Annotated in this window: 111 protein-coding genes and 1 riboswitch (2 of these 112 running past the window's edge); of the genes, 54 read left to right on the top strand and 57 right to left on the bottom strand. The window is 62.7% G+C overall.

Annotated elements, in window-relative coordinates:
* Both P0M12_RS20215 and aceA read right to left on the bottom strand, forming a co-directional pair.
* Positions 1-253 carry the beginning of a 3-hydroxybutyryl-CoA dehydrogenase gene (locus P0M12_RS20215; protein ID WP_003941541.1) on the bottom strand. Its footprint begins 644 nt before the window's first position, so the window shows 253 of its 897 coding nt (coding positions 1-253); its start codon is at positions 251-253; its stop codon lies beyond the left edge, outside the window.
* A 184-nt stretch (positions 254-437) separates the two neighbouring features.
* Positions 438-1,727, bottom strand: coding sequence for an isocitrate lyase (aceA, locus tag P0M12_RS20210; RefSeq protein ID WP_003941533.1), 1,290 nt, complete (start codon positions 1,725-1,727; stop codon positions 438-440).
* A gap of 504 nt (positions 1,728-2,231) precedes the next feature.
* Here aceA and P0M12_RS20205 point away from each other — a divergent pair.
* The 4 genes from P0M12_RS20205 (at position 2,232) to ramB (ending at position 6,114) form a co-directional block, all read left to right on the top strand.
* Complete coding sequence (locus tag P0M12_RS20205) at positions 2,232-2,855, top strand: serine/threonine protein kinase (RefSeq protein WP_223304378.1); 624 nt, start codon at positions 2,232-2,234, stop codon at positions 2,853-2,855.
* Positions 2,856-2,934: 79 nt separating this feature from the next.
* On the top strand, positions 2,935-3,222 hold the full coding sequence (locus P0M12_RS20200; RefSeq protein ID WP_037129638.1) for an FmdB family zinc ribbon protein: 288 nt from the start codon (positions 2,935-2,937) through the stop codon (positions 3,220-3,222).
* A 94-nt stretch (positions 3,223-3,316) separates the two neighbouring features.
* Positions 3,317-4,576 carry a formamidase gene (gene fmdA, locus P0M12_RS20195; protein ID WP_042923284.1) on the top strand — a complete coding sequence of 420 codons (1,260 nt, stop codon included), beginning with the start codon at positions 3,317-3,319 and terminating at the stop codon, positions 4,574-4,576.
* Positions 4,577-4,701: 125 nt separating this feature from the next.
* A complete protein-coding gene (gene ramB / locus P0M12_RS20190) occupies positions 4,702-6,114 on the top strand; it encodes an acetate metabolism transcriptional regulator RamB (protein ID WP_003941547.1) in 1,413 nt (470 codons plus the stop codon).
* Positions 6,115-6,119: 5 nt separating this feature from the next.
* Here the strand turns inward: ramB and P0M12_RS20185 are convergent, their stop codons facing one another.
* The 9 genes from P0M12_RS20185 to P0M12_RS20145 form a co-directional block, all read right to left on the bottom strand.
* Positions 6,120-7,142 carry an alpha/beta hydrolase gene (locus P0M12_RS20185; protein WP_064114018.1) on the bottom strand — a complete coding sequence of 341 codons (1,023 nt, stop codon included), beginning with the start codon at positions 7,140-7,142 and terminating at the stop codon, positions 6,120-6,122.
* Positions 7,143-7,273: 131 nt separating this feature from the next.
* Positions 7,274-8,293, bottom strand: a complete 1,020-nt coding sequence (locus P0M12_RS20180; protein WP_064114019.1) for an alpha/beta hydrolase — start codon at positions 8,291-8,293, stop codon at positions 7,274-7,276.
* A 68-nt stretch (positions 8,294-8,361) separates the two neighbouring features.
* On the bottom strand, positions 8,362-10,002 hold the full coding sequence (locus P0M12_RS20175) for a class I adenylate-forming enzyme family protein (protein WP_065352110.1): 1,641 nt from the start codon (positions 10,000-10,002) through the stop codon (positions 8,362-8,364).
* A gap of 9 nt (positions 10,003-10,011) precedes the next feature.
* Positions 10,012-10,716 carry an ATP-binding cassette domain-containing protein gene (locus P0M12_RS20170; RefSeq protein ID WP_047268870.1) on the bottom strand — a complete coding sequence of 235 codons (705 nt, stop codon included), beginning with the start codon at positions 10,714-10,716 and terminating at the stop codon, positions 10,012-10,014.
* Position 10,717: 1 nt separating this feature from the next.
* On the bottom strand, positions 10,718-11,491 hold the full coding sequence (locus P0M12_RS20165; protein ID WP_007735383.1) for an ATP-binding cassette domain-containing protein: 774 nt from the start codon (positions 11,489-11,491) through the stop codon (positions 10,718-10,720).
* Entirely contained in the window at positions 11,488-12,516 is a 1,029-nt protein-coding gene (locus P0M12_RS20160; RefSeq protein WP_039973479.1) for a branched-chain amino acid ABC transporter permease, read from the bottom strand. The genes P0M12_RS20165 and P0M12_RS20160 overlap by 4 nt, the downstream gene beginning before the upstream one ends.
* Positions 12,516-13,391: a branched-chain amino acid ABC transporter permease gene (locus tag P0M12_RS20155; protein WP_003941557.1), complete on the bottom strand. Its 876-nt coding sequence runs from the start codon at positions 13,389-13,391 to the stop codon at positions 12,516-12,518. The genes P0M12_RS20160 and P0M12_RS20155 overlap by 1 nt, the downstream gene beginning before the upstream one ends.
* A 15-nt stretch (positions 13,392-13,406) precedes the next feature.
* A complete protein-coding gene (locus tag P0M12_RS20150; protein WP_277376745.1) occupies positions 13,407-14,591 on the bottom strand; it encodes an ABC transporter substrate-binding protein in 1,185 nt (394 codons plus the stop codon).
* Positions 14,592-14,717: 126 nt separating this feature from the next.
* Positions 14,718-15,458: a TetR/AcrR family transcriptional regulator gene (locus P0M12_RS20145; protein ID WP_003941474.1), complete on the bottom strand. Its 741-nt coding sequence runs from the start codon at positions 15,456-15,458 to the stop codon at positions 14,718-14,720.
* Between the two features lie 267 nt (positions 15,459-15,725).
* Between P0M12_RS20145 and urtA the strand changes: the two genes are divergently transcribed.
* The 8 genes from urtA to P0M12_RS20105 all read left to right on the top strand — a co-directional run bounded on the left by urtA (position 15,726) and on the right by P0M12_RS20105 (position 22,286).
* On the top strand, positions 15,726-16,982 hold the full coding sequence (gene urtA / locus P0M12_RS20140; RefSeq protein WP_007735391.1) for an urea ABC transporter substrate-binding protein: 1,257 nt from the start codon (positions 15,726-15,728) through the stop codon (positions 16,980-16,982).
* A gap of 54 nt (positions 16,983-17,036) precedes the next feature.
* Entirely contained in the window at positions 17,037-17,921 is an 885-nt protein-coding gene (gene urtB, locus P0M12_RS20135; RefSeq protein ID WP_003941514.1) for an urea ABC transporter permease subunit UrtB, read from the top strand.
* Positions 17,918-19,024 carry an urea ABC transporter permease subunit UrtC gene (gene urtC / locus P0M12_RS20130; protein WP_021333894.1) on the top strand — a complete coding sequence of 369 codons (1,107 nt, stop codon included), beginning with the start codon at positions 17,918-17,920 and terminating at the stop codon, positions 19,022-19,024. The genes urtB and urtC overlap by 4 nt, the downstream gene beginning before the upstream one ends.
* A complete protein-coding gene (gene urtD, locus P0M12_RS20125; protein WP_003941545.1) occupies positions 19,021-19,857 on the top strand; it encodes an urea ABC transporter ATP-binding protein UrtD in 837 nt (278 codons plus the stop codon). The genes urtC and urtD overlap by 4 nt, the downstream gene beginning before the upstream one ends.
* 3 nt (positions 19,858-19,860) lie before the next feature.
* Entirely contained in the window at positions 19,861-20,553 is a 693-nt protein-coding gene (gene urtE, locus P0M12_RS20120) for an urea ABC transporter ATP-binding subunit UrtE (RefSeq protein WP_003941544.1), read from the top strand.
* A 1-nt stretch (position 20,554) separates the two neighbouring features.
* Positions 20,555-21,244, top strand: coding sequence for a GntR family transcriptional regulator (locus P0M12_RS20115; RefSeq protein ID WP_020906727.1), 690 nt, complete (start codon positions 20,555-20,557; stop codon positions 21,242-21,244).
* 205 nt (positions 21,245-21,449) lie between these two features.
* A complete protein-coding gene (locus P0M12_RS20110) occupies positions 21,450-21,950 on the top strand; it encodes a hypothetical protein (RefSeq protein ID WP_064114035.1) in 501 nt (166 codons plus the stop codon).
* A 114-nt stretch (positions 21,951-22,064) separates the two neighbouring features.
* Positions 22,065-22,286 carry a hypothetical protein gene (locus P0M12_RS20105; protein WP_042923314.1) on the top strand — a complete coding sequence of 74 codons (222 nt, stop codon included), beginning with the start codon at positions 22,065-22,067 and terminating at the stop codon, positions 22,284-22,286.
* A gap of 352 nt (positions 22,287-22,638) precedes the next feature.
* Here the strand turns inward: P0M12_RS20105 and P0M12_RS20100 are convergent, their stop codons facing one another.
* From P0M12_RS20100 to P0M12_RS20090, 3 genes are read right to left on the bottom strand one after another with little or no spacing between them, the layout of a single operon-like run.
* Entirely contained in the window at positions 22,639-23,247 is a 609-nt protein-coding gene (locus tag P0M12_RS20100; RefSeq protein ID WP_047268865.1) for a signal peptidase I, read from the bottom strand.
* A gap of 10 nt (positions 23,248-23,257) precedes the next feature.
* Positions 23,258-23,875, bottom strand: coding sequence for a hypothetical protein (locus tag P0M12_RS20095; protein WP_228232510.1), 618 nt, complete (start codon positions 23,873-23,875; stop codon positions 23,258-23,260).
* A gap of 7 nt (positions 23,876-23,882) precedes the next feature.
* Positions 23,883-24,512, bottom strand: coding sequence for a SipW-dependent-type signal peptide-containing protein (locus tag P0M12_RS20090; protein ID WP_007735401.1), 630 nt, complete (start codon positions 24,510-24,512; stop codon positions 23,883-23,885).
* Positions 24,513-24,739: 227 nt separating this feature from the next.
* On the opposite strand from P0M12_RS20090, the gene P0M12_RS20085 reads away from it, so the two are divergent.
* From P0M12_RS20085 to atzF, 6 genes are all read left to right on the top strand, one after another.
* Positions 24,740-25,729, top strand: coding sequence for an LLM class flavin-dependent oxidoreductase (locus P0M12_RS20085; protein WP_039973481.1), 990 nt, complete (start codon positions 24,740-24,742; stop codon positions 25,727-25,729).
* A 9-nt stretch (positions 25,730-25,738) separates the two neighbouring features.
* Entirely contained in the window at positions 25,739-26,959 is a 1,221-nt protein-coding gene (locus tag P0M12_RS20080) for an MFS transporter (protein WP_158171044.1), read from the top strand.
* Between the two features lie 97 nt (positions 26,960-27,056).
* Positions 27,057-27,863, top strand: coding sequence for an SDR family NAD(P)-dependent oxidoreductase (locus tag P0M12_RS20075; protein ID WP_054186871.1), 807 nt, complete (start codon positions 27,057-27,059; stop codon positions 27,861-27,863).
* Complete coding sequence (locus P0M12_RS20070) at positions 27,860-28,393, top strand: carboxymuconolactone decarboxylase family protein (RefSeq protein ID WP_019744457.1); 534 nt, start codon at positions 27,860-27,862, stop codon at positions 28,391-28,393. The genes P0M12_RS20075 and P0M12_RS20070 overlap by 4 nt, the downstream gene beginning before the upstream one ends.
* Positions 28,394-28,469: 76 nt before the next feature.
* Positions 28,470-29,171, top strand: coding sequence for a GntR family transcriptional regulator (locus P0M12_RS20065; RefSeq protein ID WP_019744458.1), 702 nt, complete (start codon positions 28,470-28,472; stop codon positions 29,169-29,171).
* Positions 29,172-29,188: 17 nt separating this feature from the next.
* Positions 29,189-30,898, top strand: a complete 1,710-nt coding sequence (gene atzF / locus P0M12_RS20060) for an allophanate hydrolase (RefSeq protein WP_277376742.1) — start codon at positions 29,189-29,191, stop codon at positions 30,896-30,898.
* 3 nt (positions 30,899-30,901) lie between these two features.
* On the opposite strand, the gene P0M12_RS20055 is transcribed toward atzF, so the two are convergent.
* Positions 30,902-31,477, bottom strand: coding sequence for a TetR family transcriptional regulator (locus tag P0M12_RS20055; protein ID WP_003941498.1), 576 nt, complete (start codon positions 31,475-31,477; stop codon positions 30,902-30,904).
* Positions 31,478-31,545: 68 nt separating this feature from the next.
* Between P0M12_RS20055 and P0M12_RS20050 the strand changes: the two genes are divergently transcribed.
* Positions 31,546-33,147 carry an MFS transporter gene (locus tag P0M12_RS20050; protein ID WP_003941517.1) on the top strand — a complete coding sequence of 534 codons (1,602 nt, stop codon included), beginning with the start codon at positions 31,546-31,548 and terminating at the stop codon, positions 33,145-33,147.
* Positions 33,148-33,198: 51 nt separating this feature from the next.
* Here the strand turns inward: P0M12_RS20050 and P0M12_RS20045 are convergent, their stop codons facing one another.
* The gene (locus tag P0M12_RS20045; RefSeq protein ID WP_277376741.1) at positions 33,199-34,050 is read right to left on the bottom strand and encodes an SDR family oxidoreductase; all 852 of its coding nucleotides are present in this window, start codon (positions 34,048-34,050) and stop codon (positions 33,199-33,201) included.
* 118 nt (positions 34,051-34,168) lie between these two features.
* Here P0M12_RS20045 and P0M12_RS20040 point away from each other — a divergent pair, with 118 nt between their 5' ends.
* Positions 34,169-34,618, top strand: a complete 450-nt coding sequence (locus P0M12_RS20040; RefSeq protein ID WP_007735410.1) for a helix-turn-helix domain-containing protein — start codon at positions 34,169-34,171, stop codon at positions 34,616-34,618.
* Here the strand turns inward: P0M12_RS20040 and P0M12_RS20035 are convergent.
* The 3 genes from P0M12_RS20035 to P0M12_RS20025 all read right to left on the bottom strand — a co-directional run bounded on the left by P0M12_RS20035 (position 34,594) and on the right by P0M12_RS20025 (position 38,209).
* Positions 34,594-35,586, bottom strand: a complete 993-nt coding sequence (locus P0M12_RS20035) for an iron-siderophore ABC transporter substrate-binding protein (protein ID WP_073512154.1) — start codon at positions 35,584-35,586, stop codon at positions 34,594-34,596. The genes P0M12_RS20040 and P0M12_RS20035 overlap by 25 nt on opposite strands.
* A 183-nt stretch (positions 35,587-35,769) precedes the next feature.
* Complete coding sequence (lpdA, locus tag P0M12_RS20030) at positions 35,770-37,173, bottom strand: dihydrolipoyl dehydrogenase (RefSeq protein WP_003941477.1); 1,404 nt, start codon at positions 37,171-37,173, stop codon at positions 35,770-35,772.
* 49 nt (positions 37,174-37,222) lie between these two features.
* Positions 37,223-38,209 carry a membrane dipeptidase gene (locus P0M12_RS20025; protein ID WP_039973363.1) on the bottom strand — a complete coding sequence of 329 codons (987 nt, stop codon included), beginning with the start codon at positions 38,207-38,209 and terminating at the stop codon, positions 37,223-37,225.
* 233 nt (positions 38,210-38,442) lie between these two features.
* On the opposite strand from P0M12_RS20025, the gene P0M12_RS20020 reads away from it, so the two are divergent.
* From P0M12_RS20020 to P0M12_RS20010, 3 genes are all read left to right on the top strand, one after another.
* The gene (locus P0M12_RS20020; RefSeq protein WP_007733735.1) at positions 38,443-39,492 is read left to right on the top strand and encodes an alpha/beta hydrolase family protein; all 1,050 of its coding nucleotides are present in this window, start codon (positions 38,443-38,445) and stop codon (positions 39,490-39,492) included.
* Between the two features lie 255 nt (positions 39,493-39,747).
* Entirely contained in the window at positions 39,748-40,764 is a 1,017-nt protein-coding gene (locus tag P0M12_RS20015) for an alpha/beta hydrolase family protein (RefSeq protein ID WP_003941485.1), read from the top strand.
* 84 nt (positions 40,765-40,848) lie between these two features.
* Positions 40,849-42,900 carry a prolyl oligopeptidase family serine peptidase gene (locus P0M12_RS20010; RefSeq protein WP_081557544.1) on the top strand — a complete coding sequence of 684 codons (2,052 nt, stop codon included), beginning with the start codon at positions 40,849-40,851 and terminating at the stop codon, positions 42,898-42,900.
* 4 nt (positions 42,901-42,904) lie between these two features.
* Here the strand turns inward: P0M12_RS20010 and P0M12_RS20005 are convergent, their stop codons facing one another.
* Positions 42,905-43,738: an alpha/beta fold hydrolase gene (locus tag P0M12_RS20005; RefSeq protein WP_054827775.1), complete on the bottom strand. Its 834-nt coding sequence runs from the start codon at positions 43,736-43,738 to the stop codon at positions 42,905-42,907.
* Positions 43,739-43,789: 51 nt separating this feature from the next.
* Positions 43,790-44,704 carry a polyphosphate kinase 2 gene (ppk2, locus tag P0M12_RS20000; RefSeq protein WP_007733731.1) on the bottom strand — a complete coding sequence of 305 codons (915 nt, stop codon included), beginning with the start codon at positions 44,702-44,704 and terminating at the stop codon, positions 43,790-43,792.
* A gap of 145 nt (positions 44,705-44,849) precedes the next feature.
* Here ppk2 and P0M12_RS19995 point away from each other — a divergent pair, with 145 nt between their 5' ends.
* Positions 44,850-45,053 (top strand): PspC domain-containing protein, encoded by a 204-nt coding sequence (locus P0M12_RS19995; RefSeq protein ID WP_003941534.1) that lies wholly within the window; start codon positions 44,850-44,852, stop codon positions 45,051-45,053.
* A gap of 272 nt (positions 45,054-45,325) precedes the next feature.
* Here the strand turns inward: P0M12_RS19995 and P0M12_RS19990 are convergent, their stop codons facing one another.
* The 4 genes from P0M12_RS19990 to P0M12_RS19975 form a co-directional block, all read right to left on the bottom strand.
* Positions 45,326-46,771: a wax ester/triacylglycerol synthase domain-containing protein gene (locus P0M12_RS19990; protein ID WP_073512156.1), complete on the bottom strand. Its 1,446-nt coding sequence runs from the start codon at positions 46,769-46,771 to the stop codon at positions 45,326-45,328.
* Between the two features lie 282 nt (positions 46,772-47,053).
* The gene (gene groL / locus P0M12_RS19985) at positions 47,054-48,679 is read right to left on the bottom strand and encodes a chaperonin GroEL (protein ID WP_003941476.1); all 1,626 of its coding nucleotides are present in this window, start codon (positions 48,677-48,679) and stop codon (positions 47,054-47,056) included.
* Between the two features lie 273 nt (positions 48,680-48,952).
* Positions 48,953-49,510, bottom strand: a complete 558-nt coding sequence (locus P0M12_RS19980) for a DUF6764 family protein (protein ID WP_019744475.1) — start codon at positions 49,508-49,510, stop codon at positions 48,953-48,955.
* 80 nt (positions 49,511-49,590) lie between these two features.
* Complete coding sequence (locus tag P0M12_RS19975) at positions 49,591-50,376, bottom strand: HAD-IIA family hydrolase (RefSeq protein ID WP_064443292.1); 786 nt, start codon at positions 50,374-50,376, stop codon at positions 49,591-49,593.
* A gap of 82 nt (positions 50,377-50,458) precedes the next feature.
* On the opposite strand from P0M12_RS19975, the gene P0M12_RS19970 reads away from it, so the two are divergent.
* Together P0M12_RS19970 and P0M12_RS19965 are read left to right on the top strand one after the other, a co-directional pair.
* Positions 50,459-51,607, top strand: coding sequence for a PucR family transcriptional regulator (locus P0M12_RS19970; protein ID WP_064443504.1), 1,149 nt, complete (start codon positions 50,459-50,461; stop codon positions 51,605-51,607).
* 1,428 nt (positions 51,608-53,035) lie between these two features.
* Positions 53,036-54,496 carry a wax ester/triacylglycerol synthase domain-containing protein gene (locus tag P0M12_RS19965; protein ID WP_064443291.1) on the top strand — a complete coding sequence of 487 codons (1,461 nt, stop codon included), beginning with the start codon at positions 53,036-53,038 and terminating at the stop codon, positions 54,494-54,496.
* 212 nt (positions 54,497-54,708) lie between these two features.
* Here P0M12_RS19965 and P0M12_RS19960 read toward each other — a convergent pair whose 3' ends face one another.
* Positions 54,709-55,212 carry a hypothetical protein gene (locus P0M12_RS19960; protein WP_042450431.1) on the bottom strand — a complete coding sequence of 168 codons (504 nt, stop codon included), beginning with the start codon at positions 55,210-55,212 and terminating at the stop codon, positions 54,709-54,711.
* A gap of 990 nt (positions 55,213-56,202) precedes the next feature.
* Here P0M12_RS19960 and P0M12_RS19955 point away from each other — a divergent pair.
* Positions 56,203-57,456, top strand: coding sequence for an FAD-dependent oxidoreductase (locus P0M12_RS19955; RefSeq protein WP_021333986.1), 1,254 nt, complete (start codon positions 56,203-56,205; stop codon positions 57,454-57,456).
* On the opposite strand, the gene P0M12_RS19950 is transcribed toward P0M12_RS19955, so the two are convergent.
* A complete protein-coding gene (locus tag P0M12_RS19950; RefSeq protein WP_021333985.1) occupies positions 57,428-58,819 on the bottom strand; it encodes an amino acid permease in 1,392 nt (463 codons plus the stop codon). The two genes, P0M12_RS19955 and P0M12_RS19950, sit on opposite strands and share 29 nt — an antisense overlap.
* 189 nt (positions 58,820-59,008) lie before the next feature.
* On the opposite strand from P0M12_RS19950, the gene P0M12_RS19945 reads away from it, so the two are divergent.
* The 7 genes from P0M12_RS19945 (at position 59,009) to P0M12_RS19915 (ending at position 66,482) form a co-directional block, all read left to right on the top strand.
* Positions 59,009-59,479: an SRPBCC family protein gene (locus P0M12_RS19945; protein WP_003941500.1), complete on the top strand. Its 471-nt coding sequence runs from the start codon at positions 59,009-59,011 to the stop codon at positions 59,477-59,479.
* A gap of 34 nt (positions 59,480-59,513) precedes the next feature.
* Entirely contained in the window at positions 59,514-59,966 is a 453-nt protein-coding gene (locus P0M12_RS19940; RefSeq protein WP_003941524.1) for a hypothetical protein, read from the top strand.
* Complete coding sequence (locus P0M12_RS19935; RefSeq protein WP_070160505.1) at positions 59,956-60,975, top strand: MerR family transcriptional regulator; 1,020 nt, start codon at positions 59,956-59,958, stop codon at positions 60,973-60,975. Before P0M12_RS19940 ends, P0M12_RS19935 begins: the two co-directional genes overlap by 11 nt.
* 72 nt (positions 60,976-61,047) lie before the next feature.
* Complete coding sequence (locus P0M12_RS19930; protein ID WP_003941540.1) at positions 61,048-61,761, top strand: phosphatidylserine decarboxylase; 714 nt, start codon at positions 61,048-61,050, stop codon at positions 61,759-61,761.
* Positions 61,762-61,820: 59 nt separating this feature from the next.
* Positions 61,821-62,651: a phosphatidylcholine/phosphatidylserine synthase gene (locus P0M12_RS19925; RefSeq protein WP_029254795.1), complete on the top strand. Its 831-nt coding sequence runs from the start codon at positions 61,821-61,823 to the stop codon at positions 62,649-62,651.
* A gap of 21 nt (positions 62,652-62,672) precedes the next feature.
* Entirely contained in the window at positions 62,673-64,850 is a 2,178-nt protein-coding gene (locus tag P0M12_RS19920; RefSeq protein WP_003941536.1) for an AAA family ATPase, read from the top strand.
* Between the two features lie 9 nt (positions 64,851-64,859).
* A complete protein-coding gene (locus P0M12_RS19915) occupies positions 64,860-66,482 on the top strand; it encodes an amidohydrolase (RefSeq protein WP_277376739.1) in 1,623 nt (540 codons plus the stop codon).
* A gap of 82 nt (positions 66,483-66,564) precedes the next feature.
* Here the strand turns inward: P0M12_RS19915 and P0M12_RS19910 are convergent, their stop codons facing one another.
* Entirely contained in the window at positions 66,565-66,717 is a 153-nt protein-coding gene (locus tag P0M12_RS19910; RefSeq protein ID WP_007733703.1) for a hypothetical protein, read from the bottom strand.
* 198 nt (positions 66,718-66,915) lie between these two features.
* Here P0M12_RS19910 and P0M12_RS19905 point away from each other — a divergent pair, with 198 nt between their 5' ends.
* Positions 66,916-68,154: an HNH endonuclease signature motif containing protein gene (locus tag P0M12_RS19905; protein ID WP_277376738.1), complete on the top strand. Its 1,239-nt coding sequence runs from the start codon at positions 66,916-66,918 to the stop codon at positions 68,152-68,154.
* An 88-nt stretch (positions 68,155-68,242) separates the two neighbouring features.
* Here P0M12_RS19905 and P0M12_RS19900 read toward each other — a convergent pair whose 3' ends face one another.
* From P0M12_RS19900 to P0M12_RS19890, 3 genes are read right to left on the bottom strand one after another with little or no spacing between them, the layout of a single operon-like run.
* Positions 68,243-69,262 (bottom strand): DUF2804 domain-containing protein, encoded by a 1,020-nt coding sequence (locus P0M12_RS19900; protein WP_042926211.1) that lies wholly within the window; start codon positions 69,260-69,262, stop codon positions 68,243-68,245.
* Between the two features lie 2 nt (positions 69,263-69,264).
* Positions 69,265-70,017, bottom strand: a complete 753-nt coding sequence (locus P0M12_RS19895; protein ID WP_007730096.1) for an isocitrate lyase/phosphoenolpyruvate mutase family protein — start codon at positions 70,015-70,017, stop codon at positions 69,265-69,267.
* Positions 70,018-70,063: 46 nt separating this feature from the next.
* Complete coding sequence (locus tag P0M12_RS19890) at positions 70,064-71,332, bottom strand: cytochrome P450 (protein ID WP_003945041.1); 1,269 nt, start codon at positions 71,330-71,332, stop codon at positions 70,064-70,066.
* 128 nt (positions 71,333-71,460) lie between these two features.
* On the opposite strand from P0M12_RS19890, the gene P0M12_RS19885 reads away from it, so the two are divergent.
* From P0M12_RS19885 to P0M12_RS19875, 3 genes are all read left to right on the top strand, one after another.
* Complete coding sequence (locus tag P0M12_RS19885; protein WP_042926208.1) at positions 71,461-72,096, top strand: TetR/AcrR family transcriptional regulator; 636 nt, start codon at positions 71,461-71,463, stop codon at positions 72,094-72,096.
* A 9-nt stretch (positions 72,097-72,105) separates the two neighbouring features.
* Positions 72,106-73,533 (top strand): hypothetical protein, encoded by a 1,428-nt coding sequence (locus tag P0M12_RS19880; RefSeq protein WP_193595514.1) that lies wholly within the window; start codon positions 72,106-72,108, stop codon positions 73,531-73,533.
* A 67-nt stretch (positions 73,534-73,600) separates the two neighbouring features.
* Entirely contained in the window at positions 73,601-74,980 is a 1,380-nt protein-coding gene (locus P0M12_RS19875; protein ID WP_223304380.1) for a hypothetical protein, read from the top strand.
* Here the strand turns inward: P0M12_RS19875 and P0M12_RS19870 are convergent.
* Entirely contained in the window at positions 74,937-75,362 is a 426-nt protein-coding gene (locus P0M12_RS19870; protein WP_007730102.1) for an NUDIX domain-containing protein, read from the bottom strand. The genes P0M12_RS19875 and P0M12_RS19870 overlap by 44 nt on opposite strands.
* Before the next feature lie 190 nt (positions 75,363-75,552).
* Here P0M12_RS19870 and P0M12_RS19865 point away from each other — a divergent pair, with 190 nt between their 5' ends.
* The 6 genes from P0M12_RS19865 to mnhG are packed head-to-tail and all read left to right on the top strand — an operon-like array spanning position 75,553 to position 81,892.
* Complete coding sequence (locus tag P0M12_RS19865) at positions 75,553-78,390, top strand: Na+/H+ antiporter subunit A (RefSeq protein WP_277376737.1); 2,838 nt, start codon at positions 75,553-75,555, stop codon at positions 78,388-78,390.
* Entirely contained in the window at positions 78,387-79,019 is a 633-nt protein-coding gene (locus tag P0M12_RS19860; RefSeq protein WP_003945054.1) for a Na(+)/H(+) antiporter subunit C, read from the top strand. The genes P0M12_RS19865 and P0M12_RS19860 overlap by 4 nt, the downstream gene beginning before the upstream one ends.
* Entirely contained in the window at positions 79,016-80,716 is a 1,701-nt protein-coding gene (locus tag P0M12_RS19855; RefSeq protein ID WP_003945059.1) for a Na+/H+ antiporter subunit D, read from the top strand. The genes P0M12_RS19860 and P0M12_RS19855 overlap by 4 nt, the downstream gene beginning before the upstream one ends.
* Positions 80,713-81,285: a Na+/H+ antiporter subunit E gene (locus P0M12_RS19850; RefSeq protein WP_003945063.1), complete on the top strand. Its 573-nt coding sequence runs from the start codon at positions 80,713-80,715 to the stop codon at positions 81,283-81,285. Before P0M12_RS19855 ends, P0M12_RS19850 begins: the two co-directional genes overlap by 4 nt.
* On the top strand, positions 81,282-81,551 hold the full coding sequence (locus P0M12_RS19845; protein ID WP_003945061.1) for a monovalent cation/H+ antiporter complex subunit F: 270 nt from the start codon (positions 81,282-81,284) through the stop codon (positions 81,549-81,551). Before P0M12_RS19850 ends, P0M12_RS19845 begins: the two co-directional genes overlap by 4 nt.
* On the top strand, positions 81,551-81,892 hold the full coding sequence (gene mnhG / locus P0M12_RS19840; RefSeq protein ID WP_085989592.1) for a monovalent cation/H(+) antiporter subunit G: 342 nt from the start codon (positions 81,551-81,553) through the stop codon (positions 81,890-81,892). The genes P0M12_RS19845 and mnhG overlap by 1 nt, the downstream gene beginning before the upstream one ends.
* Here mnhG and P0M12_RS19835 read toward each other — a convergent pair.
* From P0M12_RS19835 to P0M12_RS19815, 5 genes are all read right to left on the bottom strand, one after another.
* On the bottom strand, positions 81,858-83,225 hold the full coding sequence (locus P0M12_RS19835; protein WP_042926204.1) for a phosphatase PAP2 family protein: 1,368 nt from the start codon (positions 83,223-83,225) through the stop codon (positions 81,858-81,860). The genes mnhG and P0M12_RS19835 overlap by 35 nt on opposite strands.
* Before the next feature lie 107 nt (positions 83,226-83,332).
* Positions 83,333-84,457 carry a glutamate--cysteine ligase gene (locus P0M12_RS19830; RefSeq protein WP_003945034.1) on the bottom strand — a complete coding sequence of 375 codons (1,125 nt, stop codon included), beginning with the start codon at positions 84,455-84,457 and terminating at the stop codon, positions 83,333-83,335.
* Between the two features lie 90 nt (positions 84,458-84,547).
* The gene (locus P0M12_RS19825; protein WP_007730117.1) at positions 84,548-85,249 is read right to left on the bottom strand and encodes a superoxide dismutase family protein; all 702 of its coding nucleotides are present in this window, start codon (positions 85,247-85,249) and stop codon (positions 84,548-84,550) included.
* Between the two features lie 95 nt (positions 85,250-85,344).
* Positions 85,345-85,941, bottom strand: a complete 597-nt coding sequence (locus P0M12_RS19820) for a LytR C-terminal domain-containing protein (RefSeq protein WP_158171037.1) — start codon at positions 85,939-85,941, stop codon at positions 85,345-85,347.
* Positions 85,942-85,994: 53 nt separating this feature from the next.
* A complete protein-coding gene (locus tag P0M12_RS19815; RefSeq protein ID WP_007730120.1) occupies positions 85,995-86,345 on the bottom strand; it encodes a DUF3263 domain-containing protein in 351 nt (116 codons plus the stop codon).
* A gap of 243 nt (positions 86,346-86,588) precedes the next feature.
* On the opposite strand from P0M12_RS19815, the gene P0M12_RS19810 reads away from it, so the two are divergent.
* The 3 genes from P0M12_RS19810 to P0M12_RS19800 are packed head-to-tail and all read left to right on the top strand — an operon-like array spanning position 86,589 to position 88,957.
* A complete protein-coding gene (locus tag P0M12_RS19810) occupies positions 86,589-87,188 on the top strand; it encodes a peptide deformylase (protein ID WP_003945053.1) in 600 nt (199 codons plus the stop codon).
* Positions 87,189-87,228: 40 nt separating this feature from the next.
* Entirely contained in the window at positions 87,229-88,140 is a 912-nt protein-coding gene (locus tag P0M12_RS19805) for a GNAT family N-acetyltransferase (RefSeq protein ID WP_158171036.1), read from the top strand.
* Between the two features lie 16 nt (positions 88,141-88,156).
* Entirely contained in the window at positions 88,157-88,957 is an 801-nt protein-coding gene (locus tag P0M12_RS19800) for an exodeoxyribonuclease III (RefSeq protein WP_054186900.1), read from the top strand.
* Between the two features lie 44 nt (positions 88,958-89,001).
* On the opposite strand, the gene P0M12_RS19795 is transcribed toward P0M12_RS19800, so the two are convergent.
* The gene (locus P0M12_RS19795; RefSeq protein WP_003945052.1) at positions 89,002-89,352 is read right to left on the bottom strand and encodes a GNAT family N-acetyltransferase; all 351 of its coding nucleotides are present in this window, start codon (positions 89,350-89,352) and stop codon (positions 89,002-89,004) included.
* Between the two features lie 237 nt (positions 89,353-89,589).
* Here P0M12_RS19795 and thiD point away from each other — a divergent pair, with 237 nt between their 5' ends.
* Entirely contained in the window at positions 89,590-90,432 is an 843-nt protein-coding gene (thiD, locus tag P0M12_RS19790) for a bifunctional hydroxymethylpyrimidine kinase/phosphomethylpyrimidine kinase (protein ID WP_003945044.1), read from the top strand.
* An 18-nt stretch (positions 90,433-90,450) separates the two neighbouring features.
* Here thiD and P0M12_RS19785 read toward each other — a convergent pair whose 3' ends face one another.
* The 7 genes from P0M12_RS19785 to thiO all read right to left on the bottom strand — a co-directional run bounded on the left by P0M12_RS19785 (position 90,451) and on the right by thiO (position 96,925).
* Positions 90,451-91,302, bottom strand: a complete 852-nt coding sequence (locus tag P0M12_RS19785; RefSeq protein ID WP_007730127.1) for an adenylate/guanylate cyclase domain-containing protein — start codon at positions 91,300-91,302, stop codon at positions 90,451-90,453.
* Positions 91,303-91,415: 113 nt separating this feature from the next.
* Positions 91,416-92,867, bottom strand: coding sequence for a M20/M25/M40 family metallo-hydrolase (locus P0M12_RS19780; protein ID WP_007730129.1), 1,452 nt, complete (start codon positions 92,865-92,867; stop codon positions 91,416-91,418).
* 132 nt (positions 92,868-92,999) lie between these two features.
* Positions 93,000-93,770: an ABC transporter permease gene (locus P0M12_RS19775; protein ID WP_003945038.1), complete on the bottom strand. Its 771-nt coding sequence runs from the start codon at positions 93,768-93,770 to the stop codon at positions 93,000-93,002.
* On the bottom strand, positions 93,770-94,759 hold the full coding sequence (locus P0M12_RS19770; RefSeq protein WP_046378165.1) for an ATP-binding cassette domain-containing protein: 990 nt from the start codon (positions 94,757-94,759) through the stop codon (positions 93,770-93,772). The genes P0M12_RS19775 and P0M12_RS19770 overlap by 1 nt, the downstream gene beginning before the upstream one ends.
* A 129-nt stretch (positions 94,760-94,888) precedes the next feature.
* A complete protein-coding gene (locus P0M12_RS19765; RefSeq protein WP_007726857.1) occupies positions 94,889-95,641 on the bottom strand; it encodes a thiazole synthase in 753 nt (250 codons plus the stop codon).
* On the bottom strand, positions 95,634-95,849 hold the full coding sequence (gene thiS / locus P0M12_RS19760) for a sulfur carrier protein ThiS (protein WP_003944402.1): 216 nt from the start codon (positions 95,847-95,849) through the stop codon (positions 95,634-95,636). Before thiS ends, P0M12_RS19765 begins: the two co-directional genes overlap by 8 nt.
* Positions 95,846-96,925 (bottom strand): glycine oxidase ThiO, encoded by a 1,080-nt coding sequence (gene thiO, locus P0M12_RS19755; RefSeq protein ID WP_003944311.1) that lies wholly within the window; start codon positions 96,923-96,925, stop codon positions 95,846-95,848. Before thiO ends, thiS begins: the two co-directional genes overlap by 4 nt.
* Positions 96,925-97,071: riboswitch (TPP riboswitch) on the bottom strand. (Overlaps the previous gene by 1 nt.)
* Positions 97,072-97,097: 26 nt before the next feature.
* Between thiO and thiE the strand changes: the two genes are divergently transcribed.
* Both thiE and P0M12_RS19745 read left to right on the top strand, forming a co-directional pair.
* On the top strand, positions 97,098-97,793 hold the full coding sequence (gene thiE, locus P0M12_RS19750; protein ID WP_003944422.1) for a thiamine phosphate synthase: 696 nt from the start codon (positions 97,098-97,100) through the stop codon (positions 97,791-97,793).
* Between the two features lie 248 nt (positions 97,794-98,041).
* A complete protein-coding gene (locus P0M12_RS19745) occupies positions 98,042-98,173 on the top strand; it encodes a hypothetical protein (RefSeq protein ID WP_003944354.1) in 132 nt (43 codons plus the stop codon).
* Positions 98,174-98,265: 92 nt separating this feature from the next.
* Here the strand turns inward: P0M12_RS19745 and P0M12_RS19740 are convergent, their stop codons facing one another.
* Positions 98,266-98,910: an NUDIX hydrolase gene (locus P0M12_RS19740; protein WP_158170276.1), complete on the bottom strand. Its 645-nt coding sequence runs from the start codon at positions 98,908-98,910 to the stop codon at positions 98,266-98,268.
* Positions 98,911-99,068: 158 nt separating this feature from the next.
* Between P0M12_RS19740 and P0M12_RS19735 the strand changes: the two genes are divergently transcribed.
* Genes P0M12_RS19735 through P0M12_RS19725 form a run of 3 tightly spaced genes read left to right on the top strand, consistent with a single transcriptional unit; the run spans position 99,069 to position 103,766 of the window.
* On the top strand, positions 99,069-100,430 hold the full coding sequence (locus tag P0M12_RS19735) for a hypothetical protein (RefSeq protein WP_042452116.1): 1,362 nt from the start codon (positions 99,069-99,071) through the stop codon (positions 100,428-100,430).
* A gap of 14 nt (positions 100,431-100,444) precedes the next feature.
* Entirely contained in the window at positions 100,445-101,431 is a 987-nt protein-coding gene (locus P0M12_RS19730) for a glutamate ABC transporter substrate-binding protein (protein ID WP_003944406.1), read from the top strand.
* Between the two features lie 7 nt (positions 101,432-101,438).
* Positions 101,439-103,766: a serine/threonine-protein kinase gene (locus P0M12_RS19725; protein WP_158170278.1), complete on the top strand. Its 2,328-nt coding sequence runs from the start codon at positions 101,439-101,441 to the stop codon at positions 103,764-103,766.
* Between the two features lie 33 nt (positions 103,767-103,799).
* On the opposite strand, the gene P0M12_RS19720 is transcribed toward P0M12_RS19725, so the two are convergent.
* From P0M12_RS19720 to P0M12_RS19695, 6 genes are all read right to left on the bottom strand, one after another.
* Positions 103,800-104,999, bottom strand: coding sequence for an acetate kinase (locus P0M12_RS19720; protein ID WP_277376733.1), 1,200 nt, complete (start codon positions 104,997-104,999; stop codon positions 103,800-103,802).
* A complete protein-coding gene (gene pta / locus P0M12_RS19715; RefSeq protein WP_042452123.1) occupies positions 104,996-107,080 on the bottom strand; it encodes a phosphate acetyltransferase in 2,085 nt (694 codons plus the stop codon). The genes P0M12_RS19720 and pta overlap by 4 nt, the downstream gene beginning before the upstream one ends.
* A 146-nt stretch (positions 107,081-107,226) precedes the next feature.
* Positions 107,227-108,240, bottom strand: a complete 1,014-nt coding sequence (gene fgd, locus P0M12_RS19710; RefSeq protein ID WP_054186924.1) for a glucose-6-phosphate dehydrogenase (coenzyme-F420) — start codon at positions 108,238-108,240, stop codon at positions 107,227-107,229.
* Positions 108,241-108,335: 95 nt separating this feature from the next.
* Positions 108,336-108,683, bottom strand: coding sequence for a DUF202 domain-containing protein (locus P0M12_RS19705; RefSeq protein WP_003944317.1), 348 nt, complete (start codon positions 108,681-108,683; stop codon positions 108,336-108,338).
* Positions 108,680-109,153, bottom strand: a complete 474-nt coding sequence (locus P0M12_RS19700) for an RDD family protein (RefSeq protein WP_003944375.1) — start codon at positions 109,151-109,153, stop codon at positions 108,680-108,682. The genes P0M12_RS19705 and P0M12_RS19700 overlap by 4 nt, the downstream gene beginning before the upstream one ends.
* A complete protein-coding gene (locus P0M12_RS19695) occupies positions 109,153-109,887 on the bottom strand; it encodes a hypothetical protein (RefSeq protein ID WP_003944326.1) in 735 nt (244 codons plus the stop codon). The genes P0M12_RS19700 and P0M12_RS19695 overlap by 1 nt, the downstream gene beginning before the upstream one ends.
* A gap of 115 nt (positions 109,888-110,002) precedes the next feature.
* Between P0M12_RS19695 and P0M12_RS19690 the strand changes: the two genes are divergently transcribed.
* Positions 110,003-110,944 carry an alpha/beta hydrolase family protein gene (locus P0M12_RS19690; RefSeq protein ID WP_003944347.1) on the top strand — a complete coding sequence of 314 codons (942 nt, stop codon included), beginning with the start codon at positions 110,003-110,005 and terminating at the stop codon, positions 110,942-110,944.
* A gap of 30 nt (positions 110,945-110,974) precedes the next feature.
* On the opposite strand, the gene P0M12_RS19685 is transcribed toward P0M12_RS19690, so the two are convergent.
* The 5 genes in view from P0M12_RS19685 to P0M12_RS19665 are tightly spaced (at most 28 nt apart) and all read right to left on the bottom strand, a layout consistent with a single transcriptional unit that may run on beyond the window.
* On the bottom strand, positions 110,975-111,340 hold the full coding sequence (locus P0M12_RS19685; RefSeq protein WP_075832552.1) for a nucleoside deaminase: 366 nt from the start codon (positions 111,338-111,340) through the stop codon (positions 110,975-110,977).
* A 28-nt stretch (positions 111,341-111,368) separates the two neighbouring features.
* On the bottom strand, positions 111,369-112,511 hold the full coding sequence (locus P0M12_RS19680) for an LLM class flavin-dependent oxidoreductase (RefSeq protein ID WP_063314815.1): 1,143 nt from the start codon (positions 112,509-112,511) through the stop codon (positions 111,369-111,371).
* On the bottom strand, positions 112,508-113,332 hold the full coding sequence (locus P0M12_RS19675) for a DUF1684 domain-containing protein (RefSeq protein WP_042925888.1): 825 nt from the start codon (positions 113,330-113,332) through the stop codon (positions 112,508-112,510). Before P0M12_RS19675 ends, P0M12_RS19680 begins: the two co-directional genes overlap by 4 nt.
* Complete coding sequence (locus P0M12_RS19670; RefSeq protein WP_058038522.1) at positions 113,329-114,699, bottom strand: NtaA/DmoA family FMN-dependent monooxygenase; 1,371 nt, start codon at positions 114,697-114,699, stop codon at positions 113,329-113,331. The genes P0M12_RS19675 and P0M12_RS19670 overlap by 4 nt, the downstream gene beginning before the upstream one ends.
* A gap of 24 nt (positions 114,700-114,723) precedes the next feature.
* Positions 114,724-115,343 carry the 3' portion of an LLM class flavin-dependent oxidoreductase gene (locus P0M12_RS19665; RefSeq protein WP_058038523.1) on the bottom strand. The gene runs 499 nt beyond the window's last position, so only the last 620 of its 1,119 coding nucleotides appear in the window; the start codon falls outside the window, past its right edge — the gene reads right to left on this strand; its stop codon occupies positions 114,724-114,726.

Genomic DNA, 115,343 nt, shown 5'->3' with positions numbered 1-115,343 from the left:
CCGCGAAATCTCCCAGATCGGAGGTGAAACGCAGACGCCATGCGGCCTGCTCACGCTCACGTTCTGTGATCTTTCCGCTGCTCACGCCGCGGTCGAGCGAACGCAGGATGCGTGAACGCCCGGCTGCTGCAAGCTCGCGAGTCTGCTCGAAGACCAGAACATCGACATGTGCGCGGGCGCACACCTCGGCGATTCCGGCACCCATGATTCCGGCGCCGATAACGCCGACGCGCTGAATTTTTTCGCTGGTCACGTCAGCTCCTTGTTTGTCTCGTGGAGTTTGTCTGGTGAAGGTGTTGCAAAACAAGCACTTCGAACTGCGTCGACGCTGGTGGCCGACGCAATCGGAACTGCCTTGAAGACGAGAGAAAGTGGTGCGGTGATACAAGCAGGGGAGAGACCCGAAGCCGAGCCTCTCCCCCACCCGAAGTCAGTTCTTAGTGGAACTGTCCCTCTTCGGTGGAGCCCTTGAGAGCTGCCGTCGAGGTGTTGGGGTCAACGGTGGTGGCGATGGTGTCGAAGTAGCCGGCGCCAACCTCACGCTGGTGCTTGATGGCGGTGAAGCCACGCTCTTCGGCAGCCTTGAACTCGCGCTCCTGCAGGTCGACGAAGGCCGTCATGCCTTCGCGGGCGTAGCCGTAGGCAAGGTCGAACATGCCGTAGTTGAGCGAGTGGAAGCCGGCCAGCGTGATGAACTGGAACTTGAAGCCCATTGCGCCGAGCTCCTTCTGGAACTTCGCGATGGTCGCGTCGTCCAGGTGCGCCTTCCAGTTGAAGGAAGGGGAGCAGTTGTAGGCCAGGAGCTGGTCCGGGAATTCGCTGCGAACGGACTCGGCGAACTTCTTTGCAACCTCGAGATCCGGCACGCCGGTCTCCATCCAGATGAGGTCTGCGTACGGTGCGTAAGCCTTGGCGCGAGCGATGCAGGGCTCGATGCCGTTCTTGACGCCGTAGAAGCCTTCAGCCGTGCGGGTTCCGTCGAGGAACGGGCGGTCACGCTCGTCCACGTCGGAGGTGATGAGGGTTGCGGCCTCAGCGTCGGTGCGGGCGATGATGACGGACGGAACGTCCGCGACGTCGGAAGCCAGGCGAGCCGAGGTCAGGGTGCGGATGTGCTGCTGCGTGGGGATGAGCACCTTGCCGCCGAGGTGGCCGCACTTCTTCTCCGAAGCGAGCTGATCCTCCCAGTGGACACCGGCAGCGCCGGCGCCGATCATGGCCTTCTGCAGCTCGTAAGCGTTGAGAGCGCCACCGAAGCCGGCTTCGGCGTCGGCAACGATCGGAGCGAGCCAGTTGCTGACGGAGGTGTCACCCTCGGTCTTGGCGATCTCGTCGGCGCGCAGCAGTGCGTTGTTGATGCGACGGACGACGGTCGGAACCGAGTTGGCCGGGTAGAGGCTCTGGTCCGGGTACGTGTGGCCCGAGAGGTTCGCATCGCCGGCAACCTGCCAACCGGAGAGGTAGATGGCCTTCAGGCCGGCGCGAACCTGCTGCACAGCCATGTTGCCGGTAAGTGCACCGAGGGAGTTGATGTAGTCCTCGTTGTTCACGAGATCCCACAGGATCTCGGATCCGCGACGAGCGAGGGTCTGCTCCTCGACGACGGTGCCCTGGAGCTTGACGACCTGATCGGCCGTGTAGTTACGAGTAACGCCCTTCCAGCGAGGGTTGGTGTCCCAATCCTGCTGGAGCTCAGCTGCGGTCTTCGGGGTGCCGGTGGTCGACATCAAGACTCCATCTCTTTGATCTGCTGGTCCGGCCTGTTGTGAGCAGTACGTGCGTACTACTTCACATACTTGCCAGGCCCTTCTTGTGTACTTACCGAGAATGGCACATCGAAAAAGTGCCGTCTACCTGTTGCTAATGCCAATCTTCGCTACCTTTTCAACACACTTTGCTAAGTCTGTGAAGATTCCTACGCGGCTGGTACTACCCAATCGGACAGGTTCCGTACTGGCGAGTAGGAAAGAAACCGCAGGCTGTGAACGAAATGCACTCAACTCTGCCGCTTGCGAATTCCGGCAGTTCGCACGCCACTCGGAACAGGCCTGTCCGCTACTTCGGAGCCAACTTCACTACCCGCGAGTGACCGCAATCACTCCTCGGCAACAGCCTTCGCTCGGGCGATTCCAGGGATCTACCCGTCAGAAAGCCACAGACAACCCATTCGCCGGCCATATGCTGTCGAACCATGACTTGTCGTTCGACGCCCCCGACCGGGCGATAAAGCGGTGCCGGACAACTATCAGCGGCCACCGAACAACCAGGCATGGTCGCAATCCGGTCCACAGCCGCCGCAGTTGGGCTACCGAGCCGCGCCGCAGTCGTATCCCCCGCCCCAGGGATTCCCGCCTGCACCGCCACGTGGAAATCCGCCGCCGCGTCGGCCCGGCTGGGTGATTCCGGTATCCGTAATCGGAGTCATCACTGTGTTGGCTCTCTTCGGCGGGCTTGCCTGGGTCCTCTGGCCGAAGGACGTCCCCAACTCGGCCGCCGGTGGCGCCGCCCACACCACCATCAGCGCCGCGAACACACCCGGCACCACGACAACCGCTCCCAGCACGACATCCCCGACGACCACACGCGCCGCGAACTTCCCGGCCGGTGCGTCCGCCTGCCCCGGCGGGCAGCCGGCCGGAAGTTACAAGGAGTCCGCGACAAGTGGGGGCAAAACTTCATGTGAGTTTGCCGAGGCGGTTCGGATCGCCTACGGGAACTCCGGTGCAACCGGTGCATCCAGCACCGTGTCCGCACGTAGTCCGGTGACCGGCAAGGAGTACACGATGGCATGCAAGGTGACCTCCGGCATCGTCACCTGTACCGGCGGAGACAACGCGGTTGTGTACTTGCGCTGACGGGCGCAATTGCGGCATCGGCAACCCGGTGCGTGTCGTTCCAGTGTCGCACTTACGGATCCTCCGATAGCGTGACCGCATGCCTCTGTACGAGTTTCGCTGTACCGGCTGCGGCCCGCTCGAGCGGTCGTTCGCGATGGCCGAAGTGCCCCAGTCGATTACTTGCCCCCAGTGCAGTCTCGAGTCCAAGCGGGTGGTCTCGTCTCCCCGGTTGAGTCACGCGTCGTCGGCCGCGATGGGTCTACTGGACAGCACTGCTCGATCGGCTCACGAGCCTGCCGTGGTCAGTGGGTCGCTACCCGGCCGCGGCCGGCAATCTGCGCCGACGACATCCAATCCGTTGCACCGCAAGCTACCTCGCCCCTGAGCGTCCTCACCGCGCGCCCTCGCCGTGAGTCCCGATCCGACACGAAAGTCCTGCCGCCACGAGTTTTCCGTTTCTTCGAGAATGAGGAGTGCATATGCCTGAACTGCTGTTTCCACTCGATTCCGCCAAGAAATTCACCGACCAGGCAATCGTCGGCCACAATCGGTGGCACCCGGACATCCCAGCGGCGGTGACGGTGAAACCCGGTGATGCGTTTCGTGTCCATTGCCGCGAATGGTTCGACGGCGCAATACACAACGACGACTCGGCCGACGACATTCTCAATGCACCACTGACCACGGTCCACACGCTGTCCGGCCCCTTTGCCGTCGAAGGCGCGAAGCCCGGCGACCTCTTGATCGTCGACATCTTGGATATCGGGCCTATCCCCCAAGAAGATTCGGGTCCGTTGGCCGGACAAGGCTGGGGGTACACCGGCATCTTCCCTCGGAACAACGGCGGTGGCTTCCTCACCGAACAGTTCCCCGACGCGTACAAGGCCGTCTGGGATTTCTCCGGCCAAACGGCGACGTCGCGTCACATTCCGCACGTCTCGTTCACGGGCATCGTCCACCCGGGACTCATGGGCACGGCTCCGTCGGCAGCCTTGCTCGCCAAGTGGAATGCCCGCGAGGGCGCCCTCATTGCCACCGATCCCAATCGGGTTCCCCCGCTTGCCCTTCCGCCTGAGCCCCGCGATGCAGTACTGGGAACCTTGACCGGTGACGAGTACACACGCGTGGCCGGCGAGGCGGCTCGTACCGCTCCCCCGCGTGAGAACGGCGGAAACCAGGACATCAAGAACCTCACCAAGGGCAGCCGAATCTTCTATCCGGTGTTCGTGGACGGTGCGAATCTGTCGGTCGGCGATCTTCACTTCTCCCAGGGCGACGGTGAGATCACTTTCTGCGGTGCCATCGAGATGGGCGGCTTCATCGATCTTCGTGTGGACATCATCAAGGGCGGAATGGATACCTACGGTGTTTCCGAGAACGCCATCTTCATGCCGGGCAACACGGATCCGCAGTATTCCGAGTGGCTTGCGTTCTCGGGCACTTCCGTCACGTTGGACGGCGAACAGAAGTACCTGGATTCACATCTGTCCTACCAGCGTGCGTGCCTGCATGCGATCGAGTATCTGACCAAGTTCGGGTACGCGCCAGAGCAGGCGTACCTGCTACTCGGCGCGGCACCGATCGAGGGCCGCCTGTCGGGTGTCGTGGATATCCCCAACTCGTGTTCGACGGTCTATCTCCCGACTGCGATCTTCGACTTCCCCCTTGCACCCTCGTCGAGCGGGCCGTTCCAGATCGATCCCGGAATCGGCGCCCCGCGTTCGGAGAACAGGGTCTAGGCCTCCGGCCCCGTGAGTGGTTAGGGAGTGCCGAGGCTCCTCAACCACTCACGGGGGCGGAGCCCCCGTGCGAAGACTGCGAACCCACCTTTGCGAAGCCGGACTGTCACTCGTATCCTGGGAAAATGTCGAAAACCTTTGTCGGTGTCCGGCTCCGCCAACTGCGGACCGAGCGCGGGTTGAGTCAGGCTTCGCTGGCCAAGACGCTCGAGATCTCGGCAAGCTATCTCAATCAGATCGAGCACGACGTCCGGCCACTCACCGTGCCGGTGCTCCTGCGAATCAGTGAAGTCTTCGGTGTCGACACCACCTTCTTCTCCCCGCAGGACGACACACGCCTGATCGCGGAAATGCGTGAAGTTGCCCTCGATCAAGAGATGGGTATCGACGCCGACGCCCACGAAATCGCGGAGATGGTCTCCACCCACCCGGGCCTGGCCAAGGCGATGGTGAACATGCATCGCCGCTTCCGCAACACGACGGCCCAGCTCGCCGCAGCCACGGAGGACCGTTTCTCGGACGGCAGCGGCAGCGGTTCGATCACCATGCCGCACGAGGAAGTGCGCGACTACTTCTATCAGCGACAGAACTACATCCACGATCTCGACACCGCAGCCGAAGAACTCACGGCCCGGATGCGCTTTCACCGTGGCGACGTCGCCGGCGAGATCGCCAGACGCCTCGAGTCCGTCCATGACGTGCAGATCGTTCGACGAGTCGACTTGGGCGAGAACATACTTCATCGTTACGACCCGGACACCAGGGTCCTGGAAATTTCCGCAAGGCTCTCCGGCGGGCAACAGGTCTTCAAGTTCGCGACAGAACTCGCATACCTCGAGCATGGCGACCTGCTCGACTCGTTGGTGGCCGAGGGCAACTTCACCAGCGAAGCGTCGGTCTCCCTGGCGAAGCTTGGTTTGGCCAACTATTTCGCCGCGGCCACCGTGCTGCCCTACAGCCAGTTTCACGAGGTTGCCGAGGACTTCCGGTACGACATCGAGCGCATGTCCGCCTTCTATTCCGCGAGCTACGAGACGATCTGCCACCGCCTCTCGACCCTGCAGCGCCCCAAACTTCGCGGGGTTCCGTTCATGTTCGTGCGTGTCGATCGTGCCGGAAACATGTCGAAGCGTCAGTCCGCCACCGGATTCCACTTCTCCACCAGCGGCGGTACGTGTCCGCTGTGGAACGTCTACGAGACGTTCTCGTATCCGGGCAAGATCATGCCTCAGATCGCACAGATGCCCGACGGCCGCCGATACCTCTGGGTTGCTCGCACGGTCGAACGTCGAGCGGCTCGATACGGACAGCCCGCAAAGATCTTCGCCATCGGATTGGGATGCGAGATTCGACACGCCCACCGACTCGTCTACAGCGACGGTCTGGATCTGGACGAGTCGAATCCGGGAACGCCGATCGGCTCGGGCTGCCGTGTCTGCGAACGCCTCAATTGTCCGCAGCGTGCCTTCCCTCCGTTGGGTAAAGACCTCGACATCAGCGAGCACCGGAGTTCGATTTCGCCGTACGTGATTCGCTGACCGCGCTAACGCACGTGGTCGCGTAGGAACGCGACTGTGCGATCGAACGCGATCACCCCGTCGACGGTGTCGAGGTCGAACTGATATTCGTGGTCGAGTGCAGGCTCGTGATCGTCCGGGTAGAACAGTGCATCGACCTCGACGCCCAGATCGGCGAGCCGTTCTGCCATGGGTTTCGACTGGCTGGCGGTCAGTGGGTCGACATTTCCGCCGGTGATGAACGTCGCTGGAAAGTCCGAGGTCACATGACCCAGTGTCGACATCTGACGCACTGCAGTCGACCCGTCGAAGTCCCTCGTTCCGAGGTACCCCCACAGCGATTGCTTGTCGACGCCCCAACCGAAGTACTTCCCCTGTGACAGCAGCGGTTTCAGATCGAAGACCCCACAGTCGAGGACAACTCCGCGTATCTGCTCGGGACGTAATGCCGGCTCCACACCCATTTCCGACGCGTAGTCAGGGCTGGTCATGACGGTCGCCATCTGACTGGACAACTGCGCGCCTGCCGAATCTCCGGCAAGAAAGAGGTTGTTCGAATCGACATGCAACCTGTCCGCATGGCTCACGATAAATCGATACGCGTCGTTCAGCTGATTCACTGCGGTGGGGTAATACGCGTCCGGCCCCAGTGAATAGTCCACCGAAATCACAGTGAAACCTTGATTTGCCAACAGTTTGTAGTAACCGTCGGCATCAGTTCTCGACCCTGATATCCAGCCACCGCCGTGCACCCAGACCACCGTGGGTAGCGCCGAAGTGGACTCCGACGGGTAGTACACGTCGAGTTGTGCATCGTCGTCGCCTTCGCGGTACGACTGATCGAGAATCGAGACGATTCCTGACGGTGCATGCCTGTCGAGTTGTGCGTGAGTCGATTCGGAGCCACCCGCCGACATCCACCGTACGAGGAGAACTCCTGGCCACGGACTGACGAGTGCCGCGGTTACCCCGGACAGCAGAATGACGACGAATACCGCCGCGGTTCCGACAATGCGCCTTCGCCGTCTGTCGGGGGAAGACGCGCGCACAACAACTCCTGGGGTCGGATCGGATTCACCCAGGCTAGACCAAAAGGACTAGTTGAGAATTCCCTGGCAACGCACCCGCGGAGCTTTGTCCACAATGACCATTTTCGCAGTGGTTCACCACAATCCGACATTTAGCCGGTATGAGCCTCGAGAAACTGAACCGTGCGATCGAGCGCAGTGAGACCGTCGGCATTGTCCAGATCGAACTGATACTCGTGCCCGAGCGCCGGAACGTGATCGGCCGGATAGAACAGTGTGTCGACCGCAACTCCCAACCCGGTCAATTTGTCAGCCATCGGTTTCGACTGAGAATCCGTCAACGGATCGGCGTTGCCGCCGCTGATGTAGGCAGGCGGAAATCGATCGGTGACGTAGTTCAAGGTCGACATCTGATCCGCTGCGTCGGTACTCATGAAGTCACGCACGCCGGTATACGCCCAGAGGGACCGATCAACTCCCCAACCGATGATGCCGGGTCCGCCGACCATGTTCCCGACGTCGTAGATTCCACAGTTCAGGATTACTCCACGTAACTGATCCGGCCGCAGCGACGGGACCACGCCCACACGGTTCGCATAGGCGGGATCAGTGATGAGAGTGGCGAGCTGACTCGAGAGTTGCGCTCCCGCAGAATCACCGGCCAGAACGACCGTCGTCGGATCAACATGCAGCCGTTCCGCATTCGCGACGACGTACGCGTGAGCGTCGTTGAGCTGCCGCACTGCCGTCGGATAGTAGTGCTCGGGTCCGAGTGAGTAGTCCAGGGACACAACGGTGTAGCCACGCGAGGCCAGCAACTCGTAGTACGGCGCGTAGTTGGACTTGCTTCCCGAGATCCAGGCACCGCCATGAGTCCAGATCACCGTAGGCAATTCGGTCGTCGTCGCTGCGGGAAAGTAGACATCCAGGTATGCGTCGTCGTCATCGGCGCGGTACTGCTGGTCCTTGATCGAGTCGACGCCTTCGGGCGCGTGCTTCTCGAGCGCCTCGGTGACTTTCACCGCATCACGATCGAAGACCCATCGCACGGTGAGTGCGCCAGGTCTCGGGCTCAGAACGAAGGCCAGAACCACGGCTCCGACGAGAACGAACACAATTGCCAGAGCCCACAGCAAGCGCCTGCGCCACCGATGCGGTGAAGGGTTCGTCATCGGGTTTCCTTCACTCTCGGCACAATGTCCGGATCAGCGTAACGCGAAGCCGGTACCGCCAAGTGCGATCAGCCGAGTTCAGCGATCCGCCTCTGCGCGAGTGCCTTGACTTCACCCTTGGCTACTTTGCCGCCTGCCGCCATCGGCAATTCGGCGACCGTCATCACATACTCGGGTATGTACTCGCGGGTCACTCCTCGGCTCTGCAGCCAGGCGGTCAGATCCTCCGAACTCAGATCGTCATCGGCGGACACGACGACCGCACAGACCTTCTCACCGAACAGCGGATCGTCGACCCCGACCACGGCGACCAACTCCACCGAAGGGTGCGCGCGCACGTACTCCTCGACTTCGACCGCGGAGATGTTCTTGCCGCCACGAATGATGATGTCGGCTTTGCGCCCGACCACACGCACCCGTCCTGTCTCGTCGATCTCGACGATGTCGCCGAGAAGCATCCAACCGTCATCGGTGTACAACTCGTCGTTCGCATCGGTGTCCCCCCAATAGCCCTGACACATCAGCGGTCCGTTCACCCCAGGCTGACCGCGGCGGACGGAGCCGGTCATTTCCTTTGCCGCATCGTCGAATACACGAACTTGCATGCGATCGATGACGTGGCCGCACGTCTTCAGTCGGGTGTCGGAATCGTCCGAAACCGTCGTCACCGAGACGGCGCCGGTTTCGTTCGATCCGTAGAACTGCAGGACAGCCGCTCCGGTACGTTGTTCGAATGCCAGCGCCTCCGAATAGGGCACGGCTTCACCACCGGTGAACATGAAACGAAGTGACGAGAGATCGGCCGATTCCGCGGCCTCCGAACGCAACAGCATCTTGAATTGTGTACTCACACAATTCAAAGCAGTCACCCGTTCGCGCTCGATCAACTCGATCATCACCGAAACGTCGAAGCGTTCCATGACGACATTGCGAGCACCGAGTAGTGCCGGCAGGAAATGCGAAGTCCAGAGGCCGAATCCGAAAGGTGCTGGAACCGCGCCGAGGAACACCTCATCCGAACCGATCGCCGCCGCCTCGGCGGCAATCTCGGAGAAACCAACCCAACGATCCTCGGTTTGTGTGACCAGTTTGGGTAGGCCCGTTGTGCCGGAGGTCGAGTTCAGCATCGAAACGGCTGACGTGACAAAACACGGACTGGTTGCGGGGAACTGCTTTGGCTCGACCGGCAACGAGGTGAGTTCGCCGTTTGCGCTCACGCGTTCGAAACTCACGTCGGCGCGTTCGTCGGCGAAGACGACGTCCAGTCCGGGATGCTCTGCCCGCAGACTCGCCACGAGTTCGGCGGTATCGACGCCGCGCAGCGTGCGAGTGGTGACGAGTACGGAGGCTTCCGAGCGGGCGATCAGATGAGAGATCTCGCGAATGCCCGAGCGCGAACCGATTCCGACGGCGACGCGGCCGGTACGAAATGCTGCGCAGAGAGCCGCATGGAATACAGCGGTGTCGGGGAGCAACACGGCTACATGTCCGTATCCCTCACCAGCTAGATCCAGCGCCGACGCGATCGCATCGGCAGCCGCGTCGTACTGCTTCCACGACACCCTCGATTCCGGAGTGACAAAGGCGGTTTCGTCCGGGATGGTCTCAGACCAATGCCTGACCATTTCGCTGATGCTGACGCCGGCGAAGCGGTCCGGATTCGTGGCGAATTCACCGACGGTGAAGTCGAGTGTCTTCGTTTCAAGCATGATCGTCGATCATCTCCCGTCGGCGCTGAGGACGCCCATCGATTGTTTGTACGCGTTGTCCAGTGTCGCTGCGGAATCGCATTCGCGGACGAGTTCGCCGCGCTGCATGACATATCCGCGGTCGACAACCGATTTCAGTGCAGTAAGTGCCGGTTCCGTCACGATGACGGTCACACCCTCGGCGGCCAGACCCCCGACCAATGCTCGCAGCTCCGCGACGATTTTCGGTGCCAGTCCGGTCATCATCTCGTCGAGTAGCAACACCTTCGGGGTTTCCAGAAGGGCCCGCCCCAGAACCAACATCTGCTGCTCACCACCGCTGAGGACCCCGGCATAACTCTCCGAGCGTTCACGCAGGATCGGGAACCTCTCGAAAGCTGTTTCCACGGCTTCGGCTTTCAATCCCAGCAGGTCTGCGCCCACGCGTAGATTCTCGCGAACGGACATTCGCATGAACAGTTGCCTGCCTTGGGGAACGTAGGCAAATCCGCTGCGGACACGATCCAGTGCCGATAATTTCTGGATCTCTCGACCATCGAATTTCATTGTCCCGGTGGCGGGAACCGAGCCGTAGATGGATCCCGCCAAGCTGGTCTTGCCTGCACCGTTCGGCCCGACGATCGCTGTCACTTCACCGGCGGGAGCGGCAAGGGAGACTTCCCGGACGGCGACAGCGGATCCGTATCGAACTGTGACTCTGTCGAGTTCGAGCATGTCAGGCGCCTTCCTCGTATTCGGAACCGAAATAGACTTCTCGCATCGCGTCGCTGGCCAAGCACTCCTGCGGTGGTCCGTAGAACGCCACTGATCCGAAATTGAGCAGCACGATCTTGGTTGCGAGCGCCGCGATGAGATCGACGTTGTGATCAACCAGGACTACTCCTTTGCCCTGCGCGGCAATCGATCGCACGGCACCGGAGATGGCAGCGATGCCGTCGTGATCCGCGCCGGCAAACGGTTCGTCCAACAGGAGGACTTCGGGTTCGGTCGCCATCGCCCGCGCCACCTCGACCAGACGCTGCGCCCCCAAACTGAGATCCCCGCAAGCACTCTCGACGTCGGTGACCGAGTATCGCGCAGCAATCTCCCGGGCCCGCTGTGCTGTCCGGTCCCAGTTCTCGAAAGGTCCTTTGATCGCCCACCACAGCGAGTGCAGAGGTGAGGTGATCTTGTGCCCGTACAGTCCCGGGATGATGTTGTCGACGGCGTCGAGTTCCGCCGCGAGCTGCGGATGTTGAAACGTGCGCGAGAGCCCTTGCCGTGCACGGCGCTCCGACGGCCCGGTCAAGGGAGCACCCGCGAGCGCGACGGTTCCGGAGTCTGCTTGCTGAGTGCCGAAGATGCAGTCCACCAGTGTGGTCTTGCCTGCCCCGTTCGGGCCGACCAGTCCGATCACCTCTCCCGGTCCGACGCTGAACGAGACATCGTCGACAGCGCGGACGCCGCCGTAGGACTTGTGGAGCCCGCTCACTTCGAGTAGTCGAGTCATCGATTGCCACGCTCCTTGTACAGACGGTTCATTCGACCCAGAACGTTCTGACTCCACCCGATCACCCCACCAGGCGCGACGATGAGGATCACCAGGACGGCTCCGGCAAGCAGGAGTTCGCCACTTCCCTGGTACCCGGGCATGTTCAGCGTCACGATCACCACGATCAATGCACCGAGCGGAGCACCCCACGCCGAACTGCGACCGCCGATGATCGGCATGAAGATCGCAAGGAAAACAATACTGAGAGTGAAGGTTTCAGGAGTGACAGCTTGCACCGACACAGTGAACAGCGATCCGCCGGTCGACGCGATCGCGGCACCGATCGCCAGCGCCACAACGGTCAGGTGCGCAGGATTGACGCCGGAAGACCGTGCGACATTACGATTGTCGCGGGCAGCTTGCAACATCAGCCCCCACACCGATTTCCGGAGTCGATCGACAGCGACCGCGATCAGACACACGAACAAGATCGCGAACACGACCAATGCGTAGCGCGGTGGCTCCCAGCCGAACATCGTCACAGTCTCGACGCCCGAGATCCCGGCCGATCCGCCGGTGAAACTCGGCCCGTCGATCAACCAGTGCTCGAAAGCGATACCGAACAACAAGGTCACCGCGGCAAGGTAGAAGCCGGAGAGTTTCTGCGTTGCCAAGCTGAGGAGTACTGCAACCGCTGCAGCGGCGAGGGCGCCGAGAATCCATCCCCACCACATCGACAACCCGGTCCGAACCGAGATCAGCGCAACGGCATACGCGCCGATCGCCGCATACGCGCTGTACGCCATCGACAGTGATCCCGCGAGCACGAATGGCACGTACATGCCGAGTGCGATCAGCGAATACGTCGCAGCGAGGAACACCAGATCCTGCCGGTACAGACTCGGCCCCATCCACAGCAGCACGGCAGCAACCACGACCACGGTGATCAGCGCTTCTCGTGACAGGGCGAGCATCCTCGTCCGGGAACGGCCGGATGTAGCGGGCGGATTTGACGTCAGCGGACTGGTAGAAAGCGAGGCCATCAGACGCGAACCTTCCTCGAGAGCAAGCCTTCCGGACGGAAAGCGAAGAACACCAGGGCAATCAACAGAATCGCGGTTTGCGCAGCACTCGCACCGAAGTAGTACGGGGCGAATACCTGGACGACGCCCAACACCATTCCGCCGATCAGCGGAGCCCAACTCCGGCCGGTACCACCGATGACGAGTGCGATGAATGCCGTCAGCGTCCAGGACAGACCGCTCGTGAACTGAACACCGGCCTTGGGAGCGAACAGAAGTCCGGCGACGGCGGCGATCACACCCGCGAGGGTGAACGCGATGAGGCGTACCCGATCCACCGGCAAGCCCAGGACGCGGGCGGCATCCGGATTGTCGCCGACGGCGCGAAGCAGACGGCCCGAGGTGGACCGGTTCAGCCACAGTCCGATACCGACGAAGATCACGGCAGTTCCGACGACGAGTACAACGGTCGAACTGTCGACGGTGGCACCGAGCACCGATATCGGATCGAAGTCGAAGATCTTCTGTCCGGGAAGTGGTGTTCGGCCGAAGACCGTGCCGGCGAGCTGCTGGATCCCGAACAGTACTGCGGTCACCGCCACCAACGCCGGTAGTTCCCCACGACCCGAACGCTTCTGAACCTGTTTGACCACAAGCTTTTCCGTCAGGATCGACAGCGCCACCGCTACCGCGATCCCCAGCGGCATGGCAATCCAGAGAGCGAGCCCGTAATTGATCGCGACCCAACTCGACGCCATGGCCGCAGCCATCGCGTACGGGCCCATCGCAAAGTTGAAGAAATCGGCGCCGACCACCACGAGATACATTCCGAGGGCTATCAGTGAGAAGAATGCACCGATCTCGATGGCTGCGAGCCACAGTTGTGCGTCTGTCATGTCAAGGCTCCTCGGTTATCCGCACGGGGGTTGGTAGGAATCCCACGGACGGGCCGGCTTGTTGTCCTCACCGAATTCGACGAGCACCAGTCCGCAGAGGCTGTCCGGAGCCAGGTGATCCTGCGAAGAAAACGACAGTGTCAATCCGTCCTGGCCGAAGCTGGCGGGAAGTGCCGAAACCTGTTGAAGAGCATCACGAACGGCCGTCCGATCTCGGTGGTCGCCGGCAATTTCGATTGCCTCGGCCAACATCATGACGGCGTCGTACGCCTGTGCGTCGTAGGCGGTCAGTTGATAATCAGGCCCCTTCACCGCCTGCACCTTGCGACGCAGTTCGGCGGTTCTCGGGTTGTTCTCACTGAGCGAGCCCATGTACACCATGCCGCTCAACGCCTTCGAGTCCGCCAAAGCCCAAGATGCGGGCTGGTTTCCGATGGAAGCGAGTGAGAAGCGTTGCGTCTGCGGGGTGACCTTCGACAAGGTGTTGTGCGCGAGGATTTCGAAGTGCCCGCCGATACTGGCGACCAGAATCGCGTCCGGTTCGGTTTCCGCGAGACGTGAGACCTGTGCGGTGATGTCCGCGGCATCGACCGGCGCCTTTTCGACGCCCGTCACTCTCGCGCACTTCTCGAGCGCCGGCCGCAGGGTCTTGATGATTCCGTCGATGGACGCACTCGCGTCACCGAGAATTCCCAGGGACTTGTACCCCATCTTCTCGAAAGCCCCGCAGTACACCTGGGCGTACTGCTTCAACGAGTTCGGAATCATGAACGAGAAGTCGTTGTCGGGCGCCGAGGCAAAGGCGTCGCTGAGAACGACCGGAGCTATCGCAGGAATCTTCGACTGCTGGAGAATCGACTTGGCCTGCAGCACCGACCCGCTGCCCGTGGCGAGGATGACCGCACTGGACCCGTGATCGACCAACTTCCGAATGATCGACGGGGTCTTGGTGGGACTGCTCTCGTCGTTCTCGACAACCAATTCGACTTGCTTACCGTTGATTCCGCCCGCCTGGTTGATCAGGTCGACGGTCATCCGCACCGTCTTGCCGGCGATCGTGCTGTACGACGCACCGGGCCCGGTGGAGTCCTCGTCCAAACCGATGACGATGGTGTCTTCGGGAATGACACCGGCAGATGCGCACGCGCTCGCCCCGAGGACCACTGCCGCGCAGACGGCGATCGCCTTTCCGAGTCTCACATCGAACTCCCGTCCAAACTGTGCTTGGTAAATCAAACAAGCGCTTGATTTACGAGTGTGGACAGAAGTATGCACTGGGTCACACTGATAGTCAAAATCCGAACTACACGCGCAGGAACTGCGGTGTTACGGCTTCTGCAGCTGCCGGATCGACGAGCTGAGTTCGCGAATGACGGACTTCAATTCGTCGACATCAGAGCGGAGTTCGGCAAGGTCCGAGTCGGGAGATTCGGTCTGCGCTTCCTTCTTCGCCGTGCGCCGCGCAATGCGTGCCACCGGCTCGCCGTCGACGGAACGTGCGGCAAAGCCGTCCAGGAAAACCGAAATCAGATTGCGCTGCAGATCTTCGGCCAATTCGGAAAGCTGCGGGCGATACTGCGCGACGGTGGACCAGACGGATTCACGCAGGAGACGGTGAAACTGTTCGGGATCGATGTCTTCCCGAAACTCCGCGTCGGCAATTCCGCGAGCGATAGCCGATCGCCAGTAGCTGTGTGCCTTCTGAACCAGGATGGTGATGGGCGCGTCCGCCGGTTGCGACGAAAGTATGGCTTCTCCCTGATAGACCTCCGTGGCATACGGGTGATCCACCGCCGAGGCAAAAGAGACCGACACCATCGTGGCCAGGCGATTTCGAGCCGAACCTTCCGGTTCGATCGAGTCCTCGTACCGGACGTTGAGATCTTCGAGGAACCGGACGACGATCTCGTTGGCTATCGCATCCTTGGAGTCGAAGTAGTGATAGAGGCTGCCGGAGAGGATCCCGACTTCGTCGGCGATGTCTCGCACCGTCGTCGCGGCGATCCCCCGCTCACTGAACAGCTTGGCCGCATGAGCGAGTATTTCGTCCCGTCGGGTCGAGCGCACGAGAAGATCCTTCCGACGTTCCGATCGTCAAGCGAGTGCTTGATCAATTTCTCGTCGATGCTAACACCGCACCCTCGCTGACCTGCGGTGTGAGGTCCTGGACACCCAATCGAAACACCGGACACACACTTGTCACCGACAGTCATTCCACCGCAACAACTTCCACCTACTCTGTGCACTCGACGAATACAGCGTTGTATACGCACTCCGGATACAGATCTGTCAGAGCCATTGCCTGCCAGAGCCATCGACACGAAAGGCCCGTACATGCGAACCTTCTCGAAGCGCACCCTTGCCGCGCCGGCCGCTCTCGCCGCGCTGGGCTTGGTTCTCACCGGCTGCGGAAGCAAGGCAACAGACACCGCATCGGGAGATTCGACGGCTACGTCGTGCGTCGACACCTCGGGGGACACGATCAAGGTCGGTTCCCTGAATTCACTCTCGGGCACCATGGCCATCAGTGAAGTGACGGTCCGCGACTCCATCTCGTTGGCGGTGCAGGAGATCAACGATTCCGGCGGTGTACTGGGTAAGAAGATCCAGATCGTCGCAGAGGACGGCGCGTCGGAGCCGACAGTGTTCGCCGAGAAGGCCGAGAAACTGATCAGCAGCGATTGCGTCGCAGCAGTTTTCGGTGGCTGGACCTCCTCGAGCCGCAAGGCCATGCTGCCCGTGTTCGAGGACAACAACTCTTTGCTCTACTACCCGGTCCAGTACGAGGGACTGGAAGATTCGAAGAACATCTTCTATACGGGCGCAACGACCAACCAGCAGATCATCCCGGCTCTGGATTACCTGAAGGAGAAGGGCGTCAAGTCGCTGTATCTGGTCGGCAGCGACTACGTGTTCCCTCAGACCGCCAACCGCATCATCAAGGCGTACGCGGCAGCGAACGGCATCGAGATCAAGGGCGAGGATTACACGCCTCTGGGTTCGACCGACTTCTCCACCATCGTGAACAAGGTCCGCACAGCCGACGCCGATGCCGTGTTCAACACACTCAACGGCGATTCCAACGTTGCGTTCTTCCGTGAATACTCAAATGTCGGCCTGAAGCCCGCCGACATGCCCGTCGTCTCCGTCTCCATTGCGGAGGAAGAGGTCGGTGGTATCGGAGTCCAGAACGTGGAAGGCCAGCTGACGGCGTGGAACTACTACCAGACCATCGACTCCCCCGAGAACAAGAAGTTCGTCGCGGCGTACAAGGCAAAGTTCGGCCAGGACAAGCCCACGTCCGATCCGATGGAAGCGGCATACACCTCCGTCTATCTCTGGAAGAACACCGTCGAGAAGGCCAACTCGTTTGCGGTCAAGGATATTCAGGACAACGCCGACGGTGTGACCTTCCAGGCGCCCGAAGGACTCGTCACCATCGACGGCGACAACCACCACATCACCAAGACTGCCCGGATCGGCGAAATCCGTTCCGACGGACTGATCTACACGGTCTGGGATTCGGGACAGCCGATCGAGCCGGATCCGTACCTGAAGAACTACCCCTGGGCTGAGGGGCTCGGTAGCTGATCGACGAAAGGCGGAATTGACGGAATCGACGAGTAGAGAGGTGGAGCGTCTGTCATGGATGTTGTGATCGGGCAGTTGTTCACGGGTTTGAGTATCGGATCGATTCTCCTGTTGGCAGCGTTGGGGTTGTCTCTCACGTTCGGGCAGATGGGTGTCATCAACATGGCACACGGCGAGTTCATCATGGCCGGCTCGTACACCGCATACGTAGTGCAGCAGGTGATCTCGAATGCAACGGGATCGTTGATCATTTCTCTGCTCGTCGGTTTCGTCGTCGGCGGACTGATGGGTGTCGTGCTCGAAGTGGTCCTGGTATCGCGGATGTACCACCGACCCCTCGACACGCTGTTGGTGACATTCGGCGTCGGATTGATCCTTCAGCAGTTGGCGCGCGACATCTTCGGCGCGCCGGCAGTCAATGTTTCGGCGCCGAGCTGGCTTTCGGGCGGGGTCGATATTTTCGGCGCCGTGGTGCCGAAAACCCGCATCTTCATTCTGGTGTTGGCGATCGCAGCGGTGATCGCACTTTCGGTCGCACTGAAGCAGTCGTCGATGGGTAGACGCATCCGGGCCGTCGTCCAGAATCGCGATCTGGCCGAGACGAGCGGAATCTCCTCTCGTCGTACGGACATCACGACCTTCTTCCTCGGTTCCGGGCTCGCCGGCGTCGCGGGTGTCGCGTTGACGCTCATCGGTTCCACCAGCCCGACCATCGGCCAGTCCTATCTGATCGACGCCTTCCTGGTTGTTGTCGTCGGCGGTCTCGGTCAGATGAAGGGAGCCGTGATCGCAGCCTTCGCCCTCGGCATCTTGAACTCGTTCATCGAGTACTCGACGACAGCGTCGATCGCGAAGGTGATCGTGTTCGTCATCATCGTCGTCTTCCTTCAAGTTCGGCCGCAGGGCCTGTTCGCAGTCAAGACGAGGAGCCTCGTATGAGCATCCTGAACAATTCCCGAATTCGGGTGTGGGGCGGTTTTGCACTTGCCGCGATCGTGCTGTTCGCCATCGCCCCGGCTGTGCTCTCGGACTTCAGGCTGTCACTGTTGGCCAAATTCCTGTGCTTCGCCATAGTCGCTGTCGGCATCGGCTTGGCTTGGGGCAGAGGCGGAATGCTCACGCTCGGCCAGGGCGTCTTCTTCGGAATCGGCGCATACGTGATGGCGATGCACCTCAAGATCGCCGATGCCGAACTCAAAGGCGACGCGGTCCCGGACTTCATGTCCATCGCCGGCAAGACCGAACTGCCGGGATACTGGCAACCGTTCGCCTCGCCATTCGTGGCGATCTTCGCCATCCTTTTCCTGCCGGCCGCTGTTGCCTTTCTCCTCGGACTCGGTGTGTTCAAGCGGAGAGTCAAGGGCGCGTACTTCGCGATCCTCTCGCAGGCACTCGCCGCGGCTTTCGCGATCCTCTTGATCGGCCAGCAGTCGATCGGTGGCAGCAACGGCCTCAACCGCTTTCGCACGTTCTTCGGTTTTAACCTCAACGATCCGGCGAACAAGCAGATGTTGTTCTTCATCGCCGCCGGAGTTCTTCTCGCATCGGTCGCTCTGATTCGCCAGCTGATGAACTCCCGATACGGCGAACTCCTCGTCGCCGTCCGCGATCAAGAGGAGCGCGTACGTTTCCTCGGATACGATCCGGCGAACATCAAACTGGTCGCCTACGTGACCGCGGCGTTCCTCGCCGGTATCGCCGGCGCGCTGTTCGTTCCGATCGTGGGCATCATTTCCCCCGCCGACGTCGGGATCGTCCCGTCCATCGCTTTCCTCATCGGGGTCGCGATCGGCGGCCGCGCAACGCTTCTCGGTCCGGTACTCGGTGCGATCGGCGTCGCATGGGCACAGTCGACATTCTCGGAGAAACTCCCTTCGGGATGGATCTACGCGCAAGGGCTGATGTTCATCGTCGTGGTCGGATTCTTCCCGGCAGGTGTGGCCGGATTGTTCGCCCTGATGCGCCACCGCAAGAAGCGTGAGACCCCGGCCGACCCACCGGTCAAGGTCTCCCAACCCGAACCAGTGGAGGTGTCGTCATGACCAACACAACCGCCACCAGCGAACCCACACCGGCACTGGGCGGCAACGCCGGAATGTCGTCCGAGTACCTCGAAGTACGAAATCTTTCGGTCAGCTTCGACGGTTTCAAGGCCGTCGACGGCGTCGACTTGACCCTCATGCAGGGCGACCTGAGGTTTCTCATCGGCCCGAACGGGGCTGGAAAGACAACGTTGGTCGACGCCATCACCGGACTCGTTCCCGCGACGGGTTCCATCACGAAGTCCGGCGAGCAACTGCTCGGCAAGAAGGTTCACAAGATCGCCCGCCTCGGCGTCGGGCGAACCTTCCAGACGGCAAGCGTCTTCGAAGAGCTCTCGGTGCTGCAGAATCTCGACATCGCGGCCGGAGCCGGCCGATCACCGTGGAACCTGCTCAGAAAACGCAAAGGTGTGCTTCCCGAGATCGAAGAGGCGCTGGAGACAACCGGGTTGGAGCACCTCAGGGACACCGCCGCAGGCATTCTGGCGCACGGACAGAAGCAGTGGCTCGAAATCGGAATGTTGTTGGTACAGAACTGTTCCGTGCTCCTGCTCGACGAGCCCGTCGCAGGCATGAGCCTCGAGGAGCGCGAGGAGACCGGGAACCTTCTGCGGCGCATCGGCGGTGCGCGAACCGTCGTCGTAGTCGAGCACGACATGGACTTCATGCGATCCTTCGCCACGTCCGTCACAGTGCTCGCCGCTGGGAAAGTGCTTGCCGAAGGAACTGTGGCGGAGGTCCAAGCCGACCCCAAGGTGCAAGAGGTCTACCTCGGCACAGCCGCTGCCGGAACCGATCTCGGCGCCGACACCGAACCGACCCCGGAGGACTGAATCATGCTCGAGCTCGTCGACATCCGCGCCGGCTACGGACGCACCGAAGTGATCCACGGCGTATCCCTGCTGGTTCCCAGCGACGGAGTTGCGGCAGTCATGGGTCACAACGGTGCGGGTAAAACCACCTTGCTGCGCGCCGCCGTCGGTCTGATCAAACCTACACGGGGAAAGGTACTTCTGAACGGTGAGGACATCACCGGTCTACGGCCGAGCGCCCGCGTCGCTCGCGGACTTGCCTACGTACCCCAGGGCCAGCAGTCGTTCGGACAACTGACAACTGCCGAGAATCTTCGGGTGGTCGCCGACGGGCGCAAACGCGGAAAGGCACTCATCGCAGAGGCATTGGATCTGTTTCCCGCACTCACCACGCTCCTCGACCGTCGCGCGGGACTTCTCTCCGGTGGGCAGCGACAACAGCTTGCCATCGCTCGCGCCCTGATCACCGAGCCCAAGATCCTCATTCTGGACGAACCAACCGAGGGCATTCAGCCCAACGTGGTCGCCGAAATCGAAAGAACCGTCATGGAACTCACCGAGCGCGGCGATCTCGGTGTCCTCCTCGTAGAGCAGCACATCGGTTTCGCGCTCCAATCTGCTCAGCATTACAGCATTCTCGCGGCCGGACACGTGACCTCGACCGGTGAGGGCGGCACCACGTCCACCGAGGCGGTTCGTCGAGCGATGGCAATCTGACATGAGTGTGCGGCCGCCGCTGCGCGAACAGGTTTACCGGTCGATCCGAAACGATCTGATGTCCGGTCAGATCGCGCCATCCGAACGACTCGGCGAAGAACGGTTGGCTCATCTCTACGGTGTCTCGCGAACACCGGTGCGCGAAGCGCTCGCGAAGTTGGAATCCGACGGGCTGGTCGAGCGCGACGAACATGGACTCTTTCCGTACCGACCGCACCTCGACGAGTTGGGTGGCCTCTACGAGCTGCGCATACTCCTCGAAGTGCACGGGCTTCGGCGGGTACTAGACGGTGAGGCCCCCGCTCATGATCGAGACGCGCTCGGTTCCGAACTCGACAAGTGGTACGCATTTCTCAAACAGATGCCGGTACCGGACGCCGGCTTCGTGACGCTCGACGAGGAGTTCCACATCGCGCTCCTCGCCTCGTCCGGAAACCACGCGTTGGTCGACGCCTTGCAGGCCGTCAACTCGAAGCTGCGCCCCGTGCGGATGTTCGACTACCTGACTCCCGACCGTATGAAGGCCACCGTGGAGGAACATATCTCCGTCGTCGAACTGGTGCTGGACGGCAAGATTCCGCAAGCACACGAGGCACTGGTGTCGCACATCGACATCTCTCGTGCGGTTGTCCTCGACCGCGCTCGGCAGGCCCTCTCGTTGGCCGCCATGGCCAACGCTGTGCGGAACTGATCAGCGTCGTGTCGCTGACTTCAGGGTGAAGACTTCGGTGACGTGGTCTCTCGTCAGGGGGACCAGCAGATACTCCCCCGCTACGGTTGGCTGCGGGCCGAGTTCAGAACCGGGGACCGTACCCGTTGTGCCGTCCGAGCATTCGACTGCAACTTCGCTCGTGTAGTCCGCGTCAGGAGCAACCTCGCAGGAGAGTCCGGTATCCGTGGTGAAGGCGGAGATGCTCGAATCGGCAGGGCCGTGGATCGCTGTCCCGATTGGATCTGCCGGAGCCGGTGTGCTCGTAGTTGGTGTAGCCGTCGTTGTCGGGGTTGCTGTCGATGTCGGGGTTGCTGTCGATGTCGGGGTTGCTGTCGGTGTCGGCACAGACGCGGTGGTCGTCATCCCTGCAGTGTTCTCAGCTGCCGTGGTCTCAGCTGCCGTGGTCGAAGAAGTCGTCGATGACGGGGGTTCGCTCACCGAAGTAGACGTCGGGCTGACCGCACGCGCAGCAAATCCGGTTGGGAGGCTCAGCGGCGTGACCGGGTATGTCGCGCTGCCAATTCCGCATTGGGCCGTTACAAGATTGAATGTCACGTTTGTGGTGCCCAGTATCTGCGCCCCCAGAATCGCAAAAGCTGCCATCGAAAGACTCACGCTCAGCGTCGATTGCGCCGTTGTTGCCGTGGACGTTCGCGTGCTCACGAGCTTGATGTTCGTGTATTGAATCGTCGCCAAGCCAGCGGCGTTCACAGTGGCGTCCGCCCCTGTTACCGTCACCGATGCGTTCTCGGCAGGCTGTGGAATCGTGAGGACGCGAGATCCCACCGTCACCTGATTCGTGGGGCTACTCGCCGATACCGATGCCCTGTTCGAGGTATCGCACGCAGCCCCTGCCGTAATCGGCGATGCCACAGTGACTATCGGCGCACTGACCAGATCAACCCCCAGTAGAGACAGCAAGTTCACTGTCACGGTCATCGAGGTGAGTGTCGACGTCGCATCGGTATCCGAAACAATTGCCGACTGGCAGCGGCCGCTCGCTGGCTGCCCGACCGAGTAGGCAGCGCACGTCGAGATCGATCCGGTCCGGGACAACGAGTTGACGCCCAGTAGCTTTGCAACCACCAGATTGGTTGTGTCCAGGTCCTTTCCAATCGTGTTCTGTTGTGAGACACCTTCGAACATCGAACTGCCGAAAAGATCTATCACGATTCCGCCACTGGACAACCCGAGCCCGCCGGCGCCTCTGCCGTACCCACTCGTCGTCCATGAACCGGTGGAAATCGGGCCGGTAACGTACTCGGAGTCTGTCCACGCCGCTTCTGTCTCTCCGAGGAGTGGGTGAGACGAGAAACCAGAGCCCAGAACAACCGCAACTGCCAATACGATGACTGAAAACAGGTGGCGACGCTTCATTGTCTACCGCCGTCTGGCGGTAGAAGAACCTGAATGGGTTCGGTTTTCGGGTCGGCCGAGTCGGCATCATCGTCGTCATCGGTATTGCGCGGCCAGAATACCGCGACCACCAAAGCGGCCATGGTCAGCGTGATCGCCCCCAGAACAAGAGGATTCGAGAAGTAGACGATCACCCGCGCCAATCCCGGAACGTGCCAGAGCACCTTTCGGACCCTGGTGACCTCGTATACCGCGGGATCAGCCGAAGCGTTGGCATCACCCTTGAGATCGAGAATCGTGATGCCGTTGTCCTGGGTACGAGCGGAGACGACCCGGTGGGTCACCGGCAGTTCGGACACTCCCCGATCGACGGTGACGACGTCGCCCACCTCGACGGAATCTGCCGGTACTTCCCGCACAACTGCCAGAGATCCGGTCGGAATGGTCGGCGACATCGATCCGGTCTTGAACATGATCAGTGTGATGTCGAAAACGAAGGCACAGATCACCAAAGCGATACAGATGACCCCACCGACTGCAAGAACCTGAAGGATGCAGTCCCCGATGATCGTGGGGATCGAACGCTTCTTCGTCCGGGCATGTGTTGCCCGGGCATGTGTTGGCATTGCAGCTCCTTCAGGGTGTTGCACTGAACTGCCAAGTGGGAGTTGCCGTTTTACCGGTCAGCGCCGAGTTGCTCCAATTAGCCGAGGTTGCGGGCAGCGAAATCTCGAAGCACAGCGCCACCGCGGCGCCCGGGGACGCTCCACCGGTGGGTAGCGCGATGGCCCCGACTGCGGAACCAGTTGAGAGCGACGGAAACACCGTCGCACTTCCCACCACGAATTGTGGTGTTCCCGTGGCGAAGGCTGACGCATCACAGGTCGTCGACTTGACCACCCGATACCGCAGCGCCGACGCCAGAGTGGAGTCGCCGGCAACCGTGGCCGCCTGCAGAGTGACGGATGCTGCCGGCGAGACCGGCACTGTTCGAAGAGATATCGGGCCGTACGAGAACGCACCGGGGCGAATCAGGAGCGCCGAGGGCGTGTACGTGAAAACGCCAGGGGCACTGGATGAATGCGACGACCATCCACCGCCGACGTTCGACTCGATTCCGAATGTTCCGGTGCGAAACGATGCATCGCCCATCGTGCTGTCCACCCAACTGGCGGCCACGGTGGTTGCACCGATACCCAGGACGAGTCCCGAGGCCGCCAGTGCGTACACCTGACGCATTCGCCGTGTGACCACGCAGGCGTCAGGGGGTGGACTGGCCGGTGAACTGCCAGAGCAAGCGCCCGGTGTTCTTGCCCGACACGATCGAAGGGTCGACTCCGGCAGGCAGCGTGACCGCGAAGCACAGTTCCACCGGCACGCCCGTGCCTAGCAAGGTGACATCCGAACCCGAACCTGCCGTCAAGGCCACCGGACTGGCTGTCGTGCCTACCCATGCTGTTCCTGCTCCAATTCCCGCTGCCGTGCAGGTCGTGGAGGGGACACCTCGATACACCGAGTACCGCAGGGCGGGTTTGAGGTCGGTATCACCGCCCGTTGCACCGAGTAGTTGTACCGTCGCGCCGGAAGTGCTGGCCGTGGGACCGATCCGAAGCGCTACCGGCGCGTATACCGTCGTTCCGGGTGAGAGTGCGTCGAATCCCGTGCTGAATTGGAAGTGGCCGGCGGAAGCGTCCACTTGATACTCACCCCAGGTCGTCAGTCCGTCGAAGCTGCCCTGGAGATTCCAACTTCCCGTCTTGAACTGCGCGTCGCCGAAAACGTTGTCTGTCCACGCCGCCAAGGTGACAGCGGCGCCGATACCGAGGACAAGTCCTCCGGCAAGTAATGCACGTACTTTGCGCTTGTTTACAGCCTTCCGATCAGTGGCCATGCTGGTCTCGATTCACTTGGAATGCGAAAGAACCTCCGATTCGGGAAATCTAGCCCCCAATTTCATCCGAAATATCCGAAATGACCGAAATCGAGACAAGAACTTCACGCCTTGTCCGCCTCGCCACCATCCGTGGGCGCTGACCAGGCGGAAATAGGAAAGCCGGCCAGATGGTTGCACCTTCCAACGACGTTTGCGTTCTATTCGCTGAGAAAGGCACCACATTCATGGCCGTCCCACTTTCCATCCTCGATCTCGCCCACATCGGCGACAACGAAACCGCCAAAGACAGCTTCGACGCCAGCGTGACCTTGGCGCAGCGTGCCGAGGAGTGGGGTTACAAGCGAATCTGGTATGCCGAGCACCACAACATGGGTTCCATCGCGTCTTCGGCCACCAGCGTTCTGATCAGCCACGTCGCCGCGCACACCAGCAAAATCCGCCTCGGCGCCGGTGGAATCATGCTGCCCAACCACGCGCCGCTGACGATCGCCGAGCAGTTCGGCACCCTCGAGACTCTGCACCCGGGTCGCATCGATCTCGGTCTCGGTCGCGCGCCCGGTAGTGATCAGAAGACGATGCAGGCTTTGCGACGCGACCCGAGTTCTTCGGACAGCTTCCCGCAGGACGTACTCGAGCTTCAGGGCTACCTCGGCGACACTTCGCGCGTCCCCGGAATCAATGCCGTTCCCGGTAAGGGCACTCACGTTCCGCTCTACATTCTCGGATCGTCATTGTTCGGAGCCAAGCTCGCCGCGATGCTCGGCCTGCCGTATGCATTTGCCTCGCACTTCGCCCCCAACGCCCTGCGCGACGCCGTCGCGATCTATCGACGCGAGTTCAAGCCGTCGGAGCAGTTGGCGGAGCCGTACGTCATCGCGGGCGTCAACGTCATCGCCGCCGACACCCATGAGCAGGCTCAGCAGGACTTCCTCGCGGCCAAGCGTTCGCGCGTCAGCCTTCTTCTCGGACGCGGACGCAAGTTCACGGACGACGAAGCGGACATGCTGCTCGACTCCCCCGCGGGTCAGCAGGTTCTGCAGATGACCAAGTACAGCGCCATCGGCACGCCCACGGAGGTCCGCGCCTACCTCGACGAGTTCACCGAGCATGCACAGGCCGACGAGCTGATCACGGTGTCGACCGGCACCAACCGCGAGGCTTGGTTGCGCACGTTCGAACTCCTCGCCGACGTGAGCGATCTGGTACCCGCCTAAGCTGCCGGTATGGGCGATCCATCCCGTCGCGGGTTCATCTCGGTACTGGCAGTTCTACTTTCGACGGGTTGGGCCGCCAACCACTTTGCTTCGCTCATCCCGGTTCTCCGGGTGGACGAGGGCCTTTCGCATACCGTGCTCGACGGTGTTTTCGGTATCTACGCGCTCGGACTTCTACCCGGCCTGTTGACCGGTGGAGCACTGTCGGATCGCGTCGGCCGAGCTGTAGTCGTCCTGCCCGGAGCGCTCATAGCCTCGCTCGGAACCTTGATTCTTCTTCTCTGGCACGACGCGCCCGGGCTCATGGTCGGGCGCCTCGTTGTCGGTATCGGTGCCGGTCTGGCAATCGGCGCCGGTACCGCGTGGGCGGCTGACCTTCGCGGCAAGTCCGGAACCGTGATGGCGGGCGTAGTACTCACCTCGGGTTTTGCACTGGGACCACTGTTTTCGGGTCTGTTGGCACAATTTGCCGCCTTCCCACTCGCTACGCCCTTTGTCGTCTCGGCCGTCTTGTCGGTGGGTTCGGTTACCGCGGCAGCTGTGTGGAGTCGTACACCTGTTCCCGTAGAAGCCGCGACCATCACACCCGTCCCAGACGGCGCGGAGCGCTCCGTCGCAAATGCGCCAGACGGCGCGGAGCGCTCCGTCGCAAATGCGCTGCTCTGGGCACTTCCGTTGGCGCCGTGGGTGTTCGCCAGCGCAACAGTCTCTTTTGTGACCATGACGGCCAGGCTCGGAGACCGCTACTCCGGCCCTCTCCTTCCGGGTTTCGCGGCGGCGCTGACTCTGGGTGCTGGAATCTTGGTTCAAACCGCTGCGCGCCATCGCAATTGGGGTCCTCAGGCCGGCACGGTCGGCGCCGCACTGGCGGCGCTCGGATACTGCCTGGTCGCCGTCGGCGGCGCACACCCCGCGCTCGGGTTGTTCATCGTCTGCGCGCTCGTCCTCGGTACGGCCTACGGACTGTGTCTGCGTGAGGGACTGCTCGACCTCGAGTCGCTGGCTCCCCCGGCCTCGCGGGGCGCCCTGACCGGGATCTTCTACGTCGGCACCTATCTCGGATTCGGACTGCCGGTGCTACTGGTTGTCATCGAACCCACGATGGGTCCGTCACTGCCGTTGGTGATCCTCGCCGCTGTTGCCGCCGTCGTTGCCGTGGTCCGATTCCGTCGATTGCGGTCGACCCAGGCTTCCTCGTCACATCCGCGTCTCGAAGCCGCATCGGTCTGAACACCCGTTCGGACGGAGTTGGCGGTACTTGCAGTCGCAGCTACCCGGCGGTGTTAGCGTCGGAGGACCAGAAGGTAACTGCGTAGGGACACAGCACATGGGCAAGAGCGAGGCGGGCAAGGCCGAATCGGCCAAGAGCAGTGGCGACGATCTGACGGGTCGGCGCATCCTGATCACCGGCGCTGCCCGCAATATCGGTTCTTCGCTGGCCAGACGCCTGTACGACCGTGGTGCGTCCGTGGGACTGCTCGGCCTCGAGCCGGAACTTCTCGAGCAAGTCGCCACTTCCTGCGGCCGCGCGCCGTGGCAGTTGTGCGACGTCGCCGACCTCGAGCAGGTATCTCGCGGCGTCGACTACATCGCTGAGAAGCTGGGAGGCATCGACGTCGTCGTCGCCAATGCCGGTGTCGAGGCGAACTCGTCGATCCTCGGCGGCGACCCTGCGGACATGCGCCGCGCCGTCGAAGTCAATCTCATGGGCACGTACTACACCCTGCGCGCAGCCGGTCCGCACATCAGTCACGAAAACGGTTACGCCCTGGTGGTCGCCTCGGCTCACGGCGCCGCCAAGCATCCGTTTCGCGGACCGTTCGGTGCTTCGCGCGCCGGCGTCGAAGCCTTGGGTGACGCGTTGCGCTTGGAAATGAAACACCTCGGCACCAAGGTGGGCGTCGCGTATATCGGCGACATCGACACCGATACCACCGCACTGTCGTTCGACGGAGCACGCGGAACCCTCGCCAGCGTCGGCACCACGACCGTCGCTGACGCCGTCGACGCGTTCGAGCGCGGTATCGTCGGCCGGAAGTCACGCGTACACGCGCCCCGCCGCAGCGCCGCGGTTCGCCACATCGCGCAACGAGCTATCGACCTCCGTCCCTCTCACATCCGTGGAGTCGCATGAACCCCCGCATCCCGCCCGGCCGATTCAAAGACCTCGGTCCGATCAACTGGGGAATCTGGCGTGTCCTGTCGAAGGCTGCCGGAGCACCCGATGCGCATCTGTTCAGCACCTTGGGGCGCACGGGTGGACTCTTCCGCGGTTGGCTGCACTACTCCGGCTCACTCATGCCCGGCGGCAAGATCTCTCGCCACGACACCGAACTGATCATCCTGCGGGTCGCGCATCTGCGGGACTGCGGTTACGAGATGGATCACCACATCAGGCTCGGCCGCAAAGCCGGAATCGACGCAGAAGAACTGGCCCGAATCATCGAGGGCCCTGGCGCTTCCGAGTTGAGTCCGCGTCACCGTGCGATCTTGACTGCGGTCGACGAGTTGGTCACCACCAAGGACATCACCGACAACACGTGGGGAACGCTCTCGCAGCATCTCGACGATCGTCGGTTGATCGAATTCACCTTGTTGGTCACTCAGTACGACGGCCTGGCCACCACGATCGGAACCTTGCGGGTTCAGCGCGACTTCTCCTGAAGTTCCGCGGCGGCCGTAACTCAGCTCTAACCCGAAGACATCTGGACGAAACACCTGATCAATAGCGTATACAGGTATGTCGACAGGGATGAATACGGCGCCGGAGCCACTGCGTGAGGTGGTCTACCGGGAACTACGCACCGAACTGGTCAACGGGACTATCGGGTTCGATCAGCGCCTGACGGAACCGAAACTCTCCACGCGTTTCGGCATTTCTCGCACACCAGTACGGGAAGCGTTGACGATGCTGTGCGCCGATGGACTCCTGCGCCGGGAAGAGTACGGGTTCTCCGCCGTGCGCCCGAGTATCCCGCGGATCCGAGATCTGTATGAACTCCGAATCACTCTGGAACTACAGGGAATTACCCGGGCGATCGCAGATCCGACGATCCGGCACGACCGAACAATCCTCGACGACGAATTGGTGCGGTGGCGTGCCCTGGCTCTCGATCCGCCCGCTCAGGAACCGGGGTTCGTCGAACTGGACGAGGAATTCCACGTCGCCGTACTGAGGGCGTCGGGAAACAATGAACTGGTCGCGTCGCTGCTGTCGGTGAATTCCCGTATCCGGCACGTTCGGATGTACGACTTCATGGTCAACGGCCGCATCGACACCTCGATCGCGGAGCACATTCGAATCCTCGAAGAACTACGTGCCGGCAATCTGCCCGAGGCCCGCACGCTTTTGCACCAGCACATCGGCGAGTCTCTCGACGTCGTCCTCGACCGGGTGACCCGCGCGATCACCGCGCTCTCACTCGCCAACATCACGGACTGATCGGAGCAGTACACACCATGACCATCGCAGCAGAAGTTTTCACCCCGACAGCCCGGGTCGAGCAGGCATTCCAGCGGATCGAGGAAGTAGATCGCCCCGAAGTCTGGATCACGTTGCGCCGCAAGGAAGATGTGCTTGCCGATGCCGCTTCGGTCGAAGCCAGAATCGCCGCGGGCGAGCATCTTCCTCTGGCTGGGCGTCTGGTCGCCGTCAAGGACAACGTCGACGTCGCCGGTCTGCCGACCACAGCGGCGTGCCCCGAATTCGCGTATTCGCCGGACGAAACCGCCAGTGCCGTTGCGCGGTTGATCGAGCACGGGGCTGTTGTTCTGGGGAAGACCAATCTGGACCAGTTCGCCACCGGACTGGTCGGAACGCGCAGTCCGTACGGAGCCGTTCGCTGCGCCTGGGACGAAGAGTTGATCTCGGGCGGTAGTAGCTCCGGATCCGCCGTCGCTGTCGCGCTGGGAATTGCAGACATCGGAATCGGCACCGACACCGCCGGTTCCGGCCGGGTGCCGGCAGCGTTCCACGGGATCTACGGACTCAAGCTCTCGCTCGGCGTCATCCCCGCCCACGGAGTAGTGCCCGCCTGCGTCGACTACGACGCTCTGACGGTATTTGCCGACGACCTCGAATCGGCAACCGCGGCAGCGGCAATCATGATCGGCCACGAACCTCGGGATCCCCGCAGCCGCGTCTGGCCTTCCGACGTTCGTCTCGCGGCGGCGCCGAATCCCCGCGTCGCCGTCCCCCGAATCGAGGATCTCACTCAACTGAGCCCGTCGTATACAGCAGCATTTCAGGACACTGTGGCAGCTCTGGTAGCCGGCGGCGCCGAGACCGAGACCGTCGACATATCCGGACTGCTCGACGCGGCCCGATTGCTCTACGACGGCGCCGTAGTGGCGCAGCGGTACGCCGCTGCCGGCGAGTTCCTCGAAACTCGTCCTGCCGGAGCAGATCCCGCGGTGTCCGACATCGTGCTCGGTGCGAAGCACCCCACCGGATACCAGCTAGTCGACGATCTCGATGCTCTCACCCGCGCCAAGGCTGCCGCCCGGGAACTCCTCGCCGGGTTCGACGCCCTACTGCTTCCCACCACCACCGAACACCCGACGATTGCCGCCGTGACCGAGGATCCGTTCGGAATCAACCGCCGGATGGGAACTTTCACCAACTTCTGCAACCTGCTCGACATGGCGGCCGTCGCGGCGCCCGGACACCGCACTGCCGAAGATCACCCGTTCGGCGTCATGTTCGTCGTACCCGCTTTCGACGACCAGATCGCCATCGACCTCGCTGCGCGACTCGGCGGTGCGCCTTCACCCACCCTCGTCGATACCGGAATCGACCTCGCAGTATTCGGCGCTCACCTGCGCGGGCAACCCCTCAACACACAGTTGGTCGACCTCGGCGCGCGGTACGTCGAAACCGTCACGACCTCGGATGCCTACCGGCTCTTCGCTCTCGACACGACGCCACCGAAGCCCGGCCTGGTACGCCGTGGCCCTGGACTCGGCGCACCGGTCGTCGGCGAGATCTTCCGAATCTCACCGGCCGGGCTGGGAACGTTCCTCGCCGCCTTGCCTGCACCGATGGCGCTCACGAGCGTCGAGTTATCCGACGGCAGAACGACAGTCGGTTTCAGCTGCACTCATGACGCCGTAAACGGCGCAGCTGACATCACCGACTACGGCGGTTGGGCCGCGTACCTCTCTCGCTGACAGTCACGGCTTGCAGATTCGAGTGACGGCCTCGCGCACCACTTCACGGCGGCGCGCGATCTCGTCGGCGTCGACGTTCTGGTTGTCGGCCACACCGGGGGCCACCACCCAGCCGAACACGAGGCCGAACAGCATCGTGATCAGGTCCTGGGGGTCCCAGTGCTTCGAGATGAGGCCGTCTTCTTGAGCCTTGCGGATCGTGGCCATTCGCGGAACCCAGCTGGAATGTTCCTCGGCCAGCTTCTTCATCCGTGGTGCCTCACCCTGCAATTGACCCCAGATCATCATCCGTTGAATCTGTGGTTTGCCGAGCATTGCGTCGAACAGTTCGACGGCATGCGCGGGCATGTCTTCACCGGTGAACTCGACGGATTCCATCGCCTGCTCGAAGTCGACGTCGAGCACCGCGTGGAACAACGCGACCTTGTCACCGAAATAGGCGTAGAGGCGCTCCTTACTGGCGTTTCCGTTCTTCGCAATCCGATCGATGCGCGCACCGGCAAGCCCGTAGGTGCCGAATTCTTCTTGCGCAGCGTCGAGGATTCGCTGTTTCGTCGCGGTCACGTCAGTGGGAGCCATAGTGATGATGGTAACCGAACGAACTATTTCGTTTGACTCACCCGAGAAGGCTGGAATACCTTTTTCCAATGACCACCACGTCCCACGTCGACGGCGGCACTCTGCCACCGATCCCGGCTGTCTCCGAGAATCCGAATCATCAACGTCGCTGGCTGGTGCTCTGCATCGTCGCGTTCGCTCAACTCATGGTGGTGCTCGACGGCACCATCGTCTCCATCGCCCTACCGGCAGCCCAGGAGGAACTGGGCATAAGCGACCTTGACCGCGCGTGGGTGGTCACGTCGTACGCCTTGGCGTTCGGTGCGCTGCTGCTCCTCGGCGGACGTATCGCGGACTACTGGGGCCGAAAGCGATCCTTCATCGTCGGCATGGCGGGCTTCGCGGTTGCCTCCGGCATCGGCGGCATCGCGCAGAGCGGTATCGAACTGTTCATCGCTCGCGCCGGCCAGGGCGTCTTCGCAGCACTGCTCGCGCCCGCCGCGCTGTCGATGCTCACCACCACCTTCATCGGAGAGAAGGAGCGCGCCAAGGCTTTTGCCGTCTACGGCGCGATCTCCGGCGGTGGCGCTGCTATCGGCCTTCTCCTCGGTGGAGTGCTGACGCAGTACGTCGACTGGCGCTGGTGCCTGCTCGTCAACATCCCGATCGCGCTGATCGCCATCGCTGCGGCCGTCCCGATCGTCAAGGAAACCAAAGCGCACGGCGACACGAGCTACGACCTTCCCGGCGCTGTCCTCATCGCCCTGGGGCTCGGCTCACTGGTCTACGGATTCACACGCGCCGAGCACGGCTGGGGTCAGGCGGACACTTTGCTGTTCATCGCACTGGGTCTGGTCTTCCTCGCGATCTTCGTGGTCGTCGAGAGCCGCAGCAAGAATCCGCTTCTACCGCTGAGCGTTCCGTGGCATCGTGATCGCGGCGCTGCTCTGATCGGCTCCATGCTGGTGGGCGCCGCCCTGCTCGGCGGCACGTTGTACCTGACGTTCTACCTGCAGATCGTGCTCGGATTCAGCCCGGTCATGGCCGGCGTCGGATCGCTGCCGATGGCATTTTTCATCGTCTTGGCGTCGACCATCGCAGCGCAGTTGTCCACCAAGATCGGCCCCAAGCCGCTCATGGTCGCCGGCCCGCTGGTGGCAGCGGTAGGACTGCTCATGCTGACCCAGATCGAGGTACACAGCTCCTACTGGACGCACGTGTTCCCCGGCCTCGCCATCTTCGGCTTCGGACTCGGTCTGCTGATGGTGCCGATGCAGAACCTCGCACTGATCGGTGTCCCCGACCACGACGCCGGCGCTGCCAGTGCCCTGGTCAACGCCACCCTGCAGATCGGCGGCGCACTCGGAACCGCACTGTTCACCACGATCTACGCTTCGGCAAAGTCGGCCTTCACCGCCGACAACGCGGCGCCGATCCCGCCGGAAGGCATTCCTGTCGACATGTCGAACGCGACCATCCCGACTGGTGACCAATTGGCGCTACTCCCCCAGCCGGTGCAGGACTTCGTCGCCTCGATGACGGACTACTTCTTCGGCGCCGAGGTATCCGGATACTCGGCCGCATTCGGTTGGGCGGCAATCCTGTTGGCGATCATCGCACCGGTAGTGCTGGTGCTGGTCCGCGCCAAGAAGGGTGATCTGCCCGCCGAGGGTGCAGTCCACATGGGGTAACCCCTGTGCGCCTTTATTAACCGCCCGCGGTTAATAAAGGCGCACAGCAGGTCAGGCCTTCTCCAACACCTCAGCCACCGGAGTGCTGCTGCGGCCGATCAACTTCTGCAGGTCACCCGACTCGGTGTCCAGCGCCCCCTTGGCAATTGCAGCATCGGAATCGGCGAGGATCTGCGCAACCGGTGCAGGCAGTCCGACACTTTCGAGAATGCCTTCGTAGGCCTGCTCATCCACGAACTGATACGCGATCGGCTTGCCCGCGAATTCGCTGATCTTCTCGGCCAATTCGGCGTAGGTGAGCCTCTCGTCACCGCCCAACTCGTACACTGCACCTTCGTGACCATCGGTGGTCGCGACTACTGCTGCGGCGTCGGCGTAGTCCACACGCGCCGCAGCCGCGATCTTTCCGTCCGCTCCCGCACCGACCAGTGCGCCGCGTTCGATCACACCGGCCAGGTCGTTGGTGAAGTTCTCCCAGTACCAACCGTTGCGCAACAGTGCGAACGGAATACCGCTTCGGGTGAGCACGTCCTCGGTCGCCTTGTGCTCGGCAGCAAGCTTCATCGGAGTGTCTCGAGCATTCAAGATGCTCGTGTACGCGATGAATCCGACACCGGCAGCCTTCGCCGCGTCGATGATGTTGGTGTGTTGCGCGAGCCGTGACCCCACTTCACTTCCCGAGATCAGCACCAGCTTGTCGACTCCCGCCAATGCGATTTCCAACGCCGAGGCATCGGCGTAGTCCGCCCGACGTACAACTACTCCGCGGGCGGCGAGGCTTTGCGCCTTCTGCGGATTGCGGACCACTGCGACGATGTCGGACGCGGCGGTTCCCCGCTCGATCAACGACTCGACTACCAGTTGTCCGAGGTTTCCGGTTGCGCCGGTGACTGCAATGCTCATGCGAACTCCCGATCCAGGTTGAAGCGTAAATGCGTTCTGCAACCATCATGCACTTATTTTTCGTAAGTGCAACATGTCGAGTTAGCGCTATGGGATCGTGCAGTAGTAGCCTGGGTTCATGACCAGCACCGACTCACCTTCACGTGCTGCCCAGACCCCTGATCCGAATGCCGACGTCGTGGACCCAACACTCGAGGCTGACGTCTTCGCTCGCGGGTGCAACTCTCGGGCGGCATTGCAGAATGCAACCGGACGCTGGGGCGCACTCGCGCTGGCGGCATTGAACGAGGGCCCGTACCGGTTCAGTGCCCTGCGCCGACGCGTCGACGGAGTCAGCGAGCGCATGCTCTCGCAGACCCTGCAAACACTCGAGCGGGATGGCCTCGTGCACCGTGAGGTACTCGAAACCATCCCGCCCAAAGTTGAATACAGCCTGACCGAACTCGGCGCCGACGTCGCCGCAAAGATCACGGCCCTGATCGAACTACTCGAATCGCAGGTGCCGAAAATCGTTGCGTCACAAGCGTCGTACGACGCCCGGAATCAGCTCAACTTGTCCGAGAGCTGAGCGATGAACTCGTCGAATGCGTAGGGAACGCTCAGCACCGTCGGAGCGGACGTAGCCATCGCGTAGTCCATTCCGACCAGACGAACCAGACGGCCGTTCGACACCGAGGTCATGTTCGCGAACGGACCGAAGGACATGAGCTTGTCCAGGTTGGTGCCGTCGGCGTCGACGAGAATGAAGACGTCGGCGTCGAGTGTGTCGATGGATTCCATGCCCACGGACACCGAACTGTCGCCGGAAGTGCACACTGCGTCGACACCGGGCGAGGTCTTCACCCCGAGCTGGCCGAGAAGACGGATCCGCGGGTCGGTGCCGCAGAAGACGATCAGGCCCTCGTCGGTGCGCATCGCATACGTCGAGGTTTTGCCCTGGAACTGCGGGTGATCAGCGGCCTGCTTCTCGAAGTACGCCCCGGTCTCGTCGATCAGCGTCTGCGCCTGCGCCGGCTGTCCGAGCGCCGCGCCGATCATGCTCATCTGCTTGTCCCACGCGGTATCCCACGGCTGGTCGGGGAAGGCGACGGTCGGCGCGATGTCACTGAGGCGCTTGTACTCGCCCTCGTCGATACCGGAGTAGACGGCGAGGATCACGTCGGGATCGAGCCCGAGGATCTGCTCGAACGGGATATCGGGATTGGTCGTCATGAGAACGGGCTTCGCACCGTTCAGACGCGAAGCGTCCCAAGGCAGAATGTTGTTCTCGATGCCGTCGCCGGAGAAGCTCTCCATGGCGACCGGGACCTTGTTCAGTGCAATCACCGAATCCTGGCCACTCCATCCGATGGTCACGATGCGCATAGGCTCCGCGTCGATCGTGGTCGAGCCGTAAGCGTGGTCGACGGTCACGGGGAACGCCCCCGCCTCGGCGGCACCCGAAGCTTCGGTGTCCGATCCGGCGTCACCTGAGGTTCCACAGGCGGAGAGCGTCAGCGCGACGCAAGCCGCGAGCAGTACGGAACGAGTTTTCATGAGTGGTCCTTCGAAAGCCGGATGGTCGACTCGGGACGCTAATGCGTTGCGCGCCTACACCCCGACTCGAAGGCCTCAGTTGGCGGTTTCGCAACACAACTCGACACAAAAGACGAAAAACCCCGTGTGCCTTTCCGGTAGAGCGAACTACCGAAAAGGCGCACGGGGCCGAAGGCCCTGCCGTCAGAAGTTGATCATGTGGCCGGCGAGGCCGTGGATCGCTTCCTGCAGTGCCTCACTGAGCGTGGGGTGGGTGTGGACGTTGCGTGCCAACTCGTTGACCGTGAGGTCCCACTTCTGGGCCAAGGTCAGCTCGGGCAGCAGTTCCGAAACGTCCGGTCCGATGAGGTGCCCGCCGAGCAGTTCGCCGTACTTCTTGTCGGCGATCAGCTTGACGAAACCGGTCGGGTCACCGAGACCGTGTGCCTTGCCGTTGGCAGCGAACGGGAAGTTCGCGACCTTGACGTCGTAGCCCTCGGCCTTGGCCTGCTCCTCGGTCAAACCGAACGAGGCGACCTGCGGCTGGCAGAACGTCGCACGCGGCATCATCCGGTAGTCACCGAGTGTCTGCGTCTCCGCGCCGCCGATGGTCTCGGCAGCGACGACAGCCTGAGCTTCTGCGACGTGCGCGAGCTGCAGCTTGGCGGTGACGTCACCGATGGCGAAGATGTGCGGGACGTTGGTGCGCATGTAGTCGTCGATCGCGATGGCGCCGCGATCGGTCAACGCGACACCGGTGTTCTCGAGACCGAAGCCCTCCACGCGCGGTGCGAAGCCGACGGACTGCAGAACCTTGTCGACGACCACGGTCTCGATCTCGCCGGACTTGTTGTCCTTGATCGAGACGGTGACCTTGCTGCCGTCGTCGCTGATGGACTGCACAGCGGCACCGGTCTTGATGGTGACGCCGAGCTTCTTGTACTGCTTGGCGATTTCCTTCGAGACGTCGGCGTCCTCGTTGGGCAGTGCCCGATCGAGGAACTCGACGATCGTGACGTCGACGCCGTAGTTCTTGAGGACGTAACCGAACTCCATGCCGATCGCGCCGGCACCGACGATGAGGATCGAACCCGGAAGGTCACGGGTGAGGATCTGCTCTTCGTAGGTCACGACGTTCTCGCTCAGCGAGGTGCCGGGCAGCAGCTTGGTGTACGAACCGGTCGCGATGATGGCGTTGTCGAACGTGATCGTCTCGGTGCCACCCTTGCTCAGCTCCACGCTGATGGTGTTGGCGTCGACGAACGTGCCCTTGCCGTCGTACTCCGGGATCTTGTTCTTCTTCATCAAGAAGTGAATGCCCTTGACTCGCCCGTCCGCGACCTTGCGGCTGCGATCGAAAGCGGAGCCGAAATCGAAGGACACGTCTCCGGACATGCCGAACGTCTTCGCTTCTTTCGTGAAGATGTGCGCGAGTTCGGCGTTACGGAGAAGCGCCTTGGACGGAATGCAGCCGACATTCAGGCATACACCGCCCCAGTACTTCTGCTCGATGATGGCGGTGCTCAGGCCCAGTTGTGCCGCGCGGATAGCAGCGACGTACCCACCGGGGCCGGCTCCGAGGACAACGACGTCATAGTGTGAGGTCACGATTCACCAGGGTAGTCCTGCATCGTTTCGCTGTCCCCAGATGGTCGTATTACCCGTCGGTAGCCCACACTTCTCGGGCAACTCGGGCGAAATTTCCGCCGTACACGGCCTCGATCGACGGCTCGTCGAAGCCCCGCTCACGCAATACCTGATCAAGTGTCAGCACCTCCTCCGGAGGAGTCCACTGCAGTGGCCCCCACGCGGTGTACGCCTCGGAGAACGACGACGGGTTCTGCTCGATCTCTTCGCGGAAGTCGTCGGCGTCGAAGGAGAAGTCGGAGCCGATCCCGACATGATCGATGCCGACGAGTCCCACAGCCTCTTCGATGTGGTCGGCCATCGCGGACAGCCGAGCCTGGTCGTCATCCGGTCCGTTGACGCCGAGGAATATGCCGACGCCGTTGATCCCGATGACGCCGCCGGTCTCCGCACACGCCCTGGCCTGATCGTCGGTGATGTTGCGCGGATGCTCCCACAACCTTCGGAGATTCGAGTGGCTGTAGATCATTGCTCGCTGGGTGATAGCTGAGATGTCCAACCCCGTCTGTACCGAACAATGTGAGCCGTCGACCGTCATTCCGACGCGATTCATCTCGGCAACCAGGTCACGGCCGTATCCACTCAACCCCGTGTCCGCCAGGTCCAAGCAGCCACAGCCGGCAGCATTCATGTAGTTGTACGTCGGCAACATCGAGCGGACTCCGAGGTCGCAGAAGTACGAGACGTTGGCCAGGTCTCCCTCCAGCGGATTCGAGTCTTCCAGGTCGAAGGCCAGGGCGATTCCGCCGGACTCCTGAATCTCCACGACGCCGTCGACGCTGAAGACAGGGGTGATCTCCGGGAACTCGACCCGCGCCTGCCACGCGAAACTCTTGGCGATTGCCGTCGAGTCCGCGCGAGTCTGCGGCGAGTAACCGACGTTCACCGAAACGTAACTCCCCGCTGGGCGCTGATATCGGAGAAGATCTTCGACAGACGCGTTCGACTGCAGAGGTAGGCAACAATGTTGTTCCCATAGTGGATATGTCCGGTTCACTCACTAATCCCGTCGATGATCAGGGAAATTCACCTGAAACTGGTCGTACGTTCAGCAAATCTCTGGTTCACTGGCGGATAACGCACCGATGCGGTAGAACTTACAAGACTCACACGCCCTGTACCTATCGACAGAGCATGTACCCAGCATGAATTCCCGTACGGGAACAGCAACAAAGGACCGTTCACTCCTGGGCGGATTCGAAGGAATTTTAGGTGGAGGTTTCTGAACGTATGCGTGCTCGCACTTTCAAGCGTGGCCGTCTGGTCGCCGCTGTAGCCGCAGTATCCGTGCTGCCGATGCTGATCAGCCCTGCAGTGTCGTCCGCAGGCGGAGATCCGTCGACCACCACGGCAACTGTTGCCAAGGCAAACACAACGGGTTCCAAGCTCTCGAGCCGCACGGACAACGGGCGCATCGCCACCATCAAGGTGTACTCCCCTTCCATGGAACGCGATATTCCGCTCGAGGTCATCCTCCCGGCAGACGGCAGCGAACCCCGCCCGACCCTCTACCTGCTCAACGGTGCAGGCGGCGGCGAAGACCGGGCGACGTGGCAGCGTCAGACCGACGTCAACGAGTTCTTCGCTGACAAGAACGTCAACGTCGTCACCCCGCTCGAAGGTGCATTCAGCTACTACACCGACTGGGTGAACGACGACCCGTCCCTCGGCCGTCAGAAGTGGCAGACGTTCCTGACCCAGGAACTCCCGCCCGTCATCGACGCCGAGTTCAACACCAACGGCGTCCAGTCGATCTCCGCGATCTCGATGACCGCGACCTCGGTCCTCAACCTCGCCATCGCAGCTCCGGGCCTCTACAAGGGCGTCGGTGCATACAGCGGATGCGCCGAGACCAGCACACCGGTCGGCCAGTCCTCCATCGAACTGGTTGTGGGCATGCGCGGCGACGCTGACGTGACCAACATGTGGGGCCCCCTCGACGGCCAGGGCTGGATCGACAACGACCCCGTCGTCAACGCCGAGAAGCTCCGCGGCACCGAGCTCTTCATCTCCACCGGCTCCGGACTCCCCGGCCCGCACGACACCCTGAACAACGAGGCGATCAACGGACAGGTCGGCACACTCGCCAACCAGGTGATCGTCGGCGGCGTCATCGAGGCAGCAGTCAACTACTGCACCCACAACCTCGCCTACCGCCTCAACGATCTCAAGATCCCGGCCACCTTCGACTTCAAGCCGACCGGCACCCACTCGTGGGGCTACTGGGAAGACGATCTCCACAACTCCTGGCCGATGCTCGCTCGTTCGATGGGCATCTGACCGAAATCGTTCCGACTCGACCCCGCTCCCTGCACTTCCGGGAGCGGGGTCGAGTGCTTGTCTGGGCCGATTCGGGGGTTAGTTCGGGGGTTAATTCCGGGGCCAATTCAATTGTCAGGCAATCGAATCGCGTCACTTTCTGCGCCCGCTCTGCTTTACTGACACATAACAAAAAGTGAACCTGTTCCAGTAAGGGCTCACAGGCACTTCGATCCGTTCCGGATCCGAAGACATTCAGGTGGAGGATCCGAACGTATGCGTGCTCGAATTTTCAAGCGTGGCAGTGTGATCGCAGCTCTCGCAGTGGCCACGGTGCTGCCGATGCTGATCAGTCCGGCGACAGCTTCTGCGGGCGGTGACACGTCCGGATCGCACGTCGTGAGCAACACCAAGACCGGCGACCGCAAGGTCACCATCTCGGTCTTCTCCCCGGCGATGGATCGCAACATCCCGCTCGAGGTCATCCTCCCCGCAGATGGCAGCGAACCCCGCCCGACGCTCTACCTGCTCAACGGTGCAGGCGGCGGCGAAGACTCGGCGACCTGGCAACGCAAGACCGACGTCATGAACTTCTTCCAGGACAAGAACGTCAACGTCGTCACTCCACTCGAAGGCGCGTTCAGCTATTACACCGACTGGGTGAACGACGATCCGGTTCTCGGTCGCCAGAAGTGGCAGACGTTCCTCACCAAGGAACTCCCGCCCGTCATCGACGCCGAGTTCAACACCAACAAGGTCCAGTCGATCTCCGCGATCTCCATGACCGCGACCTCGGTCCTCAACCTCGCCATCGCGGCTCCCGGCCTCTACAAGGGCGTCGGGGCGTACAGCGGATGCGCTGAGACCAGCACCCCCGTCGGTCAGAGTGCGATCGAACTTGTCACAGGTACCCGCGGCGGAGCTGACATCACCAACATGTGGGGCCCGCTCGACGGTCAGGGCTGGAAGGACAACGATCCGGTCCTCAACGCCGAGAAGCTCCGCGGCACCGAACTCTACGTCTCCACCGGCTCCGGACTCCCCGGCCCACACGACACTCTCGCCAATCCCGCGATCAACGGTCAGGTCGGTGCGCTCGCCAACCAGGCGATCGTCGGCGGCGTCATCGAGGCAGCGGTCAACTACTGCACCCACAACCTCGCCTACCGCCTGAGCGATCTGAAGATCCCGGCCACCTTCGACTTCAAGCCGACCGGCACCCACTCGTGGGGCTACTGGCAGGACGATCTCCACAACTCCTGGCCGATGCTCGCTCACTCCCTGGGCGTCTGACCCGATTCGTTCTCACTCGACCCCGCTCCAGTGTTTCGGGAGCGGGGTCGAGTGCTGTCGGGAGCGAGCAGTAAGAATGGACGTATGACTTCCGATCAGCAGCCCACCACCGGCGACGACCCCTACCTCTGGCTCGAAGACGTGACCGGTGAGTCTGCACTCGATTGGGTCCGTCAGCACAATGCCGTGACCGAGGAGCAGCTCACCGACAACGAGCGCTTCGATCGACTACAGAGCGACGTGCGCGAGATCCTCGATACCGACGCGCGAATCCCCTACGTCCGCCGTCGAGGTGAGTTCCTCTACAACTTCTGGCGCGACAGCACCCACGTTCGCGGATTGTGGCGACGCACGACGTTCGATCAGTACGTCACCGACGACCCGGAATGGGACGTCCTGGTCGACCTCGACGCCCTGGCCGAGGCCGAGGGCGAGAACTGGGTCTGGAAGGGCACGCAACTTCTACGGCCACACCGCAACCGTGCATTGATCAGCCTCTCCCGCGGCGGGGCAGACGCGGCGGTCGTTCGCGAGTTCGACATCGACAAGCGCGAGTTCCTCGCTCCCGAGGGCGAGAATCCCGGCTTCTACCTTCCCGAGGCCAAGACCGACATCGACTGGATCGACATCGATACCGTCTACGTCGGAACGGATATCGGACCGGGGTCGCTCACCGATTCCGGATATCCCCGTCTGGCCCAGCGGTGGAAGCGCGGCACTCCCCTCTCCAGCGCCGAGACCGTCTACGAGGGCCAGGCCACGGACGTGGCCATCTCGGCTTCGCACGATCCGACGCCCGGGTTCGAACGGGACTTCGTCACTCGCTCGGTCGATTTCTACAACTCTCAGCATTTCGAAGTTCGCCCCGACGGTGAACTGGTGCTCGTGGACGTCCCCGAGGACGCCGGGATCTCGATTCACCACGAGTGGTTGTTGATCCGCACCAAGTCCGTGTGGGCCGTCGAGGACACCGAATATCCGACCGGCGCACTGCTTGCCATCCGTTACGACGATTTCCTTGCCGGCTCACGAGCACTGACATCGATCTTCGAACCCGACGCACATTCCTCGCTCGAGCACTACACCTGGACACGCGATCATCTGATTCTGGTGGTCCTGACCGACGTGCGCACGACGCTGCGAATCCTGACGCCGGGCGAAAACGGCTGGGAGGATCGACCTTTCGAAGGGCTTCCAGAACTGACCAGTATCGAAATTCTCGACACCGACCCTGATGTCAGCAACGAGTACTTCGTCAATTCGAGTGGATACACCTCCCCTGCAACTCTTTTGCACGGCGTGATCGGCGAAACCGAACCCACTGCCCTCAAGCAGGCTCCCGCGTTCTTCGACGCCGAGGACATCACCACGGAGCAGTTCTTCGCCACCTCCGCCGACGGCACCCTCATCCCCTATTTCGTGGTCCGCAATCCGCGTAGCGAGCCCGGCCCCACCCTGCTCTACGGGTACGGCGGATTCGAGATCTCGCTGACGCCGTCGTACAGCGGTTCTCTGGGCCGTGCCTGGTTGACGCAGGGCGGAACCTATGTGGTTGCGAACATTCGTGGTGGCGGCGAGTACGGACCCGGTTGGCACACACAGGTTCTCAAGGCTGGGCGCCACAAGGTGCACGAAGACTTTGCTGCCGTCGCGAGAGACCTCGTCGATCGCGGAATCACGACCCCGGATCTTCTGGCAGCTCAGGGCGGAAGCAACGGCGGCCTGCTGATGGGCATCATGCTGACCAAGTACCCCGAACTCTTCGGCGCCATCGTCTGCCAGGTCCCGCTGCTGGACATGCGTCGATTCCATCTCCTGCTGGCCGGCGCGTCCTGGATGGCCGAATACGGTGACCCCGATGTCCCGGAGGAGTGGGCATTCATCTCGGAGTATTCGCCGTATCAGAACATCGACGCCGCCGCGTCGTACCCACCGATCCTGATCGCGACATCCACCCGCGACGACCGCGTCCACCCCGCGCATGCCCGCAAGATGGCCGCACGGCTGGAAGAGCTGGGCAAGCAGGTGCTGTATTTCGAGAACATCGAGGGTGGCCACGGCGGCGCCGCGGACAATGCTCAGCTGGCATTCAAGACCGCGCTGACCTACGAGTTCCTCTGGCAGAAGCTCGCCTGATCTTTCAGCGGTCGCGCAACCACGCGACGACGCGCTCGCTCACAGCGGTGGGATTGCGTATCCAACCGTTGTGACCGAGTGGTTCGTCGATGTGCGTCATCGTCACTTGGGCCCCGGAGAGCTTGTCCACCAGGTTCTTTGCCGACCGGCGTGGAGCGAGATCGTCCCCTTCGATCGTGATCGACAGAACCGGCAAGGTCAGGCGAGCGATCCGCTCCTCGTAGTCGATATCCGCACCGATGGGTTCCATGCGACCGGTCCTGGCGAACCGTGCCCAATCGGTGATCAGTACTTTCGACTGTCGACCGAAGCCGCCGACGTTGACCCGGTCTCCCGGCCAGAAGCCGGCAATGTTGGCTGTCACCGACATCGCGGACGAACCCAGATAGAGTCCGGGCGCACGGATTCCGGGGAATCCGCGGTGATACGGCGATCCGGAGGCAACCAGGATCAGTCCGCCGAGCCGGCCCCGAATCCTCGACGCGTACATGACCCCGATCTGGCCGCCCATGCTGTGCCCCATCAGAAATGGTGTGCTGGCCGGAAACCGCTCGCGCACCACCTCGAACGTCGCCGGACAATCGATCGAGACCAGTTCCTGATATCCGAAAGCACTCGACGCGCTCGGGCGCGGTTTGCTGTCACCTTGGCCGCGCAGTTCACCGATGGCCGCATTGAAGCCGGCTTCGACCAGGGCCTGCGCCACCGGATCGTAGAACCCGGCGGGAACTCCGAGCCCTGGCAACATCACCACCACGGGTGCGTCGTCGTTCGGTCCGGGAAACAGACGGATCGGGGTCACGGTGCCGTCGGGGAGTTGGATCGGTACGGTCTCCATTCAACTCACACTAACCACCCACACCGCGGATGGGCAGAGCCCACGCGCCGACTATTCGAGGCTTCCCACGATCAGCGGATCCGGAGTACCCACGATCTCGTAATCCTTGTTGTCGTAATCGAACTGACTGAGCACGTGACGCATCGCGTTTATCCGCGCGCGTTTCTTGTCGTTGCTCTTGATGACGGTCCACGGAGCGGTGGCGGTATCGGTGAACCGGATCATCTCTTCCTTCGCCGCCGTGTACGCATCCCACTTGTCCAGAGAAGCGATGTCCATCGGCGAAAGCTTCCACTGCCGCACGGGATCGACCTGTCTGATCGCGAACCGCGTGCGCTGCTCCAGCGGTGAAACCGAGAACCAGAACTTGATCAAGCTGATGCCGTCGTCGACGAGCATCTGCTCGAACAACGGCACCTGGCGCAGAAATCGCTCGTGCTCCTCGTCGGTGCAGAAACCCATGACCCGCTCGACCCCGGCCCGGTTGTACCAAGATCGATCGAACATCACCAGTTCCCCGGCGGCGGGAAGGTGCTGCACGTAGCGCTGGAAGTACCACTGCGTCGACTCGCGAGCCGACGGCTTCTCCAGCGCGACGACGCGAGCGCCACGAGGATTGAGGTGCTCCATGAATCGTTTGATCGTTCCGCCCTTGCCGGCAGCGTCGCGTCCTTCGAACACAATGGCGTGCCGTGCGCCGGTTTCTTTCGACCAGTTCTGCAGCTTGAGGAGTTCGATCTGCAGCAGACGCTTGGACATTTCGTACTCGTCCCGAGGCATCCGTGCGTCGTACGGGTATCCCTCCCGCCAGGTGTCGACCTCGAAACCGTCCGGCGACGTCAGCAGCACCGGATCGTCGTCGTCATTGTCGTCGACGGTGAAGGCGGCGGTGTCGGCCAGATCGACGGCGGTCGAGAGGTCCGCGAAGGCGCTGAGGAACGGTCGGCGTTCTGCTAAATCGGTCACCGCCGACAAGTTAGTCTCCCGCAGCAACCGTTCGGTGAAGCTGGGATGAACTACCGGGGTATGACACGACGGGCTCAAAAGATCAGGGTGCAGATGGGGGTCGTCCCCGATGGTGCCTGATGCGATCTCGCTTCAGAATTGAAGCATGACATTCGAAAGCAACACACCTCGCCCCTTCACCCGTTCCAACGACAAGAAAATGTTCGCCGGAGTGTGCGGCGGAATTGCAGATTACTTCGGCGCCGACGTCAATCTTGTCCGTCTACTCGCCGTTATCGCCGCTATTTGCACGGGTGGAACCGCGGCATTGGTATATCTCGCCGCCTGGATGCTCATGCCATTAGGGTGAGAATTCCGGCAATTCACATGGCGAGAATTACGCGCCGACAAAAGGTATTTCGGGGCCTACGCGCCAACACGAGCAGGCCCCGAAATCAACAATCCACTTGGCGGCCTTCAACTCTCCACCGCTGAGCGCAGCGAGGGCCTCGAGACCCTTGACGGCCAGGCCACTGACGCTGCCCAACCAAGATGTTCAGTGGTTCGCTTGGGACGAGGAAATGACGCCAATCCGAAAACTCAGGGAATGACAGGCGGCGTAAAGCCGGGGGTGCCGAGAGATTATCGTTCGACCAACTCACGATTTTGGTCGGAAACTGCCTGCAGAAGCGTCGTGAACCCCACCCGCAATAATTCGATGTAGTGCTCGATATCCGGCATCGTCTCTCGCGAGACGATGACATTGAGCGTCAGAGAACCTCCACGCGCAGCAATGAGGAAGTGGCGCAGAATGTCTCCGTCGACCGGCGCCTGCCCGCCGAGAACTGCCACCGCCGGCGCACCTTCGAAGACATTGCCGTCGACCGATACCGGGACATTGCTGATCGTCGTGTTCTGAATGACCTTGTGCGAAGGGTCAAGCTTGTTGATCCGACGCGAGAGACCGGTGAGTCTGAGCAGAGCCGCGGGCGACGTTTCGATGCGTGTGCCGTATCGACGGACGGCTGGGTGCAAACTCCGCCCCTTTGCCATCAGCGCCGAATCCCTGATTCGTGTCAGCCGCTCGACCGGATCTTCGACGTCCGTGTGCAGATCGACCGTCAACAGCGCCAGTTGGTTGGCCGATTCCCATTCGGCGATCTGCCGCATCGATCGGGGAACCATCGCCGCCAACCCACTGCCTGATTTCTCGCCCTTCTCCGACAGGTATGCGTCGAGAGCGCCGGCGACGACGGTCAGGAAGATGTCGTTGACCGTCACGTCCGAAATGGCCGCTCGGATCGCTTTGATGTCTGCGCCGTCCAGCGTCAGGAAATCGATCGTGATGTCTCCGCCCAGCATGCCGTTGAATCGGGTCGGCAGGCGGTCGGCCGAGTACGTAGGCAGCTCTCCGGCCTCTTCCGCCTCCCGAACCGTCTCGGCCGCAACCTTTGTCACGGACAGACCCCGGCCGAAACGGATCGCCTGGCCGGGCAAACCCACGACCGTGCGCCCGATCAAATCCAGCGACGAAAGCCCCGAACCGGCACGCTTCGTCTCCGGCTTCGGCGGACCGGAGAACAGAAGGTTGGTCAGATCGCGGATCGCCAGACCGTCACCGGCCCCGTGGTGGGTCTTGAGCATGATCAGCGTCAGATTGCCCGGTAGCTCGTCGATCCCGTGCACTCCGGTCATGACGTGCAACTCCCAGGGCGGCCGGGACAAGTCCATCGGCTCACCGAGCGAGCGCCCGAGCAATTCACGAATCGGCGCCCACCCGGCAACCGGGGCACGATGGACGTGCACGTGATCATCGACGTCGAAATCGGCCGGGACCCAATAGGGATAGTCCAGATCCAGCGGAACTCGCTGGAGTCGACTCGTGAACAGTGGCCAGTATCCGAATCTTTCGGTGATCCACCGAACCGCGTCGTCGTGCGTCATCTCTGCGAGCGGATGGCCCGTCGTGTCGAAGAAGTAGGCGCAGACCATGTGGCTCAGATGTCCGCCGGACTCGTTGTAGACGAACTCCGCGTCTCGCGGCCCCATCTGAGATACCGCGGCTGGCAACGAGTTCCGAAAGATCATGCATGCCCCTCAATTCCGACGCTGAACGAATGTCCGAATTGTAGCGAGCTGACATGCCGATCCTCTGGGTTCTGCTCGGAATCGTTGGGTATCACCGGATCCAGCAATCGGAAAAGGTGCCTGTGATTCCGAGCGATCAGGAGGCAACCTCTTGGTTAGGTGAATCCGCAATCTGCATCGCGGCTGCCGCTGCCAAGTCATGGAAACTTGCCTCCCCCGCACGAGCAAAAGCCCGGCCCACCGAATGGTGGGCCGGGCTCTAGGAGCTAGGTGGAGATGGACTCAGAAGTCCATGCCGCCCATGCCGCCGGTCGGATCGCCTGCAGGCGCTCCGGCCTTCTCGGGCTTGTCAGCGACAACGGCTTCGGTCGTCAGGAACAGAGCCGCGATGGACGCTGCGTTCTGCAGTGCCGAGCGGGTGACCTTGACCGGGTCGTTGATGCCTGCAGCGAGCAGGTCGCCGTACTCGTTGGTCGCAGCGTTGAGGCCGTGACCTGCGGGCAGGTTGGAGACCTTGTCCGCAACAACGCCGGGCTCGAGGCCTGCGTTGAATGCGATCTGCTTGAGCGGAGCGGACAGTGCAACGCGAACGATGTTCGCGCCGGTTGCCTCGTCACCTTCGAGCTTGAGGTCGTCCAGTGCGGGAGCTGCCTGGAGAAGTGCAACGCCACCACCGGCGACGATGCCCTCTTCGACGGCTGCCTTTGCGTTACGCACTGCATCTTCGATGCGGTGCTTGCGCTCCTTGAGCTCGACCTCGGTAGCAGCGCCGGCCTTGATGACTGCAACGCCGCCGGCCAGCTTGGCCAGACGTTCCTGCAGCTTCTCACGGTCGTAATCCGAGTCGCTGTTCTCGATCTCGGCGCGGATCTGGCTGACACGACCGGCGATTGCGTCGGCGTCGCCGGCACCCTCGACGATGGTGGTCTCGTCCTTGGTGATGACGACCTTGCGTGCCTGGCCGAGGAGCTCGAGGCCTGCGGTCTCCAAGGAGAGTCCGACCTCTTCGCTGATGACCTCGCCACCGGTGAGGATGGCGATGTCGGCGAGCTGAGCCTTACGACGGTCACCGAAGCCGGGAGCCTTGACGGCAACAGACTTGAAGGTGCCACGGATCTTGTTGACCACGAGGGTGGAGAGAGCTTCGCCCTCGACGTCCTCGGCGATGATCAGGAGCGGCTTGCCGGACTGGATGACCTTCTCCAGCAGGGGCAGCAGATCCTTGACCGTGGAGATCTTGGAGCTGACGAGCAGGATGTACGCGTCTTCGAGGACGGCTTCCTGACGCTCTGCATCGGTGGCGAAGTACGCCGAGATGTAGCCCTTGTCGAAGCGCATGCCCTCGGTGAGCTCGAGCTGCAGGCCGAAGGTGTTGGACTCCTCGACCGTGATGACGCCTTCCTTGCCGACCTTGTCCATAGCCTCGGCGATGAGCTCACCGATGGACGGGTCGCCGGCGGAAATACCGGCGGTAGCAGCGATCTGCTCCTTGGTGTCGATCTCCTTGGCGGTCTCGAGCAGGCGAGCTGTGACAGCCTCGACAGCCTTCTCGATGCCGCGCTTGAGGCCGAGCGGGTTCGCGCCGGCTGCGACGTTGCGCAGACCTTCACGGACCAGAGCCTGTGCGAGAACGGTAGCGGTGGTGGTGCCGTCGCCAGCGACGTCGTCAGTCTTCTTGGCGACCTCCTTGACGAGCTCGGCGCCGATCTTCTCGTACGGGTCGTCGAGTTCGATCTCCTTGGCGATGGAAACACCATCGTTGGTGATCGTGGGGGCGCCCCACTTCTTTTCGAGAACGACGTTGCGACCCTTGGGGCCCAACGTCACCTTGACAGCGTCGGCGAGGGCGTTGAGGCCTCGCTCGAGGCCACGACGTGCCTCTTCGTCGAACGCGATGATCTTTGCCATTGCGAAGTGATCCTCCGGATAGGGGGTGACACACAAGGTGACCGCTCGTCGGGTCACCTCATCGGCACAAGGCGACCGTTTGACCGGTCACCTCATTACACGGGCGACCGATTTGCCTGGTCACCCATCTACGCCTGTGGTCTAGTCAGTGCCCGCGACGGACGACCGGGGGTGTCTATGGTTCCCGGTCTCACTGCCTCGACCTGGCACTCACGGTTCGCGAGTGCCAACTGCATTTTTAGCACTCGAGCGTGCCGAGTGCAAGGTTGAGCCTCAGCCCGCGATGCAGAACTGTCCGTTACTCAAATTGACCGCAAACGAGAGCACTCCGACGCAGTCGACGCCATTGGCATCGGCTGTAGCGCCCGCTCCGTAACCAGCGATGGCGAAGGTGACATTTCCGTCAGCCGCCCCGGCCCGCGCGATACCGCCGCCGAGTGCAAATGCCTGCGCCTGACCGTTACCGCGAGAAGCCCCCAGCGCGGTTCCGAAGCCGTTGGCATATGAATTTGAGTAGCCGTTGTCGGCGGCGACGCTCACAGCGGTACCGCTCTCGGCGGCACCGGCCTGCGAACGGCCGGCTCCGACGGACTGCGCGCCGCAGCTCGCGGTCTCGGAGACCTGGATGTCATTGGCCGACGGCGGCGAGACACACGTGACGGGGGCTGCCGAAGCAGCTCCCGCACCGGTCAGCGCCAGCCCGGCGGCGAGCCCCATACCTACAGTCATCACAGCCCCTGTTCTCGCCAGGCGGCCCCCCAACCGACTACTGGAAATTCCGCTGACTCGAGAGGATGAGCGGCGGAACCAGACTGACGAGATCAAGGGCATAGAAACTCCTTCGTGGAACAAGTTCATTGGATTCGGGCGCGAGAGTACCCGCTCGAGTGAAGTCCGTCACCCCCGCCTGGTCAAGCCTCGAGGACGACCCCGAGAAGGGCCGGAAGATCCGCGACCGAATCGATGACGTGGTCGGGCTTCTGAACCGAGAGGTCGAGCACTGTTTGCCGAAACTTGCCTGTGCGCACCAGAACTCCGGTCAGGCCGACCCGCTGTGAGGAGAGGACGTCCCCGATCAGATCGTCGCCGACCATCACCGTCGCCTCAGGTTCGACATGCATCAGCTCCGTGGCTGTAAGGAACCCCGTGAGAGACGGTTTACCCACCGCGGCGATGTTTACACCCGCCACTTCCTCGAAGCCGGGCAAGTACGTTCCGGTGTCGATTCGAAGGCCACCTGACGTCTCCCACATCATCCCGCGGTGCATCGCGACGACGGGCACTCCGGCGAGCAGTAGTTCGAGCACTCTGCTCAGCGCCTCGTGGGTGAACTCCGGGCCGGCGCCGCCGAGAATCACGACCTCGGGATCGGCGTCGTCGAATTCGATTCCCTCGAGATCGGCGGACACGTCACCGTGATTGAGTACCCACGCCCTCGCGTCCGGGTACGTCGCCCGCACGTACTCCCCCGTGAGCCTGGCGGCAGTAACTATCTGGCTCGCCTCCACCTCGATACCGGCGTCGCACAACCCCTGCGCGATGAGTGTCGAACTGCGCGAGGTGGTGTTGGTCAGAAACCCACAGGCCAATCCGCGCCGCCGAACTTCGCGTACTGCTTCCCCTGCTCCCTCGATCGGCTGCCAGGACGTGAGCAGGACTCCGTCGATATCGAACAGAACACCTTCGATGTCGGCCATTGCACCAGCCTATATTCGCCATCGAGGTCCTGCCGAGGCGTCGAAACCCGAAATCCGTCGATCGCTCAGTAGGCTCGCACCCATGGACCTGCGCGACGACGACCTCTTCTCCGTCGCCGGTTCTCTGGCCGAATTGCTCGGCGCTCCCGTCACGATCGAGGACGAGAACTCGACGGTTCTCGCGTACTCCGGCGGCGAGCAGGCCGTGGACGAAGCTCGCATCGGCACGATCCTCGGTCGGCAGGTACCCAGCCGATTCCGCCAATTACTCTCCGATGCAGGAGTATTCGATCGGCTTCACCGAGAGAGCGATCCCATCTACGTCGACCTCGAAGACCCCTCGATCACGCCGCGACTGGTTATCGCAGTTCGCGAGAACGATCACCCCGTCGGCTCGATCTGGGTCGCACTGGCCGGATCACCGACGCCCACACAGGAATCGATACTTCGTTCCGCGGTATCTGTCGTGGCCGGGAGAATCGCCTCGGAGCGTGACCGGGTCGACAGCACACGCCGTCGCCAATCCCAGCGCGTCCAAGCATTGATCGGCGGTGGCGAACCCGCATTCCGCGCCGCCGACGACTTGCGGTTGGCAGGCCCGCTCACCGTCGTCGCCGTCGGAACCGTCGCGGGACCACTGCCGGCGGGGTTGGTCGCCTCCTTGAGCTTGTACCTGGACACTCTGGCCGTCGACGCCGTGATCGCACAGTTGATCGACTCGACGTACCTTGTTGTCGCCGCTGACGAAGCGAACGCCCGCCGACTGTTGGAGGACTTCCTCAGCCGCGCCCGCACACGAGCACAACTTGCCGTTGCGGTGGGCCGCACCGTGAAATCAGCCAGCGAATGCCATTTGTCACGCGCCGACGCCGACCATGTTCTGGGCGCGCTGCGACACAACCGGTCCGGCGGGATTGTCGCGGGTATGAACGACACCTTGGCGTCGGTACTGGCCTTACATGTTGCCGACATCTTCGACGGACTGAGCACCGCCACACCTATGCACGCCCTGGAAGGGTACGACCGTCGACATGGAAGCGAACTCGTCGCAACGGCCCACACCTTCCTCGACAAGGGCGGTGATGTCGCGAGTTCTTCCGCAGCATTGCATGTTCACCCCAACACTCTCCGCAATCGATTACGCCGCTGCAAGGAGATGTGCGGGGTTGACCTGAGCGACGCGGACACTCGACTGATCCTGATGCTTCAGTTCAAACTACGAAGTTCCTGAGCCGGCGAAGAAGGTATCGGAGCATCTCCCGTGCCGCTCCACTTTGGGAGGTATTCGACAAAATATCACCCAAAAGTATTAACGACCAGTCCGCCAAAAGTCATAATTACCGGCCACGATTCCCAAAACCCAGCAATTCGGCAATCATCAATCTTGCAATCTGGTTAGCGTTCCGCAAGATCTTCCTCTCACGGCCCAAATAGGCCATTTTGGTTGCCTGACCAGCATAAATGAAACACGTTTCAGTTTGGTTCTACAAATTCCTAGTCAAAGTGGACTTGCTCGAGCTAACCTCATTCTCGTCACGCCACATAAGACCCCGAACGCCACACGGATCTCTTAGCAGAACGATCGCAAGGGTCCGTGCACTAGTCGAACCTGCTCTTTGTGGAATGCAACAAGCATGCGCCGATGTACAAAAAGTCTTCCAGATCTATCGAAAGGATGGAACTTCATATGATCGCAATGTTCCTTCAAGCAACGGCTGCGTTGTTCACCGGATTACTGGACAATGTATGGAGCGGATCCCTAGTGCCCGGCATCGAGGGCGCCACCGGCTCGCTAGCCGGATTAATCGAGACCGGCTCATCGCAACCCTGATCCATTTCAGAACATCACCCAACGACAGGAGTAAACGATGGATCTAGGATCGATGGTGCCTTACCTCAAGGAACCGATAATTTTGCAGATCATTTCATTGCTCGTATACAGAGGCTCCATGGCGTCAGTCGACTTCGACTGGCAACCCCCACTCGGCTGACTTCAACAGAATTTCCTACCGTGATAAAAATCTACCGCAAGGAGCGTTAGCATAGTGGATACAGCAAGTATCATCGACGCAGTCACGAGCATTGATTCGCAATCATTGCTTCCCCCGTTCGTTTATGTGCAGGCAATAGTCGACGGCATCTTCAAGTCTATCTCCGCAGCCATCAACCTAATGGCTAGCGGTTCTGCAGGTATTGGTGGAAGCATTCAGACCGCCCTCGGCTCGACCGTTGCCCCGTAGTCGGGAGAGGAGACAATAATGTTCGATCTTTCAATGAGCTATCTGTCGGATCTGGTGGGATTTGGCTCAATCGACCTAGTAGGTACGTTCGCGAAGTATCTCAACACCCTGTCCGCGTACACGCCGACGCCGCTCTAAGGAAAGGTGATTTACAATGCTGCAAAGATATATCACCAGTTTGATCGCCTGGGCTACTGGGACCATAGAGTTGACCGGCCTGGGAAGTACCATTCTGCAGAAGTAAATTCTCTGGTGCAACTTCTCTACTCTGAACTTCGATGATCCCCGAGGCTCCAATTCGCCTCGGGGGTCATTTCGCGTTCCAAGCACGAGAGTTTTCCAGGCACGAGAGTTCCGGGCCACGAGAGTTCCGGGGCACGGACACTTTGATCCGGCACCCGCCACGTGAGGAGTTCGACATGAGACTGCCCAACCTGCTGGATGCGGCTGTCACACAGGTGAATCCGCGAGACGCGGACTTCGTCTACAACGAGTCCGCCGGCCACCTGAAGCATCTGGTCGGCGTGTACTTCTTCGAAACATCTCAGCACCCAGCCGCAGAATTCACGCAGGCGCAAGCCGTCGATTGGGTCACCGCCAGGCTCGGACACAATCGCATGTTCACCCACCGAATCCAGCACACGCCACTGGGACTCGGCCATCCGTACTGGGTTCCAGACCCCAACCTGGATGTGGGCGACCACGTGCGGGTCAACGCGATTTCCGAGCCGGGTTGGGCACCATTTCAAGAAATGCTCAGCGCCCTGCTGACCTCGAGAATGGATCTCAGCCGCCCACCGTGGGAACTGCACTTTTTCACGGGGATCGAGGGGCTTGACGCTCTACCCGGCAGGCTGACGGCGGTTGTGCTCAAGTCTCATCACAGCGCGGCCGACGGAATCGCGATCCGAATGCTGGGTGAAGCCATATTTTCGGATGCGCAACGGCCGAGGAAATCAGCACCTGCAATACGGTTCCTACGGGGACGTCTCTTCACGCGATCAGCGCTGAGTTTCCCCGGCCAACTTATCCAGTTCGCCAAGAGCATTCCGGGCAATCGGGCTGCTGCCCGTGCGGTAGTCGAGGCGAAGAGTGCTGGAGAATGGGACGAGTGCATCTACGAAAGTACTAGCACCCGCTTCAACTGCAAGGTAAGCGGGTCGGCATTGGTGGAGCCGATCATCCTCGCAGGCAACGAGGTTCGGCATGTGAAGAACGCAGTCCCCGGAGCGACTGTCAACGACGTCCTTCTGGCTGTGGTCGGTTGCGCGATGGCGCGATACCTTACCGAGAAGAGCGAAGCGCCTCGAGGTTCTCTGTTCGCGATGGTTCCGCGGTCCATGCGCAAGCAAGAGGAGTGGGAGTCCGCAAACCAATTGGTGAATCTGTCCGTGAACATGCACACCACGATCACGGATCCGCTGAAGAGACTCGCTCTCATCGCAGAGTCTGCACGCTCGGAGAAGGCCCGTACGTCCCACACAGCGGTCCGGCGGATGAGCACAGTGTTGGAGACCCTACCCGCTCCGATAGCGCGGTTGATGGCATATTCACGTCACCATGACGACTACAGCCCGGATGGGCCGCGGTATCAGCACACGATGGTGAGTAACATTCCGCTCTCGGTCAACGGACTGACCCTGAACGGGGCAACTGGCACTGCCGTACTCGCTAATCAAGCACCGGTCGACGGTGACGGGCTGCGGCACTTCATGGTAGCTGCGAGTGGCGGCAACCTAACGCTCAACGTTATTGCAGACGCCGCAACGATGCCAGATCTAGGCCACTACCTGGAGTTGCTTCGCGCGAGTTTCGAGGAACTGAAGGAAGCCGCAAAGACGCGTGAGCTCGAGAGCAACTCGACCGTCATCGCATCCTGATCCCTTATTCACCAAGACATTACGATCCCGGCCTACCACTGCGGTAGGTCGGGATTCTTGTCGAGCGGGTAATTCTGCACGTAACTCGCATCCACATGGTCTGGAAGCGCCTCCCGGCACACACTTCTGGCACTCACGCACAAGACTACGCAAAACAGCGCTGCCTGAGTGGGGTGTCAGGCAGCGCTGCTAATCACCGGGGTCCGGATTGACTATGGATGCAGAACGCCCGCACCCGAATTCAGTGCCGGGTAACTACCGGTCGCACCCACCGCATTGGCGGGAATGCATGAGGTCGGCGCACTGACTGTCCCGAAGATAGGCACTGACGCCTTCGATGTGAAACGGAAGTAATTCGCCGAGAAGTTATACATCTGGGCCGCGGTGCCCTGAGTGTCGAACTTCACGTCCAACGCACTGTTCCGAGTTTGGAAACTAATCTTCGGAAGCTGGTATGTCACGCCTACGCCGACATCCGCACCGTCCACGATCAGTTGCGATCCGGTATCGGTGAGAGTGACCGTGCCTGTGTAGCCCGAACCGGAACCGGCCACCAGTGCGGCCGATCCTGCGACGAACGTCGCTGGGTCATAGCGGTAGACAAGCCTGACGTCATCAATGCCGAGGAATGTGACACCCGAGACGCCAGAACTGCTGGGTGTCGTCGCTGAACCGGGCTGAAGGGTGTATGAATTTACCCCGGGCGTGGCATTCACAGTGACGTGGTTAGCCGTGACCGAGGTTGGAACTACCTGATCCACGGTCTGCCCAACACTTACAGCGCGGCACGCCTGGTTATAGCTCGTCACCGTCGTACCTGCAGTTGCCGACGCCGGTGCAACTGCTGCGAATACCATGCCCGCCGAAGCAGTTACTACTGCTAGAGCGGCCACCGTACGTTTTGCCGTTGAAACATGCATATCTTCTACTCCTCATTCCCTTTCGGGATCGGTTTATAGCGTTGATAGCACTTCCTGCCAAAACGCAGTTCGAGCAAAGTTGAACTACTGCATTGACAGCCTCCGCATCACCGGAAGTTTCGCTGCGAAGGGGAAGTCTTTGAGGCCGTGCGCAGCACGATAGGATTTGTTCACTACCGATGCACGACCGAAATCTTGACAACGGAGATTAGCGATACGACATCACCCGGGAATCATGTCTCGATTCCGAAAAAGATGACGTCCGACCGTGAGAAACCACCTCCAATCAGCTGGTTTGGTAGCACCAATTCCACTGGATGCTCACACCGAGCGGTAAGTTGGAACAGCTGATCGACGATTGAAAGCCATTCACGATTTGCCGCTTATGTGATGACCGTCACCATACCTCAATTATTAGAACTTGTAACAGTTTTTGAAAGAAATCTCTCGACAACTTGAAACGGCGACCCCACTTACATCGAGGATTTGCACGCGACTAATACCAAGGAACTAACATTCAGCGAAACATTAATACTAAAGTATTAACAACGCAGCTCATTCCAGAGATGGTTAATACTTTAGTATTAATTCAAAAGTTCCAGTGCATTCACGAATCGACTCACTGTGATTCGCTTCCCAAGCGAGGGCTGTGCACTCGCACAACGCATTCCCCGAAGCTGTGGCCGAACGGCCAGTCCTTTTGCCACCCCTGCGATTCATGCTTGAGAGAAGAGCCGGATGTGACCGGCGTCTCGGTTCGAGCAGAGTCTGTAGAAGGAGTGCGTCATGGGAACTCGTCAAAGCCCCGATCGTGTGGTCGTGGTCGGTGCGGGTGTTGTCGGATTGTCGACGGCCTGGTTCTTGCAGGAACGTGGAGTCGAGGTCACCGTCGTCGATCGCGACGGGGTCGCAGCCGACGCGAGCTGGGGCAACGCCGGTTGGCTTGCCCCCGCATTGACGCTTCCGCTGCCCGAACCCGCAGTGCTCCAATACGGCTTGCGCGCGATGCTCAGCCCGTCGTCCCCGGTGTACGTGCCACTGACCACCGATCTGAAGCTGATTCGGTTCCTGGTCGGGTTCGCGCGCCACTGCACGCCGTCGAAGTGGCAGGAAGCGATGTCGGTCTACACCGAGGTCAACCGAACAGCCTTGGGCGCGTATGACGAACTCGCCGACGGTGGCGTCAAAGAGCTGACGCGCCTGGCCGATCCTTTCCTCGCCGCGTTTGCGTCCGAGAAGGACCGACAGACCTTGGTGGACGAGTTCCACCACGTCGAAGCTGCCGGCGGAGAAGTCGACTTCGACCTCCTCGACTACGACGCGATTCATTCGCTCGAGCCTTCACTCGGCCAGGGTGTGAAAGCCGGTTTGCGCCTGCGCAATCAGCGTTTCATCGATCCCCCGTTGTTCGTGAACTCGTTGGCGGACGCGGTTCGTGAACGCGGTGGAGAAATCGTCAGCGGTTTCGACGTCACGCAGATCGACGATCGGGTCGGCGGAGTCACTGTTCGCAGTGCACACGGTGATTCACGCGACGGCGACGCCGTGGTCATCTCGAGCGGTGCCCGCTTGAACAAGCTCGCTGCACCGTTCGGTGTGCGCAAACTGGTGCAGGCCGGACGCGGATACAGCTTCAGTGTCAAGCCTGAGCACCTCCCCAAGAACCCTGTGTATTTCCCCACCCAGCGCGTCGCATGCACTCCGTTGCACGATCGCTTCCGAGTGGCCGGAATGATGGAATTCCGCAGCCCTGACGCGCCGCTGGATCCGCGCCGAGTGCAGGCGATCATCGATGCGGCCAAGCCGATGCTCAGCGGCATCGACTGGACTGCGCGGGAAGAGGAATGGGTGGGATCACGACCGTGCACTACCGACGGCTTGCCGTTGATCGGAGCCACGCGCTCGCCGCGCGTGCACGTCGCCGGTGGTCACGGGATGTGGGGAATCGCTCTGGGTCCGTTGACGGGAAAGATGGTGGCCGACTCGATGACCGGTGCTCAGACGCCGACCGTCATGAGTCACTTCGATCCGCTGCGCTGACAGCCGGTTTCACCCACTTGTAGTACGCGCCCGTCAGCAGAACCAGCCATCCGGCGCCGACGAGCAGCGCAACTCGGGTATCGGCGATGACGCCGAGCAACACGATGACAAAAGCCAGGAACACGATCGCGAAGATCTGACCGTACGGCCACAGCGGCACTGGAAACTTCAGTGCCGCTGTTTCGTCTGCACTCATCTGAGCGCGGGAACGGAACTGCGAGAGCAGGATCATGATCCAGACGAAAATGGTGGCGAAGGTCGCCAGCGAGGCGATGACGAGGAACACCTGGTCCGGGATCAGGTAGTTGAGCACTACTCCCACCAACAGGGCAACGGTCATGATGACAACGGTCATCCACGGAACACCGTTGGCGGAGACTCTCTTCATCACCTGCGGGGCCTGGCCGGCATGCGACATTCCGAACATCATGCGACCCGCACCGAAAACGTCGCTGTTGATGGCCGACAGGGCTGCGGTGATGACGACGATGTTGAGGATCGATGCGGCCGTTCCCAATCCGAGGTTCTCGAAGATCTGGACGAACGGGCTGTTGTCGGAGTTGATGGTCTGCCACGGAATGATCGCCATGATGACGGCGAGGGTGCAGATGTAGAAGAGAATGATGCGCACCGGGACCGTGTTGACGGCTTTCCTGATGGTCTGCGCCGGATCCTCGGCTTCGCCCGCGGTGATACCGATGATCTCGGTGCCACCGAACGCGAACATGACGATCGCGAAACACGCGACGAATCCGCCGAAGCCCGTCGCGAAGAACCCGCCGTCCGACCAGAGGTGGCTGATTCCGGCATCGGTGTCGTGAACGCCGAATCCGAACACGATGATCGCGATGCCGCCGGCGATCATCGCGATGATGGCGGTGATCTTCACGAGCGTGAACCAGAATTCCAGTTCGCCGAACACCTTGACGCTCAACAGGTTTATCGCGCCGATGAAGAAGACGACAGCCAGAACCCAGATCCATCTCGGTACGTCCGGGAACCAGAACTGCATGTACAGGCCGAAGGCGGTGACGTCGGCGAGGCACACGATCACCATCTCGAACGTGTACGTCCACCCGGTCATGAAACCGGCGAGTGGTCCGAGGTGCTTGTTCGCGTACTCGCTGAACGAACCGGAAACCGGGTTACGGACCGCCATCTCGCCGAGCGCTCGCAACACCAGGTAGACCGCGATACCGCCGATCAGGTAGGCCAGGAGCACCGACGGGCCGGCTCGTTTGATGGCCTCGGCGCTGCCGTAGAACAGTCCGGTTCCGATGGCTGATCCGAGGGCGATGAAGCGGATATGGCGCGCTGTCAGCCCTCGCTTGAGGCCATCCTGCGTCGCTGCGTCGCTGTTCACTTCTCGGTACTCCAGTCGGATGGATCGTCATACGTGCGCGAACCATTGTCCGCTACCACCGCGCGTGTTCCCGCACGACCCTGTTGGACGGCCGTACAGTGACCTGACACACATGGTCCATTGACGGATCGCTTACGATCGACAAAAGTGTTTGTAACTTTACGTAGCATCAACTCGACTGGAGAGACTGTGTCCAACACCCTCGAAGCAAGCATCGACATCGACGCATCACCGCAGGACGTGTGGGCAATCGTCGCCGACCTGCAGCGCATGGGCGAATGGAGCCCCCAGTGCAAGGTGATGAAGGTAATCGGCGGGACCGTGCGTGAGGGTGCCAAGACGATCAACGTCAACCGCAAGGGCCTGCTGGTCTGGCCGACGTCGTCGAAGGTCGTTCGCTTCGAGCCCAACAAGTCGGTGGCGTTCCGCATCGCGGAGAACCGCACGATCTGGTCCTACGAACTCGAGCCGACCGCTACCGGCACCAAAGTGACCGAGCGTCGCGAGGCTCCCACCGGAACGTCGAAGGTCTCGCAGTTCCTCGTCAAGACCGTCCTGGGCGGAAACGCCGACTTCGAGGTCGAGCTCGTTGAAGGCATGAATGCCACCTTGAAGCGTGTGAAGAGCGAGGCCGAGGCGGCTGCACGCACCTCTGCTTGACCCTCGACCTGGTCGAGGCATCAGGATCCGTTCCATGGATCCCGTGATGACACAGATAGCGCAGGCACAAGAATTGGCGAGCTCCGGCGATCGAGCCGGGGCTCGCTCTGCGTTCGAGAAGGTGTGGGAAGAGATCAGCGCCGCCCCCGATGCGCTCCACATCGTCTCCCTCGCGCACTACATGGCCGACGTTCAAGACGATCCGGCTCAAGAGCTCTGCTGGGACCTGCGCGCCCTCGACGCTGCAGATTCGTTGACCGACGCGCGAGCCCAGGAACACCACGCATCGCTGCAGGTCGCCGGTTTCTATCCATCGCTGCACCTCAACCTGGCTGCCGACTACCGCAAACTCGGACGCGACACCGAGGCCGTCGAGCATCTGACGAAGGCCGAGGCGTCGGTCGGCACACTCGCCGACGACGGTTACGGCCGGATGATCAGGGGCGCCATCGAGCGACTGCGGGCAGAATTGATCCGTGACCACTAGTTCCGCCCTCTTGACGATCGGCGAGATGTCCAGGGCGTCGGCGCTCCCGATCAGCGCGCTGCGGTTCTACGACAAGGAAGGCGTGCTCGTCCCGCATTCCGTCGATCCGCACACCGGTTACCGCTGGTACACCGACGATCAGCTCCGCGACGCCCGCATGATCGCCGGTATGCGACGCGTCGGTGTTCCGATCCGCGACATGATGGCCGTCCTGACCGGGCCGGAACCGCATTCGTGCCTGGACGCCCATCTGCGCAACCTCGAGGACGGTCTCGCCGACGCCCGCGCCGAACTGGGGCGAATTCACCGGCTGATCGATTCGCTACCTGCCTCCGGCGGCGTGGACATCGACTCGTGGGATCTACGACGCGCACTCGACGCCGTGCTGTTCGCAGTGAACGAGGAATCGGAGTTCCCGATACTTCGCGGCGTCCACCTCGACATTCACGACGGCGTCGCTGCGTTTGTCACCACTGATCAGTTCCGGCTCGCGGTCGCCGAGGTGAAAGTTCACTCCGCTCTGACGGTGTCCGCTGTCGTTCCCGTCACCTTCGCGCGATTGTTACGCGACGTCGCCGGCGTCGTGACGCTGACTTTCTCCGCGCGCACGGTGACTGCGTCGTATCCGGGAGGTGAGGTGTCCAGCCCCCTGATCGAGGACGGAGAGTTCCCCGATCACCGAATCCTGCGCGAGCACCACAACGCCGTCGAACTGAGCGGCGACCACCTTGCCGCCCTGCTCAACGGCACCGAGGACAGTGCCGTCGTCAGCGTCGGCGAAGACGGTGGTGCCCGGGTGGATCCGGGCGGAACGGATCCCCGTGAGAAGTTCCGAGTACTGGTCGACCGGCAGCGACTGCGCGACGCCGCCGCAGCCCAACCGGGGCGGCAACTGGTGATCCGAGTAAGCGGTGCGACGCTCCCGCTGGCGATACGCACCGGCGACTGTGTCGGGTACTACTCGTACTTGATGCCACTACAGCCTGTAGGAGAGAAGGCGTTCACGTAATCTATGGATGCTCTACCACCCCGTACTGTCAGTGCGACCAGCAGAAGACCTACCGAGTAGTTAGAGGAGCCTGTGGCACGCCGACCCACACCCCCCGGAACCCCGCAACCCACCGGGATCGGACATATCGTCGATCTGGTTCGCCATGCGATTCCGCCACTTCATCCCGCCGGCCTGCCGTTCGTGCTGGCCCCGCTGGGAGTTGCAGCTCTGGGCCGCAACCGTAAGTGGGTGCGCCGAGCCGGTCTGACCACCGCCGCCGCATGCGCCACGTTCTTCCGTCACCCGCACCGGGTGCCGCCCAACCGCATCGGCGTCGTCGTCGCACCCGCCGACGGCGAGGTGGCGTTGGTCGACAACGCCGTTCCGCCCGCCGAGCTCAATCTCGGAAGCGAGCCGCGCCCGCGCGTCAGCATCTTCCTGTCGGTTCTCGACGTGCATGTCCAGCGCAGCCCTGTCGGTGGAACGGTCAAAGAGGTCGTTCACCAGGCAGGCAAGTTCCTCTCCGCAGATCTCGCCGACGCCAGCGAGGTCAACGAGCGCAACAGCATGCTGATCGAAACCGCCGATGGTCACGACGTTGCGGTTGTCCAGATCGCGGGACTGCTTGCACGCCGCATCGTCTGCTACGCCGGTGTCGGTGACGTCCTGCCGATCGGCGACACGTACGGACTGATCCGTTTCGGCTCACGCGTCGACACCTATTTCCCCGCCGGAACCACACTCCTGGTCGAGCCGGGACAACGCACGATCGGTGCTGAAACAGTTATCGCGCAACTGCCGTGAAGACGCCGAAGATGAAGTCAGCCGTGAAGAAGCCGGGAGCAGCCCAACCCGGCGCGAAGATGCCCAAACGCACCCAGGCGGTGCGGTTGCTGCCGTCCGTCATCACCATCCTGGCGCTGTGCGCCGGGCTGTCCGCCGTCAAATTCGCTCTCGACGGACAACCCGGTACCTCGCTCGCGATGATCGGCGCAGCTGCCGTCCTCGATTCACTCGACGGCCGCATCGCGCGACTGCTCGACGCCACCAGCAAGATCGGCGCCGAACTCGACTCACTGGCCGACTCCATCTCCTTCGGCGTCGCCCCGGCCCTGGTCCTGTACGTGACCTTGCTGGACGGCACCAGCATCGGCTGGATCATCGCGTTGATCTACGCGGTCAGCATCGTGTTGCGACTCGCACGTTTCAACACTCTGCTCGACGACGACGACGTCCCCGCGTACGCACGTGAGTACTTCGTCGGCGTTCCGGCTCCGGCCGGCGCACTCATCGCCCTTACTCCCCTGGCCGCGACGGCTCAGTGGGGTGACGGCTGGTGGTCTTCGCACTTCGTCGTCATCGTGTGGACGCTCTTCTCGGCTGCACTGATCGTCAGCCGCATCCCGACGCTGGCGATGAAGTCGGTATCCGTGCCGCCGCACATGGCGGCCGGCCTGCTCGTCCTGGTGACGTTGGCTGCAGCCGCACTCATCACCTACCCGTACATCCTGCTGATCGTTCTCATCGCGATCTACCTGGTGCACATCCCGTTTGCCGTGCACTCGAAGCGGTGGGTGGCAGCACGTCCCGAAACCTGGGACATCAAGCCTTCCGAACGCCGCGCGATCCGACGCCAACCCAACGTCGGTGGCCGCCGCTCGGCCGCTCGTCTCGGATTGCGGCGACCCCGCTAGTCCACGACGTACTCTCGAGAGGTGACTTCGCCGGAACTCGCCCTCACCGTTCGACTCAACACCTCTGCCGCCGACCTACGCCGCGGGGTCGTGCGCTTGCACCCCGAAGCGTTGGCGGCGTTGGGCATCCGCGAATGGGATGCCATCGCACTCATGGGAGCCCGCGGCACCGCGACCGTCGCGGGCCGTGCACCCACCGGAACCCCGGCAGGCACGATCCTTCTCGACGACGTCACCATGTCGAACGTCGGCCTGACCGAGAACTCTTCCGTCGTGGTCGGTCCGGTGACGGTGTACGGAGCGCGATCCGTCTCCGTCACCGGCTCGTCCATGGCGACAAATTCGATCAGCTCGACGGTTCTGCGACAAGCTCTTCTGGGCAAGGTCGTCAGCGTCGGCGACACGGTCTCGCTCCTCCCCCGCGATCTCGGTCCGGGTACGAGCACTTCCGAAGCCACCCAAGCGCTTTCCCGTACCTTCGGCGTCGCGTGGACATCCGAACTGCTCACCGTCACGGCCGTCGAACCTGCCGGTGGTCCGGTCAGCGTCCAGCCGAATTCGGCAGTCAACTGGGGTTCCGGCTCGGCGGGCACACTGACACCGAGTGCGCTTGTTTCCAGTCCGGCCGCCGTCGCGATCGAGCCTGCACCGTCGGTTCCGCTGGATCACCTCGTCGGCGCGCAAGCGCAGGCAGCCAAGCTGACCGAGTGGCTCGGCCTGGCACTCGACGAACCAGAACTGCTCCGTACGCTCGGCGCCTCACCGCACCTCGGCGTCCTCATCACGGGCCCCGCCGGCGTAGGCAAAGCCACGTTGGCCCGCTCGGTCCTGTCCTCGCGCAAACTGGTCGAACTCGACGGCCCGGGAGTCGGTGCCACCGAGGCGAATACCCGCCTGCAGCGAATCGTCGACGCCGTTGCTGCCGTGCGCGGCGGTGGCGTACTACTGATCAGTGACATCGACGCTCTGCTTCCGGCCACCGCGGAACCGGTGTCCGCACTGATCCTCGAACAACTGCGCAGCGCCGTCGCAACCCCGGGCGTGGCATTCGTCGCGACCTCCGCCCATCCGGAGACCGTCGACGCGCGCCTTCGCGGCCAGGATCTCTGCGATCGAGAACTCGCACTTACCCTGCCGGACGGCGCAACTCGCAAGGCGTTGCTCGAACTCCTGCTCCGCCGCGTGCCCACCGGAACCCTCGAACTCGACGCCATCGCCTCGCGCGCACCCGGATTCGTGGTCGCCGACCTCGCGGCGCTCTGCCGTGAAGCTGCATTGCGAGCGGCGACGCGGGCGTCCAAATCCGGTGATTCTCCGGAGATCACGCAGGAAGATCTTGTCGGTGCCCTCGAAGTGATTCGGCCACTGTCTCGTTCGAGTACCGAAGAACTGTCGATCGGCAGCGTCACCCTCGACGACGTCGGCGACATGGTCGAAACCAAACAGGCCCTCACCGAAGCGGTGCTGTGGCCGCTACAGCACCCCGACTCCTTCGCACGCCTCGGTGTCGACCCACCCCGCGGCGTGCTCCTCTACGGCCCTCCCGGCTGCGGTAAGACGTATCTCGTTCGTGCCCTTGCCAGCTCAGGTCACCTCAGCGTCCACGCCGTCAAAGGTGCGGAGCTGATGGACAAGTGGGTCGGCGCCTCCGAAAAGGCCGTACGCGAGTTGTTCCAGCGCGCACGCGATTCGGCGCCCTCGTTGATCTTCCTCGACGAAATCGACGCCCTTGCCCCGCGTCGTGGTCAAAGTTCCGACTCCGGGGTGTCGGATCGCGTCGTAGCCGCGTTGCTGACCGAACTCGACGGCGTCGAACCGCTACGCGACGTCGTGGTGTTGGGCGCCACCAACCGACCGGATCTGATCGACCCGGCTCTCCTGCGCCCCGGCAGACTCGAACGTCTCGTATTCGTACCGCCGCCGGATGCGGAGGCTCGCAAAGCGATTCTGCGTGCTTCCGGCAAGTCGGTACCGCTCGCCGAAGATGTCGATTTGGACATTCTGGCCGTCGATCTCGAGGGATACTCGGCAGCAGACTGCTCGGCTCTCCTGCGTGAGGCTGCACTCGCCGCCATGCGTCGGAGCATGGACGCGGCCGACGTGACGGCCGCGGACGTGGCAACCGCCCGTGAGAAGGTACGTCCCTCACTCGATCCCGAGCAGGTGGCACACCTACAGGCGTACGCGGACAACCGATAAGGACTGACCATGGCTGCTGATCTGGTTCTGCACGGCGACATCGTGACCATGCACGAGGAATCACCACGCGCCCAGGCGCTCGCCGTGACGGGCGGCCGGATCACAGCCGTCGGCGCGCGCACGGACGTCGAGAAACTGGTGGGGCCGGATACCCGCGTCGTCGACGTCGGAGGTGCCGCTGTTCTGCCGGGGTTCATCGAGCCACACGGTCACCCTTTGGAAGAAGCCATCGTTCTCGGGCCTGACGTCGTCGACATCCGGCCTGTCACGATCGCCGAGGCGGACGCCGTAGTTGCTGCCGTCGTCGACACTGTTCGTTCGCGAGGTGCTGCCGGCGCTTCTCTGAACGGTTGGGACCCGTTGCTGCAGAAGGGCCTACCCGACCCGACCATCGACTGGCTGGACTCCGTAGCGCCGGAGTACCCCCTCGTGATCATGCACAACTCGGGACACGTCGCGTATTTCAACACGGCGGCAGCAGTGCAGGCCGGCATCACCCGCGATACCCCCGATCCGATCGGCGGATCGTACGGCCACGACGCGACGGGCGCACTCGACGGAGCCGCGTACGAAATGCCTGCGGTGTTCGCAGTCGCGGGCCACGCAGTCACTATCGGTGACGACTTCCCCGCACTGGTGGCGGCCGAATGCGCCCGAATGAACGCCGCCGGAATCACCACCATCGCCGAATTGTCGTTCGACCCCAAGATGCGGCCCGCCCTGGCCGCAATAGCCGACGCCGGACTGCTCACCACCCGCCTGCGGCTCTACGAAATGTCCAACGACGCACGCACTACCGAGGCGTCGCCGGGCGACGGAAACGACCTGGTGCGCCAGATCGGCATCAAGGTCTGGTCCGACGGTTCGCCGTGGGTCGGCAACATCGCCACCAGTTTCCCGTATCTCGATACCGAAGCCACCCGTGCGCTCGGGATCGCCTGCACGCACGGGCATGCCAACTACACCGGCGAACAGATCCACGACATCAGTTCCGCTTACTTCGCCAAGGGGTGGCAGATGGCGTGCCACGCCCACGGCGACGACGCGATCACCATGGTTCTCGACGCGTGGGAGCAGCTTCTGAAGGAGCTCCCCCGGCCCGATCACCGGTTGCGCCTCGAACATGTCGGCGCGATGCGTCCGGATCAGTTCGCCCGCGCAGCGGAACTGGGCGTCACGGTCAGCATCTTCATCGACCACTTGCACTACTGGGGTGACGTTCTGGTGGATGACCTGTTCGGCCCCGAATACGGATCCGTCTGGGCCGCAGCAGGATCTGCACTCGCGGCCGGGCAACGGTTCACCTTCCACAACGACGGTCCCGTCACCCCCGCCAATCCGCTACGAAACATGCAGGACGCCGTCACCAGGCTTTCGCCCAGCGGTCGCGTCGTCGCACCCCAGGAACGGATCCCCGTGGACGCCGCCGTGCGCGCCCATACGGTCAACGCCGCTTGGCAGCTGTTCAGCGAAGATCACATCGGGTCCATCTTTCCCGGCGCCTACGCGGATTTGGTTGTGCTGTCGGCAAATCCCCTCGACGTCGAGCCGGCCGAGCTGGCCGACATCACGGTGCTCGCCACCGTCCTGGAGGGCCGGACGGTGTACGGGGACCTGAGCGCGATCGACTGATCGGTCGCCGCGGACAAGACTGTTGCCCTCCCTGCTCGAGTTCCGAGGATCGTTGCGAGAACGGAAACGACGCTGGGTGGTCTCAGAGTTCGGTGTGGACGTCGTCAACGACCTGGGCAATCGCATGTTTCGCCCAGGCCGTGATCTGCTCGTTCGTGTCGCGGTAGTACGGCAAGGCAACCAATGCAATCGACAGAGCCCATGCGCGGCCACGCGTCCAAGTGCCCTCGTCCACGTCAACATGAAGCCGGAATGTATGCCGAGCGCTCGGCGTCAGCAGAGTCCATGCAATGAGGCAGTCGAGATTGCCTGCCGCAAATCGAATGAAGATCCGAAAAGTCCCAAAAATCGGAATTGTCGAAAATTATTGCATAGGAACAGTTTTCGAGATACAAGTCTTGTGTTCGAAACTTTGTTCGATTAGACTTTTAGCATGGACAGTCGGGAAGCGTGGCAGCTGGATGGCGAGGACCTCAAGAGCGAGGTTCTGGGTCTGGTGCGCGCCCGACACGAATTGCAGTCGCGGATGGTGTTGCTGATCGTGGAGATGTTTTCCCGGGAAGTTCTCGGCGGGAAGGGTTTTCGGGCGATCGCACAGTGGTTGCATGGTTCGACGAATCTGGAGATCGGTGAGTGCAGCCTGCTGGTCGGGTTGGCGCGGTTGTTGATGCTCGAACCTGTTGTCGCGGATGCATTCCATCGCGGTGACGTGGATGCGTTGAAGGCGCGGCAGGTGGCGTCGTTTTGTCAGCATCCGCCGAAGAACATGACCCTGGCGGATGTGGACAAGGCCCGCGGGATTCTGTTGGGGTTGGCGTCGAAGAACATCGCCGATTGTGATGCGGTGCGGGCAGCGATCCGGCGGATCGAGAAGCAGTACGGCAAGCGCGAGGACGGGGTTCCGGTCGGTGAGGATTCGGAGCGTAACGAGTTCTACGCGTCGAAAGGTTTGTACGGGCGCGTGTCGGCGAAGGGTGACTTGGATGCTGTGAACGGGGCGCGTCTGATCACGTTGTTGTCGAGCCTGTCGGCTCCGACGCCGGAGAAGGACGGGGTCAAGGACACCCGTACGCCGGCGCTGCGGCGGGCGGATGGGTTTTGCGAATTGTTGCGGCGGTACGAGCGGGCGGGGTTGGGTCCGATCGAGGGCGGGGTGAAACCGCACATCACGGTGACTGCGTCGGCAAAAGATATGACGGACCTTAAAGTTCTGAAAGACCTCCTGCCGTCCACTGAGGAGTTGGGGTTCGCGTGGGCGGATTGGGTGGGCCCGATCAGTATCGATACTGCGCGGATGTTGGCGTGCGACTGCACCGTGACGCGGATTTTGTTGGATGCGAATGGTGTTCCGCTCGACTGCGGTAAGGAAGCGAGAACGGCGACGGTTCCGCAGCGGCGGGCGTTGGCGGTTCGGGATGGCGGGTGTGCGTTTCCGGGGTGCGGGACGCCGTCGGGGTGGTGCGATGCTCATCATATTGTTCACTGGAACGATGGTGGCCCAACAGATCTCGACAATCTGATCTTGTTGTGCGGTCATCATCATCGGACACTGCACCACACCGAATGGCGGGTCGAGATCGGGCCGGATCGCAAATCGGTGTTCTATCCACCGATGTCGATCGATCCGTATCAGCAGCCGATCGGCGGGAACAGCCCACCAACAGCCGCCTGAAGTGAAACAACTCGAGACGCGAGCACCGGGGCACGATCATGCCCCGGTGCTCATGCTGCGTTCCGTCATCTTCGCGGAGACGTACGGCCTACCAGCGGTTCCGAACCTCCTCGGCAAATCCGAGGAGATCTCGAACCACCACGGAGGTACCGTCGTCGAGGATCACTGTGCCGGAGAACTTTCCGAACACCTGATGCTGAATCGAACGCAGCACCCCGACGTCGAAAGTCGCGGCACGGTCGATGATCGGCTCGAAAGTCATCTCGAAGCGACCATCGTTGCTCGAGAAGTTCCACGGAGCGCCGTCGTACGTTCCCTGCGGGATGCCGAAGTCGATCCTGTCCAGTTTGTGGGCCCGCCCTCCGACAAACACGATGTTCTCGCTGGCCGCCGTAGTGTCACCGAAGCCGTAACCGATGTTGAATCCGAACCGCTCGCCGTTCACCAGTCCGGATGCAGAACCCCAGTACCAGGTGTTGTCGTAAGTCCAGACTCCCCTGCCCCAATCGAGAACGCCGAACGAGTCTTCCGAGCGAAATGTGAAGTCGTCGATCCCGATTCGCACGGTCCCGGCAGCGGGCAGGCAGTTGATCTTCTGGTTGTAGTAAAACGAACGGGACGCCTTCGGAAACGGTGTGGCGATCACCATCCGGTCATCGGCAGGACTCGCCAGGAACAAATCGGCATGAAGGCCTCGCCCACCGTCGAAAGCCGGGTAGTCGACGATCAGGTGGCGCCCACCGTCCACATGGCGAAACTCGAAGCGAGCTTTACCTTTCGACACCACCACATCACCGTCGTCCGCGCTTTCGGGCAGACCGAGCCTTCCCATCGGGAACGGCAGCATCACGTTTTCGGTGATCTCGTGTGGTGTTCGGAAATCGAGCCAGGAGACTCCGAGCAAGCCCATGTACCCGTTGTCGGCGACGGTCAACGCAATGCCGTAATCCGCAGTGAGAACGCAGTAGTAGTCCCACTCCTTGATCCGGAACTTGGGAGCGGTGATCGCAGAGCGTCGATACTTGCGAATCTCCGATGGGGCCCAACCCGTCTCGACCAAATGTCCGCGATCGTCGAGAAGCGGGCCGGGCGACATCAGTGTCTGCATTCTTACTTCCAGCGTCCCAAGATCTCGTTCGCACGGTTGGCCAATGCCATCTGGAAGAACGGACCGAAGCTCACACGTGCCACTCCGAGCGGACCGAAACTTGCCGGGTCGTCCTGATCCGGGATTCCGATCGCATTGATCGGAAGTGGGAGCTCGGACGTCAGGCGGCGCTGGGTCGCGTCGTCATGGCGCCCGACGGGGTAGAGAACGTCGGCGCCGGCGTCGGCCGCCAGCTTGAGGCGTGCGATGGCGCGATCGACGCGATCGGACTCGTCACCGACCTGCTTCACGAACAGGTCGGTGCGCGCGTTGACGACAACGTGAACTCCGGCTGCGTCGGCGGCCTGACGAAGCCCACCCACGAAGTCGGCGTGCTCCTGCGCCTCGCGCAAGCGTCCGCCTTCACTGTGAACGGTGTCCTCGATGTTGAGTCCGACAGCGCCGGCATCGATCAACCCGTCGATGAGAACTGCCGGCTCGAGCCCGTAACCACCCTCGATGTCCACCGAGATCGGGGCGTCGACCGCACCGGTGATCTGCTTGATCCGGTGCAGAAGTTCGTCGAAGGTGATGCCCTCGTTGTCCGGCTTGCCGATGGAATCGGAAACCGGATGACTGCCTACCGTCAGGGCTGCAAAACCGGCAGCCACCGCAAGATTCGCCGACCACGCGTCCCACACCGTCGGGAGAATGACCGGATTACCTGGCTGGTGCAACGCCAGTAGAGCAGTTGCCTTGTCGTTGATCGAAGTCATGCGGTGGCTCCTCGAGATCGTGGGGTGTACCTCTCACCTACCGACTCTAGTGAGCGACCGGGCAGCCTGTGCTCTTGTAATCGACCTGGAACTCCTTGATGCCGTTGATCCAACCCGAGCGCAGACGGCGCGGATCACCGATCTTGGTGATGTCCGGGACGTTGTCGGCGATCGCGTTGAACATCAAGTCGATCTCCATACGAGCGAGGTTGGCACCGATGCAGAAGTGCGCGCCCGTTCCGCCGAAGCCCAAGTGCGGATTGGGGTTACGAGTGATGTCGAACGTCATCGGGTTCTCGAACACGTCCTCGTCGAAGTTCGCGGAGCTGTACAGCATCACCACGCGCTGCCCCTTCTTGATCGACACTCCTGCCAATTCCGTGTCCTCGAGCGCGGTGCGCTGGAAGGCGGTGACGGGTGTCGCCCAACGGACGATCTCGTCGGCCGTCGTCTTGGGACGTTCCTTCTTGTACAGCTCCCACTGCTCGGGGTTGTCCAGGAACGCGATCATTCCGTGCGTGATGGCGTTGCGAGTGGTCTCGTTCCCTGCGACCGCCAGGATGAGCACGAAGAACCCGAACTCCTCCGGGCTCAAGGAGTCGCCGTCGATGTCGGCCTGGACCAGAGTGGTGACGATGTCGTCTGCCGGGCAGGTACGACGTGCGTCTGCCATTTGGTACGCGTATCCGAGGACCTCGGTGGACGCGACTGCCGGATCACCCTGGTATTCCGGGTCGTCGTAGCCCATCATCTCGTTGGACCACTTGAACAGCTTGTCTCGATCGTCCTGCGGTACACCGATCAGATCCGCGATCGCTTGGAGCGGCAGCTCGCTGGCAACCTGCTTCACGAAGTCGCCCGGGCCTTCGCTCACAGCGGTGTCGACGATGCTCCGTGCACGACGGTCCAATTCGTCGCGCATGCCGTTGATCGCGCGAGGCGTGAACAGCTTCGAAATCAGCTTGCGGAGCTTGGTGTGCTCCGGTGCATCCTTGTTGAGCAGAAGATGCCGGAGCATCTCGACGGCCTCACGTGGCATGTCGTCGGCGAAACGCGCGATCGCGGTGTTCTCCCAGCTCGAGAACACATCGCTGCGCTGGCTGACCTCTTTGACGTCAGCGTGACGCGAGACCACCCAGTAGCCCTCGTCCTGGAATCCACCGACCGTCGGCGGCTGCTCACACCACCACACGGGTGCGTTGCGACGCAGTTCGGCGAATTCCTCGAAAGGGATCCGCTCCCCGAGGACAGCAGGATCGGTGACGTCGAATCCGGCCGGCAGGTCAGGCGTGCGTGTTGTGTCCGAGATGGTCATGGCGTCCTCTGATCGGTCGAATGTGCGCTACACCACAGAGTAGCTTTCACTAACGGACTGTCAAGTGAAAGACGGAGAGTCTCGTGCAACTGACCCGTGAGAGCCCCCGCGGCACTAGGATCCTGGTAATGACAGATACCTCCGGCAGACTGACGCTGCGAGAGAAGCAGAAGCAGCGAACCCGCGCAGACCTCGTGGATGCCGCCGGCGCGCTCTTCACCGAACGCGGATACGCGGCTGTCACCGTCGAGGACATCGCCGGCCGGGTCGGTTGCAGCCGAGCCACCTTCTACCTGCACTTTCCCGGAAAGATCGACATCCTCAAGGCGCTCGGCTCGAACACCGTCGTATCCAGCACCCTCGCCATATTCCAGGATCTCGACCACGTACTCGATTCCGGTTCGCGCGAAGAATTCGCCGGCTGGATCAACCGCGCTCTCGACTGGTGCCGCGATCACCACCACATGATGCGGGCGTGGGACGAGGCCATGGTCCTCGAACCCGAGTTCCGCACACTGGCCCGCGAAGGCATCTCAGCACTGCCCAACGCTATGCCGTCGTACCTGGCACGCTGGCCGCAGAGCCGACACGACGAGGCGAAACTCCGGGTCGAGCTCCTGCTGACACAAGTCGAGCGCTTCTTCATTCGCTGGGCGGAACAGGGCGCGATCACCGCGGGTGCGGACGTCGCAGCAGACGTTCTCACCGACATCTGGTTTCCGGCACTCACGCCGCCCACGACCGATGTTGCGGCGCCGCGATAGGTTGGCCCGATGCCACTCGATCTTCGAGCGATCCTCACCACCGTCGCTGCGCTCCTGTCCGGGATACTCGCGGCGCTGGCCCTGACCAATCCGGTTCTCCGTGACTGGGCCATCGTGGCCTCTCCGTCGGAAGTAGATCGCTGGATCAGCAGTGGACCCACCGCTGTCGGGCTCGGCGCCGTGGTTGCCGTGCTTGCCTGCGCACTCTCACAGCGTCGCGGCTCCCGTCGGGCAGCCTGGATCGCGATCACCGTCGGGGTCGCCGTCATCGCGATCATTCGGGCAGTCGTGCCCGAGGTTGCGTCACTGGACCTGCTGATCGCCTTGATCATCGTCAAAAGTGTTGCAGCCGGTGCGATTCTGGGTTGTGTGGTTGCCGTCAGTTGGGATCGCACCGCCACGAAGAACGCCACCCTCCTCGGCGTGCTTGCCGCCTTCCTCGCGGTTCGCACGTTCGCCGGCGGGACGGGCCGGATGAGTACGTCTTCGGTAGGTGAGCCGTCGTGGTGGCTGATCGGCGCCACGGCCGCAGCAGCAATCGCCTGTGCAGTGACCGCGCAATCCGGCTTCCGGATCCGCAAGCCCGACGCGGGCGAAATCCGCATAGCGCTCGTGGTGATCGCCGCGCTGGCGATCGGGCATCGAGTGCTCGGCGCCGTGATCGATCGCCAGCAGTACGCGTCCGAGGCAACTGCCTGGATCGTCATGGTCTTGGCAGCGGGCGCTGCGCTCGCGTTGACATGGATCGCCGCCTACCGTCTCGGCGACACCTCCGGTGCTGGTGGCAAGTTCCTCTGGGCCGCAACCGCTCTGGCCGCTGCGTCGGCTCCGCTGTTCGTCGACATCGCGAAGGGTTCCGGCCACTGGGGAGACCTGAAGTCCCCCTGGGTACTGGTGCTTTTCGCAGCCCTGCCGGTCGCCGTCGGATTGCGACTGCACAAGCAGGTGCCAAACCTCGTTCCCATCGCCGTTCTCGTTGCGGTACCGCTGTCAGAACTACTGCCCTTCGACTCCGCGCACGGTGTCTGGTCAATCGCACTGAAGATCGCCTCGCTGGGTCTCGCCGCCGGATTCCTGTTCGGTGCCCTGGCTCCCGGCAGCCTGGTCGACGCCACACTCGGACTCGCCATTCCCTTTGCCGCAATGACCTTCTCGTCGATCGCCATTCTCACCGATCAGCTCACCGCGCCGCCAGAGTTGACAGCGGCAGACATTCAGCGATTGATGGAACTTCCCATCCCGGCGCACGTCAGCGCCAACGGAGGACTATTCGGACGCGGAATAGGCATCACCATCGACTACGTCACCCCTCAGACCGTCGGCGCTGCAATCCTCTTCGCCTTGATCATCGGCTTCTGCGGTGCAGCGATCCTCCGACGGTCCCATCCACCCGTCGACACCACGGAATCTCGGATCGAACCGGGGCCAGTCGACTGACACACCGTCACCGGACTGAGACCTGCTATTGCGGTGCAACTGGTACCGGATTGACTATTTTGGAGCAGTGCCCATCGCCCGCAGGACGCTGCTCGTCGCGCTGAGTGGTGTGACGGCATTCGTCGTCACCGTCGTCGCCTTGGCACCGTTCGTGAACAGCCAGTCGACGTCGATTTCGACGGGCGACAGGTTCTGGTCCATCTCGACCATCGGCGCCGGCGTCTTGGCTGTCGTCGCGGTCGGGACAGCCGCGATGATGGCCCGCTGCCGGTTGCGGACCGCGGCCATGACGGTCTTCGGTGGACTCCTACTCGAACTGCCCGGGCTCTACGATCACAACTTCGAGGCACTCTCACCCGTCGGTGCGGGAGTCGCTGTCGGCGCGGTCACGGTTGCTGCCGCTCCCCGGGTCCGAGCCGCTTCCGTCGCGGGAACGATTGTTGCCGTGCATGTCTCGGATTCACTCCTCGACGAAGACGCTATTCCTCGGCGGTACGCGGACTACATCGCCGACAACACCAACCAGTTTCAACCACCAGTGTTGGGGGCAACACTGCTCGCGCTCGCTTTGGCCGCCGCCTGCGTCGCCGCGTTCTGGTTCCACGACTTCGACAAGGACCACCCCAAGGAACGGATGGCCGTTCGACCGGTGACTATCGCGGCGGTGCTCACTCTCTTCGGGGTCGCTGCGAATTGGTGGTTCGAGATCACCACCGTCACGGCGGCGGTGCCTCTACTACTCGTCGCGCTGGTGATCACGGTGATCTGCGCGCGGGTGCTGGGCGACGGCAGTCGAATCCTGCTGATGTGTACCGCTGCCGTCGCAACTCTGGCGGCGGTCTCGGCGAACCGTCCCGCAACCGAAGCCATGGAATGGTCGAAAACCCCCGCCTCCACCGCCGTCGTGATCGGACTCGTCATCGTCGCCGCGGCAGCGATCGGCGCGATCGCTCCCTCGCGAGTCGTCGGCTACGGATTGCTCCTGACGGTCACGGTCGCCGGGATCGTCAGCTACGCCACGTCGCCGTCGCCGAAGATCGGTGACGTTCTCACGATCAGCGATCTTCTTGTCGCCTTCACCGCTGCGGTCGTCACGTACGCGATCGCCAGCGCGATGTACCGAGAGCCACCGCGGACCGGAGCGTCACGAGCCCTCGTCGGACTCGGTGTCATCTTCGGCCCGACGGCGCTGGCCCTGCTCGTCTATCCGCAGTTCGACTACGGATGGACGGCGTACACGCCGCTCGACGAGAACAAGCCCTTCAACGGCATCACGACGGTCGGCCCGTTCGAAATCTCGACCGACATTCTGATACTCGACGCCGTGGCGCTGATCATCGTGGCCGTCTGCGCCTACGTGAGTCTCCGATTGGGGCGGATCAATCGATCCGTTCCTCCGCCGATCAGTCGATCAGATCCATCGACGCCAGGCGATGGAACACTTTGAGTGATCCGGGCGCCACCTCGTCCATCGCTGCGTACTCGGCGAGCGTGAAGTAGCGGAACTCGGCGATCTCGCTGGTCGGGTGCGGGTCTCCGGCCATCTCCGCCAGATAACAACTCATGTGCAGGCCCGTGTCCGCGGAATGTCCGAAAGCGTGAGCCTCGAAGACGTCGAGGAACGTGACCGTCCCGTCGACCAGATCGACGTCGAGTTCCTCCCGAATTTCGCGGTGCAGTGCCTGCTCGGGCGTCTCCCCCGGGTCGATCTTTCCGCCGGCCATGTAGAACGCCGTCTTGCCCACGGAGCGGGTCTGGATCAGCTTGCGGTCACGAATGTGTGCAAGGGCAGCGGTACGGATGATCGTGGTGGGTGTCGACGAATTCACGTCGTCCAACCTACGTGTATCAGCGAGTGCCGATGATGTCCGAATCGACTCGCTGCACATCGAAACTGCCACGCCCGGTAATATGTACGCAAAGACAACCTCTCCGACAAGGTGAATTGTCTCGTTAATCCGATAGGTTCGATTTTGTTCGGACACCCCGCCGCCCGCTGACAACACGACGGAGTGCCTTTTGCTCGCTATCTTGCTTGCCCATGCCGTTGCCGCCCTCTTGGCTCCGCTTGTGGTGCGCAGGTTAGGGCGAAACGGCTTCTTCCCCCTCGCGATAGTCCCCCTCGCCGGCCTCGGCTGGGTCATCGACAAATGGGGCACCGTCGAGACGCTGCACATCACCTGGGTTCCAGGGCTGTCGATGGACATCGACTTCAGGTTCGACGCGCTTTCGGCCATCATGGCCGTGCTCGTCCTGGGTGTCGGCACGCTCATCCTGGTCTACTGCGCCCGCTATTTCACCGACGACGAACCTCGACTCGGTATCTTCGCCGCCGAGATGGTCGCCTTCGCGGGTGCCATGTTCGGGCTAGTGACCAGCGACAACATGCTGCTTCTCTACGTGTTCTGGGAACTGACGACGGTCCTGTCGTTCCTGCTCGTGGGTCACTACGCCGAACGCGCCACCAGCCGCCGCGCCGCGACCCAGGCACTGCTGGTCACCACCGCGGGTGGTCTGGCGATGTTGGTCGGCATGATCATCCTCGGCCAGGTCGGCGGCAGCTACAACCTGTCCGAACTGGTCGCGAACCCGCCGACGGGGTGGCTCCCGTCCGTCGCGATCGTCCTGATCCTGATCGGTGCGCTCTCCAAATCGGCAATCGTGCCCCTGCACTTCTGGCTTCCCGGTGCAATGGCCGCGCCAACCCCTGTCAGCGGTTATCTTCACGCTGCTGCAATGGTCAAGGCCGGTATCTACCTCGTCGCGCGCCTGGCTCCCGGGTACGCCGATTCGCCGCCGTGGCGCATCACCATCATCAGTTTGGGTCTGCTGTCGATGATCCTCGCCGGTTGGCGAGCCATGCGCGCGTACGACCTCAAACTCGTCCTCGCCTTCGGAACCGTCAGCCAACTCGGCTTCATGATGGTCCTGGTCGGCATCGGCACGCGTGACGCCGCCCTGGCCGGCATGACGATGGTCGTGGCGCACGCGATGTTCAAGGCCGCACTCTTCATGGTCGTTGGCATCATCGATCACACGACCGGTACCCGTGACCTGCGCAAACTTGCTCACCTGGGTAAAGCGGCACCCGCTCTCGCGATCATCGCGAGCCTCGCTGCCGCCAGCATGGCCGGTCTGCCACCGCTACTCGGATTCGTCGGCAAGGAAGCCGCACTCGAATCGGTGCTCGAAACGAACGCGCTCGGCCACTGGCCGTCCATCGCCGTCGTCACGGTGATCGTGTTGGGCTCGATCCTCACCGTCGGCTACAGCGTCCGCTTCATCTGGGGCGCCTTCGGACGTAAGACCCTGAGCAAGCCCAGCCCAGCCGTGAGCAAGATGCACAAGCCGGGTTGGCTGTTCCTGTTCGCGCCCGGCCTGCTCGCTGTTCTCGGTCTGGCCGCCGGCATTCTCTCGCCCCAGCTCGAGAAGCTGCTGACCCCGTACTCCACCACACTGGCCCCCGGACCTCACGCCGACTACCACCTCGCGCTGTGGCACGGATTCAACACTCCGCTGCTGCTCACCTGCATCGTCATCGCCGGCGGCATCGCGCTCTACATCGCGCAGCGTCAGATCAGCCGACTGCACTTCGAGCACCCGCCGCTCGGCAACGCCGACCGTATCTACGACGCGACCCTGCGCGGCATGGACACCATCTCGATGCGCCTGACCGGTGCCACTCAGCGTGGTTCGCTCCCCCGCACACAGTCGACGATTCTCGCGACGCTGGTCGTTGTGCCGCTGTTCCTGCTGATCATCGACACCGATGGCGGCGGAGTCGACCTTCGGATGTGGGATTCACCCATCCAGTTCACTATCGCGCTGATGATGATCTCGGCCGCCATCGCCGCGACGCTGATGCGCAACCGACTCGCCAGCGTCATCCTCGTCGGACTCACCGGCTACGGCTGCGGCGTGTTGTTCGCGCTGCACGGCGCACCCGACCTCGCGCTGACCCAGTTCCTCGTCGAGACACTGACACTGGTGATCTTCGTGCTCGTGCTCCGGAAGTTCCCCGCCGAAGTCGACGAGAGCAAGGCGATCGGCTTCAAGTGGCCGCGTGCCGCACTCGCTGTCGCCGTCGGTATCACCGTCACCACCATCGCGGCCTTCGCGACCAATGCCCGAAACACTCGTCCGATCTACGAGCTGCTTCCCGACGCTGCCTACGACCTGGGCAACGGCAAGAACGTCGTCAATGTCCTACTCGTCGACATCCGCGCATGGGACACCCTCGGTGAGATCTCGGTGCTGCTGGTCGCGGCAACTGGCGTCGCCAGCCTCGTCTTCCGCAACCGCCGGTTCGGTATCGCGCCGCGCGTCGCGGACGCCCCCTCCGTCATCGTCGACAAGGCAGCTGCCAACTCGGACACGACGTGGTTGCGCGGCGGAGACCTCATCGATCCTCGACACCGTTCGCTGGTTCTCGAGGTCACCACGAGGTTGATCTTCCCGACCATCATGGTGTTGTCGATCTACTTCTTCTTCTCCGGTCACAATGCCCCCGGTGGCGGTTTCGCCGGAGGCCTGACGGCGGGCCTGGCGCTGGTACTTCGGTACCTCGCCGGCGGACGCTACGAACTCGGTGAAGCCGTACCCATCGACGCGGGCAAGATTCTCGGCCTCGGTTTGGCGCTGGCCGCGGGCACCGCCCTGGTGTCGCTGTTCCTCGGCGCCCCGGCGCTCTCGTCCGCCGTATTCGAGTTCACACTCCCGCTCATCGGCCACGTCAAACTGGTCACCGCACTGTTCTTCGACCTGGGCGTCTACCTCATCGTGGTCGGCCTGGTCCTGGACGTACTCCGAAGTCTCGGCGCCCGCCTCGACGCAGAAATCGAGGTGAAAGCACCATGAGCGCAAACATCGGAATGCTGATCCTGATCGGCGTCCTCACGTCGGCCGGTGTCTACCTGCTGATCGAACGAAGCATCACTCGGATGCTGCTCGGTCTACTTCTATTCGGCAACGCCATCAACCTCTTGATCCTGACCGTCGGTGGATCGGACGGGAATCCGCCCATCGTCGGCCGAGATTCGGTCCACGAGGAAATAGCGGATCCGCTCGCCCAGGGCATGATCCTGACGGCGATCGTGATCACGATGGGTATCGCCGGCTTCGTTCTGGCACTGGCGTACCGGTCTTACAAGATCAACACCGCCGACGCCGTCGAGGACGATCCCGAGGACACCAAGGTTCTCAAGCGTCGCCTGCCTGCCGACGCTCCCGACCACGACCGCTCCGACGACCCGGTCACCGGTGCCCCGAGCATCGGCGGCGACGCATTCGACAAGGACGGCAACCCTATTCCCCTCGAACAACTGGTCAACCTCGAGGACATCGAATGCTACGACGACCTCCACGACGGCGACTTCGAGGACGAACCGGTACCCGACTGGGCCACCGACCTTGCTCGTAAGAAGGAATCCGAGAAGCGGCGCAAAGACGCTCGCCAGACCAAGATCGAGGGAGGTGGAGGCGCATGACCATCTCGGACAACCTGATGGGAGCCCTTGCGCCCCTGCCCGTCTTGATCCCGATGCTGGCCGCTGCTGCGACGCTGGTCGTCGGCCGACGTCCTCGTTTCCAGCGCGTGATCACACTGATCGCGCTCGTCGGCGTCGTCGCGGTGTCGGGCTTGCTGCTCTACCTCGCCGACCGCGACGGTACGACGGCCGTTCAGGTCGGCGGCTGGGACTCCCCCATCGGCATCACACTCGTGGTCGACCGTCTCTCGGCGATGATGCTCGTGGTCTCGTCGGTGGTGTTGCTCGCCGTCATGATCTACGCGATCGGTCAGGGTATTCGCGACGGCAGCGAGGCCCAGCCGGTCTCGATCTTCCTGCCGACCTATCTCGCATTGACCGCCGGTATCTCCAACGCGTTCCTCGCCGGTGACCTCTTCAACCTGTACGTCGGATTCGAGGTTCTGCTCGCTGCGAGTTTCGTGCTCCTGACGCTCGGTGCCAGCGCCGACCGCGTCCGGGCCGGTGTCTCGTACGTGATGGTCTCGATGGTGTCCTCGCTGATCTTCCTGGCGGGCATCGCCTTCGCCTACGCGGCGACCGGCACCCTCAACATGGCCGACATGGCCCTGCGCTTCGACAACATTCCGCCGGGCACACGAACCGCCATCTTCGCTGTCCTTCTCGTGGCGTTCGGCATCAAGGCCGCGGTCTTCCCGCTGTCTGCGTGGCTACCGGACTCGTATCCGACCGCGCCCGCACCGATCACCGCCGTCTTCGCCGGGTTGCTCACCAAGGTCGGTGTGTACGCGATCATCCGCGCGCATTCACTGCTGTTCCCGCAAGGGGAACTCGACAACGTACTGATGGTGTGCGGCCTGCTCACGATGGTGGTCGGCATCATGGGTGCCATCGCGCAGAGCGACATCAAACGTCTTCTCTCGTTCACACTGGTCAGCCATATCGGTTACATGATCTTCGGTATCGCACTGTCCACGACGTCCGGGCTGTCCGGCGCGATCTACTACGTCGCCCACCACATCATCGTGCAGACGACGCTCTTCCTCGTCGTGGGTCTGATCGAACGACAAGCCGGGTCGTCGTCGCTGCGCCGTCTCGGCGGTCTGGCGGCGGCCAGCCCGATCCTCGCGATCGTCTTCCTGATCCCGGCGCTGAATCTCGGCGGTATCCCGCCGTTCTCGGGCTTCATCGGCAAGGTCGCGCTCCTTCAGGCCGGTGCGGCCGACGCCAGCGCGTTGGCTTGGATCCTCGTTGCCGGCGGCACGATCACCAGCTTGCTGACGCTCTACGCCGTCGCCCGCGTGTGGACCAAGGCTTTCTGGCGAGCCCGGGCCGACGCGCCCGAAGGTGACCTCGCCGACGTCAGCCCGTCAGCGTTGATCGACGAGTCCGAAGAGGACATCGCGTTCGTCGACCGCGAGGATGTCGGCAAGATTCCGCTCTTCATGCTGATTCCGACGGTCGGACTTGTCATCGTCGGTCTGGCACTGACGGTGTTCGCGGGCCGGATCATCGACATCAGCGACAGAGCGGCGAAGGATCTGCAGGACCGGTCCATCTACATCGACGCGGTTCTCGGCAACCACCGGCCCGTGCCGGTCGACGAAGCTCCCGTCGCTGCAGACGACCCCGCAGCCGTTCCGAATACCGAGGCCCCGAACACCGACGTCCCGAATACCGAGGAGGCTCCGCGATGAAACGCGAACAGGTACTCCGCGTCGGGATCCTGCTGTGGCTGATGGTCGTATGGATCCTGTTGTGGGGCAACATCAGTTTCGGCAACATCTTCGGCGGACTCGCCGTCGGCCTGATCATCATGGTCCTGCTTCCCCTCCCCCGCGTACCGGTCGAGGGTCGGGTACATCTGCTGTCGATTCTGCGTCTGTTGTGGATGATCGTGTACTACGCGATCCAGTCGAGTATCCAGGTCGCGTGGCTGGCGATCCGTCCGTCGCCGCCGCCGGTCACCGGAGTTCTGCGGTACCAACTCGGGATCAAGTCCGACCTGGTTCTCACGCTGTGCATCGACGTTCTCAACCTGATCCCCGGCACGATGGTTCTCGAGATCGACCAGAACCGACGCATCGTCTACGTCCACGTGCTCGACGTCGGCTCGCAGAAAGCCGTCAGCGCGTTCTACCGCTCGGTGGAGGACCTCGAGCGGTTGTTCATCGCGTCGTTCGAACGTGATTCGGACTGGCAACCCAGCCCATGGCACCAGCGCGACTACGAATTCGATGCACCCCGGCAGGAGGACCAACCATGAACGGGTTCATCACCACGATCTTGATCATTTCCGGAGTGATTCTGCTGATCGCCGCCGTACTGACCACGTTCCGATTGCTCGACGGTCCGAGCTCACTCGACCGCCTCGTCGCCCTGGACACGATCATCGCGGTCTCGATGTGTGGACTCGCGGTCTGGGCCGCGTACAGCAAAGACACGACCATCGTTCCCGCGATCGTCGCGCTGGCGCTGGTCGGCTTCATCGGTTCCGTGTCCGTCGCGCGCTTCCGGGTGAGTGACCAGTGATCGGCAACATCCTCGACACGATCGGGGCCATCTCCATCTTCCTCGGCGCGCTGCTCGCGCTGACCGCCGCGGTGGGAATCGTTCGCTTCCCCGACACTCTGCGTCGTATGCACGCGGCCACGAAACCTCAGGTGGTCGGACTGATCTTGGTCCTGATGGGCGCCGTGTTCCTGCTTCGTGGGAGCGTCGACATCTGGATGTTGGTCCTGGTGGGCATCTTCACGCTGCTGACGGCGCCCGTGATCGCGCACAGCGTCGGCCGAGTCGCCTACCGCGAACAGCGCGAAGAGGACGACCTCATGAAGATCAACGAGCTGGAAGACCCGGACTCTCTGCTGTAGCGGCATCCCACTCGCCGTCGCGCTCGCCCCACACCGCAAGAGCAGTGCCGGGGCGGGCGAAGAAGGTGGCGAAGTACGCCACCGACATGAGAACCAGGACAGCCATCAGCAGCGGCCCGAAGATCGCCGGGTACTCGGCCATCTGCACCGCAGCGAACCGGTACGAGAGCAACAATCCCGCCAGGAGTGCCGAGCCACCGATCAACAGACGCACTCGGAACCACCCCCAGCCGCGCTCCGGATCCCGTAGCGCCGCATCGAGGGTCAAGCACAGGACGGCACCGGCAATGAGGTCGACGCCGTAGTGGAATCCGAAGCCGAGCGTCGCGGTCAGGGTCGCAACGAGCCAGAACGATCCCAGGCTGCGAATCCACCACGGTCCGCTGCGCGAGTGGATGAACAGCGCGACTGCCCACGCGGTGTGCAGGCTCGGCATGCAGTTTCGCGGTGCGGCGTCGTCGAACGGCAGCGACGACGGTGATGCGAAGTCGAAGTTGGGCACGATGTTCGGCCAGTAGTCACCGATCTGGAATCCGAACCCACGCGGACCGAAGGCGAACACCGGGCCGACCACCGGGAACAGGACGTAGAAGATCGGGCCGATCAGCCCGATGAGCAGGAACGTGCGCAGCAGGTGATGCGACGGCCATCCCTTACGTACTTGATAGAGAGCAACCACGATCACTGCGACCGGCAGTTCGACGTAGATCCAGTCGAGGGCTGCTGCACCGACGGGGCCCATGGCGTCGACGATCTGGCCCATCACCCACGACGGATTCCCGAGAGCCTGGTCGGCGAGGAACACGTACTCGTCCCACACGTCGGTGCCGACGAGAATGGTGATCTCCAGCCACGTCTCGGCAACCTTGGCCGCGATGATGAGCAACGCGCCGAGAGCGACGCCGTGCAGAACGCTGAGTCGACGCTCACCGGACAACTTCCACACCGCGTACACCGCGATGGCCGTCAGCACCCAGGTGCCGCCGGTGCCCATCGTCAGCGGTCCACCCGAGAACCAGCGGATCGCGCCGACGACCACGTCGATCACGACGGCCGCGGATACCGCGTAGATGCGTTCTTTGTTGTTCAGTCCGACGAGCGCGAGAGCGAGGCCCACCCAAGGCATGGTCGCGGAGCGGGGAACGAGGAAGTAGTCACCGAACAGGCTTTCCACCGGACCGAGATAGCCCTTGTACGACGCGAACGCCTGCACGCCCAGGACCAGCACGGTCAATGCTGCTGTGCCGATCAGAAGGAGTCGGTGAGAACTCGACCACGAACGGTCCGACTGTCCGGGTGCGCCCCCTCGTTGGGACCAACTGTCTATCAACACCGGACAATAGTAAACGGCGTGTGAACTGAATATGGACACCCACTGGACAAACGGTTGGTATGCCCGGATTTCCAGTCCGCGAAACAGTCCTTCGCACTGTGAACCTGCTAGGTGCCCAACTCTGCGACCAAGGCGTCGACGACCGCAACCAGATCGCCGCCCGTCGCTTCCGCGACACGACGTTGCCGCTGGTAGGACGCGCCGCGACGGGGAATGTCCGCCACCGACGCCAACTCGTCCGCGCAGCCGAGTGAGACCGCAATCGGCGCCAAGTCGTCGAGCAGGCGATCCAGATCGTCAGTGACGAGGCACTCGTTTGCGTCGGAGTCGAGGATGATCTCGGCGTCCAGTCCGTATCTCGCTGCGCGCCACTTGTTTTCCTTGACGTGCCACGGCTGCATGTTCGGCAGAGTCTCACCGGCACTCAGTCTGCGGTCCAGATCGACGATGAGGCAGTGGACCAGAGCAACGAGAGCACCCAGTTCAGCGCGTGTCGAGACGCCGTCGAACACCCGGACCTCGATGGTTCCCCACTTCGGCGCGGGACGGATGTCCCAGTGCATGCCACCGATCTTGGTGATCACACCGGTCTTCATCTGGTCGTCGATGAACGACTCGTATTCGGCCCAGTTCTCGAACTGGTACGGAAGGCCCGCGGTGGGGAGCTGCTGGAACATCAACGCGCGATTGGACGCATAGCCGGTGTCCACACCGGCCCACATCGGCGAGGACGCCGACAGCGCCAACAGGTGCGGATAGCGCTGCAGCAGTGCGTTGATGATGGGGAAAACGCGATCCGCGGACGAGACACCCACATGAACGTGCACGCCCCAGATCAGCATCTGCCGACCCCACCACTGCGTGCGTTCGATGAGTTCGTCGTAGTCGGGTGTCCGGGTGACCAGCTGCGTCGACCATTGCGCGAACGGGTGCGTGCCCGCGCTGATGAGGTCGACGCCGAGCGGATTCGCAGCGCGGCGAAGCAGATCCAGTGACCTGTCGAGATCACTCATCGCCTCGCCGACCGTCGAATGAATACCCGTGACGAGTTCGACGGTATTTCGCAGTAGTTCCTTGGTGATGTGCGGGGTTTCGGAGCCGGCAAGCTCTTCGACCGCCGAAAACACCTCGGCTGCTGTGTTGGAGAGATCTCTGGTCTTGCGATCGACCAGCGCGATCTCCCACTCCACGCCCAGCGTCGGGCGCGGCGAACCTGGAAATGGAACTACCACGCAGAGAATCCAATCACAGTGTCGGTAAAAACACCGTGCTGGCTACTGCGTGGTAGTCGCCGGAAGTGATGCAAAACTCAGGTGAGTTTGTCAGCTCTTGGTGATGACACCGCAAGCAACGCGTCCGCCGGCGTCACCGGTGTCGAGGGTCTGCTGATCCGGTGCCGGCGCGTAACGCGTCGGGATGTTGCCGAAGTTGTCCGCTCCGGCGTGGATCATGACGGATGTTCCACCGTTTGCGACCAGTTCGTCGACGGTGAATGCATCGGTCGTGGTGACCAGTGTGGCGGTGCCGTCTTCGAGGACCTGAACCGAAGTGAGGTCGCCGCTCGCCGGGTGGCCCGTGTGACCCTCGGCCTGGAAGTGTCCGCCTGCCGAGAGGAAGTTACCCGGCTCTCCGCCGCTGGGGGCAACGGAATTGGTCTCGCACTTGGCGACCTGGTGGACGTGGAATCCGTGGAAGCCGGGGGTGAGGCCCTTGGCGTCGAGGGTGACCTTGACGTCGCTACCTTCCTGCGCGAACGTGACCGTTCCGACCTTGGCGCCGTCGGTGCCGTTCAGCGTTGCGGTGACCGTTTCGGCAGAAGCGCCGGCGTGAGCCGTCTCGGAACCGTGGCCGCCCGCGCTTTCGTGCGCGCTGGGATCGGCTGCACCGGTCCACACCGGAGGAGTCGTGCCGGGGACGCTGCTGGGCTCTTCGCTGTTACTGCAAGCGGTCAAGCCGAAAGCGGCAATCGCGACTACAGGGGCAACGACGCGCCAGGACATACGCCGGGTGCTGCTGGGGGCCATCGAACCGCTCCTTTGAGGTGGCGAGAAAGTGCTTCTGATCATAACGGCGCGTGTAGTAGCTGGAACCGACGGGTCAGTTCCACCTTCACGACCGGTCAGTTGGAGGTCACGATCACGATCACGCCAGGTGACGCGTTCGCGATGCCGGCGAATCGAGGCTCTGCGGCGACTCCGAGTTCAGCCGCGATCTTCTGCGCCGCTGCCTTCTCCGCCGCGGACGATCCGTAATACACCGTCGTCGTACTGACGGTGCCCTCGCTGTAGTTACCCGTCTCCTCGACGTTCCAACCTGCTGCCGTCAATTCCTCGGCGGTGCCTGCTGCCAGACCGGAGACGGTGCTGTTGTTGAGAACTCGAACGCTGACATTCGACGTGTCGGTGCCGCTCGCGGAGCTGGAAGTCGTGGTCGTCGCAGTTCCCGAGGGTCGCGACGTGGTGGTGGTATCGCCCGAAGCGGGTTGCGTCGTCGCTGCCGGCTTGGAAGTGGCAGGTGCCGGCGCGGGGGCGCTCGTCGTGGCAGGCGCCGAGGATTCGGTCTGCTGTGCTGCGGTGTTCTCGTCGCTCGATCCACCGTCGCTCGATCCACCGAGTGAGGCTGCTCCGAGACCGATGAACACGATCGCCAACGCGATCAACACCATGGCGATTGCGCGAAGCGGAGGTCCGGACGGCTGCTCTTTCGGGGTACTCACGATGTCGACCTTATCGCCAGTGCGTGGACAGCCCGATCATATGTACGCGTGATTCAGGTGACCTCGAAGCCGAGGCGACGGGCGGCCCTGGCCTTCTGACGGCTGGCACGCAGACGACGCAGGCGCTTGACCAGCATGGGATCAGCCGCCAAGGATTCGGGGCGATCGACCAAGGCGTTGAGAACCTGGTAGTAGCGGGTTGCCGACATGTCGAACAACTCCTTGATGGCTTCTTCCTTCGCACCGGCGTACTTCCACCACTGACGCTCGAAGGAGAGGATGTCGTGCTCCCGGCGGGTGAGGCCGTCTTCGCCGACCTCGTGCATGCCTGCTGTATCTACTACCGAATCGTCGGCGCCAGTGCCTTCGGACTGGTTCCGACTACGCGCGGTTGCGCCGTCCATGTCACTCCTCGACTGCTGTGCTCGGCGTCAGCGAGACTCGTATGCCCGGTGTTCTTTTCCGACCGAATTCTCGCGGCCGTGAGTTTCTCGGTCCTCTGGCCCGAAGGTAACTCACAATTTCCCCCGCGGCCCACGTTCCGACCGAGCAACGAATTACATCGCTGTTCTTCAGCAACCATTGAACCATGATCGAGTGTGCGGGCCGTGATAACTACGCGGGCGCGCCGCACTATCCTTGTCCGCATGGCTATCCTCCCCATCCGAATCGTCGGCGACCCGGTACTGCACAAGGCGACAGAGCCGGTCACTCAGTCCCCGGCCGAGATCGCCGAACTGATCGCAGACATGTACGAGACGATGGACGCTGCCAACGGCGTCGGTCTGGCGGCCAATCAGGTCGGTGTTCCACTGCGAGTCTTCGTCTACGACTGCCCCGGCGACGACCGCAGCAGCGAGCGTCGACGCGGCGTCGTCGTGAACCCGGTACTCGAGACGTCCGAAATCCCCCAGACGATGCCCGACCCGGACGAAGACTTCGAGGGTTGCCTGTCCGTTCCGGGCGAGCAGTTCCCGACGGGTCGCGCCGATTGGGCGAAGGTCACCGGCACCGACGCCGACGGCAACCCGATCGAGGTCGAGGGCACCGGATTCTTCGCACGGATGCTCCAGCACGAGACCGGGCATCTCGACGGTTTCCTCTACACGGACGTACTCATCGGCCGCAACGCGCGCGCTGCCAAGAAGATCATCAAGCGTTCCGGTTGGGGCAAGCCCGGTCTGACCTGGACGCCGGGGACCGTCGACGATCCGTTCGGTCACGACGACGACGATTACGAAGACTGAGAATTCTGCTCTGAACGGCAACATTTCGATCGGTAGCCGGGTGGTTTTGCGATACAAGCTCCCACCCGGCTATTCGCATCCCATGACCGACGTCATCGGCATCCTCGAGGGCGCCGATCCCATCGCCGTCCGCGCCGGCGACGGTCGGCTGGTCCAGGTCTCCGCCGATCAGGTGATCGCGCTCAAGAGTCTCTCGGCCCGCCCGATTCGCATCGGCGAGATTCGAAACCTCGAAACGGCTGCTGCGGCGGCGTGGCCGGGTGTCGAGCAGGCGTGGATCGACGGTTGGTTGCTGCGCGCCGGTCACGGTGTCACCGGCCGCGCCAATTCGGCTTTGCCGCTCGGTGGTGCGGGGGCGGTTGCCGGCTTCGACGCGAGCACCATCGAGCGGATACGCCAGTGGTTCGGTGACCGCGGCCTGCCGACCCTGCTGCTCCTCCCCGATCGACTCGGCACCGCTCCGGACGGGTGGACCAGCAAGAAGGAAACCATCGTGATGGCCGCCGATCTGGACAATGTCACGCTGCCGCTCGGTCCTCCGGTCACCTCGTTCGCCGACCACCCCAACCACAACTGGCTGTCGATGTACGACGCCCACGGCGATCCGGCGTACGTCGAGGCGGTCCTCACGGCTGTCGTGGGCACTGCAACTTTCGGCGCGATCGGAAACACCGACACGACGCTTGCCATCGGGCGCGCTGCGCTCACCGAGGCACCCGACCACAAACGCTGGGTAGGACTGACCGGCATTCACGTCGCCCCTGAACACCGTCGTCACGGAATCGGGTCGCTGATCTGCGGAGATCTACTCTCCTGGGGTCTCCAGAACGGTGCGACGCACGCGTACCTCCAGGTTTCGGCGGACAACTTCGCGGCGATCGCGCTCTACGAGCAACTCGGATTCGTCGAACACCACCGCTACCGATACGCCACCGATCCTGTCGGCGGCTGACGCTAGGCTTGCCCTCGTGCGCATCGCTACCTGGAACGTCAACTCCGTCCGTGCCCGTACCGACAGGATCATCGACTGGCTCGGTCGATCCGACGTCGACGTCCTGGCAATGCAGGAAACCAAGTGCAAGGACGAGCAGTTTCCGTACGAACGCTTCAAGGAAATCGGCTACGAGGTCGCCCACGTCGGGTTGAGCCAGTGGAACGGTGTCGCCATCGCTTCCCGCGTCGGCTTGGAGGACGTGCAGATCGGATTCGAGGATCAGCCCGGATTCGACAAGGATCCCGAGGCAGACCCGGTCCGCGAGGCACGTGCGATCGGTGCCACCTGCGGCGGTGTGCGGGTGTGGAGCCTGTACGTCCCCAACGGCCGTGAGCTGGAAGACCCGCATTACGCCTACAAGCTGGATTGGCTGGCCAAGCTGCGCGACGACGCGGAGGGCTGGCTCAAGCAGGATCCCGACGCGCAGATCGCCCTGGTCGGCGACTGGAACGTCGCTCCCACGGACGACGACGTGTGGGATCCCGCTTTCTTCGAGGGCAAGACCCACACGTCGGAGCCGGAACGAGCTGCGTTCACCGCCTTCACCGAGTCCGGGTTCGCGGACGTAGTTCGCCCGTACACACCCGGTCCCGGCGTGTACACGTACTGGGATTACACGCAGCTTCGCTTCCCGAAGAAGCAGGGTATGCGAATCGACTTCATCCTCGGCTCACCGGCATTCGCAGCACGCGTCGAGGCGGCCGAGATCGATCGAAACGAGCGAAAAGGCAAGGGCGCCAGCGATCACGCTCCGGTGATCGTGAATCTCGGGTGATCGTGAATCTCGGAGCCTGATCGTCTGTTTGCACCCTCGGGCTTCTAGTCCTCGACGAGCAGTTCCAGATACTCGGGGTGCTCGCCGAGGTACCGCTGAACATAGGTACACACGGGCCGTACCGACCATTCACGTTCACGGGCGCAGTCCATTGCGAACTGCACGAGTACGGCTGCCAGTCCCTGCCCGCCGTACTCCTCTTTGACGACGGTATGCATGTACGCAACCACGTCGCCCGCTTCGGCTCCGCTCCCCGAAATCTCGTCTTCGTCGCGGTATCCGAGGATGCCGACCAACTCGTCGTCGGAGAGCAGTTCGAATCGTTCGTGCGACGGATTGTCCACGAGCGTGACTTCCGGTGAGGTTCCGGTTTTCGAATTTTCGATGTCGTTCATTGCGGCGACCTCCACGGCACGATGTGCACCTGCGCGATCGGCGACAGCTGCGTTCGCACGCTCTCCATAACTGTGATCCATGCCACTCATAGAATCAGCTACCGACGACGCTGTCCCGGGTTCGACCAATTTTTGCACCGGGAACGACCGGATCGCAATCGCAGTTCGCGCCGTCGTTCCCGCGAGAGGTGGGACCGAACTGCCGTTTCCCCAGGTCCGATCGGTAGGCTCGTCGTCGTGAAGCTGCTGCCCCTGACCCCCGCCGGACAGACCCCGATTCGGGCATTGACCATCGCCGGAACCGACTCCGGTGGCGGAGCCGGCATTCAAGCCGATTCCCGCACGATGGCGATGTGCGGAGTGCACGCCTGCGTGGCCGTCGCCGCGGTGACGGTCCAGAATTCGGTGGGAGTCAGCGGATTCCACGAGATTCCGCCGGAGATCGTCGCCGACCAGGTGCGGGTCGTGGTCTCGGACATCGGCGTCGGTGCGGCGAAGACGGGAATGCTCGCGTCGACGACGATCATCGAAGCGGTGGCCGCGGTTGCCGCCGAGGTTGGGATCGGCCGCGACCGTCCGATTCCGCTCGTGGTCGACCCGGTGTGCGCGTCGATGCACGGCGATCCGCTGCTGCACGAAGAAGCTCTCGACGCGGTCCGCAACACCTTGATTCCGGCTGCCACGGTGGTCACTCCGAACCTCGACGAGGTTCGGTTGATCACCGGTATCGAGGTCGTCGACGACAAGAGCGCCCGCCAAGCGGCAGAAGCGCTGCATGCGCTCGGCGCTCAATGGTCCATCGTCAAGGGTGGCCACCTTCGTACTTCGGAGTTGTCCACCGACCTGTTGTTCGACGGCGACCGTTTCCTCGAATTCAGCAGTGCCCGGATCGACACCGGCAACGATCACGGCGGCGGAGACACGCTGGCTGCTGCGATCACTTGCGCTCTCGCACACGGCTATTCCGTTCCGGACGCGGTGGCGTTCGGCAAGGAGTGGGTGACCAAGTGCCTCGAGGCGTCGTACGACCTCGGCGCGGGACACGGTCCGGTGTCCCCGCTCTGGCGGCTCCAGGTCTAGCGCTCGAGGTCCAGGGCGCTAGTTCCGGCGCACGCGCCAGATTCCCAGGTCGACGGGAACCCCGTTGGGCGTCGTGGCGAAAAACCCTCGTCGCCATGGCCGGATCGTGAGATCGAGATCCTCGAGGGTGCCGGCTTCGAGTTCCTCGAGAGTCGTCGCCGACATCATGACGTTTCCGTCGCCGCCCAGGCCCATCATGCGGGCGGCGATGGTCACGTCGACGCCGAGCCAGTCGTCACCGATCTGACGCGGGGTACCAGTGTGTAGGCCGACGCGCATGCGCGGGGTGTATCCGTCGAGATCGACTTCCGCGAGCGCGTCCTGCGCGGTGAACACCGCCTTCAAAGCCGCATCCGGGCGAATGAACACTGCCATCAGACCGTCGCCCATCCGTTTGACGACGTGTCCGCCGTTGTCGGTGATCGGAGTTTCCACGGCCTGCGCCACCGCACGCAGAAGGGTCAGCGTCGCGCCGTCACCGGCTGCGAGCGACCAGGTGGAGAAGCCCACCAGATCGGTGAAGACGATGGTCAGTTCTTGATCGCCACGTCCGCGGCCCATCTTTTCCAGCGCTGCCTGCCACACCTGCAGTGCTCCGAGGCTCACTTCGCGAGTGGCTGCCGGCTTCTGATCGAGCAATCTGTCAGCGACGCGCGCCACGGCGCGCGCACCGCCGGGGCCGGCGAGCGAGAGCGGATCCCCAAACCCTGGATCACCGGGTAGTGCCCGCCTGAGGCGTCGTAGCGCGTCGATGAGCTGCTGCCGACGGTTAAGTTCTGCCGCAGAGTTCAAGACGACGTCGACGACGCCTCGAACCGAGGAGGAAGAAGCACCTGCCGTGTCGGTGTTCTCCGGGGACAGATCAGCCATAACTCAAGCGTAACTCAGAGTTACAGACAGTGTGCTGCCGCCGTTCTCGCACAGTGGCCTCCTGGTCGCTCGCGCAGTCGATCATTCGGTCAGTCGATCATTCGGTCAGTCGATCATTCGGTTCTGGCCTGTGTCCGGGCATCGCCGACGGGAACACCGTTCGGTCCGCTCAAATCCTGGGCATACGTCGCAACTCCGAAGGCTACTGCAGAAGCGTTGGCAGCGAGCGCTTCGCGATCGATGTTCGCGAGGTTGTCCTGGGCACTGTGGTAGTTCGGGTCGAAAGTCTCCTCCGCCTCTCCGCCCCACTTCTCGGCCTGTGCCGGCGTCTTGCGCTCGTCCGCGCCGCTGAACACGCCACCCGCCGGGATCCCGATCTCGATGAACGGGCCGTAGTCGGAGCGCCCGTCGAAGTCCGTTCCGTCCGCCGCAATCCCTCGCCCGGCGAGAAAATCGACGAAGGTGCGCTCGATGCCCGCCGACCCCTCGGGCCCGGGCCCCTCCCCGACGGCATCCGAGTTGTCGCCGTCGTAAGCCAGGTATCCGGCGTTGGGCGAACCGAGCATGTCGAAATTCAGGTACAGGGCGATGTCGGCCCGTTCCTGATCGCTCAGACCCTCGACGTAGCGGGTGGAGCCGACCAATCCCACTTCTTCCGCTCCCCAGAAAGCGAAACGCACGGCATTTTCGATGCTCGGTGAGCTTCCCATCTGCAGCGCGGTTTCCAGCACGGCTGCGGTGCCGCTTCCGTTGTCGTTGATTCCGGGACCTTCCGGCACACTGTCCAGGTGGGCGCCCACGACAACCACGTTGTCGGTCGCGCCGGTCTTGGTCTGTGCAATCACGTTGCGCGACTTCGTCGTTTCCGTCGACGTGTCGAGAATCAGCGTGAGGTCTCCGGGCGCTGCGGCAAGAGCCTCGCCCGACGCCTTACTCACCCCGCCGGTCGGAATGCGGGCGTCTTCGGGTTCACCCAAGGTAGCCCCGCCCAGCATTGCGTCCTCGTTGTTGGCAACCAGCAACGCCGCCGCGCCGCGATCAGCGGCGATCTTCTGCTTGTCGCCGAACGGGCACACTCCACGGGTGACCAGCACGATGGCACCGTTCACGTCGCGGCCGTCGTAGTCGGTGGCCTCGCAACCGGGGGTCTCGTCGGCGGGAATCGCCACCAGACGCGCCGTGATTCCGGTCGGTCCCGTGGAGGTGGAATATGTCAGCGCCCGCACCGGAACATCGGAGCCGTCAGCGGCTTTCAGGGATTCGGTGCCGGGATCGAAGGAGCTGAAGTCGAATTCCGGGGTGCTGACCTCGAAACCCTTGTCTTCGAGCAGGTTTGCCACGTAGTCGACACTGGCGTCATAGCCGGGGGTACCGGCCGATCGATTGCCCTCGTTGTTGGCGGCGATCTTCTCGAGTTGCTCCAGATGCCCGGTCACGGCGTCGACGGTGACGGTCTCGGAGAATGCAACCGGGTCTGTCGGGACGGCCGCTTCACTTCCCGACGCGCATCCACTCACCACGAGTGCTCCAGCCATTGCGACCACAACCACACCGAAGAGTCTCATCTTCGGAGGATATCGGCCGGAGCACAGGAAAGGGACCCAGTACGAATGGTTTTTCGTACTGGGTCCCTACTCTGCTGTCACTCCTTGTTCTCGGTAGGTCTCCCGACAACACCTACCGAGGGAGCGACAAGATCAGGCGTCGCGACGATTCACGATGACGATACTTGCTCCGAAAATCACCAGAACGAAGGCCGCGAAGTAAATCAGGCTGCCCCAGGGTCCCCAGTGGAAATCAAGGCTTCCGCCACCAGGGCTGAGGAAGTGGTTTGCATTCGCGAACGGCAGGAACGGAGTGATCTTCTCGCCGACACTGCCGAACAGTCCGAACAGGCTCTCGATGAGCAGCGGCCAGAGCAGGAGCAACGCAATAGCGCCGGCCGACTGACGGATGATCGATCCGACGCCGACAGCGAGGATCACGCACAGGAAGGCGTAAACCGGGATGCCGTAGATCGCACGCCAGTCATCGCCGGTCGACAGGGTCAGACCCGTGCTGGCCTCGGAACCGGCCATGGCCTTGGCCACCGCGTAGGACCCGAAAGCGAGGACAAACGTCAGCACCGCACCGAAGGCACCGATGAGGCCGGCCTTGGCGATCAGAACCGAGGCACGGTTCGGAACTGCCTGGAAGGTGGTGCGGATGGTCCCGAAGCGGTACTCACTGGTGACCGCGAGGGCCGCCATGATCATGAGAACCATGATTCCGAAACCCGAGATGCCGGCCGTGGCAACGGCGGTGTCGAGGTCCGGTGCTCCCTGGACGTCGGAGGACGTCAGAGCCGACTTGGCAACCGCGCCCATGATGGCCGCGAAGCCGAGCGCGAGCACGACGATGATGACCGAGCACCACAGCGGCGACTTGGTCGTGGTGATCTTGATACGTTCAGCACTGAGAACAGCCATTACAGTGCACCTCCCATAGCCTGCTGCGTGTTTGCCTGCTGTGTATTTGCGTGGTGGGCTCCGGCACCCGGATCGATACCGGATGCGTGGTACTGGACATCGTCCCCGGTCAACTTCATGAACGCATCCTCGAGCGACCCCTGCTGAGAAGCCAACTCGTACAACACGATTCCCTGCGAACCAGCCAAACCACCGATCACATCGGTGGTCGAATCCACCACCACCAATGCCGGGGCAACACCGGAACCGTCCTCACGCACCGTCAGCCCCTGCGAGAGCAACACACTGCGCAACGCATCGAGCTGAGGACTACGCACCCGCACCGTCGACTCCGACGAACGATCCACGAACTCCGCCACCGTCGAATCCGAAATCAACCGACCCCGACCGATCACCACCAACTGCTCCGCCGTGAGCGCCATCTCCGACAGAAGGTGACTCGACACCAACACCGTGCGGCCCTCGGCCGCCAACCGCTGCATGAACTTACGAATCCAGACGATGCCCTCCGGATCGAGACCGTTGACCGGCTCGTCGAACAACAACACCTTCGGATCCCCCAACAACGCACCCGCCAACCCGAGACGCTGCGACATACCGAGCGAGAACCCGCCGGCCTTCTTACCCGCCACCTCGGACAATCCGACCAACCCGAGCACCTCGTCGACGCGGGACTTCGGGATCCCGTTCGAAGCAGCCATCCACTGCAGATGCGCCCGCGCACTGCGATTGGGGTGCACCCACTTCGCATCCAGCAACGCACCGACCGTCCGCAATGGCGTCTTGAGCTCGCGGTACGGCTTGCCCTCGATCAACGCCGCACCCGACGTCGGCTGATCCAAACCCAGGATCATCCGCATCGTCGTCGACTTACCGGCACCGTTCGGGCCCAGGAAGCCCGTCACGATGCCCGGCTTGACCGTGAACGACAAATCGTCCACCGCTTTCGTCGGTCCGTAAACCTTGGTCAATCCCCTCAGTTCAATCATGAGGAGAACTTTGCCCTACCGGCAATGACCAGCACATCGGCCACAGGTCTAGTTCCGAGTGGTACTCAGGTAGGACACGAAGCCGGATAATCCGGGCATAACCCTGAGAAAACACCCGGAAATGGTCCGTCAGGACGATGCTTGGGCCCAGAACCGCTTGGGAATCCGGCCGGCGTGACGCGCTTCGAAACCTGCTACCACTGCGTGCCGCATCGCCGACGCCATCAACGCGGGATTCTTGGCCCGCGTCACCGCTGTCGCAAGCAGGACGGCGTCGCAGCCCAACTCCATGGCAAGGGTGGCGTCGCTGGCCGTTCCGATTCCGGCGTCGAGGATGACGGGCACACCGGCGCGCTCGACGATCATCTCGATGTTGTGCGGATTCGCGATACCCAGCCCTGTCCCGATGGGTGAACCGAGCGGCATGACTGCCGCGCAGCCGACCTCTTCGAGGCGAAGCGCCAGCACCGGATCGTCCGTCGTGTACGGCAGGACGGTGAATCCGTCGTCCACCAATTGTTCTGCGGCGGAGACGAGTTCGATTGCGTCGGGCAGCAGAGTCCGCTCGTCGGCGATGACTTCGAGTTTGACCCAGTTCGTCTCGAGCGCTTCGCGTGCCAACTGCGCCGTCAGGACCGCTTCGGCGGCGCCTCGACACCCGGCGGTGTTCGGCAACGGTTCGATTCCGAGGCGACGAAGCAGGTCCAGAACGCCGGTGCCGCCGGCCGCGTCGACTCGCCGCATCGCGACGGTGGTCAGTTCGGTACCGGAGGCGACAAGCGCTTCCTCGAGCACCGCAAGGTTGGCGGCGCCGCCTGTCCCCGTGATGAGCCGGGAACCGAAACTGCGGCCCGCGATAGTGAGAAGGTCCTGCTCAGCCACCCTGCACCGCCGTGAGGATCTCGATTTCCCAACCACGTCCGACGGATTCGTCCCAACGCCCGCGAGGAAAGAGCGCACCGTCGACGGCGACGGCGATGCCTTTGCTCGGCAACTCGAGGTGCGTCAGAAGTTCGGTCACCGTGACTGCTCGATCGAACTCGAGATCTTCGCCGTTGACGGTGATCCCGATCGGGACCTGCTCACTCATGAATTTTCCTTAGCTACTGCGAACCGCTCGGGTTCGGTTCCTTTTACCTCGACCAAAGATGTGCCGTTCAGCAACGCGACCGTCGCATCGGCGGTGACGGGCGTCAGCAGGACTCCGTTGCGGCCGTGCCCGGTGGAGACGACAACACGATCGGACACGCGCCCGATCAACGGCAGGTTGTCCGGCGTCATGGGACGCAGACCTGCCGCGCACTCGTACAGTTCGTATTCGCCGATCGCCGGCATCAGTGCCTCGGCGTCGTTGATCAGGTCCCGTACTCCGGCCATCGTGACCTGTGTGTCCTCACCAGACTCGTATTGTGTTGCGCCGACGACGATTCCGTCACCGCGCGGGACGAGGTAGGCGGGCCGCCCGTGGACGCTTCCGCGGATGGTGCGGCTGGGCGCCGGGGTGACTCCAGGCCTACTGCGCAAGCGAAGGATTTCGCCCTTGACCGGGCGTACAGGTAGCCCGGGCCACAGCTTGGGTGACGCGATACCGGCGGTGAGCACTATCTGATCGGTATCGAGTTCGGCGAGGTCGTCGACGGCCCGCGCGATCAATTCGACGCCGGATTCCGCACAGGCCTTCTGCAACGCCGCCAGCAGAAGTCTGTTGTCGACGGCGGACTCACCAACAGCCATCAACCCCGACCGGATGCCCCGGCCCAGCATCGGTTCGAGTTCACGGATGCGCGCGCGACCGAGAACTTCGAGTTCGTGCCCCTGCGAGCTCACCCACTCGGCGATGGTCTGCAGGTCCTGCGCGTCGGCAGCGTCGAGTGCAACCGTCAGCGAGCTGTCCGCGGTGAAGACCGATTGCCCGAATTTTCCGAGCTCCTCACCGAACGTCGGCCACCGTTCCAGGGACGCTGCACCGATTGTCAACGCGGTTTCTTCACCCGGCCAGCCTTCGGAAAGCGGGGCAAGCATTCCGCCCGCCACCCACGAAGCACCTGATCCAATGGACGGGTCGTACAACCGAACGGCCCACCCGTCGCGGGCTGCTCGCCACGCGATAGCGAGACCGATGACACCGCCGCCGACAACCGACACCGTACGAGCGTGTGTACTCACGAAACTCCACCTCCACTTCCTGCGCCGGCATGATCCGGGTCAGGTCTGACGGTCGGGATCTGGTCGCGATCCCCTCTCAGCCCTACGAACCTCGCAGTCACGACAAAAAGTGACGACGACGTTTCAGGACTCCCGTGTCGAACCTTGCTCCCTAGAGGCTACCGTTTGCTCCGTGCACCCCACACATCCCAGTAACGACATCGACCGGCGCGAGCGCCTGGCAGCAGCACGGCTGTACCTGTGCACCGACGCGCGCCGCGAGAAAGGCGACCTCGCGCAGTTCGCCGAGGCAGCATTGTCCGGCGGAGTCGACATCATCCAATTGCGTGACAAAGGCTCTGCCGGTGAGCGCGAGTTCGGCCCGCTCGAGGCCAAGGACGAACTGGTGGCGCTGGGCATTCTCGCGACCGCAGCGCGACGCCACGGCGCATTGTTGGCCGTCAACGATCGCGCGGATCTCGCGATGGCTTCCGGCGCCGACATCCTCCACCTCGGCCAGAACGACATTCCCGTCCCCTACGCGCGAACCGTTGTCGGTGAAGACGTAGTCATCGGCCGTTCGACGAGCAGTCGCGCGCAGGCGAGTCTGGCCGCCATCGAAGAGGGCGTCGACTACTTCTGTACCGGGCCGGTCTGGGCGACACCGACCAAACCGAATCGAAGTGCGTCCGGTTTGGAACTGGTTCGATCGACCGCCGACGCCGCACCGCCGCGGCCCTGGTTTGCGATCGGCGGCATCGACGAAGAACGTCTGCCAGAGCTGCTCGATGCCGGCGCCACGCGCATCGTCGTCGTGCGTGCAATCACGCAAGCATCGGATCCCCAGGCGGCCGCGCAACGCCTCGCCGCAGCCGTCGCTGGGCGCTGAAAGCCGGTAACTGGCGTTCGTCAAGTGTTTGCCGGGCGATTTCCGCACAGTTACGGGTCAGCACGCCTGACTCGAATTGTGAACGGAAGTTGTCCGATCAGACAACAAACTCCCAGTTCCTAGGTGCGATTGGATGTCCGAAAAGTCGGATTAAGTGATCTTGCTCACAGTTGCTTCGATTGCGTGTCACATCCCATTCGGTTTGTTGTAGTTTACCTCCAGTTACTAACTGAACCTAGGAGCACTAAATGGGATCCCTCGACACCGGCTCGCTCAGCACCGAATCGCTCGAAGACCTGAACCTCGGCAAGATCAGCGAGCTGCTCAAGCTCGGTATCACCGCGGTCAGCTTCATCACGGCGCTGAACTCGCTCAGCTGAGCCTCGTTTCGGTCGACGACCGAAACACCGAAGGGCCGGACTCCCGCGGAGTCCGGCCCTTCTGCTGTGTATGAACTGTGAAGACTCGACTGCTACGACTGGGTACTGCTCGCCTCGGACAGGTTCTGGTCGCTGCCTGCCTGGTCACCGCGTGCCTGGTCGCTGCCTGCCTGGTCGCTGCCTGCCTGGTCACTGCCGTGGCGGGAACTACCCGACAACCATCCGAATCCGCCGTCCTCGAGCACGACGGTGTGCGGATCGCCGTCCACGGCCACAACAGGCTCGGTCCGGAGGTCGGGCCATGAGGAACCGAAGCCCGGATGCAGCGGCAGTGAGTCGACGTCGGCTTCGCGTACCCACCGCAACTCGGTGCTCTCACCATTGGCAACCGTCGACAGTGGATGCGCCGCGTCAGCCACGACGGTGGTGTAAGTCCACCCGCTCTCGGCCCGCATCGTCACTACTTCCCCGCGGACACGGACGGCGTCCTCGGCGATACCTGCTTCTTCGTGTGCTTCCCGGACGGCAGCGTGCGTCGTGCTCTCGTGTGAGTCCCGCGCACCGCCGGGCAGTGCCCACGTTCCGCCCTGATGGCTCCACGCCGCACGATGCTGCAGCAAGACCATGGGTGATCCGTCCGAATCGGGGGCACGAAGAAGCAGTCCTGCAGCTCCGTGTTTACCCCAATGCCGAGTACCGTCCGATCCGATGGACCAACCGTCACCGTCACCACGCATCGACTACCTCGCTCCGCCTGCTCTCGCCGTTGTCCCACACTAACCGTTTCAAACTGCTCCAGGTGTAGGTGATGCTTATATGCTCGCGAAGATGCCCTGAATCATTTCTCGGCGGCATCATTTCTCGGTAGCCCGCCTACAGCGAAGTGAGGTGCTCGATGGTCGACCGTGTCGTCCCGTCCATCGAACCCCGGTCGCTGCCGCCCTCCGAGGCCACATCAGTGTCGGCGGAGGACGAGCAGGCACTTCTGCGGCGCGAACTGCAGGCCTTCATGTCCTCGACGCCTGGCCGGTTGACCGTCGTCGGACTGATCCTGATCGCGATCACTTTGATCGCCGGACTCCTCGCCACCGCAGCGATCGAGAACCGCCAGGCGAACCTCGACCTCCTCCTCGTCGAAACCGAGCCTCTCGCCAACTCGGCCCAGAATCTCTACAGTGCGTTGTCCTTGGCAGACGCCGCCGCGGCCACCGCCTTCATCTCCGGCGGCCTCGAACCCGCCGAAGTCCGCGACCGATACACGCAGTCGATCGGTGAGGCCTCTGCGGAGATCGTCCAGGCGTCGGCCGGTCTCGACTCGACCGATCTTGCCGGTCACAGCGCGTTGACCACCATCTCGACCGACCTCTCGGTCTACACCGGGCTGGTCGAAACTGCACGGGCGAACAATCGCGTCGGAAACCCGGTCGGGGCAGCATATTTGAGCGAGGCCTCCCAGTTGATGCAGACCTCGCTGCTGCCGATGGCCCAGCAACTGCACGCCTCGCAGGAGACGCTGGTCTCCCAAGTACAGCGCGATTTCGAGACTCCACCGTGGTGGCCGATCGTGGCGTTCGTCTTCGTGCTGTGCGCGCTGGTGGCGACACAGATGTACTTCTCCCGCAAGAGTCGCCGACGCTTCAATCTCGGGTTGATCCTTGCCTCGCTCGCGGTCGCTGCAGCTCTGCTGTGGCTGCTCACGGTCGGACTGGTCTCCGCACTGGCCACCGGGCGCGCGCTCGACGCCGGGGCCGAGCCACTGCACGAACTGACCGAGGCACGAATCATGGCGCAGCAAGCACGCACCGTGGAAACCCTCACGCTGGCGAGGCGGGATTCGACCGCCGAGGACAACGTGACGTTCACCCGCAAGGTCGATGCTCTGCGGGACATCCTCGAGGGCCTGCAAAGCGACGAACGCGCCCGAGTGAACAGCGAAGTGCTGACCGCCGCACTCGACTCGCGCCAGCAGTGGGTGGCTGCGCACACGCGCATGTACGACCGTCTCGGAAACGGCGACTTCACGTCCGCCGCAGCCATCACCATCGGCGCCGGAGAACAGGATTCGGCCGCGGAGTACGGAAAGCTCGATCACGAACTCTGGCAGGGAATCGTGGATTCGCGCACGAATCTTCGGTCCGACGTCTCGTACGCCTCCCGGGTGTTGGCTGCCTCCGCACCGGGCATGTCTGTATTGGCAGTTCTCGGAGTTGCCGGAATCTTCATCGGATTCTGGCCTCGACTGCGGGAGTATCAGTGACGGGAGTACCGGTGATGCGGAGGAAGAGCCCGGCCGTATGTGTCGCGGTTCTGGCAGCGGCCATGCTGGTGCTCGCCGGTTGCGGTGCGGATCGAGCCGAAGACTTGGACAACGCAGGCGCCACGTCGTACACGGAACCGCCGCTGCCGGCCGAGGCCACCATCGCTCCCAGCCCGACACCGACGACTACCGCGTCGTGCACCAACCTCACCGCGAGCCTGCGGCCCACCCCCGCAGACGCATCTCCGCAGCCACCCACGCCGAGCCTCGACGCCATCCGCGCCCGCGGGCGGCTGATCGTGGGCCTGGACACCGGTTCCAACCTCATGAGCTTTCGCGATCCGGCCACCGGGCGCCTCGAGGGTTTCGACGTGGACATCGCCCGCGAAATCGCCCGAGATCTGCTCGGTGACCCGGAGAAGATCGAGTACCGAATCCTGACGTCGGACGATCGGATCGCCGCGCTCCAGGAATCGATGGTCGACGTGGTCGTCAAGACCATGACCATCACGTGCGAGCGGCGCGAGAAGGTCGACTTCTCGACGCAGTACTTCTCCGCTGAACAACGAATTCAGGTCTTGCAGGGGTCATCCGTCCGCGGCATCGACGACCTCGCAGGCAAGCGGGTCTGCGCTGCCCGGGGAACGACCTCGGCGACTCGAATCCAGCAACTCCAACCCGAAGCCACCGTCGTCACCGTCCCGATGTGGTCCGACTGCCTCGTCGTCCTCCAGCAGGGGCAGGTGGACGCGATCAGCACCGACGACACGATCCTCGCGGGCCTCGCCTCGCAAGACCCGTATCTGATGATGGTCGGTGGCTCACTGGGCGTCGAACCGTACGGAATCGGAGTGAACAAGGACAACCCCGACTTGGTCCGATTCGTCAACGGAACACTGGATCGGATCCGGAGCGACGGGACCTGGAACCGTATCTACGACCGCTGGCTCAGCGTCCTCGGTCCTTCGCCCGGTCCCCCGCCGGCCGTCTACCGGGATTGAGGCTGACATGACCGAAGAAACCGGCCCCGAGCCCGACGCCACGCAGGCTTCCATGCGTCCCGAACCCGAAGCCACCGGCGCCTACGAGCGGCCCGAGCCCGAAGCCACGGGCGCCTACGAGCGTCTCGAACCGACCTCGGCCCAGATACGAGCAACCACGCCGTCCGCGTCCTCCTCCCCGACCGGCCGCTCCACTCGATCCCGCCGCAGCCGGTCGGGGCGAAAGCTGCGCCTCGGCGGCGGCCTGGTCGAGGTTCCCCCCGTCCCGCAGATCGACCCCGCATCTGCGGTGATGAGTGACCCGACCGTCCCCGAGCGGAAACGCTTCTGTTGGAAATGCAACGAACCAGTCGGTCGTAAGAGCGCAAGCACCAAGGCAACTCAGCACGGCACCTGCCCCAAGTGCGGTTCCACTTTCGACTTCCGCCCACTTCTCGAAGAGGGCGAATTGGTGTCCGGTCAGTACGAGGTTCAAGGGCCCATCGCGCACGGCGGCCTGGGATGGATCTACCTCGCGATCGATCGCAATGTCAGCGACAGGTGGGTAGTTCTCAAGGGGCTCTTGCATTTCGGTGATTCCGAAGCGCAAGCCGTTGCGGTGGCCGAGCGTCAGTTCCTCGCCGAGGTCGCCAACCCCAGCATCGTCAAGATCTTCAACTTCGTCGAGCATCCGCGCCCGGACGGCACACCCATGGGGTACATCGTCATGGAGTACGTGGGTGGGCGATCATTGCGCGAGGTGCTGGCCGAATTCCCGGACGGCAAGCACATGCCGATCGAGCAGGCAATCGGCTATGTACTGGAAATCCTTCCGGCGCTGAGCTATCTGCATTCCACCGGCCTGGCCTACAACGACCTCAAACCCGAGAACGTGATGGTCACCGAGGATCAGTTGAAGCTGATCGATCTCGGCGCCGTGTCCGGAATCGAAGACTACGGGTACCTGTACGGTACCGCCGGCTATCAAGCACCCGAGATCATCGAGACCGGTCCGACCATCGCCTCCGACATCTTCACCGTTGGAAGAACACTCGCGGTTCTCACCCTCGACATGCCTTCGAAGCACGGACGGTACCTCGACGGCCTTCCCGAACCCGAGGACGAGCCACTACTGCGCGACCACGAGTTCTTTCACCGTCTACTGCTACGCGCTACCGACCCGGATCCGAAGAAGCGATTCCAGTCCGCCGAGGAAATCGCGGGACAACTCACCGGCGTTCTGCGAGAAATCCTCGCCGAGCAGACCGGGCAGGAGAATCCCGGACTCTCGCTCGTGTTCAGCAGGCAGCGAACGTCTTTCGGCACCGATGAACTGGTCGGGCAAACCGATGTGTACGTGGACGGTGTCAGCCACGACGCCGCTCTCGATCCGCGCGAAGTTGCGCACGCACTTCCCATTCCGTTGGTCGACCCCACCGATCCCAGCGCGCCGTTGCTGGCGGCAGCGGTGCACAGCGAACCGTCTCAGACTCTCGATGCTCTCAAGCATGCCCGCGAGAACGGAATCGACCGAACGTCAGGCACACCGGCGGCCGCCGTCTCGGGCGAAGTTCGACTGGCCGAGGCCAAAGCTCATCTCGATCTCGGTGATCCGGAAACCGCACTGACAGTTCTGGGCGAACTCCAGCAGAACATCGGGGACCACTGGAAGATCGAGTGGTATCGAGGACTTGCGGCGTTACAACTGGACCGATTCGAGCCCGCTTTCAGTCACTTCGAGACAGTTCTCACCGCACTGCCCGGCGAGGCTGCACCAAAGCTGGCGTTGGCAGCGACGGCAGAACTGATCCTCCAGCACTGGGAGAGCGACGACCCGGACCAATGGTGCCGCTTCTCCGAGAAGTACTACCGCACCGTCTGGCGGACCGAACGGAACTACGTCAGCGCAGCATTCGGGCTCGCCCGACAACTCGCCGATCACGGCAACAAGAAGGCAGCCATCGCCGCCCTCGACGAAGTACCCACGTCTTCCCGGCACTACAACGTCGCACGGATGTCCAGCGCTCTGACGATGCTGTCCGGCGTTCCGATCGCCGAACTCGACGAATCGACTCTGCGGGAAGCCGCCCGTCGTGTTCGGGCGCTGCCTGCTGAAGAGAGCCGAAGCCTGCAGATGCGAACCCTGGTGTTGGGCACGGCCCTCGATTGGATTCGCTACGGCAATCGCTCGCACACCGAACTCGAACCCATCCTCGACCTGCCCTTCACCGAGCAAGGTCTGCGCACCGGAGCCGAAGCCTGCCTTCGCGCCCTCGCTCGCGCCACGACCTCCCGCACGCACCGCTACGCCCTCGTGGACCGGGCGAATGCGGTGCGTCCGCGCAGCAATTTCTGACGGACGCCCCGAGGTTTACAGTGCTGCAGAAACCTACAGTGCGGCCACCAAAGCCTTCGCCGCGCGGGCGATCGCCAACTCCTCGTTGGTGGGGACCACCAGCAGCTCGACAGCCGACGAGGATGCGGAGATACGACGCTCGTCGCGACTCTTCGCCTCGTTGAGAGCCGGATCGACCTCGATACCGAGACGGGAAAGCCCGGCCAGGCTGTCGCGTCGTACGTCGACGTTGTTCTCGCCAACACCGCCGGTGAAGGTGATGACGTCGACGCCACCGAGTTGAACGATGAAGGCGCCGATGTACTTACGGAGCATGTGTACGTAAACGTCGTACGCAAGTTGTGCGTCTTGGTCGCCGCCCTCGATCAGTGCGAGCAGGGCACGGAAATCGTTGACTCCCGACAGTCCCTTCAAACCGGAGCGCCGGTTGAGGAGGTCGTCGATCTCGTCGACCTTCATTCCCGAGTTGCGATTGAGGTGCAAGATGATGCCTGGATCGATGTCGCCGCTGCGGGTGCCCATGACAAGACCCTCGAGCGGGGTGAGGCCCATCGTGGTGTCGATGGCCTTGCCGCCCTTGATTGCCGAGGCCGAAGCGCCGTTTCCGAGGTGCAGGACTATCTGATTCAGCTCGGCGGGATCCTTGCCGAGGAACTCCGCGACCCGTCCAGACACGTATTCGTGTGAGGTCCCGTGGAAGCCGTACCGGCGAATCTGGTTGGCCTTGGCCACATCCCGATCGATCGCATAGGTGGACGCCGCCGCGGGCAGTGTGTGAAAGAAGGCGGTGTCGAACACTGCGACGTGCGGAACGTCTGGCAGTTCTTCGCGCGCCACCTCGATACCGATCACGTTGGCGGGATTGTGCAGCGGCGCAAGGTTCGACAGATCTTCGATGGCTTTCACGACGCCGTCGTCGATGAGAGTCGGCGAATAGAAGATGTCACCACCGTGCACGACTCGGTGACCGACTGCGATGATTCCGGCCTCACTCAGCGGCCGCCCGACCTCGGCGACGATGTCGAGCACCATCTTCAGACCTGCGCGGTGATCGGCGATCGGAAGGCTCCGGTCTTCGACTCCGGTGCGGTGGTTGTAGACGATGTGGCCGTCGGGCTCACCGATGCGCTCGATGAGACCGTGTGCCACCGATTCCGCCGTATCCGGATGCACGAGTTGAAATTTGATGGATGACGAGCCGGAATTGATGACCAGTACGGTGCCGTCGCTCACGCTTGCGCTCCCTGTGCCTGTATTGCCGTGATAGCCACGGTGTTGACGATGTCCTGGACCAACGCTCCACGCGAGAGGTCGTTGACCGGCTTGTTCAGTCCCTGCAGAACCGGCCCGACGGCGATAGCACCGGCGCTACGCTGCACTGCCTTGTACGTGTTGTTGCCGGTGTTCAGGTCCGGGAACACGAACACCGTTGCTTTGCCCGCCACCAGCGAATCCGGCATCTTCTTGTCGGCGACACTCTGCTCGACGGCGGCGTCGTACTGAATGGGCCCTTCCACCAACAGATCCGGTCGACGCTCGCGCACCAAAGCGGTCGCGGTGCGAACCTTGTCGACGTCGGCTCCGCTGCCCGAATCGCCGGTGGAGTACGAGAGCATCGCGATGCGCGGATCGATCCCGAACTGCGACGCCGTCTGTGCGGACGAGATCGCGATGTCCGCCAACTGCTCCGACGTCGGGTCCGGAACCACGGCGCAGTCACCGTAGGAGAGAACGCGGTCGGCCAGGCACATCAGGAAGATGCTCGAGACCGTCGAGACACCGGGGGCGGTCTTGATGATCTCGAACGAGGGTCGAATCGTGTGAGCGGTGGTGTGGGCGGCACCGGAGACCATGCCGTCGGCAATTCCCAAGTGCACCATCATCGTTCCGAAGTACGAGATGTCGGCGATCACCTCGCGGGCCCGCTCGATGGTCATGCCCTTGTGAGCACGCAGCGCGGTGTATTCCTGTGCGAAGCGCTCGGTGTACTCGGACTGCGCGGGTGCGAGTACCTGCGCGCCGCTGATGTCGACGCCGAGTTCCGCTGCGCGTCGACGCACACTGGGTTCGTCACCGAGGATCGTCAGGTCGGCAACCTGGCGCTGCAGCAGCCGGCCGGCCGCGCGCAGGATCCGGTCGTCGTCACCCTCAGGCAGGACGATGTGCTTGCGATCGCGTCGAGCACGATCGATCAGCTTGTACTCGAACATCTGTGGGGTCACGACGGACGGGATCGGCAGTGCCAGTCGGTCCATCAGGACGTCGGCGTCGACGCGCTGTTCCATCAAGCTCAACGCGGTGTCGACCTTGCGCTGCGAACCGACTGCCACGCGTCCGCGGGTTTGGGCTGCGGCGCTTGCGGTGTCGAAGGTACCGAGGGTTGTCGTCAGGATCGGAAGACGCTGTTTGAGGCCGGCCATCAACGCCGCGATGGCCGGGTGCGGCGTGATCCCGCCATTCATGATGATGCCCGCGAGCGACGGAAATCCCTCCGCCTCATGCGCATTGAGCAACGCGAGCAGTACGTCCGAGCGATCGCCCGGTGCGATGACGACCATGCCCTCGACCAGACGCTCGAGGATGTGCTCGGCGGTCATGCCGCCCACCATCACCTTGAGCGCTTCGCGGTGCAGCAGTTCCGGGTCACCCGAATACAACTCGCCGCCGGTGGCCTCCATCAACTCGGCCATCGTGGGCGAGACGAGCAACGGAATCTCCGGCAGGCTCCACGTCGGAACACCGATGTCGGACAGCGCTGCGGTGACCTCGTCGAGCTTGTCGGGATCGCAACGATTGGCGACGACCGCGAGCAGATGAGCGTGGTTGGCGGCCAACTCGGCGGCGCATAGATGCGCGAGCTGGGCGACCTCCTCGACACTGCGCCGAGCGCCGCGTACCGCCAGCAGAACCGGCGCGCCGAGGTTCACGGCGATGCGGGCGTTGAAGCTCAGCTCGCTCGGGCTTGCTACGTCGGTGTAGTCACTTCCGATGATGACGACGGCGTCGCACTGCTCGGCCACGGTGTGGTACTTCGCGACGATGTCGGCCAGCGCGGCTTCAGGATCGGCGTGAACCTGCTCGTAGGTGACGCCGAGTGCGTCGGCGTAGGAGAGATCGGCGGTGGTGTGCTCGAGCAGCAGTTCGAGGATGTAGTCGGTTTCCTCGGTAGAGCGGGCGATCGGGCGGAAGACACCGACCCGGGCGACGGTCGCGCACAGCATCTGTAGCACGCCAAGCGCGATGGTGGATTTTCCGGTATCACCTTCAGGAGAGGCGACGTAGACACTCGACACGGCAGCGGGCGCTTCTGGCATGCCCAACAGCCTAGTGTGGGCCGCCGCCCACCTTGCGACTGATCGTGGTCACGCTCACGCTCGTGCCGACAACCGGCGGCTACGAGAAAGACGAACGGTGCCTGCCACACGTCGAGTGGCAGACACCGTTCAGTTGATCTCGAGGATCAGCCCAGAGCACGCAAGCGAGGCGCGAGGTCACGCTCGAACAGTTCGAGGAACCGGCGCTGATCATGGCCCGGTGCGTGGAACACCAGGTGATTGAGACCGGCATCGACGTAGGCCTTGACCTGCTCGACGGCGTCGTCCGGATCGGAAGCGACGATCCAGCGCTTGGCCACCTGCTCGATGGGCAGAGCGTCGGCAGCGGCTTCCATTTCGATCGGATCCTCGATGCTGTGCTTCTGCTCCGGCGTCAGGGACAGCGGAGCCCAGAAGCGGGTGTTCTCGAGTGCAGCCTCCGGATCGGTGTCGTAGCTGATCTTGATCTCGATCATCTTGTCGATGTCGGCGACGTCGCGCTCGGCCTTGGCTGCGCCCTCGGTAACGGCTGGAAGCAGCTTCTCGGTGTAGAGCTCCATGCCCTTTCCGGAGGTGCAGATGAAGCCGTCACCGGCACGTCCCGCGTACCGGGCGACAACGGGTCCGCCGGCCGCGATGTACACGGGAATGCCACCCTCGGGAACGTCGTAGATCGACGCGCCACGAGTGGTGAAGTACTCGCCTTCGAAGTCGACACGATCGCCCAGCCACAGCTCACGCATCAACCGCACGGACTCACGCAGCCGCGCGAAGCGTTCCTTGAACTCGGGCCACTCGCCCTGGAAGCCGGTGGCGATCTCGTTGAGAGCCTCACCGCTGCCGACGCCGAGCATGATGCGTCCCGGGTAGAGACATCCCATCGTCGCGAACGCCTGAGCGATGACTGCCGGGTTGTAGCGGAACGTCGGCGTCATCACGGACGTGCCGATCTGCACGCGCTCGGTGCGCTCACCGACGGCGGTCATCCAGGCGAGCGAGAACGGTGCGTGGCCACCGTTGTGGCGCCACGGCTGGAAATGATCGCTCACCGCAACGGAATCCATGCCGTGCTGCTCTGCCAGAACTGCCAGCTCTACCAGTTCGCGAGGGCCGAATTGCTCAGCCGATGCCTTGTATCCGAGCTTGAGTTCCTGCGCCACAGTGCACTCCCTTGTCGTCTGTTTCGTTTACTTCTCTGACATGCTTCACGTTCTTTGCAGACTATCCAGACACCGCTGGGACTTCTCTGCGTATCTCAGCGAGCGAGGCTGGTGACCACCGTTGCCACGCCGGCTGCGACGGCAACCCCGGCCAGTGCCAGTGCAAACAGCCACAATGCGTGCGGTTCCGGCATCGCCGCTCCGTCCTCGAGCGCCTTCTTCACCTGTAGCCAGCGTCGCATACCTACCAGTGCGGCTGCCGCCGCGAGTGCGATAAGGGTCAGACCGAGAGTCGTGCGAACCCACCCGGTACTCCATTCCGGTACCAACTGGACGACGGCGATGCCTCCGGCCAGCAGGGCGAGTGAGCTACGCATCCAGGCGAGGAAGGTGCGCTCGCTGGCAAGGGTGAAGCGCTCGTCCGGGCGGTTCGGTTCACTCATGCGTGCTCACCTCCGTGCGGTGCCACCAGATCCGGGTCCTGACGCCAGTCGTAGACGACCTCGGTGCGCAGAACGATGTCCTGCAACGAACGTCGTCGTCGATCGACCGCCGACCACAGCAATCCGAAGGCGAAGAGCACGCAGAGCACCGCACGGATGAAGGCCAACGGCCAGCGCACGAGGCGATGCCCGGACGTGATCACCCGCAGCCCCATCACGAGGGACCCGACGGTCCGACCGGTGGTCGCCCAGCAGGCGGTCAGATACGCCACCGAGACACCGAGAAATGCCGTCGTGGACAGGAAGATTCCCGGTTCCGAGAAAGTGAAACTCTGTGGCGAGAAGAGCAGTCGGACGAAGGCGAAGCCCACGTACACGGAACCCATCAGGAGCAGGACGACGCCCAGATCGATCAGTCCGGCGAGTCCACGGGTGACGATGCCGGCTGGGCCGGAACTCTCCTGGGCCACTAGCGTTCGCCTGCGTTCGTCTTCGGATCGGTCTCTGTCGACGGTTTTTCTGGTGACGGTTTATCTGATGACGGTGCGTTGTCGCGGCCGAAGAGTCGCCCGACGAAGCCGGCGACAGCGTCGTCCGCCTGCATGCCCTGCACTCGAGCTCCGTGCACGGCTTCCGTGGAGAGTGAACCGGTCGATTCACGAATCATCTGGGGCAGGTCGACGCCCTCGATGACCTGGTCGGCGATCTTGACGAGGTCGATGCGGTTGACCTGGCGTTCGAGGTCGACCGTGTCGACTATCCCGTCGAGATCGAGGCGATCGATCACCGCTTTGACGTCGAGGCGGCTTGCGATCTCGTCCACGTCGACCCGGTCGATGATCGGTTCGAGCGAGACCCGTTCGGCAATCTTGTCCACGTCGATGTTCTCGGCGATCTTGTCGATGTCCACGTGGTCGACGACGATCTTGGTGATGTCGACTTCGGACAGAGCAGCGTCGACGACAGCTTTGATCACCGTCCGCAAGGTCGAGTCGGCGAACTCCACGGTCGAGTGCATCGCTTCCGTGCCGCGAGTGGTGACCTGGGTGATCGCGCCGTCGAGTGCGTCACCGACGACAGGGATCCGCTGCACGGAATCAAGTGCGAGACCAGCGGTTCTGCGCGCCGCACCAGCCGTGATCGCGGCCAGCCCGAAGGCCAGCCGAATCACGTCGGATTCGGGGTGGTGCGACTGCGATCCCACGCAATTGTCTCCATCTTCTTATACGACTGTTACCCGGACATTCGTCACTCCTCTTCGCATTGTGCCACTGTTGGAAGGCACAAATACGCTGTCCGGCTTGCGCCTGGGGGGAAATATGAAGACACGTCGTTTCACGGTTCGGCTGACGATGGCGGTGGCCATGGCCGCCGGCTTTCTCGGCCTCAGCGCGCCGACCGCGAGCGCGGATTCCGTGGTCAGTCGCATCGACGTCTACTCCCCCTCGATGGACCGCTGGATCGCCAACGACGTGATTTCGCCGGCCGGAGGAGGCCCGGCCCCGACCTTCTATCTGTTGACCGGTGTCGGCGGCGGCGAGGACGGGATCTCGTGGTTCAACAACACCGGAGTTCGTGACTTCTTCGACGACAAACACGTCAACGTGGTCATGCCGGTCGGCGGCAAGTTCAGCATGTACACCGACTGGAACGCCGACGATCCGGTGCTGGGCCGTAACAAGTGGCAGACGTACCTCACCAAGGAACTACCGGCGGCGGTCAACGCTCGGTACAACACGACCGGTGTCAACGCACTCGGTGGTGTGTCGATGGCCGGCGGACCGGTTCTGGACCTCGCGATCCAGTCGCCGGGCACCTACCGCGCAGTCGGCTCGTACAGCGGCTGTCCGCGCGCCGGCGACCCGCTCGGCCAGGCAGCGGTGCGCTCGATGGTCGAGATACTCGGCGGCGGCAACGCGGCCAACATGTGGGGGCCGTGGGGTAGCCCGCAGTGGGCGGCGCACGACCCGTTGATCAACGCCGAGAAACTGCGTGGCACAGCGCTGTTCATCTCGACCGGCAACGGCCTCCCCGGCCCGGTGGACGGAATCAACTCGCTGGCGATGGCCGCCGGCGTCGTTCCCGGCGCGGTCCTCGAAGGCATCACCAACATGTGCACCGCTGCCCTGCAGGGGCGATTCGGTCAGCTCGGCATTCCCGCGACGTTCAGCTTCCGACCCGAAGGCACCCACACCTGGGGGCTCTTCGAAGCCGACATGCGCGCGTCGTGGCCGATGATCGCGGGCGCTATCGGGGCGTGAGCCTCACGGCCCTCCTTACAAGCCATGGCGTCAGGTGAGACTGCGCGCCCAGTCCCGCATCCCGGCGGGGCCAGTGCCGGTGGCGTATTCAGCGAACCACACCCGGGTCACGCCGAGCGTGATCGCGGCACCCATACACATGAGACATGGTTCGAGATTGACCGCCAATGTCAATTCACCGGACGCTCGAGTGAATCCGAGAGCCTCGTCGGCCTGCAAGAGCGCTTGAAGGTCCGCATGGACTACCCGTCGGCCGAGTGCCCGTTCTTGCGTATACGCCCGCCCGAGCACACGGTCGTCGTCGAACACGACTGCGCCGATCGGCATCTCCCCGAGCTCCATGCCCTCACGCGCTACGTCAAGAGCAACCGCAAGGGCATCTCGAGGTGAAAACATCACTCGACACTAATGGACCAAGGCAAACTCACGCTGCCAGTAGTGCGGGTAGTCCCCATTCCTTGGCAAGCAGCTCGTACGAGCGCAGACGATCCTCGTGCCGATGGGTCACCCCGGTGATTACCAATTCGTCCGCTCCGGTGAGCTTCTGCAAACTGTCGAGCCTGTCGGCGACGGTAGACGGTGAACCGACGAACTGCGTGATCAGCCGATCCTCCACCACTGCTTTGTCGGCGTCGGAAAGTGGGAGCGCTGTCGCGGGATCGGGGTACGGGATGGCGCCGTGTCCGCTGCGAATGCTGTGCGTCCAGTGCCCGAACGTAGACGCCAACTCTCTCGCCGTCGCATCGTCTTCCGCAGCAACAACATCCGCGGAGACGACGACATACGGCTCCGACAGGACTGCCGACGGTCGGAATGCTGCACGGTATGCCTCGACGGCATCGAGCGTACTCGAGGGCGCCACATGGTAATTCGCACCGAACGGCAATCCGAGTCGTCCGGCGAGCTCGGCACTGGGGCCCGCACTGCTTCCGAACACCCACAGTTCGACGTCGGCATTCTCGCCGGGACTGGCGTGCAATTCGATGCCGTCGCGGGTTCTGTAGGTACCGTTCAGGAGCGAGCGTATGTCGTCGACCTGCTGCTTGAAATCGGGCGCCTGCGCGCCCGGAAACGCCAATGCCTCGAACGACGCCTGCAACCGCGGTGACGTGAGAAGACCGGTTGGATCGAAGGGTGCCGGGATCACGACGCCGTCGCGTACGACGTTCTCTCGCTTCGATTCTGCCGGCGCAGGCGTTCCGGCAGCGACGGCGCGAAGTGCCTCCACCCGACGCTGTCCGCTGCGCCCGATACCGAGATCGATACGACCCGGATACAACGCTTCGACGGTACCGAAGGCCTCGACCACCTGAGCCGCCGTGTTGTTGCCCAGCAGCACGGCGGCCGAGCCGACACGAATGGTGTTGGTGGCGGCCGCGATCAGCCCGACAAGCACTGCTGGCGACGAAGAGGCAACACCGACGAAGTGGTGTTCGGCGACCCAGTAACGCTTGTATCCCCACGCTTCGGCAGAACGAGCGAGGTCCAGCGAGTTCCGCAAAGCCTGGCGGGCCGTTCCGCCCTCACTGATCGGCGAGAGGTCGAGTACGGACAGCGGCGCGCTCACCTCGGTCCGCTTTCGGAGCGGGTGTCCGGTGTCTTCTCGCCGGCTTCCACCGCGAACGCCAGGCGGTTCTCGGCGGGGGCCACCGGGCACGTCGCGTAATCGGTGAACGCGCAGGGCAGGTTCGACGCCCGATTGAAATCGAGGACTACCGCGCCACCGGGTTCAGGTGCGCTCACGTGCAGCGAGCGTGCGGCCGGGTAGGTGGACACACCACTGGTCGCGTCGGTGAACAGGATGTGAAAGCCGTTGTCCTTGCCCGCGAACGCAATCAGCGTATACGTTGCACCGTCGTGTTCGAAGCTGATGGTTCCTAGGGCGTCGTGATGATGCTCGAGGCGCTCGACGACCGCACCTGTCGTCACCGTGCGAGCCTCCTCGAAGGCTGTGAAGACACCCTCGATGCGCCACTGCGGGTTCGGCTCGAAGGTCGGGATACCACTGAATTGCGCCAATGCCGGGGCCGACGAATCGTGGATCCGCAGAGCGACCTCGCCGGTGCGGCGGATGACCTCGACCAACCGCGCGCCCTGCTTGACGATCAGTCCCGGCGCCCCCTCGATCGGATTCAGAGTGGCCGAACCGTCCACTGCGACGCCGTCGATCGAGAGGTCGTCTGCGGGCGTCGCGGTGACGACAACGGCATTCGCGTCGGCGCGCCATGCACCGGGCAGGTCCGCGAAGGTGGAATCGGTGTCCACCAGCCAATGCAACGCAGTCAGGCTCAGCCAGCCGAGGGGTTCGCCGAAGGTGGCGTCGCGCGAGGCGTGCCAGGCATTCCAATCGCCGGTGAAGGTGCTGGTGGAAGTGTCGGTAACGGTCATGATGCGCGGACTCCTTCAGCCTGCTCGTGCGGGTGACGCAGCCCGAGATGGCTGCGCAGGGTGGTTCCTGAGTACTCGGTCCGGAAACTGCCGCGGTCCTGTAGTTCCGGTACGACGGTGTCGATGAACTCGTCGAGGCCCGCGGGGGTGATGTGGGGAACGAGGATGAATCCGTCGCTTGCGTCGCCCTGGACGTAGCTGTCGATCTCGGCAGCGACCTCGGCGGCGCTACCCACGAACTGTTGGCGGGCAGTCACTTCGATGATGAGTTCACGGATGCTGAGGTTTTCGGCCTCGGCCTTGGCACGCCACTGATCTGCGACCGCTCGCGGATCCTTGACGTGGCGGACGCGTCCGCGGGTGATGTTGACGTCGTCCGACGGATCTTCCTTCGGCAACGGGCCGTCGGCGTCGTACTGGGAAAGGTCTCTGCCCCAAACCTGTTCGAGAAAAGCGATGGCAGTCTGGGGTCCGACCTGCTGCCGCCGGATGTGATACGCCTTCTCCTGTGCGTCCGCGGCGTTGTCACCGAGCACGAAGGTGGCGGCGGGGAGAATCTTGAGGTCTGCGTGCGTGCGTCCGTACTTGGCCAGGCGTCCCTTCACGTCGGCGTAGAACGCCTTGCCTGCTTCGAGCGTTCCGTGCCCGGTGAAGATCGCGTCCGCCTTGGCGGCGCCGAACTCGCGTCCTTCGTCGGAATCACCTGCCTGCAACAGAACTGGGTGCCCTTGGGGACTCCGAGGAACTTCGAAGCGTCCGGTGATATCGAACTGCTTACCGGCGTGGTGGAACTGACCGACCTGCTGGTCGGTGGCAAAAACGCCGCGCTCACGGTCGACGATCGGACGATCGATGCTCCAACTGTCCCACAGCGTCCGTACTGCGTCGACCAACTCGTTTGCGCGTGCGTACCGCTCGGAATGCTCCAGATAGCCACCGCGGCGGAAGTTCTCGCCGGTGAAGGCGTCCGAGGAGGTGACCAGGTTCCAGGCGGCGCGGCCGTCGGAGAGATGATCGAGCGTCGAGAACTGCTTGGCCAACTCGTACGGCTCGTTGAACGTGGTGTTGATCGTCCCGGCCAGGCCGAGATGCGTTGTCACACCGGCAACCGCGTTGAGAATACTGAACGTATCCGGGCGGCCGACCACGTCGAGGTCGTGAATCTTGCCCTGATGCTCGCGCAGGCGCAACCCTTCTGCGAGGAAGAAGAAGTCGAACAATCCGCGTTCGGCACTGCGGGCGAGATGCTCGAACGAGCTGAACTCGATCTGGCTCTTGGACGCCGGATCGGTCCACACCGTGGTGTTGTTCACGCCGGGGAAGTGAGCACCCAGGTGAACTTGCTTGCGAATCCTGTTCTGTGTCATCGGTGTTCCTGTTCTTTGCTCGCGCTACGCGAACTGATTGACGGGCAACTCGAAACCCAACCGCTCGCGCAGCGTCGGGCCGGTAGTCGGTCGCGGATTGAGAGTCGGCACCACGTCCGCCGCGATCTTCTCCACTGCGGCAGCCAAAGCCAAGGGACGCAGGACAACACCGTCGACCCCGGCCAGCCCACCGATCTCGCGAAGGAGGACAGTCAGGCCGGCACTGTCACCGCGATAGAACAGCGAGTGCGGGGCGTACGGCGCTCCCGCCCATTCCTCGAGTTCCGCCAGAGCGTCGTCGGCGGCTCCGCGATCAGCGCCGAGAAGCACGTCGACGTCGAGGAGAACCCTGACGCTGCGCCCGAGGGCGGCGGCACTCGCGTGGACCAGCTTGGCCGTAGTTTTGGCCTCGGCGAGATCGGTTGCCGAGATCCGAATCAGATCTCCGCGCGCAACCGCGAGTTCGCGTGCCTCCGGCCTGCTCGCGTCGACGGCGATCAGCGGCTGCCCCTGCGGGGAGCGCGGCGTGATGGACGGGCCCTTGACGGAAAAGTTCTTTCCCTCGAAGTCGATGTAGTGCAGCTTGTCCCGATCGATGAATCGTCCGCTCGCAGCGTCCCGTATCTCGGCGTCGTCCTCCCAGC

It is taken from the genome of Rhodococcus sp. RCBS9, assembly GCF_029457415.1.
Lineage (GTDB): Bacteria > Actinomycetota > Actinomycetes > Mycobacteriales > Mycobacteriaceae > Rhodococcus_F > Rhodococcus_F qingshengii.
This window is presented reverse-complemented; position numbering and strand designations above follow the sequence as displayed.

Coding starts and splice junctions, on each gene's coding strand:
- P0M12_RS19815 (WP_007730120.1), bottom strand. CDS start 86,345: ATGGACGGCGCAACCGCGCGTAGTCGGAACCAGTCCGAAGGCACTGGC.
- thiS (WP_003944402.1), bottom strand. CDS start 95,849: ATGAGTGAGCAGGTCCCGATCGGGATCACCGTCAACGGCGAAGATCTC.
- P0M12_RS19675 (WP_042925888.1), bottom strand. CDS start 113,332: ATGACCGTTACCGACACTTCCACCAGCACCTTCACCGGCGATTGGAAT.
- P0M12_RS19895 (WP_007730096.1), bottom strand. CDS start 70,017: ATGACTTCGATCAACGACAAGGCAACTGCTCTACTGGCGTTGCACCAG.
- P0M12_RS20065 (WP_019744458.1), top strand. CDS start 28,470: ATGTCGACAGGGATGAATACGGCGCCGGAGCCACTGCGTGAGGTGGTC.
- P0M12_RS19775 (WP_003945038.1), bottom strand. CDS start 93,770: ATGGCTGTTCTCAGTGCTGAACGTATCAAGATCACCACGACCAAGTCG.
- P0M12_RS19885 (WP_042926208.1), top strand. CDS start 71,461: ATGACAGATACCTCCGGCAGACTGACGCTGCGAGAGAAGCAGAAGCAG.
- P0M12_RS19890 (WP_003945041.1), bottom strand. CDS start 71,332: ATGACCATCTCGGACACAACACGCACGCCTGACCTGCCGGCCGGATTC.
- P0M12_RS20115 (WP_020906727.1), top strand. CDS start 20,555: ATGAGTGTGCGGCCGCCGCTGCGCGAACAGGTTTACCGGTCGATCCGA.
- ramB (WP_003941547.1), top strand. CDS start 4,702: ATGTCGAAAACCTTTGTCGGTGTCCGGCTCCGCCAACTGCGGACCGAG.
- P0M12_RS20005 (WP_054827775.1), bottom strand. CDS start 43,738: ATGGAGACCGTACCGATCCAACTCCCCGACGGCACCGTGACCCCGATC.
- P0M12_RS20165 (WP_007735383.1), bottom strand. CDS start 11,491: ATGACTCGACTACTCGAAGTGAGCGGGCTCCACAAGTCCTACGGCGGC.
- P0M12_RS20015 (WP_003941485.1), top strand. CDS start 39,748: ATGCGTGCTCGAATTTTCAAGCGTGGCAGTGTGATCGCAGCTCTCGCA.
- P0M12_RS19940 (WP_003941524.1), top strand. CDS start 59,514: ATGGATCCCGTGATGACACAGATAGCGCAGGCACAAGAATTGGCGAGC.
- groL (WP_003941476.1), bottom strand. CDS start 48,679: ATGGCAAAGATCATCGCGTTCGACGAAGAGGCACGTCGTGGCCTCGAG.
- P0M12_RS19780 (WP_007730129.1), bottom strand. CDS start 92,867: ATGAGACTCTTCGGTGTGGTTGTGGTCGCAATGGCTGGAGCACTCGTG.
- P0M12_RS19670 (WP_058038522.1), bottom strand. CDS start 114,699: ATGACACAGAACAGGATTCGCAAGCAAGTTCACCTGGGTGCTCACTTC.
- P0M12_RS20050 (WP_003941517.1), top strand. CDS start 31,546: ATGACCACCACGTCCCACGTCGACGGCGGCACTCTGCCACCGATCCCG.
- P0M12_RS19785 (WP_007730127.1), bottom strand. CDS start 91,302: ATGGCTGATCTGTCCCCGGAGAACACCGACACGGCAGGTGCTTCTTCC.
- P0M12_RS19690 (WP_003944347.1), top strand. CDS start 110,003: ATGAAGACACGTCGTTTCACGGTTCGGCTGACGATGGCGGTGGCCATG.
- P0M12_RS19965 (WP_064443291.1), top strand. CDS start 53,036: ATGAGACTGCCCAACCTGCTGGATGCGGCTGTCACACAGGTGAATCCG.
- P0M12_RS19900 (WP_042926211.1), bottom strand. CDS start 69,262: ATGCAGACACTGATGTCGCCCGGCCCGCTTCTCGACGATCGCGGACAT.
- P0M12_RS20085 (WP_039973481.1), top strand. CDS start 24,740: ATGGCCGTCCCACTTTCCATCCTCGATCTCGCCCACATCGGCGACAAC.
- P0M12_RS20160 (WP_039973479.1), bottom strand. CDS start 12,516: ATGGCCTCGCTTTCTACCAGTCCGCTGACGTCAAATCCGCCCGCTACA.
- P0M12_RS19770 (WP_046378165.1), bottom strand. CDS start 94,759: ATGATTGAACTGAGGGGATTGACCAAGGTTTACGGACCGACGAAAGCG.
- urtB (WP_003941514.1), top strand. CDS start 17,037: ATGGATGTTGTGATCGGGCAGTTGTTCACGGGTTTGAGTATCGGATCG.
- urtA (WP_007735391.1), top strand. CDS start 15,726: ATGCGAACCTTCTCGAAGCGCACCCTTGCCGCGCCGGCCGCTCTCGCC.
- P0M12_RS19745 (WP_003944354.1), top strand. CDS start 98,042: ATGGGATCCCTCGACACCGGCTCGCTCAGCACCGAATCGCTCGAAGAC.
- P0M12_RS20180 (WP_064114019.1), bottom strand. CDS start 8,293: ATGACGAACCCTTCACCGCATCGGTGGCGCAGGCGCTTGCTGTGGGCT.
- P0M12_RS20045 (WP_277376741.1), bottom strand. CDS start 34,050: ATGAGCATTGCAGTCACCGGCGCAACCGGAAACCTCGGACAACTGGTA.
- urtE (WP_003941544.1), top strand. CDS start 19,861: ATGCTCGAGCTCGTCGACATCCGCGCCGGCTACGGACGCACCGAAGTG.
- P0M12_RS19905 (WP_277376738.1), top strand. CDS start 66,916: ATGGACAGTCGGGAAGCGTGGCAGCTGGATGGCGAGGACCTCAAGAGC.
- P0M12_RS19855 (WP_003945059.1), top strand. CDS start 79,016: ATGACCATCTCGGACAACCTGATGGGAGCCCTTGCGCCCCTGCCCGTC.
- P0M12_RS19995 (WP_003941534.1), top strand. CDS start 44,850: ATGACATTCGAAAGCAACACACCTCGCCCCTTCACCCGTTCCAACGAC.
- fmdA (WP_042923284.1), top strand. CDS start 3,317: ATGCCTGAACTGCTGTTTCCACTCGATTCCGCCAAGAAATTCACCGAC.
- P0M12_RS19970 (WP_064443504.1), top strand. CDS start 50,459: ATGGACCTGCGCGACGACGACCTCTTCTCCGTCGCCGGTTCTCTGGCC.
- P0M12_RS20200 (WP_037129638.1), top strand. CDS start 2,935: ATGCCTCTGTACGAGTTTCGCTGTACCGGCTGCGGCCCGCTCGAGCGG.
- P0M12_RS19860 (WP_003945054.1), top strand. CDS start 78,387: ATGAGCGCAAACATCGGAATGCTGATCCTGATCGGCGTCCTCACGTCG.
- P0M12_RS19880 (WP_193595514.1), top strand. CDS start 72,106: ATGCCACTCGATCTTCGAGCGATCCTCACCACCGTCGCTGCGCTCCTG.
- P0M12_RS20090 (WP_007735401.1), bottom strand. CDS start 24,512: ATGGCCACTGATCGGAAGGCTGTAAACAAGCGCAAAGTACGTGCATTA.
- aceA (WP_003941533.1), bottom strand. CDS start 1,727: ATGTCGACCACCGGCACCCCGAAGACCGCAGCTGAGCTCCAGCAGGAT.
- P0M12_RS20100 (WP_047268865.1), bottom strand. CDS start 23,247: ATGCCAACACATGCCCGGGCAACACATGCCCGGACGAAGAAGCGTTCG.
- P0M12_RS19955 (WP_021333986.1), top strand. CDS start 56,203: ATGGGAACTCGTCAAAGCCCCGATCGTGTGGTCGTGGTCGGTGCGGGT.
- P0M12_RS20080 (WP_158171044.1), top strand. CDS start 25,739: ATGGGCGATCCATCCCGTCGCGGGTTCATCTCGGTACTGGCAGTTCTA.
- P0M12_RS19730 (WP_003944406.1), top strand. CDS start 100,445: ATGCGGAGGAAGAGCCCGGCCGTATGTGTCGCGGTTCTGGCAGCGGCC.
- urtD (WP_003941545.1), top strand. CDS start 19,021: ATGACCAACACAACCGCCACCAGCGAACCCACACCGGCACTGGGCGGC.
- P0M12_RS19980 (WP_019744475.1), bottom strand. CDS start 49,510: ATGCCCTTGATCTCGTCAGTCTGGTTCCGCCGCTCATCCTCTCGAGTC.
- P0M12_RS20035 (WP_073512154.1), bottom strand. CDS start 35,586: ATGAAAACTCGTTCCGTACTGCTCGCGGCTTGCGTCGCGCTGACGCTC.
- P0M12_RS19705 (WP_003944317.1), bottom strand. CDS start 108,683: ATGAGTGAACCGAACCGCCCGGACGAGCGCTTCACCCTTGCCAGCGAG.
- P0M12_RS20175 (WP_065352110.1), bottom strand. CDS start 10,002: ATGCTTGAAACGAAGACACTCGACTTCACCGTCGGTGAATTCGCCACG.
- atzF (WP_277376742.1), top strand. CDS start 29,189: ATGACCATCGCAGCAGAAGTTTTCACCCCGACAGCCCGGGTCGAGCAG.
- P0M12_RS20075 (WP_054186871.1), top strand. CDS start 27,057: ATGGGCAAGAGCGAGGCGGGCAAGGCCGAATCGGCCAAGAGCAGTGGC.
- P0M12_RS19685 (WP_075832552.1), bottom strand. CDS start 111,340: ATGTTTTCACCTCGAGATGCCCTTGCGGTTGCTCTTGACGTAGCGCGT.
- P0M12_RS19725 (WP_158170278.1), top strand. CDS start 101,439: ATGACCGAAGAAACCGGCCCCGAGCCCGACGCCACGCAGGCTTCCATG.
- P0M12_RS20020 (WP_007733735.1), top strand. CDS start 38,443: ATGCGTGCTCGCACTTTCAAGCGTGGCCGTCTGGTCGCCGCTGTAGCC.
- P0M12_RS19825 (WP_007730117.1), bottom strand. CDS start 85,249: ATGGCCCCCAGCAGCACCCGGCGTATGTCCTGGCGCGTCGTTGCCCCT.
- P0M12_RS20055 (WP_003941498.1), bottom strand. CDS start 31,477: ATGGCTCCCACTGACGTGACCGCGACGAAACAGCGAATCCTCGACGCT.
- P0M12_RS20040 (WP_007735410.1), top strand. CDS start 34,169: ATGACCAGCACCGACTCACCTTCACGTGCTGCCCAGACCCCTGATCCG.
- P0M12_RS19925 (WP_029254795.1), top strand. CDS start 61,821: ATGCCCAAACGCACCCAGGCGGTGCGGTTGCTGCCGTCCGTCATCACC.
- P0M12_RS20170 (WP_047268870.1), bottom strand. CDS start 10,716: ATGCTCGAACTCGACAGAGTCACAGTTCGATACGGATCCGCTGTCGCC.
- P0M12_RS19845 (WP_003945061.1), top strand. CDS start 81,282: ATGAACGGGTTCATCACCACGATCTTGATCATTTCCGGAGTGATTCTG.
- P0M12_RS19975 (WP_064443292.1), bottom strand. CDS start 50,376: ATGGCCGACATCGAAGGTGTTCTGTTCGATATCGACGGAGTCCTGCTC.
- P0M12_RS19810 (WP_003945053.1), top strand. CDS start 86,589: ATGGCTATCCTCCCCATCCGAATCGTCGGCGACCCGGTACTGCACAAG.
- P0M12_RS19915 (WP_277376739.1), top strand. CDS start 64,860: ATGGCTGCTGATCTGGTTCTGCACGGCGACATCGTGACCATGCACGAG.
- P0M12_RS19795 (WP_003945052.1), bottom strand. CDS start 89,352: ATGAACGACATCGAAAATTCGAAAACCGGAACCTCACCGGAAGTCACG.
- P0M12_RS20155 (WP_003941557.1), bottom strand. CDS start 13,391: ATGACAGACGCACAACTGTGGCTCGCAGCCATCGAGATCGGTGCATTC.
- P0M12_RS19740 (WP_158170276.1), bottom strand. CDS start 98,910: ATGCGTGGTGACGGTGACGGTTGGTCCATCGGATCGGACGGTACTCGG.
- urtC (WP_021333894.1), top strand. CDS start 17,918: ATGAGCATCCTGAACAATTCCCGAATTCGGGTGTGGGGCGGTTTTGCA.
- pta (WP_042452123.1), bottom strand. CDS start 107,080: ATGCCAGAAGCGCCCGCTGCCGTGTCGAGTGTCTACGTCGCCTCTCCT.
- P0M12_RS20010 (WP_081557544.1), top strand. CDS start 40,849: ATGACTTCCGATCAGCAGCCCACCACCGGCGACGACCCCTACCTCTGG.
- P0M12_RS20070 (WP_019744457.1), top strand. CDS start 27,860: ATGAACCCCCGCATCCCGCCCGGCCGATTCAAAGACCTCGGTCCGATC.
- P0M12_RS19990 (WP_073512156.1), bottom strand. CDS start 46,771: ATGATCTTTCGGAACTCGTTGCCAGCCGCGGTATCTCAGATGGGGCCG.
- P0M12_RS19735 (WP_042452116.1), top strand. CDS start 99,069: ATGGTCGACCGTGTCGTCCCGTCCATCGAACCCCGGTCGCTGCCGCCC.
- P0M12_RS19850 (WP_003945063.1), top strand. CDS start 80,713: ATGAAACGCGAACAGGTACTCCGCGTCGGGATCCTGCTGTGGCTGATG.